This window comes from Candidatus Formimonas warabiya, from assembly GCF_002777255.1.
In the GTDB taxonomy this organism is placed as follows: Bacteria; Bacillota; Dehalobacteriia; order Dehalobacteriales; family Dehalobacteriaceae; genus Formimonas; species Formimonas warabiya.
The window spans coordinates 5766723-5882065 of the sequence record NZ_CP017634.1; the positions used below are offsets into that span (position 1 = coordinate 5766723).

A 115343-nucleotide genomic window follows, 5' to 3' on the forward strand; every position below is an offset into this window, starting at 1 on the left:
CAAGGTAATGGCAGGATGCCTGGACATCAACTGTTCAGATAAGGCCAGCCGTTTTATCCGCTTTTGTGATGCCTTTGGCATTCCCCTGCTCACGATTGTGGATACCCCAGGGTATTTGCCTGGGGTAGGGCAAGAGCACGGGGGGATTATTCGGCATGGGGCCAAACTGCTGTATGCTTATTCCGAGGCCACCGTACCCAAAATCCAGCTGATTACCCGAAAAGCTTACGGAGGCGCCTACCTGGCCATGTGTGCCAAGTCTTTGGGCGCGGATATGGCCATTGCCTGGCCCAGTGCTCAAATCGCGGTAATGGGGGCTCAAGGAGCTGCCAACATTGTATTCAGGAAAGAAATCGAGGGTGCGGAGAACCCCCAGGAGAAACGGAAAGAAAAAATTGCAGATTATGAGGAACGTTTCTCTCATCCCTATTGTGCGGCAGCCCGGGGATTTGCGGACCTGGTAATTGAGCCGGAAAGGACGAGATATTACCTCATTAAGTCACTGGAATCACTGGTAACGAAGAGAGAAAGCCGGCCGGGAAAAAAACACGGCAATATTCCGGTTTAAAGGTGGTGTAAAAAATGACGGACCTGGCACAAAGACTTTTAACTTTGGTGATCGGAATAGGTGCTGTGATTATCCTATTTCTATTCTATTCTTATACGAATAGGAAACGCCCTTCAGGGGCGGAAACAGGGGCAGTACTTTCGCCCGGCCCCACAAAAACACCTGGGGCAAGTAAGGAAAAGAACCAAGAAAGCATTTCACCGGCTATTATTGCGGTAATAACCGCATCCATTTGTGCGATGACGGTAAAATCTGCCGAAGAATTCGTTTTTACGGCAATCCGGAGGGTTCCCGGCAGTCATCCTGTCTGGGCTTTTGTAGGAACAACCGAGATGATGGCCGCACGCCAAAGATTGATGGAAAGGGGAAACCGATCATGATGAAAAAATATCAGGTTGTTGTAAATGGGGAGACTTTTGAAGTGGAAATTGAAGAGGTAGCAGGGGCTCCCGCCGTTAAGGCTGTTTCAGATGAGCCAAAGGCCGACCCGCCTCAACCGAAAGCGCCCAAACCTGCTGCGCGAAAACCGGTACTTACCGGGGCAGCCCATGAAGTAACCAGTCCTCTGCCCGGAGTTATTTTAAATATCCTTGCCCAAGAAGGCCAGCCGGTTCATTCCGGAGATGTGGTATTAGTCATTGAAGCGATGAAAATGGAAAATGAAATTGTGGCCCCGGGTAACGGAACCATCCAATCCCTTGTTGCTAAAAAAGGTGACAGTATTCAAGCGGGAGATTTGCTTTTTGTATGGGGTTAAACGGGTGAATTAGAAACGGATATAATTTATGGCGAGATTTTAGGGGGAGAAGTAATGGAAGAGTTGTTTCAAGGAATCCTCACGTTCAAATGGCAGTATTTAGTCATGTATGCCATCGGTGGTACGTTGATCTATCTGGCCATCAAGAAGGATTATGAGCCAATGCTTTTGTTGCCCATGGGGTTTGGGGCCATTCTAGTAAATATTCCTTTAAAAACAATTTGGGAATTCGGAGGAGAACCTGGCGTATTGCAATTATTTTATCAGTCGGGCATTCTAACGGAGATTTTTCCCGTCCTGATTTTTGTCGCTGTTGGTGCCATGTGTGATTTTACCCCTCTTTTAAAAAATCCCCGCATGATTTTCTTTGGTGCGGCTGCCCAATTTGGCATATTTTTTACCATGCTGGCTGTTTTGCTGATCGGTGTTTTAGGAGTCTCTTCTTTCCAAGACTTAAAGCTGGCTGCCTCTATCGGGATTATTGGTGCGGCAGATGGACCGACGTCCATTTTTGTCGCGTCCAAATTCGCCATGAAATGGTTGGGGCCAATATCTGTCGCGGCCTATTCTTATATGTCATTGGTGCCGATCATTCAGCCGCCGGTGATCAAAGCGATTACGACGAAAAAAGAACGCATGATCAAGATGAAGTATACGGAAGAAAAAGTCTCAAAAACTGTGCTAATTCTTTTCCCCATCCTGGTGACTATCGTTGCCGGAATAATAGCTCCCATCAGTGTTCCCTTAATTGGTTTGCTGATGTTTGGCAATCTGATCAGGGTGGCCGGATGCGTGGAACGTTTGTCCCAGGCGGCCCAAAACGAGCTGGCGAATCTTGTCACCTTATTACTCGGGATTACGATTGGAGCCAGTATGGGCTATGAACAATTTTTGCAGTGGGAAACCCTGCTGATTTTAGGTCTAGGGCTGGTTGCCTTCATCTTTGATACGGCAGGTGGCGTTTTTTTTGCTAAATTCATGAATTTATTTACGAAAGAAAAGATCAATCCCCTGGTTGGAGCTGCGGGTATTTCCGCTTTTCCCATGTCTGCCCGGGTCATGCAAAGAATGGCTCAGAAGGAAGACCCGACAAATTTTATCTTAATGCAGGCCATTGGAGCGAATGTGGCGGGGCAGATTGGTTCCATCGTCGCCGGAGGAATGGTTTTAGCCCTGGTACCTTATTTACTGAAGTAAATTAACTTTTGGAGGGGGCAGGAAAATGAGTTTAGTAGAATCAGGATTAGAAGTGATGGCTTTGGGCCTGGCCGGAGTTTTTGCCGTATTAATTTTGTTCTATTTTATGATAAAATTGCTGATCAAGGCTTTTCCGCCTAAAGAAGAGTCATGAGAGCTGCCCCCTAAACGGGGGCTTTTTTACCGTACATATAGGATGGCATAAAAGGCTTGGCGGTAAATGTTTCATGGACAGGCCGGAAGGGCAGAAATAAATAAATTCAATACCATAATAAATTATACAATATTATTGAAAATATTATTTACAATATCACTAAAACATATTAAAATATAATTGAAATAAAAAATAGAGGGGGACGAAATATGGATAGAATATCTGGAGACATGCTTATTGCCCGCATGGAAAGGTTGCCCTTATCTTCCTTTCATTATCGCTTGTTAGTGATCAACGGTATAGCCTGGGCCTTTGATGCTTTTGATGTCGGTCTCATCACCTTTATTGCTACGGCCCTCAATGCTGCCTGGCATCTTAGCCCCACTCAAATGGGAAGCCTTCTAAGCATCGGTCTGGTAGGCATGCTTGTAGGCGCCATCCTCTCCGGCACCATCGCGGACCGCTGGGGCCGTAAGGCAGTTTTTCAAATTACCATGCTGATCTTCTCTGTCTTTTCCTTAGCCTGTGCATTGGCCCCCAATTATACACTCCTCTTGGTTTTTCGATTCCTCGTGGGAGTGGGACTAGGCGGCGAAACGCCGGTGGTCACTTCTCTTCTAAGCGAATTTATTCCTGCCAAAAGGCGCGGTAATCTGCAGGGGTTGCTGAATTCATTTTGGGCCGTTGGCTGGCTTGCCGCTGCCTTGATCTCCTATTTTATTATCCCTACGCTAGGCTGGCGCTGGGCTTTTGTCGCCGGTGCCCTGCCTGCCTTCTTTATCTTTATTATTCGGCGTCATTTGCCAGAGTCACCCCGTTGGCTGATCAACAAAGGGCGCGTGGATGAAGCCGGGAAGATTGTAGACTATATCGAAAAAATCACGGCCCAAAAGCATACCCTTCAGCCTGTTGCCTTAAATGATATTCCTTCGGAAGTTGCCGCTACCAAACAAAAAGTTACGCTAAGTACGCTCTTCTCCAAAGAATACCGGAAGCGAACGATCATGTTGTGGGGGGTATGGTTCTGTGCCATGTTTGGCTATTTCGGCTTGTTCTCCTGGCTGCCTTCACTATTCGTCAAAGCCGGGCATACCATGGTCAAATCCTTCCTCTATGTCTTAATTATGCAGATCGCTTATGTTCCCAATCAGATTTTAAGTGCCTTTCTCATGGATAAGGTCGGGCGCAAAAAATTGCTGGTCGTCAATATGCTCTTAGCCGGGGCTGCCGTGATCCCCTATGGCTGGGCCTTAGGCCATAATGTGGCCACGTCATATATCATTGTGCTGGGTGTGATCACATCATTATTCGTTTCTGCTATTATGGCGATTATTTACACCTACACGCCGGAACTCTATCCGACAGGAGTTCGGGCTTCCGGTGTGGGCGCAGCCTCTTCCTCTTCCCGTGTCGGGTCCATGCTGGCTCCCATCGTCATTGGTGCAGGACTCGCCTCATTGGGCATCTCAGGGGTCTTCATGATTATCGCCGGAGTCTTTATTTTAGGCGCAATTCTTGTTGCCACACTCGGGCCGGAAACAAAAGGTGTAGTCTTGGAAGACTAATTTCGGCCCTATAGACGTGGTTCTTTGGGACTTCAGCAGCCCATGCGCTTTTTGCCCCTAAGTGGTGCCGCTAAATTTGGAAAAGGCCTTTAAAAGGCAAGTAATAGACTCTAGTCACTTCGGACTAGGGTCTATCCCTTTCCTTCATCTAAATCATAAAAGTATCATTCAGAATAAATTCAATCACATAATAAATATATCAGTGTAATTGAAAAAATGTATTTACAATGATATTAAATATGATAAAATATAATTGAAACTAAAATTAAAATACTATTCAGATAAATAGAACTTTGACTATAAGATAAATCCAAGTACAAATGACACAATCAGAAATGACATCACGGGTTCAGATCAGACGAAAGGAGGTAAATCCGGCAAGTTCGTTTGTGGGTTAAACATCAGGGTGTTGATGATCCCCCGCGGGGACATTAAAAAAGAAAGAAGGAATTAAGCATGGAATTAAAAGAAAGCTTATTTACCAAGTCGCCCCTTCAGGTTCGCATTGAGCAGAAGCTTTCCTTGCCTGAGAACATTACCTTCGGATTGCAGCACCTGCTTGGATTAACCGGGATCTGGATTTTTCCCGGGCTGATTGGTCTAGCCCTAGGCCTGGATTCCCAAACAGTGGGTTATATTGTACAAGTTTGTTTTATTACTACGGGACTGGTAACTATTCTGCAGTCTAGTCAACTGCTCCGTCTGCCTGTGGTCCAAGGCCCTACGGCGGCATTTTTTGTGGCCATCATGTCCACCGGGAAAAATTTGGGTCTGGGGATCGCCTATGGTTCCCTTACCGTGGCGGGAATCATCTTTATGGCATTATCCTTTCCCTTTAAAAAGTATGGGATCATTGGCCACCTGGTAAAGTTCATCAATCCGCCAGTCGTGTTTGGCAGTTTGTTGGTGATTATCGGGGCCCAATTAGCCAATATCGGTGTATCAAACTGGTTTGGGCAGCCTGGCGCCCTGGGCTACCCGGGATTTAACCTTGCCGCCGCTCTGATCACCATTATGGCAATTTTGCTTTTCATGGTCTTTGGGGGCAACTCTATTTTACGCAGAGGAGCCATCTTGTGGGGAATCATCATTGGCACCGTTTTCTGTGCCATATTCGGAAAATTTGATGCTGCCGCTGTGGCCCAGGCGCCCATCCTTAGTCTGCCTAAAATATACCCGTTTGGGTTCGGCGTGAATGGGGGGATTGTCTTGCTTATGTGCATTGCCTTCCTACATGCGACGGGAGAAGCGATGGGTATGTATACCCTCCTCACCGGGTGGGATGGGCAAAACTTGACACCGGAACGGGTCAACAGGGGGATATTCGGGGAGGTGTTAGGGTGCACAGTGGGAGCGATTTTTGGCGGTATTGCCACTACTTCTTATCCGGAAAATATCGGTATTATTCGCATATCGGGTATCGGCAGCCGTTATGTGACGCTGACGGCAGGGATCCTGTCCGTGATTCTTGGTTTACTACCCAAAATTGGCGTGTTGATTGCCGTGATCCCCGGATCCGTATTAGCCGGAGCTTCTACCATCCTTTTCGGGGTCATTGCCTACAGCGGTATTCAAATATTATCTGCAGTGGATTGGGACGAGTTAAACCTGGCCGTGGCCGCGACTGCCTTTATCATTGCCCTGGGGACCATGTTCCTGCCCGCCGATATTGTGAATATGCTTCCCCTCTCTGCCCAGATTATCCTGACCCAGCCCATGCTGGTTGGCATCATCTTATTAATCTCTCTCAATGTGATCATCAACATGCTCATTCGCCCTTATCTCCAACGAAAAAATGACCCGGTTTGTAAAGTTGCCGCGAATTAACGGACGATATGCACCTGCGAATAAATAAAAAGGAGCACAGGATCATGGACGCTTACTTTAACAGGGTTAAAAAATCAATTACCGACAAACAAATTTACGACTTGTTTCTTGATGTCCGTAAGACAGCTGTGGTCACCATTGATATGCACCGGGGACACCTGGATCAGGATCCGGGGTGTCCCTGCCCGTCCCCAAGGGCAAGGGAAATCGTGCCGCCATTGAACTCTTTTAATGACGCCTGCCGTCAGCTGGGCATACCGATCATCCACGTGCGCTCTGTCCTGCGCAAAGACGGCTCTGATGATATCAAAGGGAACATCAGCGCTTGGCGGTTGTTGTTTCCCCAGACGGTAGGGCCGATCCCGGGATCATGTGACCATGCGTTGGAAGGGACGAAGTGGAATGAATTTGTGATCGCGGTCAAAGAAGACGACTATATCGTAAATGGCAAAAAAAGGTTGAGCGCCTTCTATCCCACGGACCTGGAGTTGCTTTTGCGCAACATCAGGAAGGATACTTTGGTTTTAACAGGAACGATGATTGACTGTTGTGTTCTGAACACGGCATTTGACGGGGCCAACCGGGATTTCCGGATCGTTGTGCCGCGGGATTTGTGCCGGGGTTTTGCAGAATTGGAAGAGCCGGCTTTGCAGATTATTTCTTTACATTTAGGATTAGTGGTCGATTCATCAGATTTGTTGCATCAATGGCAGCAACAAATTAGGCAGTAAAGGCTTTACAGAAAAATATGGTGATTAATGCTGGGAATAGCGGTTTTAGAAACCTAGGAATAGATCATATGACAGGAATTGGCGTGGTTGCATGTTTGTTGGGCAGGTAAAATTTGTGATCCGCTGATGAAAACAAAATGGGGGTATCTTTATGGATAATATTGTTTTCGGTATTGTCACAGGCAGTATTATTCTCTTGGGCGCGGTAGGATTTTCTATGACATTGAAAGCAGAGAACTTTATTAATATTGCCCATGGACAAATGCTGCTGCTGGGTGCTTACATAACCCTTTTTTTGAATCAGTATTTGGGACTGCTGATTGCCGCTCCTCTTTCCATATTGCTGGTAGGTTTCATGGGAGTAGCTATTTACCGGTGTTTCTACCGGCCGGTAAAGTCGAAAGGCATCATGGTATTGCTCTTCACTTCCGTCGGCTTGTCCTATGCGATTAACGGCATCGTTGGAGCCGTGGCCGGCACAAAGACCTATGCTTATGATATCCCTAACGTGCGGGCATTTCTGATCGGCGGTGAACCGTTAATCACACCCTATGAATTGGCTATCGTCATAGCGGCTGTTTGCTCTGCCTTGGGCCTGCACTTTTTTTTGGTTAAAACGAAGATTGGTAAGGCCATCCGGGCTGTTGCCGAGAATTATGACCTGTCCAGAGTCCGGGGGATTAACACCGTAAGGACCTCTAATTACGTCTGGTTTATTGCCTCCTGTTTTGCCGGTTTGGCCGGGGTCTTTTCCGGAGTAATCGGTTCCTTGCATCTAGGCCTGGGTTGGTACCAAATTCTGATTATCCTTTCCGCTACAGTTTTAGGCGGATTGGGAAGCATCTATGGCGTGATGCTGGCTGCCGTCATTATTGGGTTAAGCATGGAACTGAGTGTTTTGATCATACCTTCCTATTACCGTACGGCGATTGCTTTTGTATTTATTATTATTGTGCTGTTAATTAAACCGGATGGATTACAAAGCTTATGGACCAAGTCATCGAAAAGAGTAGCGTAAAAAGGAGGGAGATGTGGCGATGTCGGGATTTTTATTATTTATGGTTTCTATTTTAGGATTGGCAATGATCTACGCGGTAGTAGCTCTTGCCCTTAACCTGGAAGCCGGCGTGGACGGATTATGGGATTTGGGCATTGTTTCTTTCTTTGGGGTGGGTGCCTATGTCTACACCATTATGACCATCGGACCTCCCGATGCCCACCAGAAATACTTATTCGGTTTTGGCCTGCCGATCTGGGCCGGTGTGCTGGCCGCAGGAGTGATGGGCGCTTTGATCGCCTATTTGATTGGGTTGCCTTCTCTGAAACTAAGGAATGAATATTTTTTGATTACCACATTTGCTTTCGCAGAAGTAATCCGGCAGGTTTTAACGAATGAGGCCTGGCTGACCAACGGTGTGGCCGGAATCTACCGGATGCCTCAACCCTTTAAGGCTTACTTTGCTCCCTCCGCTTATCCGTATATTCTTCTCCTCATCCTTCTGACAGCCGTATTAGTTGTTTACTTTATCGTGCAACGGTTGACAGCCTCTTCATTTGGCCGTTCATTAAAAGCGCTGCGGGAAAATGAAGCGCTGGCAATGACTGCCGGGATCAGTCCCTATCGTTTTCATATCCGGTCATTCGTGATCGCCGGTTTTTTTGCCGGCGTGGCCGGGGCCTTTTATGTCTGGTACAACACCGTGGTGATCCCGGCCCAGTTTAGCTCCGATATCACTTTCTTCGCTTGGATGGCCATTGTCATTGGCGGCATGGGCAACAATATTGGCGTGATCGTGGGCTCGATCGTTTTTGTTTTGGTGGGAGAACTGATGCGGTTTTTGCATGTTTCCAGTGATATGGCCGTTAGGCTTGCCTCGTTGAAGCTTGCTTTTATTGGCATGATTCTGATCGCTATTTTGAGATGGCGTCCGGAGGGTATTTTTCCTGAGCGCAAAGCAAAGTTTTAAGATTTGTCAAAGACCATTTGAATTTTGGAGGGTTGCTCATGTTAGAGGTGCAAAACGCCAAAAAGTATTTCGGTGGGGTCAAGGCGGTAGATGACGTTTCGTTAACCGTGAAAAGAGGCAGCATTACGGGTTTAATCGGGGCAAACGGGGCCGGTAAGACCACCCTGTTCAATGTGATCAGCGGCTTTTGTTCTTTGGACGGCGGAAAGATCTTTTACCAGGGAGAGAGTATTGGTAATCTACCGCCCTATGTGATCGCTGGCAAGGGCATTGTCAGGACATTTCAAACCCCGAAAGGATTTCCCAAGATGACGGTCATGGAAAACATGCTGGTATTTGTTAAAGATAAGAATTCGGGAATTTGGCCGGCAATTTCCGCGCGGAAGAAAATAGCGCAGCGGGAACAAGAATATGTGTTAAAAGCCCGTGAGATTCTGAATCATATCGGCATGGAAAATAAAGAGAATTCCTGGGTTTCGGAGTTAAGCGCCGGAGAATTAAAATTGTTGGAATTCGTCCGGCCGCTGATGGCGGAACCGCAAGTGTTTCTGCTTGATGAACCGGCGGCAGGGATCAACCCGGCTAACCTTTGCGGCCTGATTGACCTGATTCAGGGCTTGAGCCGGCGGGGGTATACCTTTTTGATCGTTGATCACAACCTAAAATTCATTATGTCTATTTGCGATTTTATCTATGTCATGGCGGACGGCAGGCTCATCTGCAGCGGGGTACCGGAAGAAGTTGCCCATGATGAGCGGGTGATCGAAAGCTATATTGGCAAAAAAGGGACAGGAGAAGAGGCGTGTTTTCCTGCCTGAAATGGTGTGAACAGCCCAGCGGTTCAGGTCAGGGGGAGATATTTCCCGGGTGTTGGAAACTAAGGAGAAGTGAGTCGGGGAGGAGGCGAGGATTCGTTTTCAGATTAAGGGAAGGGATAAAAGGGGGAACGGAAATAGAAATAAGAAGGGGGAAAACAAAGTGAAAAACTTGGGCAAACCGATGGTTATTCTCACACTGTTACTGGCTTTTGCACTTGGAGGGTGTAGTCAACAGCAGAACCCGGGGGACGCAGGCTCTGAAGAATCAGGTCAAGAAGAGCCGTCCCAAACCCCCGGCGAGGTCGCCTTTGGTTTTTCTGCGGGATTTACCGGTGATATGGCTCCTTGGGCGGAAGCGATACATAAAGGTGGTCTCGTTGCAATCGATGAAATTAATGCCACTGGGGGGATCCTGGGGAAAAAGGTAGTTGTGTACACGGAGGACAATAAGAGTGTTGTGGAGGGGAGTGTCCAGGCGGCTACCAAACTGGTGAATGTGAATAAAGTCAGCGTTATTATTGGGCCGGAATCAGACCCGATTATGGCTTTAGCGGATTTTGCCGTGGATAATAAGGTGCCCATCATCTCCTCATCGGCAGGTACTTCTGCCTTAGATGAAGCCGGCGGCAAGGGGAGATACCTTTACCGGACCAATACCGGTGACTCCTTTATCGGCATTTGTGAGGCAAAAGTGGCAAAAGATGCCTTGGGTTTCGACAAGGCGGTGATCCTGCACGAAAACACGGAAGGGAGCACCAGCGCAGCCGAAGCGTTTCAGCAGAATTTTACCAGGTTCGGGGGGACTATTCTGGATACGGTGGTGCTCAGCTCCAAGCAATCAACATACAGCAGCGAACTGAAAAAAGCCTTTAGCACCAAGCCGCCCTTTGTTTATTTTTCTACCGGACAGGTGGTGGCGAATATCGCTTTAAAGGAAATCTATCAAAAAGGTGAAACTGCCAAGATTCTGGGCACCACCGAATTGCAAAACGACGATTTGATCAAGGCGACGAAAAATGCCTCTATTGGCCTGCTGTCCATCCATGTGGTGGAAAAAGAAGACAGCCAAGGCTGGACCCGGTTTAGCGAATTGTATCAAAAAAAATATCAGGAAAAGCCCATGGCAGGCTATTATCAGTCCAATACCTATGATGCGGTAATCTTAGCCGCTTTGGCCATGGAAGCTGCCCAGGACACTTCCGGCGCAGCTGTGGACAACTATCTCACCCAAGTATCAGGACCGCCTGGGGTGAAAGTGTATTCTTTTGAGGAAGGCGTAAAGGAACTCCGGGCCGGAAATGACATCGACTATGAAGGGGCGTCAGGTCCCGTTGACTTCAATGAGTTTGGAAATGTGAGCGCGCCGGCTGTGGCGATTATGGAAGTGAATGATCAGCTGCACTGGGTAGATAAAGAAGTACTTGATTCCAGCAATTTCCCGGCAAAATAACGCCTGAAGCATGCTGTCTGCCTGCCCCTGCGCAAAGGGAAGGCAGACAGCGATAATAATCAAATGGGAGGGAGCTTGTTTTGACGCAGCATGGATGTACGGAAAATATGCTAGAGATTAAGGGGCTTATGGCAGGATATGGCAAGCTTACCGTTTTGCACGATATCAATCTCACGGTGCAAAAGGGCTCTCTAACGGCCATTGTTGGACCTAACGGAGCGGGCAAGACCACTTTAATGAACAGCATTCTCCATGTGAATCAGATTATGAAGGGCGAAATCCTCTATAATGGTAAAACCATCAGCGCGATGGAACCCCATGAGATTGCCGCAATGGGAATTGGCTATGTCCCCCAAGCCCGTAACGTATTTCCAGGAATGACTGTCGAGGAAAATCTGGACATGGGAACTTATTTATCAGATCCCCATGCAGACACAAAAAAAATGATTGAAGCAATCTATACCGCATTTCCCAGGTTAAAGGAACGAAAAAAACAGAAAGCAAGTACCCTCAGTGGGGGAGAACGGCAAATGCTGGCCTTAGGGTCGGTGCTGCTGCTGAAACCGGAGTTGTTAATTCTTGATGAACCGATCACCGGGTTAGCTCCCCAAATTGTCACGGAACTGATCGAGAGTATCATGCAGATCAAAGAACAAGGAACCACCTTGCTTTGGGTCGTTGAGGAGAACCCGATGCAAATACTTCCTTTGTCCGATATTGTTTACGTCATGGATGGCGGTACGATTAAAACAAAGAAAACAGGAATGGAATTTGTCGGGGCGCCTGATTTTATGGAAATGTTCCTGGGCAATTAATGGAACAGGCCAACTTGATTCCGGGATTCAGGGTCGGGACGGAATCGTTAGTGAGGATAAAAAAGATGATTTGATGATAAGGAGGGAGAGGCATGGGCAGGTTGTGCACTCTGAGATGGGTTGTCGGTTTGCCCCCCATTTTTAGGTAAGTGGCAGTCTTTGACCTTATAAATCCTAAGAAATAAACCAATAGGAGGAGATTCTATATGGCAAAGATGTTTACGAAAGTATTAAGCAATGCTGAGGTTGGTGAGATCTACGAGAGGTCGTTAACGCTCCTGGAAAACAAGGGCGTCGTGGTTGACCACCCGGAGGCCCTGCAGCTTTTGGACAAAGCGGGAGCCGCCGTGGACTGGAACACCAAGACTGTACGCTTTTCCCGTGCTGTCACGGAAGCTGCCCTCAAGGTAGTGCCCAAAAGCTTTTTACTTGCGGCCCATGACCCTAAATATGATCTGCCCTTTCCTGCCCCCAGACTGCCTTTTTATATTCGTCCCAATACCGGGGGGCCACATTACTTGGAGCCCGGCGGCACCCACCGGCCCATCTATCTGGAAGACGTCATAAATTGGACCCGGCTGGCCGACGCCTTGCCCCCCATCGACTTTACTTCTCTGCCCTCCACCTCCGGCCTGCCCCAGCAGAGCGTGGATGTTCATACCTATCGCACCGTGGTCGCCCATACCAACAAACATACCTGGATTCAGCCATACAGTAAAGGCAGCGTGAAAGTGATCATTAATATGGCGGCCATGCTGGCCGGGGGATACGAAAAATTGCGGGAGCGTCCTTTGATCAGTATGATTGCCTGTTCCTTGACGCCCCTGGAGTTCAAAGCCATGGACGTGGAAGTGGTACTCCAGTGCGCCAGGTACGGGGTGCCCATCTTCTGCTCCTCTTTGCCCACAGCCGGGGGCACGTCGCCTATAACCCCGGCCGGCACCATTTTGCTGGCCAGTACCGAGGTTCTGGCCCAGGTGGTGATGGCTCAGCTGTTTCATCCGGGGAGTCCGGTTTTTGCAAACGTGATGTTGTTCTCGATGGACATGCGCAACGGGGGCTGCTTTATCCACAGCGTGGAAGCCACCCTGCAAAACGCCGGGATTATCCAGTTTATCAAGGAAGGTTACGGGATTTACACCCACACCTATGGTTTCGGCTCAGACTCCAATACCACCGACAGTCAGTGCATGATTGAGCGGGCGATGCACAGTACCCTCATTGCCGGTTCGGGAGCGAACATCCTGGGTGGGGCGGGGCAGTTGGAAGTGGCCTGCACCATTAGTCCCCTGCAATTGGTGATAGATGCGGAAATCGGCGCCATGCTTAAACGGGAGCTGGGCGGTGTGGACGTAACCGAGGACACTTTGGCCTTGGAGGAGATTTTGAACCTGCCCCCGGGCGGGAATTTCGTGGAATCCATGCACACCCTGCGGCATTGCCGGGATAACCTGGTACCGATGAACTTCAACCGGGTTAACCGGGAAATGTGGCTCCGGGAAGGATCCAAGGACCTGACAACCAAGGCGTTAGATATGCTCAGCAGCATCATGAATCAACCGCTTCAGACTTACCGGACCATGGATCAACTGCAGCAGTTGGATCAGATGGTCAAGTCGGCGGACGTGGAATTGAAGAAATAATGATTTTAAGGAGGTCATGACAGTGGCTGATTTAATGGAAATGCAAAGCGCCGTGGTAGAAGGGGATTTGAATAAAGTCCGGGAACTGGTCGGGCAGGCCATTGACGAAAATATGAATCCTTTGTCCGTGATCAATGACGGCTTGATTCCCGGCATTAATGTAGTTGGGGTGAGGTTTAAAGCCGGAGATATGTTTGTACCCGAAGTACTGATGTCCGCGCGCACGATGGAGGCCGGGATGGCTATGCTCAGGCCCTTCATCACCGGGGAAAAAATGCAGAATAAAGGGGTAGTTGTTATTGGTACCGTCAAGGGAGACCTGCATGACATCGGCAAAAACCTGGTGTCTATGCTCATGCGCAGCAGCGGATACGAGGTGATCGACGTGGGGGTGGACGTATCCCCTGAAAGATTTATTGATGTGGCCCTTCGTCAAGAGGCTAAGGTGATAGCTATGTCTGCCATGCTCACCACGACGATGATGGCGATGAAGGACACGATTGACCTCTTCCAGGAAAAAGGCTTGCGTAAAGTAATGAAGATCATTGTGGGCGGAGCGCCGGTGAGTCAGGATTTTGCTCAAATCATAGGCGCCGACGGTTTTGCCCCTGACGCCGCATCCGCTGTTGATCTGCTCCAAAACCTGATTTGACCGGAGAGTCTAATGACCATAGATTTTCCATGAGAGTGAAATAACCTGTATCTTGTTTTAAGGTGTAACCCCCTTTCCGTCATAGGGATCACCCCGTACCTGCAAGTTAAGCCATGCTGAAAAAGCCAGGGTCAAAGATGACTTCGGCTACTTGGTTGCTTGGGGTACGGGGACCCTTTCGCTGAAGGTATTTCAAAAATTAAGAGGTGGTTATCTTGCCTGAATTTAATGTGGTTGGTAAAAGTATTCTGCGCAATGATGCAAAAGAAAAAGTATTAGGCAGTGCTAGGTTCGGGGCGGATATGAAACTGCCCGGAATGCTTTATGCCAAGGTACTGCGCAGCCAGGTACCCCACGGGTGGCTCAAATCTCTTGATCTCACCCGGGCCCATAAGGTGCCGGGGGTTCAGGCAGTGCTCACCGCCCAGGACGTACCGGGCCTGAATGCCTATGGCATTGTGTTTAAAGATGAGCCGGTGCTGGTAAAGGATAAAATCAGAAAGAGGGGCGATCCGTTGGCGGTAGTTGCTGCCGAGACGGAAGAGCTGGCCGAATTGGCTGCGAAAATGATTCATGCGGAGATAGAAGAGCTGCCGGGAGTATTTGATCCTTTAACTGCATTGGCAGACGGCGCTCCGGTCCTGCATGGGCAGAGCAATCTGCTCATGGAGCAAAAGGTGGTCCGGGGCGATGTAGACCAGGCCTTTCAAGAAGCGGATTATGTGGTGGAAGGTGAATACCGCACGGGATATCAGGAACATGCCTACCTGGAACCGGAAGTGAGCTTAGCCCTGGCCGAAGGCGGACAAGTAACGGTGTGGGCGTCCACCCAGAATCCCCATTACGACCGGGGGGAGATTGCCCGGAACCTGGGCATTGGCATCAATCAGGTGCGCGTGATTCAAACCATCACCGGCGGGGGTTTTGGGGGAAAACTGGACATTTCAACCCAAATTCTGGTTGCCCTGCTGGCGGTAAAAACCGGACGTCCGGTACGACTGGTTTATACCCGGGAAGAATCGATGATCGCTTCTATTAAACGGCATCCCATGATGATAAAAATGAGAACCGGCGCCACAAAAGAAGGTAAATTGATTGCTCTAGAGGCGGATATTTTGGCCGATACCGGTGCCTATGCCTCTCAAGGGCCGGGCGTGATTGCCCGGTCCGTCGTCCACGCCCCGGGGCCCTATGATATCCCTAATGTTCAAGTTCGGGGCAGGATTGTCTATACCAATAATCCGACCTGCGGTGCCATGCGCGGTTTTGGGGTTCCCCAGGTCACCTTTGCCCACGAGCAGCAAATGGACATTTTAGCGGGAAAAATCGGCATCAACCCGATAGAGTTCCGCTTAATGAATTGTCATAAACCGGGCGTCGTCACGGCCACCGGCCAGCAGCTACGGCATAGTATCGGCATGGAGCAGGTGATCAAGGCCGCAAAAGAAAAACAGGATCCGGAGGCGAAAAGCCTTCCGGGCAAGCATCGTCGGGGAAGAGGCATAAGCTGCATGTGGTATGGCATTGGCTATACGGGCAAGGCCAACCCTTCAGGGGCTTTCATAAATATCGTGGACGACGGTACGGTGATTGTCCTCACCGGTTGTGCCGATATTGGCCAGGGTTCCAATACCGCGCTGGCCCAAATTGCCGCTGAAGAGCTTGGCGTGGATGCAGGGGACATCCGTATGCTTTCTGCCGATACGGCGATGACCCCTGATGGCGGGCCCACTTCGGCCAGCAGGCAGACCTACGTTTCGGGAAACGCTGTCCGGCTGGCGGCTGCCGAGGCCAAAAAAGTGATCTATGACCAGGCCGCAAGCTCTTTAAAGTGCAGCTCTGAAGAGCTTAAAGGAGAGCAAGGGAAGATCTTCATTGCTCATGACCCGGCCAAAGCGATCTCGTTTAAAGAAGCCGTGGGCAAATGCTATTACCAGGGAAAGATGCCCTTTGGCAGGGGATATTTCAACCCCAGTATTACCAGTTTGGACGCCCAGGGGCAAGGTGTACCCTATGCCACCTATGCCTATGCTTGTCATATTGCCGACGTTGAGGTAGATGTCGAGACCGGTCAGGTGCGCTTGTTGGCGATTACAGCGGCCCATGATGTAGGCCGGGCGATTAACCCGCGCAGTACCGAGGGGCAGATCGAAGGCGGCTGTATTATGGGACAAGGATTAGCCCTGCAGGAAGAGTTGATCGTCCGAAATGGCAAGATTCTCACCCCTTCTTTTAGTACCTATTTAATACCGACAACACTGGATGCGGCAGAAATACATCCCTTAATTGTAGAGGACCAGGAACCTTCAGGCCCCTTTGGCGCCAAGGGAGTGGGGGAACCTTGCCTGATCCCTGTCGGTGCTGCCGTGGCCAATGCCATTTTTGATGCCGTAGGGATCAGAATCACCGAGTTGCCCATTACCCCTGAGAAAGTATTGGCGATGCTGAAAAACAAAGCCGACGCATGACGCTGTACAAATACAATCAGGTGAAATTTTATGTCGGATTGTCAAGAAATAAATCCGATAAATCATGAATTAGATATTTACAGTGTGATTGAAATATATTATAATTATATTGAAGTTAGAGATTCATTAAAGGGGGAGAATTAAATGTCCGTTGATCAGATTGAAATGGCCTTGCGGCCGCCGGAGACACCGATGGTGCCCTATCCGCCCAAGTATGTGGATTTAAAAGATGGCAGGAAGCTGGTGATTCATCAGGTAGGGCGTGAAGCGGTACCCACACTGCTGAAAGTTGTCGAGCCTTTAATTAAAAGAGAAGCAGACTTTTATGACATTGTTGCGGCCCGGGTTTATTCGGAGTTGCTAGGTTTTTATCGCTACCGGGTTAAGGATGAGTTTGTCTTAGTCGGCACCATTGACGGGGTGGTGGCCGGATTAGTGAACCAGCGGATGGTGGATCAAAAAACAGCCATGTCCTACCATACCTTGGCTGTCAAGCGTGGCCTGCGCGTAGGACCGGCTTTGTTTGCCGCCAAGATGGAATATAGCTTGGATTATCTCGGGCAGGAAGAAGTATTGATCGTTGCTGAGAGCCCCCACGGTTTACGGAGATGGATGCAGGAATATGATTTAATTCCCAGGTTTGATACCTGGCACGAGCTGGGCGGGGGTCCTTCTTTTGTTCTGACGAAGGAGCTTTGGGAAAAGAAGAAGGCGGAAAAGAACGTCGGCATTCGTCCTGTGCCCCAGGAGTTGCTTGAAACAGCTAAAAAACTGATCATCCCAAATGCATTGGAAGTATAATTTTTTCGTTCCAAGAAGCCGGCTTTAATCGAGACGGCTTCTTGGAATTCAGAGAAGAATCAGGGGAAATTACTCAGTTGACCATTTGCTTATGAACGGTTCAGTTGACTGTAAGGAAGATGCAGGGAAAAGAGAGGTCAGGATAAAGGAGAGGGTCGATACTGTGGAATTTTCTATATTAAAGCCAAAGACCATAGAGGAAGCAGTTAGGATACTGCACACGACACCCAAAACAAAAGTGATTGCGGGGGGAACGGATGTTGTGATCCAGCTGCGCAACGGCATAGAGTACAGGCAACTTGTCGATGTGAGCGCGCTATTGGATGCGGCGATTGAGGAAGAGGGAGAAAATATCCGCATTGGTGCCATGGCAACACACAGTGATGTGATTGATTCTGAGCTGATCAAAAGATGGGCAGGCGTCTTAGCTGAGGCGTGCAGTTCCGTTGCGGCACCGCAGATCAGGAATCTGGGCACCATCGCAGGAAATATTGGCAATGCCTCACCGGCAGGGGACTCATTACCGGCCTTGCTGGTTCTCGGTGCGGTGATTGAGTACCGGGATGAAGAATCTGCAAAAAGCATGGCCCTGGACGATTTTTTTGTGGGACCTGGCCGGACGAAACTAGCAGGAAAAGGGATCATTACGGCCCTCAAGATTCCTAAAATCCGGGAAAAAGGGACCAAATTTTTAAAAATCGGCAAGCGTAACGCCTTGGCAATTTCCGTGTGCAATTGCGCTTCCTATGTGGAATTAGACGTGGAAAACAGGATTAAGGCGGTGAAGATTGCCTTAGGTTCCGTGGCGCCGACTCCGGTCAGGGTGAGGAGAACGGAACAGTTTTTATTGGGCCGGGTGCCGGAAGAGGATCTTTTTTCTCAAGCCGGAGAAATGGCCAAAGATGAAGTTAATCCCATTACGGATATCCGCAGCACAGCCGATTACCGTAAGGATGTGGTCGCCGTGCTTGTCAAAAGAACATTCCGGGAAGCGGTGTTACAGGCCAATCTTTTAAAAAGGTAGGGGGGGAGTCTTATGGGAAAAATCCATATTCATGTGGACGTGAATGGGCAAGCCTATCAGCTTCAAGTAGAGGAAGACGCATTCCTGGTTGATGTGCTACGGGAAAATCTGAATCTTACAGGCACCAAAAAGGCATGCAACGAAGGAGAATGCGGTGCCTGTACCGTGATCCTGAACGGAAAAGCGGTTAATTCCTGTATGATTCTAGCCTCCAGGGTTGACGGCGCGCGTATTTTAACCATTGAAGGACTTGGTAGCGGAGATCGCCTGCACCCCATCCAAGAAGCGTTTATTACCGAAGGAGCGGTGCAATGCGGGTATTGTACGCCCGGAATGATTATGTCCGCCAAAGCACTGCTGGATCAAAACCCTCATCCTAGTGAAGGAGAAATTCGCCGGGGGCTGTCTGGCAACCTCTGCCGGTGTACCGGCTATAAAAAAATTGTTCAAGCGGTGAAAGTCGCTGCTGAAAAGATGGCTGGACAGAACAGCTAGAGTAGTCTTACCTGACTAACTTGGCATAAGTCTCCCGCTTTAGGCGGGAGTCCAACGCCAATTAAGTCATGTATTAGCAGTTCTAAAACTTGCTAAGAAAACTACTTAGCAAGTTAAGAACTTGCGTCAAGGGAGGGAAGAAGATGCCCAGAATTATTGGGAAAAGTGTCAATAAAGTGGATGGCGTGGCTAAGGTTACCGGGTCCGCAACTTTTGTCTATGATCTCATGCTGCCCGGAATGCTCTGGGCGAAGGTTTTACGCAGCCCTCTGGCCCATGGGGAGATTATCAGCATTAATACCTCCAAGGCGGAACGTTTGCCGGGGGTAAGGGCGGTGATTACCGGTGGGGACCTGGATGATATCCGGCACGGGGCGGGATTAAAGGATGCCTATGTGCTGGCCAAAGACCGGGTCCGGTTTATCGGTGATCCGGTAGCGGCGGTGGCGGCAGATACGGAAAAAATTGCCGAGGAAGCGGTGAAATTAATTGAAGTGGAATACCGGGAACTGCCGGCGGTTTTTGATGTGGAAGATGCCTATTCCATCACTCCTTCTGCGGTCGTGCACCCAGACTTGCCCACCTATCAGCACTCGCCCATGATGAAACCCCGGTTGTGGCCCGACCGTCCCAACGTTTACCACACCCATGTCATTGCCAGCGGTGATGTGGAGCAGGGACTGAAGGAAGCCGATATTGTTGTGGAAAATAAGTATAGCACGGCCCGGATTCAGCATGTACAGATGGAGCCTCATTGCGCGGTAGCCAGCGTAGATCAAGAGGACAACGTGACCATTTATGCTTCGGAAAACACCCTGTATGCGTGTAAAAATATTTTTTGGCGTGCCTTTAATTTATCCCCCTCCAAGGTGCGGGTCCTTGCGCCCAACGTAGGCGGGGGCTTTGGGGGAAAACAGGAAATTATCACCATGGGCATTGCTTATGGTTTGGCCAAGAAAAGTAAGCGTCCGGTAAAATTGAATTTTACCCGGGAGGAAGTATTTATCGGCGCCGTGACCCGGCACCCGGCGGTGATTTATATTCGAGACGGCCTCAAAAAGGACGGCACCTTGGTGGCCCGCGATATCCGCGTCTTATTCAACGGGGGTGCTTATGCGGATTTTGGTTACCTGGTCGTGAGAAATAGTACCTACGCAGCCGTAGGTACGTATAAGATACCTCATTTCCGCATTGAATCCTATGGCATTTATACAAATGAACCAATTGCCGGGGCCTTCCGGGGATTTGGCAATGTGCAGGTACAGTGGGCTACCGAATGCCAGAATGATATTCTCGCCGAGAAAGCAGGCCTGGATCCCATGGCGTTTCGCTTGAAGAACGTTCTCCGTGAAGGTGACCGCAACCCGGCCGGGGAGCTGGTTTTCAGCTGTGAGGCGGAACAATGTATGCGCTGGGTGAAAAGTCAGGCGGAAATACTGCGGAAACAAATCGCAACTCAGGAACAACCCCCTTATATCAAGCGCGGTATCGGTTTTTCAGGGGGCAACAAGTACAGCATGGCACCTACCGCTTCTTTGGCATATGTAAAGGTGCACGAGGACAGCAGCATAGAAATCAGAGTTGGGTCAGATGATCCCGGCCAGGGTCTGAGAACGGTGGTGGCGCAGATCGCTGCGGAAGAGTTTGAGACTGAAATGTCCAATATCAGGGTGATCAGTGGGGACACCCAGATTGCTCCCTATGATGAGGGCGCTATTTCCAGCAGGGCAACCTACAATGTCGGAAACGCCGTACGGCTAGCCTGTGAGGATGCTAAAAGGAGATTAGTGGAAATGGCTGCTCAAAAGTTTGAAGTTAGTAAAGAAGAACTAGAAGTTACCGATATGAGAGTGAGATTTAAAAATAATCCTGCGAAAGAAATTACTTTTGGAGATTTATTTACCTACAACATCATGGGTACCGGACAATACCCGAAAGTGGGCGGTGAAATATTGGGCAAGGCTACCTGGTTCCAGGGGAAAACAGCGGAATCGCCCAGCGGGACGGGGGACCGCATCACTGCCTTTTATACCCAGGGGGCTCAGGCTATTGCTGTGGCGGTGGATATAGAGACGGGAAACATCCAGGTGGAGGGAATTGCCAGTTCTTTTGATACCGGAGTCCCCATCAATCCTGCCGGAGTGGAAGGACAGATTGAGGGCGGGACCGTAATGGGCCTTGGCTCGGCCCTTATGGAAAAAATGGTGATGGATAAGGGAAAGGTGTTAAATGCTTCTCTGACGGGCTATTTGATCCCTACCACTATGGACTTGCCGGTATGTGAAAATGACCATACCCACATTGCGGATGGATGGCACCGGGATGGGCCCTACGGAGCGAAAGGACTGGGTGAAGGGACCATGAGCTGCACGGCCTCGGCTTTAGCTAATGCGATTTATGATGCGGTAGGGTTGCGGTTTTATGATTTGCCCATCGAACCGGAAGAACTGCTTAAGCGTTTAAAAGGATTAAAAGTCTAAGGAGTGTAGGCAATGCGGGATAAAATTAAGACGGCAAGAGAAGCCGTCCAAGAGATGAAAGACGGCAGCATCATCATGGTGGGGGGCTTCGTGATGTGCGGCGTACCGGAAACACTTATTTACGCACTCTCGGAAGCCGGCGCCAAGGACTTAACGATTATTTCCAACAATGACGGACTTCCGGGGAAAGGGCTGGACTTGCTTTTTTCCCACCATCGGGTGAAAAAATTGGTTGCTTCCCATATCGGATTGAATCCCATTGTGGAAAAACAAATGTACGCCGGGGAACTAGAAGTGGAGCTTGTGCCCCAGGGCACCCTGGCGGAACGGATCCGGGCCGGGGGAGCCGGGCTGGGGGGTGTGCTGACGCCGACAGGTGTGGGAACGCTGGTGGCGGAAGGAAAACAGGTGCTGGAAGTTAACGGGATTCCTTACCTGCTGGAACTCCCCCTACACGCCCAGTTTGCCCTGATCAAGGCATATCAGGCGGATCCCTTCGGAAACCTGCGCTATAGTTTAACTGCGCGAAACTTCAATCCATTGATGGCGACGGCAGCAGACCGGGTAGTGGCCGAGGTGGATGAACTGGTGGAATTGGGCGCCATCGAACCGGACCACGTGGTGACACCGGGAATTTTTGTGGACACCCTGGTTTTAGCAGGGCAAGGGGGTGCGTTAAATGGCTGATCGGGAGTGGATCGCTTGGCGCGTGGCGCAGGAACTCCGCGAAGGGGACGCGGTGAATCTGGGTATTGGTATTCCCACCCTGGTACCCAAGTATCTGCCCAAAGGGATGAATGTTTACTTCCAATCCGAAAACGGCATTGTGGGCATGGGAGCGGTGCCGCTGCCTGAGCAGCAAAACGATAACCTGGTGGACGCTGCGGGGAAGCCCACATCTATTATGACCGGGGGAGTCGTATTTGACAGTTCATTTTCTTTTGCTCTGATCCGCGGGGGGCATCTGGATTTTGCCGTTTTGGGTGCATTGGAGGTAGACGCCCAGGGGCGGATTGCCAATTGGATGATACCGGGCAAAATGGTGCCGGGCATGGGAGGAGGGATGGATCTGGCCGTGGGGGCCAAGAAAGTAATTGTGGCCATGACACACACAGCTTCGGGAGGAAAGCCTAAGATATTGTCTCAGTGCAGTCTGCCCTTAACCTCGACCAGACCGGTAAACAAAATCATTACCGATCTTGCTGTGATCCAGGTTGATCAGGACGGCCTGGTATTATGTGAACTGGCGCCGGGGGCTACTATTGACGGTGTCCTCGCAGCTACCGGAGCCAGGCTTCAAATCGGCATCTAAGAAAAACAGTTTTTCTACAAAATAGCTTTCAGAAGGAGTGTTGAGAAAATGGGGATTAAAATTCTACATGTTGACCGGGACTATGTCAGGATACCTTTGGTTCCGGGCGGTGACGCCAGGGCGGTAGTTTGGCCGGGAATGGGCGGTAAAAATGCCAGCCTGCACTATGTGGTGATGAAACCGGGACAGGAAAACGTTCCTCATGTCCATAAAATGTCCGAGGATATTATTTATGTGATACAGGGGCAAGGAGTGGCTGTTGATTTGGACCAGGGAACCGAGCATCCCTTTACCAAAGGTTCGGTCATCTATGTTCCGCCCGGAATACAACATACCGTTAAAGCGACCGGTACGGAGGATTATATTGTGGTAGGCACTTTGGCGCCGGCAGATACGGAGATGTATCTGAAAGCAGGTATAAAATGGTAAAAAGCGAGGTGATCTGCCGTGTTTAAAAGACCGGTAATATTAACAACGGCTCTTACCGGCAATATGACTATGCCCAGCCAAACCCCCTACCTTCCCATTACGTCGGCGCAGTTAATCGAAGATGCGGTGGGATGCTGGGAAGCAGGCGCCGCGGTAGTACATATCCATATGCGCAAGCCGGAAACAGGTGAGCCTTGCGGGGATGTGGACCTTTGGGGCAAGGTGCTGGGCGACATTAAAGAAAGATGTGATGTGGTGGTTTGTACTTCTACCGGCGGAGGGCCCGGCATGAGCGTAGCCCAAAGAGCCGCAGTGGTTTCGGCCTACCGGCCCGAATTGGCTTCCTTTAATCTGGGGTCCATGAATTTTGGCATGTTTGCTGCCATTCCTTCTATTAAAGAATGGAAATATGCTTGGGAAAAGCCTTATTTAGAGAATACCAAGGATTTTGTCTTTAAGAATACCTTTGCCGACCTTGATCTGATGTGCCGGACCATGAAAGAATATGGAACCAAGCCGGAATTGGAAGTATATGATGTCGGTCACCTTTATAGTGCAGCTTATATGATACGCCAGGGATGGCTGGAGTTTCCCATTCATATTCAGTTTGTCATGGGTGTGCTGGGAGGGATCGGCACGGATATCCGGGACTTAATTCACCTTCTGGACACGGCCCAGCGTTTATTCGAAAAGAACTTCACCTGGTCGGTGATAGGAATCGGCTATCCGGCCGAATTCGCTTTAGGCACGACGGCGGCCCTGCTAGGCGGCAATGTGCGGGTGGGGCTGGAGGACAATATCAAGATTAAAAAAGGGGAACTTGCCAAAGGCAACAGGGAATTGGCCCTAAAAATGGCAGGCATTCTGAAAGGCCTTGACTTTGAACTGGCCAGCCCTGCTCAGGCCAGGAAATATCTGGGTCTGAAAGGCCTGGACAATGTGAATTATTAAAGGAGGGTTCTCGAATGCGTTTAGTAGATCTGACAAATCCCATGTCCATTCATTCTCCGGGATGGGTGGGGTATCCCGCCCCCAAATTATGGTATATCCAGCAGCACCATACCAACGGCATCGTCAGTCAGATGATCGAAACACCCCTGCATATCGGCACCCATTTAGACAGCGAGATGCACGGGGTTTCCGGGGGAAAAGATATCGCTGCCATTCCCCTGGAACGGTTGGTACATGAGGGGGTTATTGTGGATGTGAGTGAGATCGGAGAGTGGGGCATCTATACGCCTGAGTTAATTGAGTCAAAGGTGGAAGTAAAACAGGGTGATATTCTCATCATTCATACGGGGTGGTATAAATACTATGCCGGCCAAGAGAAGGAAGACGTAGTAACCTATTTTCTCAAACATCCCGGGCCGAACAAGCAGTTTGCGGAGTGGGCCATAGAGAAGGAATTAAGTTGGATCGGTGTGGATTGTGGTTCGGCAGATCATGCCTTGAATACCTCCATCCGCTTTAAAAGGCCGGACATGGTAAAAGAATTCGAGTCTAGCCGTCAGGTAAAGCTTGAGGAAGTGTTCCCGGAAGCCGATTTGTTTGTAATGCACCATGAGCCCTTCCGCCACGGTATTGTTCATGCGGAAAACGTAGGCGGGGATATCGCCCGGGTATTGAATACCCGCTGCCTGATCGGCGCTTTTCCCTGGAGATTTGAAGGAGCGGAAGCCGGGATCTGTCGCATCGTCGCCTTTTTGGACGAATAGGTCTGGATCTGTACTAATTTTCCACCCGATCCGGGACTTGAAGCCGGTAACCTTTTGAGATCCGAACATATGTAAGCCAGTCCGGCTGAATCATATGTTCGGGAGGTTACTGAAAAAGTATGATCAGACTAGGGTTAGGCGGTGAATAGCATGGAGGAAAACAGGGAATTGTGCGACGCTCTGAAAAATATTTTGGCGGTTGCTCCCCTATTAAACCAATTTACCTTTGACGATATCGGCGTAAAAGTGTGTGATACGGAAAAAATCATTTGGGAGATGAATCCCAAAACATTTAGTTTTGGAAAAGAAACATCTCTGGGGGAGCGGCTGGATCCAAACTGGATCATCTCTCGCGCGCTGCAAAGAAAAGAGCGTGTGACGATGGAAGTAGGAAAGGAATATTATGGTGTTGCCTACGTAGGGATTGGCGTCCCTATTTTTGAGGGGCCGCAACTCGTTGGTGGCGTGATGATCTATCAATCCGTGGAGAGAAAAGAAAAGCTGTTGGAAATTTCTCAGATACTCAACAAGACCATCAAGAAATTAGATCTCACGGTCCAACAGATCGCAGCCGAAGCGGAGGAGCTGTCCGCCACAGGCCAGGAATTGGGCAGCATTTCCCAGGAGGCCAGCGCCCAAGTGGGAGAAACCGGCAGCGTGGTGGAAGTTATCCGGAAAATAGCGGATCAGACTAACCTGATTGGTCTTAATGCAGCTATTGAAGCGGCCCGGGTGGGAGAACACGGCCGGGGATTTGCGGTAGTGGCGGAAGAGGTGCGCAAATTAGCAAAAACAAGTACGGACTCCACAAAAAGCATCAGGAAGACCCTGGGAGAGATAGAGAATGCGGTGGGACATATTAGCATGGCCATAAAAGAAGTAACGCAAGTGGCCGATCATCAGGCTCTCGCCATTACGGAAGTTATTCCTGAGGTTGATGCCCTAGCCAAACTGGCCGATACCATTGTCGAGATGGCCAAAGATCTAACCACCGATGTGAACGCCCAGTAGACTTGCCTGCTCATGAAAGATGCGGTGCCTGATTGGCGCTCTTCGCGGCAGACTTACGGGGCGGAAAGGATTTGCCTCCGGCAGCATTTAATAGAGAACCGGGATACGGTCAATTAACTCCAATAAGAGTAAAGAGGATATATTTTAAATTTAGATTTGCTTTCAATGAGGATAAAATATTATAATACTATTATAATTTATTCTAAGGAGTTGGATGTTAATTGCAGGACCGTATCCGTAATGTAGGTGTAAAAATACGCCAAATTAGATTAGAGAAGAAAATGACGCTCAAGGAAATATCAGATGCCACAAATCTTAGTTTGTCCTTAATAAGTATGATCGAACGGGGCGAGGCAAACCCGTCCATCGGCAGCTTAATTGCGATCAGCGATGCTTTGCAAGTTGCGGCAGGGGAACTGTTTGATGATGAGCAATCTGCTGTTTTTCAACCGGTGATCCGTAAGCGTGAACAAGCAGTTTTACACACATCGGAGGGAGTGAGCCGGAGGATTCTTGTTTTGGACGAGAAAAGCCAAATACAGATGGCGGAAAATACCTATGAGCCTGGGACTGCCAGCGCCGAGGTGACCACCCGGCATCGGGGGAAGGAATTTGGGGTACTCATCGAGGGGAGCTTGCAGATAGAAATTGATAATGAAGTCTATACCCTGGAGTCGGGAGATGCAATTTATTATGATTCTCACCACCCGCATCGTTTTATCAATAGTTCTCAAAATCGATCAAAAACAATTTGGGTCAACATATTTTCCGAATAGTAAGTAGGTATCTTGCTTCATCTGTAAAATACCCGGCAGACTATGATCAAAGGAGGGGAATAGCATGGAAATAGTCATTGCCGGCGCTGTTCGAACAGCAATCGGCAGTATGGGAGGAACCTTAAAAGATACTCCCGCCGTAGAATTGGGCCGAGTGGTCATTGCCGCGGCCCTGGAAAAAGCCGGCGTCCAAGCTGATCAGGTCAATGAAGTGATCATGGGCAATGTGCTTCAGGCAGGCTTGGGGCAAAACCCGGCACGGCAGTCGGCAGTCAAAGCCGGGCTGCCGGTAGGCATAGGGGCTTTCACCGTGAATAAAGTATGCGGCTCCGGTTTGAAGGCCGTGATCCTGGCCGCCCAGGCCATTGGTGCCGGTGATGCGGAGGTTGTGGTAGCCGGCGGCATGGAAAACATGAGCAGGGCACCTTATATTTTGGATCAGGCCCGCTGGGGATACCGGATGGGTGATCAAAAACTGATTGATGCCATGATAAAAGATGGTTTATGGTGCGCCCTGGACGAGGTACATATGGGCCTGACCGCGGAGAATATTGCCGAGAAATTTCATATTAGCAGAAAAGATCAGGATGAGTTTGCTTTTTCCAGCCAGATCAAAGCGGAACAGGCTCTTCAAGAAGGTAAATTTATCGATGAAATCGTTCCGGTCCGGATCCCGCAAAAAAAAGGGGAGGCTATTCTTTTTCAGCAGGATGAATATCCCCGGGCCGGCACCACCATGGAAGGATTAAATAAACTGAGACCGGCTTTTAAAAAAGAGGGCACCGTAACGGCCGGAAACGCTTCCGGTATCAACGATGGTGCAGCAGCTATGGTTGTGATGAGCGGGGAAAAGGCGAAAGCTTTAGGCATAAAACCGCTGGCCCGGATCATCAGTTATGCTGGGGCAGGAGTTGATCCTTCCCTAATGGGTACCGGCCCGGTACCGGCGACGAAAGCCGCCTTAAAAAAAGCGGGGCTAGATATGGGAGAGATAGATTTAGTGGAAGCGAATGAAGCTTTTGCGGCACAGGCCGTCTATGCGGCCCGGGAATTGGGGTTAGACGCCGCGAAGACGAACGTGAACGGCGGCGCCATTGCCTTGGGCCATCCCATTGGCGCCAGCGGCGCACGCATCCTGGTCACCCTGATCCATGAAATGAATAAGCGAAATAGCCAATCTGGCTTAGCGACCATGTGTATCGGCGGAGGCCAAGGAATTGCCCTGATCATTGGACGTTGAAACCTTTCAAAAAGGGACGGGATCTGATCAGATATCACTGGGAGGAGGTACCTGAGACATGTCGGCGGTTGTATTAATTGGCGCCCAGTGGGGTGACGAGGGAAAAGGCAAAATTACCGATTACCTGGCCGGTCAGGCAGACGTAGTGGCACGTTATCAAGGCGGCAATAATGCCGGCCATACGGTGGTGGCGGAGGGGCGGGAGTACAAACTGCACCTGATTCCTTCAGGGATCCTCTATCCTCAGACCGCCTGTGTCATTGGCAACGGCGTGGTCGTGGATCCGGAAGTGCTGCTTCACGAACTGGATACCCTGAAGGAACAGGGGATCAACTGCGAAAACTTGCATATCAGTGACGCCGCCCACGTGATCATGCCCTACCACCGGCGCCTGGATGCCTTGGAGGAGGAGGAGCGGGGCGGCAATAAGCTGGGCACCACCTGTCTGGGCATAGGTCCCGCATACAGCGATAAGACTGCCCGGATCGGCATCCGGATGGGGGACTTGTTTGACCGGGCCGGGTTTATGGATAAGCTGCACCGGAATTTAGAGCAAAAAAACCGGCTTTTAAAAACGGGCTATTACAGGGAAAGCTTTACTGTGGAAGAAATATGGGAGCCTTTTCAAGCATATGCCTGCCGGTTGAAGAAATATGTCAAAGATACTTCCCTATTCGTGAACCGGGCCCTGGATGCCGGCCAACATGTCTTATTTGAGGGTGCCCAAGGGTCCCTCTTGGACCTGGATCACGGAACCTATCCCTACGTGACCTCCTCTTATCCGACTGCCGGAGGCGCCTGCTTAGGCATGGGTGTGGGGCCCACCCGGATCAACCATGTGATTGGGGTGACAAAGGCCTATACCACTCGGGTGGGCGAAGGACCCTTCCCTACAGAACTTTTCGGTGCGGTGGGCCGGCAGATCCACGAACGGGGCAGAGAATTTGGCACTACCACCGGCAGGCCGCGGCGCTGCGGCTGGCTGGATCTGGTGGTCCTGCGCTACACGGCGCGGGTGAATGGCTTGACCAGCCTGGCCATGACAAAGCTGGACGTTCTGGATCATCTTTCCTCGATCTATATTTGCACAGGCTATGTGTATCAGGGGCAAGTACTGGAAGAGTTTCCCCACCAGCTCGAGGTCTTAGGTGCGTGCCGGCCCCAATATGAGGAACTGCCGGGTTGGCAAGAAGATACCAGCGGAGCGGCAACATTAAGCCAATTGCCTGGAAACGCCAGGCATTATCTGGACCGGGTGGAAGAACTGACCGGAGTGCCGATTTCCCTTGTAGCTATTGGCCCGGGACGGCACCAGACTATTCCCTTGAAACCGGTGTTTTGAGGAATAGCTGCCCTAATGGGGGCTTGGGATTATCATGGGGTGCCACGATGTTTAACCGTTGCGAGGTATGATATGAACCGGAAGCACCAAGAATTTAAAGATCATCTTGCTCATGCCGATTGGGGAATTACTGTGCGCGAGATCCTCGGTTTAAAGAGCTTTGCATCGCTTAAATTGATCGGAGGTAAAAAGGGAATTGACAACATTGTCAGCGGAATTACGGTGATGGAAGTGCCTGACTTCCATCATTGGGTTAAAGAAGGCGAGCTGCTGCTGACGACTGCTTTCGCCATATCCCATAATCTTTTGGCCCTGCATGAATTGATACCCACATTGTCAAAAAAGGGCTTGGCGGGTTTAGCATTAAAGCCCGGCCGCTATCTGGATAAAATTCCGGAGGATATGATTCAATTAGCTGATGCCTATCATTTCCCCCTGATCACGATTGGTTATGAGACCTCCTTTGGCGATATTATCATGCCTGTTTCCCAAATTATCTTAGAGAAACAGGCGGATTATTTTAAATTATCAGAGGAAATACACAGTAATTTAATGAACGCCATTTTTGAAGCGGATGGGGTAGTCTCTTTGGCGCATAAGCTGTATGCCCTTGTGGGAAACCCTTTAAGCATTGAAGTACCAATGCTCAATACCTGCGTCCAGGTTCCCGGCGGGAAAGAGAGGGAGCCACAATTAGAAGAAAAACCTCAGGCCTGTTCGATCAGGGATGAGGGGTTAACAGAAAAGGATTCCTATGAGAAGAACAATATTCATGCCGTTGATTTCCCCATTATTGCGGGAACGGAAGAATTAGGGGTGATCCATGTTTGGGAAAGGGCCCCTTTGTCCCGTTTATCCATCACTGCCCTTGAACGATCTATCAGCATCGCCGCATTTGAAATTATGAGGAACTTGGCTATTTCAGGTGCCGAGCTAAAGTACAAGAATATCATCTTGGACCAGCTCACCTCTTTTAGCGGAGATTCCATTAAGCAGGTAAAAATGCGGGCCAAATTGTTTGGATGGCACCTGGAACCGCCCTACGGCGTGATGGTGCTCCAATTTCAAAATGAGCCGCAACCAAACAAGCAAACAATATCCGGATACCTGGATATCCGGTACCATAAGGCCCAACAAATTATAAAACAGTTAAACCCGAACCTGTTAATGGCGGAAAAAAGCGATTTTTTAGTGATCATCCTTTCCCAAGTGGATAGAGATGCCTTGACCTATAAAAAAAAGGTACACCATATTTATCAAGCCCTGAATGCCTCTTTGAAAAACGATGTCCCCCAAATGGGCGTGGGGCGTGCTTATGATCGTGATTCCGGGCTGGCCTTAAGTTATGAGGAAGCTTGTAAGGCACTGCAAATAGGGAAAAAATTTGCTGCCCGCAGACCGGTAACCTTTTTCGACGAACTGGGTGTTTGGCGCTTGATCAGTCAGATGAGAAATGGAAAGGAAGCCGGCGATATTATTGAAGAGAAAATAGGGCCTTTAATTAAGTACGATCAAGCGCATAAAACCCTTTTCATGGAAACACTAAGAATTTTTCTTGCCTGTAGTGGCAGTATTCCGGAAACCGCGAAGCGGCTTTTTGTCCACTATAATACTGTTACGTATAGGCTTTCCAGAATAGAAGAAATAGGTAAAATTGATTTATCAAACAAGGAAGAGCGGTTTGCTCTTGAGGTTGTGATCAAGCTTGTTGAATTAAAAGAATAATTAAAATGATTTAACAAAAGATTAAAAAACTGATTAAAACTGAGGGGCAACTCAGTTTTTTTGTGTTATTAAACCTTGAATCCCATCGAAAATTACTTTATTGACGCCCCAAAAAAATTGTAGTATGATAACAATATCTGCGCAAACAGTATGTATACGAACTGTTATCATACTAACATAGGAGGGGTTTTCATGAAAAGAGTCGTTCCACTTATTCTCTTAGCACTACTGCTATTTACTGGATGCAGCTCAGGGGGACCTGCAAGTGCCAAGCAGCAGGAGCCAAGCACCCAAGATGAAACGAGCAAACCGGTTTTTGTCATGGCAGGCAAGATTGATGCCGGTGAAAAAGCCGATATTACTACAAAAATCTCCGGGAATGTGGCCAATATCTCTGTGGATGTCGGTTCTGTGGTAAAGAAAGGGGACACCTTGGTGATCCTGGATACCAAGGATTATCAGGCCCAGGTGGCGCAAGCCCAGGCCGGGGTTACTACTGCGGAAGCCAATTTAACCAAGACAAAAGCCGGGGCCCGGCCGGAACAGATTGCCCAGGCTAAGGCTGCCCTGGACAGTGCGAAAATTAATTATGAAAACGCAGAAAGTACTTATCAAAGAAACAAAGAACTGTTTAACAGCGGTGCCGTATCCCAAGCACAATTGGAGGCCTCGCAAACTCAGCTTGCCGCCGCACAGGCCCAATATGCCTCCACAAAAGATACGCTGGATATCTTAAACAAGGGAGAAACAAAAGAGACGATCAATGTCTTACAATCCCAAGTAAAACAATCTCAGGCAGCTTTGGAGGCGGCGAAAACCCAGCTGGCCAACGGAACTATTTTGTCTCCTGTTTCCGGGATTGTCAGTGCGAAAAATATTAATGTGGGTGAATTGGCTACGCCGGGAAAAGTTCTTGTGTCCATCGTAAATACCCAGTCCTTGTTTATTAACGCCTCGCTGCCCACCGGGCTTTTAGACAAAGTGAAAGTGGGGCAGAAGGTGGTTGTCCGGGTCTCGGAAATTCCCGATCAGGAATTTGCCGGAGAAGTCTCTGTGGTTAATCCCGTAATCGACTCGGGCAGTAAAAATGTTTCCGTGAAAGTGAAATTGATGGATGCCGATTCCTTATTAAGGCCGGGCATGTTTGCGGAAATTGGCATCACAAACTAAGGACAGGTGAGAGAAAGATGAATGAAAAACGCAAAAAATTGATTTTGTCCATCCTAGCTGTGATGGTCCTTGTGTTAGGAAGCATCGGCATTTATTACTGGTTTGAAAACGCAAATTATGTGAAAACGGAAGATGCGCGCGTGACGGGGGACCTTGTTACCGTAGGACCGCAGATTTCGGGTAAACTATTGGAATTAAACTTTGAAGAAGGAGACACCGTTTTTAAGGACCAGATCCTGGGCCGCCAGGAAACAACCAATCTCACCGATGCCAACCTGGATCAATCTGTTTTAAGGGCGCCGATCAACGGCGTTGTGATCAAGAAACAGGGCACGGTGGGGGAAATTATCTCTCCCGGGCAAGCTGTCGCCATCTTGATCGATCCTGATAAGCTGTATATCAGTGCCAATATTGAAGAGACAAAATTAGGCCGGATCAGGCAGGGGCAAAGGGTTGATTTTACGGTAGACCAATTCTCCGGGGAAAGGTTTACCGGGAAAGTCAAGTTTGTCGGCCAGGCCGCCAATTCCACATTTGCCCTCATTCCTTCATCCACGAGCGGGACCTTTACCAAAGTGGTGCAAAAAATACCGGTTAAAATTGAATTTGACAATAAAGGGGAAAAATTATTGCCTGGCACGAATGCGGTGGTGAAAATTCACATCAGGTAATGGGGAGAATAGATATGACAGAACATGATATACATGAACATGCAGGCAACGGCTCCTATAAATGGGCCGCCCTGTTTGTTGTCGTGATCGGCACCTTTATGGTAATGCTGGACAGCAGCATTGTGAACATTGCCATTCCCAAAATGATGAGTGTCTTCGGATCAAGTTTGGATCAGACAAAATGGATCTTAACGGCGTATACTTTGGCTATGGGTTCCATTGTACCCATTACCGGGTTCCTGACGGAGACCTTTGGCATTAAAAAGCTTTTCATGTTCGCCCTGGCTTTTTTCACGTTGGGATCCTTTTTGTGCGGGTTGGCCTGGAATAATAGTTCCATGGTAGCTTTCCGGGTCGTCCAGGCCATTGGCGGCGGCATGATTATGCCTGTGGGCATGTCCTATGTGATGCAGATGTTTGAGATTCATGAACGGGGCAAGGCTTTGGGCTTTTGGGGTATTGCCTCTATGGCGGCTCCTGCTATCGGGCCTACCTTAGGCGGGTATATTATTCAATATATGGATTGGCGCTTTATCTTTTATGTGAATGTCCCTATCGGCATCATTGGAGTGATTTTTGCCGGATTGCTGCTCAAAGAGACAAAGGTGAAGCCTTACCAGGGTGATTTTGACTTTATCGGGCTTTTTTCCGTGATCGCCGGGGTGGCCAGCATTCTATATGTGCTGGGAGAGTGGGCGGATATTGACTGGGCAAGTGCGGAATACCCCTTGCTCCTGGTCTTTGGCTGTTTTTGTCTTTTAATTTTTGTGGTGAACGAATTGACCTGTCCCAAACCTTTACTGGAGTTGCGGGTGTTCAAAATATATGACTTTACCATGAGCCAATTTATCACGGGGATCACTACCCTGGCTTTGATGGGGGGGATTTATGTACTTCCCCTCTTTCTGCAAAACTTAAGGGGATATACCGCGATGGAAACCGGTTTAATTCTTTTTCCTTCTGCCATTGCTTCCGGCTTGATGATGCCCATCAGCGGCGCTCTTTTTGACAAGCTGGGGGCCAAGATTGTGACCATTCCCGGACTTTTGATCGTCGTGGCTGCCACCTATGAAATGTCCCAGTTTTCCATGGATACGCCCCGGGCCACGATTACCCTGGTGGCGGCGATTCGGGGAATGGGGATGGGATTTTGCATGATGCCGGTTAATACAGCGGGGATGAATGCTGTGCCTCGCCGTCTCTTCGGGGAGGCAACGGCCCTGGCCACTACCGTGAGAAGCATTATGCAGGCCATCGCCATTACTTTCATGACTTCAATGATCTCCAGCCGGTTAGACTATAACTATGCCAGGCTGACCGAGCAGATTACCTCTTTTAATCAAACCTCAAACCATGTGATTAAAGTGCTGCAGGGGGTTTTTTTGAAAGACGGCTTGTCCTCGGCTGATGCCCATGGGACGGCTTTAGCGACGCTGGGCAAAATGCTCTATGCCCAAGCTTATCTGGATGCCATGAGCTATGCAATTATTACAACAGCTTTGGCCGTGTTCGGAGCCATCGCATTGGTGTTAATGATGAGCAGGAAAAAGATAAATGAACCAAAAGAATCAAAAGATGATCGAAAAGAAAAGGAGGCTGCCTATGAATCCCACGCCGGAGCCCGGCCCGTTATGGAGTAATCCTGCGGAAAGAGTTTTAGTTCTTTTTAAAGGTATACAAAAAATGTATAAGGACCAAATATTTGAAAAATCCAGGCAATATGGTTTTACCGGCCCTCAACTGGGCGTGCTGATTGGCTTGCATCATAAGCCCTTTGCCACATTAAGCGAGATCAGCCAAATTTTGGGCTTGTCAAAGAGTACGGTTTCCGGGATTGTGGACAGGCTGGTCTGCCAGGGGGCTGTGGTCAGGGAGATCCCGGAAGATAACCGGCGCATTGTCAGACTATCCTTGTCCGAAGAATTTCGTAAGAATAATGTATTGGCGGAGCTGAAGAGCAAATACATCAGCGATGCCCTGAAGGGTGCCAGCCAGGATGACTTGGAAAAGATCATCACCGGCCTGGATATTTTGCATAAGCTGATGAAGGAAAAAAGAGGCCAAGCTTGACTTATTTAACAAGTCAAGCCTGGCCCCAGAAAGTCAAGATGACTGTGGTTCCTTCATAAAGTTTACTCTTAATGTCAAACCCATAATTGTCTCCGAAGAATAGCTTTAGCCTGCTGTGGACGTTGCTGATGCCGATGCCGGAACTGCTGATATTTGCCGCACCAATGTCCATGTTCTGGAGCAATTTTAATTTTTCCGGGGAGATGCCCAAGCCGTTGTCCTGAATCATAATGGCGATTTTGTTTGCCACCACTTCCGTTGTGATCTGGATGCTGCCCCCGCTTTCTTTCGGTTCCAGACCATGAATAATAGCATTTTCTACCAGCGGCTGTAAAGTAAAAAAGGGGAGCTGTAAATTTAATAATTCTTGATGCACCTGAATTTTGTATTTTACCCGGTTGCCAAAACGCAGGTTCTGTAAAAACAAATATTTTTCCACATAGTCCAATTCTTTCTCCAGGGGTACGATATTTTCCATGTCACGCATGCTGTACCGGAGCATCTTTGTAAAAGCGTCCAACACCTGTTGGGCCTTTTTTTCTTCCTCTAAACTAATTAACCGGTTCACGCTGTTTAAAACATTGAACATAAAATGAGGATTGATCTGAAGCTGGAGCGCTTTCAGCTCAGCCTCTTTCAGGGATTTCTCCAATTGGGCCTTCATTTTTACGCTTTCCGCGTTGCTGTTGATCTGGTCAATTAATTTGCGCAGATTTAAAGTCATGTCATTGATGGAGTGAGCAAGCAAACCGATTTCATCGGTGCTTTTGATGGTTATGTTCGCGGTCAAATCACCCCGGGCCACTTTTTGGGCGTGTCTGCTCAAAGCAATAATCGGTTTGGAAATTCTTCCCGCCACAACAGCCGTGACGGATCCAAAAATGAAGATCGCGCATAAGCCGAGCATGATAAAGTCGGTTGTGACCCGATAGACAGGGGCCATGATGGCAGCATGGGGGATCATCACAACTAATACCCAGTTCGCCGGGGGAACGGAGCAGAAATAAATATCGTAGACGGTGTCATCACTTTCCAGGTAGGTACTTTGACCTGTCTTTTGGGCAGGTTTTTTCTCAAAAAAGTTTTTCAGGCCCGGGTAAGATTTTTGTTCCGTTACTTTTTCCATGACCACCGAATCATCGTTAAAAGCGAGAATCGTTCCGCTCGTGTCCACAAGCAGGGCTTTGCCATTCCCGTCAATGTTAATACTTTTTACTTGCTTCACCAAGGTGTCAAGGGTAATATCGACGCCTACCACACCCCGGAAACGCCCCTCTCTGTCCGTATAGGGGGCTGTTAGAGAAACCATGGTTCTTTGGGTTACTTCGTCGGTATAGGCAGGGGTAATCACCAGCTGTTGGGCTTCAGCGGGAAGCCGATACCAGCCCTGATGGGCAGGTACGTAACCGGCAGGAGGTGTCCATTCCACAATTTTACCATTATCTTTATAGAAAACTACAATTTTACCGTCCTCCGTGCTGACATAAGCATTGCTCAGTTCCTGGTTTTCACTTAAGATTTGGGGCAATAATTTTTTTAAGGCAGCCTCATCGTAATCCTGAACCGCTTTATTCCGGGTCATGGACTTGGATACCTGGGCCTTTTCCGATAAGTAGCCCTCCATATAATTAGAGATACTTTTTAAAGTCAGCTCCGCGCTTTTATCGATTTGCCTGAGCAGCTGATTTTTTGTAATATGATAAATCAAAAAGGTAATACTGGACGAGAAAATCACGATCAAAAACACAAAGGTAAAGATCATGCGCGATTGAATGCTTCTGGTAACCACTGTTTCCCTCCTGCTCAGGATATTAATTCAATCATAACACGAATAAATCATCAATTCATTAAAAAGAAGCCGGGAAAAAGTTTGCATTTTCAGGCAAGTGTTTTGTAAATTTTGACAACTGGCCGGGAAGATGAAGGATTTAAAAACCTTTTGTGGAATTGGACCTTGATATCACAAAGAATAGTCTCGACAAGATCATAGGCATTGCTGAAGAAGCGAAACGAGGGATCTGTGGGGGTGGAGACCGGATGCAAAAGGTACTGCTTGTCGAAGATGAAGAAATAGAAAGAGTATTTCTGAAAAACTTATTCCAAAAACAAATTAAAGACTATCAGGTGATCGGAGAGGCCTGTAACGGCAGGGAAGCCATTGCCTTGGCCAAGAATTATTCTCCGGACGTAATTTTTATGGACGTAAAAATGCCCGGGATTGATGGGCTGGAAGCGACTCAGGTGATTAAAAAAATGAGACCCCAAGCCCATATCATTATTTTAACCGCTTATGAAGAGTTTAAATTTGCTCAGGAAGCCTTAAGGGCCGGCGCTGAGGAATATCTCTTGAAACCGGCTCAGCCGGAAGAAATTATGAAGGTATTAAAAAATATTTATCAGCGGTCGGTTAGGGCCGATTTTACCAATGATATTACCGGACTGGACGGGAAACTCGAAATCATTAACTATGACAAAGAAAAGGTGCTGATGAAAGCGCTGCAAAATAATGATGTGCGGCTTTTGGTCTCCACACTGGAAGATTATTTGAACGACTTGCTTCAGTTGCCCCATTTACCCGCTGTTTTAAAAATCCGCTTATTTGAATTTATCACCGTGCTCACCAGGAATCTTTGTGATGCAGGCTTTAATCCTCACAAGGCCCACGAACTTAAAATGAAATTCTACGAAAGTATTTCCCGCCTGGAGACCTTTTCCGACGCCCAAAACTGTATCGCTCTGATCAAGGATGAGCTTGTCTCGGCCAGTCAGGCCAATGACACCAGCAAAAAAGAAGTTGTCAAAAGCGTGTTACATTATATCAAGGCCAATCTGTCCAAGGACCTGTCCCTGGACAGTATCTCCGAACGATTTCATTTCAGTTCTTCCCACCTTTCCCGGCTCATGAAGCGGGAAACAGGTTTTACCTATCCCGAATACCTGAACCGTCTCCGTTTAGCAGAGGCGAAAACCTTACTGAGAAATTCCGAGCTGAATATTCACACCATCGCTTTAGAGGTGGGATACCGGGAAGTGTCCCATTTCAACCGGGTTTTTAAAAAAGCCATCGGCATCAGCCCGACGAAATACCGGGTAATTTTCTTCAATGAACAAACAGGCGGCAGTCCTCATTTAAATGCAAGTAGCAAACAGGTGCGGAAAGGGAAAGAATGTCTTTATCGTGTTTATACTGACTAATACAGGAATTTTTCTCATTCCTATCCCAAAACAAGACAGGACAATGAAGAGTTGTCCTGTTTTTTTGTACTTTCAGAATTTATAAGTTTCAAAAGGTTGAAAGTATAAGTGCAACTAAGGCTTGCGCCGTCGCCAGGGTCTTGGCGCAAGCAAGTTTTCTAGTGGCCTTTAGGACAAGCCTGAGAACGGAAAATACAAAACAGGCGATCAAAAATGCAAAAAACAGCCGGGTTATCCCTGAAGGATGAAGCTGGCAGTGAAGTGGGGCGTGCCTGTTATGCAAAGTAACTGCCGTTATTTATCAAAGGCATTGGGAAAAAACTGCAGAACTAGGCTTTAATCATTATTGGGGAAATCCCTCCCACCCCGGAGTCAGCCTGAAAAATGGAGAGTGTCCCCAAACATGAAAAAAGGAGGAATTGCGCATGAGTAAAGTGGTCTATCCTTACATTCCCAATTCGGCGCCGGAAGAGAAGGCAAAACTGCTCAAAGAAATCGGCATCAACAGTGCGGAGGATATTTACCGCGAAATTCCGGATCAGCTGCGCTTTAAAGGCACGATGCAGATCCCTGAGCCCTTCCTTTCCGAGTACGAACTGAGAAGGCACGTGGAAGGCATCCTGGCCAAGAATCAGTCCTGCAAAGATTATCTGAATTTTCTCGGTGCAGGTACCTGGCAACATTATGTCCCGTCAGTGGTGGATACCATTGCCTCCCGGGACGAATTTTTAACAGCCTATGTGGTGGGAGACGCCCAGGGAGACCATGGCAAGTGGCAAGCCCTGTTTGAAAGCGCCAGCATGATCGGTGAAATGGTGGGCATGGAAGCCGTGAACAAACCCACCTATGACTGGGCCAATGCCATCGCCATTGCCTGCCGGATGGCGGCACGGATGACGGGGCGGAAAGAAATTCTCGTGGCGGGAACGATTAGCCCCAGCAGATTGGCTGTCGTGAAAAATTATTGCAAACCGGATCTTAAGATTGAATTGGTGAAATTTGACCACGATACCGGCCTAATGGATCTTGATGATCTTCAGGCTAAAGTTTCTGCACATACCGCTGCTGTTTATTTTGAAAACCCGTCTTACTTGGGCTTTGTTGAAATCCAGGGCGAGAAAATCGCTCAGATTGCCCATGACAGCAAGGCGGAAGTAATTGTGGGCGTTGATCCCAGTTCTTTGGGTGTGATCACAGCGCCGGCGGACTACGGGGCGGATTTTGCCGTAGGCGAATACCAGCCTTTGGGCCTGCATATGCAATGGGGGGGCGGACTGGCCGGGTTTGTGTGCACCCGTGACGAGGAAAGGTATGTGGCGGAATATCCCGGCCTGCTCTATGGCATTACCACTTCCGTCAAAGAAGGCGAGTACTGCTTTGGGGAAGTTTTCTTTGAAAGGACTTCTTATGCCTCCCGGGAAAAAGGCAAAGACTTTATCGGCACCACCACCGCCTTGTGGGGCATTATTGCCGGCGTTTATATGGCTCTGATGGGGCCCCAAGGGTTCAAAGAGCTGGGGGAAGGGATCATGCAGCGGGTCCAATATGCCGTCGGTTTGCTTTCCCGGATCAAAGGCATCCGGGTGCCGGTGCTTCAATCTCCCTGCTTTAAGGAGTTTGTTATCAGCTTTGAGGGCACCGGCAAGACGGTAGGGGAAATTAACAAGGCCTTATTGGATCACCACATCTTCGGCGGCAAGGATCTCAGCCGGGAGTTCCCGGAATACGGTCAAAGCGCCCTGTACTGCATTACCGAAGTCCATACGAAAGAAGATATCAAGAAGCTGGCTATTGCTTTGGAACAAGTGATTCGGGGACTGTAAGATATACGTGAAAGGAAGGGTGAGATAAATGGGTATTGTGAAAATTAAAGAAGACTTCCATGAGGCCCGATGGTGCGAACCAATTATTTATGAATTGTCCACGCCCGGACAGAGAGGGGTACTGGTGCCCCTGCCGGATGAAGAAACTAAAAATGCCGCCGGCGATGTCCTCTCTGCCATCCCGGAGGGCATGCGCAGAAAAGCATTGCATCTGCCCGAAATGGATCAAAAGCATGTTTTGCAGCATTATCTGCGCTTGTCCCAGGAAACCCTGGGTGCAAACCTGACCAATGATATCAGTGAAGGCACCTGCACCATGAAATACAATCCCCGGGTCAACGAAGATCTGGTGGCCGGCCATAAGTTTGCCGAACTCCATCCCCTGCAGGATGATGATACCACCCAAGGCGTCTTGGAGATTCATTACAAGTTCGAACAGATCGTCAAAGAAATATCCGGTTTAGACCGGGTAACCTTCCAACCGGGGGGAGGGAACCATGCCGTCTATACCGCCGCCAGTATTGTACGCGCCTATTGGGAGGAAAAGGGCGAACTAGACCAAAGAGATGAGGTGATTACCACCATCTTCTCCCATCCCTGCGATGCCGCTGCCCCCCATGTGGCCGGATTTAAAATCATTACCCTTTACCCGGACAAAGACGGTTTTCCTGACATTGAAGCATTGAAAGCGGCCGTGTCGGAGCGCACTGCGGCCATATTTATGACGAACCCGGAAGATATCGGCCTCTATAACCCCAGAGTGGCGGAGTTTGTGGAGATTGTCCATGGGGTGGGCGGTTTGTGCTTCTATGACCAGGCCAATGCCAACGCTTTCCTGGGTGTGGCCCGGGCCAAAGAAGCGGGCTTTGACATGTGCCACTTTAATGTGCACAAGACCTTCGGCACCCCCCACGGGTCCAGCGGGCCGGCGTGCGGCGCCCTCTGCTGCAAGGAAGAGTTTGCCAAGTACCTTCCCGCGCCTACCGTGGAATTTGACGGCAAGAAATACTATTTAGAGTACAATCGCCCCCAAAGCATCGGCAAGGTGAGAGATTTTATCAGCGTGGCCGGAGTTGTGGTCAAGGCTTATGCCTGGACCATGAACCTGGGGGCCGATGGATTAAGGGAATGTGCGGATATTTCCGTGATCAACAACAATTATTTTGAGAAGAAACTGCTGGAGATTCCCGGCTTGTCGGAATGCTTTGCGGGCAACGGCCACCGCAGGCAGGAGCAGGTCCGCTATTCCTGGGCTAAACTGAAGGAAGACACCGGGGTGGGCACGGTGGAAGTATGCAACAGAATCGTGGACTACAGCCTGCCTCATTACTGGTTCAGCCACCATCCCTGGGAAATCCCCGAGCCTATGACCCTGGAGCCTTGTGAGTCCTACTCCAAGGACGATTTGGATGAGTACGCGGCAATCCTAAAAAGAGTAAGCGAAGAAGCCTACCACAATCCGGAGATTGTGATGAATGCGCCCCACAAGGCCTCTGCCCACAAGAGAAATGACGAAGCGGCTTTAGATGATCCGAACAAATGGGCCACCACATGGAAAGCTTATGTGCGGAAGCACAGAAGTAAATAGTGAGAGAGTACCATTCATACTATGCTCCACAAAGCATGCTTGTGGAGCATAGTATCAAAACAAGCAAAACAAGCTTTTGACCTTTGTTGGGGGCGATATTTTGATCAAAAAGAAGAAATTAGGTTTCATCGTCAATCCGGTAGCCGGTTTAGGCGGGAGAGTGGGCCTGAAAGGGAGCGATGGGGCAGAGATTCAAAGAAGGGCGAGAGAGCTGGGGGCCCGGCCGGAATCCCCCCAGCGTGCCATCCAAGCTTTAGAAAGAATTGAGGAAATCAAAGAAGAAGTGGAAATCATTACCTACCCCTTTGAAATGGGCGAAGATGAGGCCAGTCGGTGTGCACTTGATTACCGGGTGATCGGCACCATTAAAAAGGGAGAAACCACCCCGGAGGATACCAAGAGAGCAGCCCGGGAGATGGTGGATTTGGGTGTGGACCTGATCCTTTTCGCCGGAGGTGATGGAACCGCAAGAAATATTTATGATGCCATCGGTACGGCAGTTCCCGTGATCGGCATTCCGGCCGGCGTGAAAATTCATTCGGCTGTTTATGCCACTACCCCGAATAATGCGGGAGAACTTGTCTTCCTGTACTTCCTGGGCAAAATAAAAAAACTGCAGGAAGCGGAAGTCATGGATATTGATGAGGATGCCTTTCGGCTGGGGCGGGTGACCGCTAAATTATACGGTTATCTGAACGTACCCCATGAAGAAAGACTGGTTCAGGGGCTAAAATCAGGGCGGGGGGAAGGAGAGGCATCAGCGCTAAAATCTATTGCTGCTCACGTGGTGAAAAACATGGAAGAAGATTGTTTGTATCTCATTGGTCCGGGTACGACCACAAGGGCGATCATGGAGCAGTTGCACCTGCCTTATACCTTATTGGGCGTGGATGTGGCCTTCAATAAACAGTTGGTGGCAGCTGATGTCACGGAAAAACAACTTTTGGACTTGATTGCGGGAAAAAAAGCCAAGATCGTCGTTACCATCATCGGCGGCCAGGGCTATATCTTCGGCAGGGGGAACCAACAGCTCAGTCCGTCTGTCTTGAGGCTGGTTGGTAAAGAAAATGTGATTGTGATCGCTCCCCGGACGAAAATTACCGCCCTGCAAAGAAGGCCCATGCTGATTGATACGGGAGATTGTGAAGTGAACAAACTGATGAGCGGCTATTATCAAGTGATTATTGGTTATGAACAAACCGTTATGTATAAGGCCGAATAAAAGAGGATCCTCGGTCGGATTTTAAAAGAAATAGGAGGGAGATAATGGCTAGTAAAGACTTGTTTTCTGTAAAGGCAGTAGGTATCACCCGCCAGATAAGTCCGTGGGACACCATGGTTTACTCGACAGTCAATCCGGGTCTGATGTACGCCCTTGTATACCTGATGTGGGCACCGTTCCTCTATCCGGGCGGTCATATGGTATGGGCGATCGTGACGGTTGCCCAAATGTTTGTTATCGCGGGTTTGTATTGGCTTTTGTCTTGTGCCATGCCCCGGCAGGGGGGCGAGTACATATACATCAGCCGTATTTTGCACCCGGTGCTGGGGCTGATGTCCAGCTTTATGATTTCCTTTGCCGCCATTTCTTGGACCGGCGTATGTACGGATTGGTGGCTGAAGTATTCCTTATCCGACTTTTTTGTTGGCCTGGCTGCGATTCACAATTTTGACGAGAAGTGGATTAACCTGGCCAATTTCTTTATGACGACCCACGTGCGTGCCGTGATCGGTACCATCGCCATCCTGTTTATCGCCTGGGTGTTCTATCGGGGCACAAAGGCCATGGTTAAGTTAGCGTGGATCGCACTTGCCGGTACCCTCATGGGTGCTATTGTATACATTGTGGCCACATTCTTAGTTGACCAGGCTGTTTTTGCCGCCAACTGGACGCAAATTACCGGACTCAACTATGATGATGTGATTAAGACCGCGGTCGCTGAAGGGCACCCCGTAAAATTCCTTTTCGGGGCCACGATCATGGCGGGATCAACCTACATCATTCTAAATACCCTGGGTGCTACTTTTGGCGCCAACCTGGCGGGGGAGGTACGGAATGTCCAAAAGTCGCAGCTTTTAGCTTTGTTCGGTTCGCTGGGTTTACTGATGGCGATATGGGCTATTTTCTACGGTATGAGCTACAAGGCCTGGGGGACTCAGTGGACCAACTGCCTGATGTTCCTGTGCGGTACCGGTAATGACGCGTACACCTCGTTACCGATCGGGAAGTGGGAACCTTTTGCCACGATCATGATTGCGATTATGACAAAGAGTGGGATCTTTGTGTTTCTGATTGCGCTGGCCTTCTTCATGGCAACCTTTGGTTCCACAGCGGGGATGAGCTTTGGCCCCATCCGGAATATCTATGCTTGGGCCTTTGACCGTTTAGTCCCGGAAGCGCTGGCGAAGCTGCACCCGAAGACATCCCAGCCCTGGTATGCCAGCTTGGTTGCCCTCATTGGGGCAGAAATCTTCCTGCTCATCGATATTTATCTGCCCTCATGGACCGCCAACATTGCCTATACCATCTTCACCTGGTTTATTGGCTGGATTTTTCTGGGCATTGCCGGAATGGTCTTCCCGTGGCGGTGTAAGATTTTGTATGAATCTTCACCCCCAGTGGTAAAAGGTAAATTTTTAGGGATCCCGGTAGTAAGTATTTTAGGGTTCTTAACCTTGTTAATAAGCGTGACCATCTGTGTCTACTTATTAATCCCCTTCTTCCAGGGACTCCTGCCTTATACGATGGTGGTGATGTCGGTGGCCTTGTTCATCATCCCGGCAATCATGTATTACTATTCGAAAAAATCTTATGCGAAGAAGAAAATTGACATTGATATTCAGTTTCGGGAGATACCTTCAGACTGAGGTCGGCGGCCTGGATGCGGGCCGGGAATGGAAACGAAATGGTATGGTACCTGAAGGAGTAAGTTGAGAAAGGGTGGGATCATGAAGATATTCTACTGTGCCGATATCCATGCGGCGGAGACAACATTTCGCAAGTTCACCAATGCCAGTAAGTTCTACGGGGTGGACATGGTGATCTATGGGGGGGACTTTACCGGCAAGATGGTGGTGCCTATCATTAAGGATCAGCGGGGGCGTTACAAGTGTACCTATTACGGGTCGACAGTAGTCCTGAAGAATGGGAGTGAACTTCCCGACTTGGAGAAGACTTTGCGGGAATGCGGATTTTACCCGGTCGTGTTTACGGAGGAGGAATATGATCGGTTAACGGAGAGCGATGCAGACCGGATCACCAGGGAGCAGCAGATCAAGGTCATGGAAGCGTGGATCAAATTAGCCGATGCCCGTTTTCGCAAGAACAATATCCCGTGTGTGTTTATCCCCGGAAACGATGACGACTTTTTTATCGATCCGATCCTGGAGAAAACCGACTTCATGATCAACGGAGATAATAAGGTAGTAGAGGTGAAGGGGTACGAGATCCTGTCCCTGTCCTATGGACATCCGACGGTGTTCAAGTATCCCCGCGACATCAGTGAAGAGGAACTGAGCAAGAAAATAGATGATTTGGCCGCACAGGTCAAGAACATGTCAAAGTGTATCTTTAACATCCATGTACCGCCTTATGATACCTATTGCGATCAGGATGTCCAGTACGATGAGAATTTGAACCCCATCCTCGACGGGGGGGAACTGGCCACAGGGCCGGTGGGGAGCAAGGCAGTCCGGCAGGCAATAGATAAGTATCAGCCCTTATTGTCCCTGCACGGACACACCCACGGGTCGCGGGGGGTAAGCAAAATAGGGCGTACCTTAGCAATCAATCCCGGCAGCGACTATGACTCGGGGATGCTGCGGGGTGCGATCATCGAGATCGACAGCGGCGCTGATGTAAGGTATTCTTTAACTTCGGGCTAAACAGGGCCTCATACCCGCCATCACCGTTCTAAGTGATGGTGGGTGTCTTTTAATTCAGCCCGGAGGGCTTTTTATCATGTCAAGGGACCTGTCCCCGTGACAGGGATGCCACGGCACGGAAGATGGGCTGTATCCGGACGGTAATCGGTTTTGTCTCTGAAGCGGTTAAAACGAAGGAGGGAAAGAGCTTCCCCCCGCAATGGGAGTTGTAGTACAATATAGTCCCAGGGTTCGTTTCGGCGGGCCCTAGGGACTATTTTTCCTAGGGACTTAGCAGAGTATGTTTTATTGAACTATGGTTTATGGGAGTTGGGCAAATTTATGAAGGGGGCTATTTCATATGGGGGAGTTGAGTAAGGTCAAAGCAAAACCTGAAGAATTGGCAGGGTATCAGGCCCAATTTCAGGAGGCGCTCCAGGAGGTGCTGGCCGTCGCCAAGTTAGAGCCGGGAGAAATTCTGGTTGTAGGATGCAGTACCAGTGAGATCACCGGGCAGAAAATTGGCTCCGCTTCAAGCCTAGAAATTGCGGAGTCACTGATGGATGTGCTGTTACCAATGATTAAAAAGGAAGGAATTTATTTAGCGATTCAATGTTGCGAGCACCTGAACCGGGCTTTAGTCGTGGAAGAAGAATGTGCCAAGAAGTATGGATGGGAGATCGTCTCCGTGATTCCGATTCCCGCAGCGGGAGGATCTATGGCAGCGACAGCGATGGCCAGATTTGATCGGCCTGTGGTGGTATTGGCTGTTGCTGCCCATGCCGGGATAGACATAGGAGATACCTTTATTGGCATGCATTTGAAAAGAGTTGCCGTACCTGTGCGGTTAAGTATGAAGGAGATCGGGCAGGCTCATTTAACGGCAGCGCGCACCAGGCCCATGTTAATCGGGGGTGAACGGGCGGTTTACACCAAGTAGGTTAAAAGGGGGTCAGGCTGTTAAGTCTTGCAAGCTTCCAGTTTGATCCTCTACCGGCAAATGATCAAATTTAAATTTAATAAGTTAAAAAGTAAAGTTGACCCCATGACCCCATGGGGCTTTTTTTATAACGCAACGGTAGAAAAAATTTCGTTTGTAGAAATTTTTTCTTACCTCTGCGCGTTTCAACGAAGCGGGGGATATGCCCACCGCTTGTTCGCAAATCGGAACCCCCACCTACGCTAAAGCTTAGAGGTGGGGGACATCCCAGCGAAGTTATATACTTTGAGAATGGATAGATGATTTATTTATTGTATTACCCGGTAACCGGTACCTGGATCCCGAAAAGCCCTTTAGGGCTTTTTTCTTATTTTCGGAGATGAAAAAGTTTTATCAGGGATGAATAAATCATAAATTATTTTTATTTCTAATAAATTTTTTTTAATGATAAAATAGCAATGGCTTAAGTAAATTTTATTAATCGAGGGATTTTATGGCACAGATAAAAGATCTAACTGGACCTGTCGCCTTAAGGACCAAGGGCATTTACAAAAGTTTCGGCCATATAAAAGCTTTAGATGATGTCAGTATTGATTTTCCCCAAAACCGGATCTCAGCCCTGGTCGGGGATAATGGGGCGGGAAAATCTACTTTGATCAAGATTCTCGCCGGAGCCCTGACCCCGGACAAGGGGACGATCACGGTGGGGGACGGTAATTTTGACTTCTTAACCCCGGCCCAGGCGATAAAAAATGGCATCGTCACCGTATTTCAGGATTTGTCTCTGGTCAATTGCCGGGATGTGGTGTCCAACATTTTTTTAGGAAATGAACGGACCCGGGCGAAATTTATGCTTGATAAAAAGCGCATGGAAACAGAAGCAGCCGGTTTGCTGGAACATCTACATATTCACCTTCCTTCCCTGCGGGCAAATGTAGGGGAGCTTTCCGGCGGCCAGCGCCAAGCCGTGGCCATTGCCCGGGCGATTAACCAAGGGGGCCATATATTGATTCTTGATGAACCAACCGCCGCCATGGGGGTAAAAGAGACGGCACAGATTTTAACACTGATCGCCCAATTGAAAGCGCGCGGCTACACCATAATCCTAATTTCCCATAACATGAATCAGGTTTTTTCCCTCTGTGACCGGGTTGCCGTGATGAGGGGAGGATCTGTGGTCGCCCAACTGGATACGGAAAAAACAAGTCCTCACGAAATCATTGAGCTGATCACTGGCGTGGAGAAGAAAAATGCATCTGCTTATAAAACCGGTACGTGATAAATTGATCGATAAGAAGTCCCAGGTGCTGCTCTGTGTGATTCTGATTACCTTAAGCGGCATCCTGTCCCTTACTTCGCCCTTTTTTTGGCAGTGGGACAACATTCGCAACGTTTTGGACCAAAGCACCCTGAATATTATTACCGGTGTGGGGATGACTTTTGTTATTGCCAGCGGAGGAATCGACCTGTCCATCGGATCGATTGCCGCATTGACGGGAATCCTCATGGCTATTTTTTTGAAAATGCAGGTACCTGTTTTTTTCGCTGTCCTGGGGGGAATGGTCCTGGGCACTTGTGCTGGTGTGGTGAACGGAACCCTCGTTTCTTTTTTCCGTATCAATCCTTTTATTGTCACGTTGGCAACCATGTCGGTCTTTCGGGGCATCACCCTGATTTTATCCGGGGGAATCCCCATGTACAGTTTTTCTTCCAGCTTTACCAGGCTGGGCAGCGGCAGCCTTTTAAACCTTCCCGTACCGGTTCTGATTACCGGGATGCTGGTTTTAGCAGGAGCCTTCTGCCTCGCATTGACCAAATTGGGCTATTATGCCCTTGCTCTGGGGGGCAATGAGGAGGCCTTAAGACGAAGCGGGGTCCCCATCGGTTGGTATAAAACCGCTGTCTATGGCATCAGCGGCTTCACAGCCGCCTGGGCCGGCCTGATCCTGACCGCCCGGCTCAACAGTGCCGATCCCCTGGCCGGATATATGATGGAGCTGGATACCATTGCCACAGTAGTTTTAGGCGGCGCCAGCATTAAGGGCGGGCAGGGGAGTATGGCGGGAACCGTGGTGGCAGGGCTTTTGCTCGCAGTTTTACGGAACGGGCTGACGATCAACGGCATTTCCTCCTATTATCAGCAGCTGGTGGTGGGCCTGATTATTTTGCTGGCAGTAATTTTTTCAGAAAGAAGAAAAAAAGCATGAAACGATCGGAATTTGTTTTGGATGAAATGACCCCCTTGGAAAGGGCGGCAGCTATGGCCGCAGGGCGGGATTACGACCGGATCCCCTGTAGGCCTTCTTTAGGGGAACAGCCTACCCGGTTAACGGGAGTGACGGTTTCTCAATATTTAAATTCCGCCCGGATCATGGCGGAAGCACATCTCCAGGCATTTAAAATTTACGGCCATGACGGGGTGAGTGTGGGACCGGACCAATTCGGCTTGCCGGAAGCATTGGGGGCGAAGATGGCTTATTATGTGGATGATATCCCTCAGGTTCCGGAGCCCGCTGTCAAAACTTACCGGGACTTGACGAAACTAAAAATGATCGACCCCTTTAAAGACGGCAGATTTCCTCTTTACTGGGAGGCCCTGGATATTTTGCGGGAAAGGATGGGACATCTCGTCAAAGTAGGCACGGGAATTGGCGGCCCTTTTACGGCCGCCGCCTTACTGCGGGGTACGGCCAATTTTTTGAAAGACCTGCGTCAGCATCCGGAGGACGCCCATCGTCTTTTGGCGTTTACCACGGATAATATTATCCGATATCTGGAAGCTTGCCGGGAAAAAGGGTTTGGCTGCGGCCTGGGTGAACCCTGCGCATCCAATACCCTGATCAGCCCCAGGCAGTTCCAGGACTTTGTCCAGCCCTACCTGTCCAGAATCGGTGCCTGGTTCCGGGAGAAAACAGGCGGTGGTTATTCTCTCCATATTTGCGGCAAGACCAGAAAAATATGGCTGCCCATGGTGGAGAGCGGGGCAAGCAGTATCAGCCTGGATGGTGCGGCTGATTTGGGAGAGGCAAAAAAGGTGATCGGCCACCGGGTGGGTCTGAGAGGCAGCGTTTCCCCTGTGGAAGTGATGTTCCAGGGAGACCGGGAGAGCATTCTACGGGCGGCTAAGGAGTGCATTATGATGGCCTACGACAGCCCGAAAGGCTACGTCCTGGGCACAGGATGCCGGGTGCCTTTAGGGACCAGCAGGGAGAATATTGTGGCCTTGATGGATGGCGCCCGCATGTACGGAAAAATGCCGCTGGAAAGAAGGGATTAAATGGACCGGGACATGATCAACTCATTTTTAGAGATCCGGGATAAGAACATAGTGATTCTAAAAAACGCCAAAGAGCATGGCAAAAAGGTGGTGGGCATTTACTGTACTTACGGGCCCAGAGAGCTGGCTCTCGCCGCAGGCGCCATTGCCGTCGGTTTGTGCGGCACCAAGGAGGAACCGATCCCGGCAGCGGAAAACCATTTGCCCCGCAATTTGTGCCCTTTGATCAAATCATCCTATGGGTTTGCCGTCACAGACACCTGCCCTTATTTTTATTTTTCGGATTTTATCATCGGCGAAACCACCTGTGACGGCAAAAAGAAAATGTTTGAGCTGCTTCAAAGGATTAAGCCGGTGCATGTGATCAACCTGCCCCAAAACCAGGACCAGCCGGCTTCCCTGGATTTAATGTACCGGGAAATGGTACGTTTGAAGGAGGCCATGGCGTCTGCCCTGGATGCGGAAATTACGGACCAAGGGCTTCGTGAGGCCATTCATGCCGTAAATGAAGGGAACCGGGCCTTAAAAGATCTCTTTGATTTGAACCGGACTAAGCCGGCTTTAATTTCCGGCTTGGACCTGCTGCGTATTTCCTGGCAGATTGGTTTTCATCACGACCGCTGGGAACGGGTAACTATGATTGATGATCTGGTCCAAAAGATTAAAGCTGCCGCAGCCCGGGGCAGTTTTGCCGGTACCTCGTCCACGCCCCGGATTTTGCTGACGGGAACGCCGGTAGGGATGGGCAGTGAAAAAGTGATCTCCTTGGTGGAGGAGAATGGGGGCCTGGTGGTGGCCATGGAGAACTGCGGCGGGTACAAAACCTTAGGCCTCTCTATTGATGAAAAGGACCGGAGGGATCCCCTGCTCCTGCTGGCCGAAAAGTATCTGCGCATTCCCTGCTCCGTGATGTCGCCGAATCAGGGCCGCATGGCGCTGTTAAAGCAGATGGTGCGCGATTTTCAGATTGACGGGGTGATCGACCTCACCTGGCAGGCCTGTCATACCTATAATATTGAATCCTATGAAGTAGGGAAATTGGTAAGGGATGAGCTGGGACTTCCTTTTCTCCATTTGGAAACGGATTATTCCCAGAATGACCGGGAAGCTTTAAAGACCCGAATCGGCGCCTTGTTGGAAATGATTGGATGAAATATTTGAGGGAGGTGCAAAATGAGTGTCCAGGTATTGGGTTTAGGAACTGCCGCCATGGATATCGTCCTTCAGTGTGACGAATTACCCCGGGAGGACGGGTTCTCTTTTATTCACCGGGAGCAATTAATGCCGGGAGGAAGCTGCGCCAATGTCTTAGTGGCCTTGGCCCAATTGGGCGTGCGCACAGGATTGGTGGCCCAGATTGGCGATGACCAGTACGGCAGGATTTTTCTCCAGGACCTTCAGGAATCAGGGGTAGAACCTACCGGGGTTTTTGTCAAAGAGAAGGGGGTTACCCTCCATACCTTTATTACCGTTGCCAAGAACGGCACCAAAGCGATTTTTGCCCACCTGGGGGACAGCTTGCTCACCTTGGCGGAAGAGGCTGTTACCGAAGAGATGCTGGAGGGCGTAAAGGTTTTTTATACCGATATGTTTGCCGGGCAGGCGGCCCTGAAACTGGCCCGGTTGTGCAAGGAACGGGGCATCCCGGTGGTATTCAATCTGGAGTGCCCTCCTTCCTTTATGGCATTGTGCCAGGTATCCCGGGAGAAGCTGGAAGAAATCCTTTCCTTGGCCGATCTGATCTTTTCCTGCCGGGAGGGTCTGGTGGAACTGGCCGGAACAGAGGATCCCATGGTGTCCGGACCCCAGGTCTATGAAAAGTACCACCCCGGCCAGGGTTTGGTTTTTACTCTGGGGGACAAAGGATCAATTTGTTTTTATGATCAGGGCAGGGTGGCTCAGACAGGGGTTTTTCAAGTTGATGCCGTCGATACCACGGGAGCAGGGGATGCCTTTGTGGGCGGGTTTATTTTTGCTTATTTCTTGCAAAACAAGGACCGGGAGCTGGCTTTAAGGTTTGCCAGCGCCTGTGCCGCCTTAAAATGCACCCAGCTGGGTGCCCGGCTTCAGGCCGGAGAACAGGATGTCTGGGCGCTTTTGAACAGAGGTTGAAAATTTAAGAAATATAAGGAGGCTAAAAAATGAAAAAAGTAAGACTGTTTTTTGGAATGTTGTTTGTGTGTTTATTTGTTTTAGGTGCCGCAGGGTGTGGACAGCCGGCAGAAAATCAGGAGGAGGACAACAGTACTCAGGAAACCAGCGCTCCGGAAGCCCAACCCACCAATGCCGCCTTTTTGGATGCCCAGGCGAAATTGGAAGCCGCCCTGGCCCCTTTGCCCAAGAAGGATACCCAGGCGAAACTGGCCGCCCTGGAAATTACCCTGGCCAACCCCTTTTGGGTCACCATGAAAGAAGGGTATGAAGCGGCGGCAAAAGAGTATGGCGTGACCATCGATGTGATGGCGGCGCCGAAGGAAAACGACGTCAATTCCCAACTGGAGACCTTGAAAACCATTGTCAACAAGGATTATGACGCCATCGCCCTTTCCGCCATTACCCCCTTTAACCTGGTGCCGGGGGCAGCGGAAGCAACCAAAAAAGGGATTCCAGTGATTGCCGTAGGAACCTCCATTGATGCCGCCGAGGCGGAAAAGGCGGGTGCCAAGGTGGCGGCCTTTGTTACCTCCGACTTTGAAGAACAAGGTAAAATGGGCGCCCAGTTTATCATGGACAAGATTGGATCGGGAAAAGTAGCCATCATCGAAGGCCTGCCGGGAGCCGCCCAGGGGGAAGCGAGAAAAAGCGGAGCCCAAAAAGCCTTTGAAAGCAACGCAAATATTGAGATTGTATCGGTTTCGGCCGGCAATTGGGATCGTCAAACGGCGTATGACATCACTTCCAACCTGATCCAGGCGAATCCTGATTTAAAAGGAATTTTTTGTGCCAATGATGTGATGGCATTAGCTGCTGTGGAAGCCTTAAAAGCCGCCGGAAAAAAAGACCAGGTGGCCGTAGTAGGGGTAGATTTTATTGATGAGGCCAAGGCCTCCATCACCAAAGGAGAGCTGGATGCCTCGGTCGCCATGTCCCCCTATTTATTTGGAAAAGGCGGCGTGATCCTGGCCCTGAAAGTGCTAGAGGGCCAAGAGATCCCAGAAGATATCTTCTGGACGCCCTTAGGTTTGATCACCAAAGAAAATGTCAATACCTTTGAAGGGTGGAAATAACTTAAATAAGACCGGGGATAAGCAGAGCCGGTAAAAGGCCCTGCTTATTCTTTTTGGGATCAAGGAAAAAGGGTGATGTGGATGGAGATGCCGGTATGGAAAATGCATACCCCCCAAGGGATCTTTCATGGGCGTGGGTCCATCAGATCCCTTAAGACAGTGGTGGAGGATGAGAAGATTGCCCGCCCCTTTCTTGTGCTGGACCCGGCAGTGGAAAAAACCGGTTTCGGCGGGGAAATAAAAAATATTCTGGAAAATGTGCAGTCCTTTTATTGGACCGGCTTTACCTCGGACCCCACCTTAACCCAGGTGGAAAGAGGAGCCGTCGCCTTTCGGGAAGTTGACGCCGACGGCCTGATTGCCGTAGGCGGGGGAAGCGCTATTGATGCGGCTAAAATGATTGCCCAAAAAACCGGATTTCCCCTCCTGGCTGCAGTTCCCACTACTTGTGGAACCGGCGCGGAATGCAGCCCGGTTGCTATGATTAAGGATGAAAAAAAAGTGAAGAAAATAGCTTTCCGGGATCCTCGTTTTATCCCCAAATGGGTGATTCTGGATGCGGAGGGACTGACCTCCTTGGATCGGGCCTTTGTTGCCGCTACTGCTTTAGACACCCTTTCCCACGTTATGGAGACCCATCTTTCCCAAAAATCAACGGGGTTGGTGCGGGTTTCTACCCGGGGGTCCTTGGTTTCTTTAGGGAAAAATTTGGCGCCGGCCATTTTTGATCAAGACCCGGGAGCCCTAGAAGTACTGCTTGATGTAGCCTTTACGGCCCGCCTGCTTTATCCCGGCACCGGGCTGTCCATTATTCATGCCCTGGCCCATCCTTTAGGAGCTTACACAGGCTTGCATCACGGCATGGCTGTAGCACTTTTGACTCCTCCTTCTCTGGAGTTTAACCTGCCTTTTTGTGGGGAACTGATGCGAGAAATCGACGACCTGTTGAACGTGAAAAGCCAACAGGCAAAGGGAACCGGAGCATGGGTGCACCGGATCGTGGCAGAATCGGGGATGGGTACCCACATCGAACAAAAACTTAAAAAGGAAGAGGTGCCGTTAGACAAAATCGTCAATCAAGCCATGGAAAGCAGCAATCTTCCTTCTAACCCCCGGCCGGTTTGTGGGCCTAAAGACCTTAGGGAGGTCCTGGAAAGGGCCTGTGCCTGCCGGCATATTTTCTAGGATCTGAAAAAAATACGACAAGCATTTTCAGATTAATAATATTCTATCAGTGCTGGTTGGGTCATAAGATTTTTGAATTGGCGTGATACGATTTCTCTATTCTATAATCAAAGTAATTAAAATCAATAAAGATCAGGGGGAGGAAGAAAAAATGGGTGATTTCTCAAAAGAAAAGCTGTTACAAGATCTATCCGATGCGGTGGTAAATATGGAGGAAGAAAAGGTGGTTACTGCTGCCCGCCGATATGCAGAAAATAATTTTGATGCCTATGAAGGCATTGACCTGGGACTTGCCTGCGGCATGAACCGAGCCAGTAAACTGTATGAGGAAGAAGAGTATTTTGTTTCCGAATTATTGTTGTGTTCCGACGCCATGTATGCGGGCCTGGATGTTTTGAGGCCCTACCTGAAGAGAAAAAATGATCCGGCCAAACATAAAGCCGTCATCGGCGTGGTGCAAGGAGATACCCATGATATTGGGAAAAACCTGGTGAAAATTATGCTGGAAACAGCCGGCTTTGATGTGGTCGATTTGGGACGGGATGTCCCTCCCCTGGATTTTGTAAACAAAGCGAAAGAAATCGGGGCGGATTTAATTGCTTTGTCCACCCTGATGACGACGACGATGGACGGCATGAAAGAAGTGATCGAAATTCTCGTGGAAGAAAACCTGCGTGACCGGTTCAAAGTGATCGTAGGCGGGGGGCCTATTTCCAGGAATTTTGCCCAGTTGATCGGCGCGGACGGCTATGCGCCCAATTCGGCAGAAGCAGTGGTATTGGCGAAGGCACTGGTTTCCTAATGGTGATGTGCCGCTGTTAAAGCAATAATCCTATTGTTCATCCAAGGAGGTTGGAAAAAATGTTGGACGCTTCATGTGCATTAAAAGATGAAATGACTCCTCATGAAAGAATGGGTTCTTTGATGCAAGGGAAGCCTATCGACCGCATCCCTTGCGTACCGATGATTGGTGCCGTAGCCGCAAAGCTGATCGGCGTTCATGTCAATGAAATGCTTCAATCCCCCCGGTTAACGGCGGATGCGCAAATCAGATCCTATGAGTTGTTTCATCATGATTCCGTGAGCGTGTGCATTGGTTCTCATGCCATTGCTACGGCCTTCGGGGGCAGGATGACGGACCCGGTAGATGACAATCCGGCGATGAAGGTGAATCCCATTCAAACAGAGCAAGATTTGGACCGGCTGGACCTGGCCGATCTGGACAAATGCCCGGCGATTCAGGTCCCTTTGGAAGCAGCCAAAATATTAGTGGACCGGCTGGGTGGAGAAGTAGGAACCGGGTTAATCGTGGGCGGTCCCTTTTCTGTGGCGTCCAGCTTGCGGGGCACCAATTTTCTGCTCCGGGAGATTATTAGAAACCCGGAATTTGCCCACAGGCTGATTGAGTTTTCTCTTCAATGCAGTATCCGGGCCGCGTTGCCTTTTTTGAGAGAAGGGGTTAGTCCCCTGATCGTGGACCCGGTTGCTTCCGGAAGTATTTTGGACCGGAAAAAGGCGGCAGAGTTTGCTTTTGCCTATACCAGAAGACTGATTAAGGAATTCCAAAAATATGCCCCGGCAGTAGTTCTCCATATTTGCGGGAATACCAGGAAATTGCTTGACCAGATGGCTGATTCCGGCGCCGCCTGTCTGAGCCTGGACAATGTGGTGGATTTGGAGCAGGCGAAAAAACAGGTGGGTGACCGGGTGATGCTGAACGGCAACGTGGATCCGGTGAATGTGATGTTTTTGGGCAATAAAGACCTGATCCATCAGGCCGTGAAAACTTGTTTGGCAAAGGCCTGGGATAATCCCCGGGGCTATATTCTGGCCACAGGATGCGATCTCCCCATCAAAACCCCTGTGGAAAACATTGCCGAATTTGTTGATGCCGCAAGAATCTACGGAAAGTGGCCCTTGGATCCGAAAAACTTTTCCTAACCTGTATCTAGAAACAACTGACCCTCAAATAAGAAAGGAGTGGAGCGGGGTGCGTGTGAAAAAAAATGTCCTCTGCGGCGTCTGCCCAGGAGGATGTGCCATTGAGGCGGAAGTAGAGGAGGGAAAGCTGGCTGCCGTGCACCCGGGGAAAAATGTTCCCTTCGGCAACCTGTGTGTGCGGGGTAAAGCGGCGCCGGAAATTGTATACTCTCCGGACCGGCTGCACAAACCCCTTTTACGAACAGGGGAAAGAGGCGAGGGAAAGTTCCGGCAAGCAAGCTGGGATGAGGCCCTGGATGTTGTGGTGTCTAAAATGGAGGAACTGAAAAACTGCTATGGACCCCAGTCCATGGCCAGCCACTCCGGACGGGGCGCTTTCGAGCAATCCCTGGGTGATTTCTGCAACGGAGCCGACTTAGTGGCGCTGAAACTGCTCTGGCCCTTCGGCTCGCCTAATACCGCCAGCGACGGTTCCCTTTGTTATGTTTCCTACGGCATGCTTGCTCCCATCACTACCTTTGGTATTCCGGCCACCAGCTTGCTGCCGGACTTTGAAAACAGCAATTTGATCGTGGTCTGGGGGGCAAACCCGATTACAGACTCCCCGCCTTTTCTGTTTAAGCGCATTGTTGAAGCCCAGAAGCAGGGAAAAAAAGTGATTGCCATTGACCACATGAAAAGCGATATCGCCCAGCGGGCGGATCAATGGATCGCCGTGCGCTCAGGTACCGACGGGGCTTTAGCTTTAGGATTGATCCATATCATTATTGAGGAAGGGTTATATGACCGGGAATTTGTGCACCACTGGACGGTGGGATTTGAAGAACTGAAAGATTATGTAAAAAAATTTACCCCGGAAGAAGTGGAGAGAATTACCTGGGTACCCCAAGAACAGGTGATTTCTCTCGCCCGGGAAATTGCCCAGGTCCGTCCCGCCACGCTGCGCACTTATACCGGATTGGAATACAGCAACAGCGGTGTCCAGAATATCCGGGCCGCCTTTATTCTTTGGGCGATCACGGGAAATCTGGATGTGCCGGGCGGATTAACCATCGGCTTGCCGCCCCGCCTGCCCATGGAAGGGGCCGATATCCCGCTGCCCAGTGGGCCCCTCCCTTTTGGCGGGGAAAAATATCCTCTTTTTTATGCTTTGACAGGAAGCGCCCATTTTATGGAGTTTCCCCGGGCCGTGCTGGAAGGAAAGCCCTACCCGGTGAAGGGGCTGCTGATCAATGGAGCGTCTACCCTGACCTCCTATCCCCAACCGGGGATTTTTGAAGAGGCTTACCGTAACCTGGAGTTGTTGGTGGTGATTGACCGTTTTTTCACCAGAGACGCTCTCTTTGCCGATGTGGTGCTTCCCGCTACCACCTATTTTGAAATTAACTCTTATCAGCGCTACCCCGGCGGCTATGTCCGCTTACGCCGCAAAGTGGTGGAGCCGGTTGGAGAGGCGAAAAATGATCTTCTCATTATCGCCGAGTTGGCCAAAAGACTGGGGTTCGGGGAATGCTTTCCCCAGAGTGAAGAAGAACTGTTGGAAAAGGCATTTGCCAAAGATCCCAACCTGCTCCAGCAGCTGCGGGAAAGTAAAGACGGGGTTCAGACGCCGAAGCAGCCGCCAAAATTCAGGAAATATGAAGCGGGATTGCTCAGAAAGGATGGTCTGCCCGGCTTTCCCACCCCGTCCGGCAAAGTGGAGCTGGTTTCCGCCTTGCTGACGAAACATGGGTATGACGGCCTGCCGGTTTACGTGGATCCTGTCGAGGGGCCCCAGGGGGCGGCGGACACTTATGGGAAATATCCGCTCATTTTGAATACCGGTGCTAGAATCCCGTCTACTTTCCGCTCCCAGCATTTAAATATCCCCAGTCTGGTCAAACTGCAAAATAAGCCGCAGGTGCTGATACATCCAAAAGATGCCGCTGTCCGGGGCATTCATGACGGAGATAAAGTGGTGATTAAGACAATCAGAGGAGAAGTGCTCTTCTGGGCTCAGGTTACGGAGAAGGTACTGCCGGGAGCGGTGGAAGTAAACCAGGGGGGCGGTAGCCCGGTTCAGGTCAAAGAATGGCGGGAGGGTAATGTAAATTTCTTGACGGATTTTGATAACCGGGACCCTATTTCCGGCTTCCCCATCTTTAAAGCATTACTATGTGAGGTGGAAAAGGCCAAAGAAAATGGAGCCTTCCGGGAATAGAATGACCCGCTTACCCTAAGAGTGAAAAAGCCTCATCACAAATTTTAATTATTCCCACTGGAAAGATCAAATTTTTATATAAGGATTGTTCTTACTAAAATACCGATTGTATAATTTTAATAGACTAGATGCTAGGAGGGCTAAACAGGGAGAATGGGTGTTAAGGTAGATATTGTTGCCGGCTTTTTAGGAGCAGGAAAGACCACATTGATCAATAAATTAGTTCCTGCTTACACCAAAAAAGAAAAGGTGGTGCTGATCGAAAACGAATTTGGCGAAATTGGCATTGACGGGGATTTGCTTTCCGGCGCTTTGCCCACGCGGGAGATCTATGCCGGGTGTATTTGCTGCACCTTGGCGGGTAATTTCATTGAGGCCATCGAAGAAATGAACCAGCAATTCCATCCGGATCGTATCGTCATTGAACCCTCCGGCGTGGGCCAGCTGTCCGACGTGATGCGGGCTTGCCAGGGAGTTAAGGGGACTGCTCAGCTTGATCTGAACCACCTCATTACCATTGTGGACGGCACCGGTTTTAAGGATGATCTGGATGCCTTCGGCGCTTTTTATCTGGATCAGATTCGGTATGCCAATATTCTTCTCCTCAGCCACCTGGCCCAAGTTGAGCAGCAGGAAATCGACCAGGTGATATCTGAGCTCAAAACACGCAATGGCCATGCCGTCATCCTGGTAGATGACTGGCGTGACATGGAAAATGAGGATTTGGCGGATTTGCTGGAGGCCGTGAGACCCCAGGGGCCTGACCGGATTCCGAAGCCGGAACCCCCGGTCCATCATGACCATCATCACCTGCCGGCCGACCGCATCTTTTCGGTTTGGGGGCAAAGAAATCCTACCGTCACTACCATGCAACAATTGAATAGCGCCCTGGAAAGGCTGGGGGACACGGCATACGGTCAGATTTGGAGAGCAAAAGGGATGGTAGAATTGGCCGAGGGGGGCTGGGCTTATTTTGATTATACCCCGGGACACTGCTCCAGCCGGCCCATGGACAGTGCCAAAGAGGCAAAGATTGCCGTGATTGGCTGCCAACTGAACCGGGAACGATTAGGGGAAATTTTTCCTGCCCAGGATCATGGTGAAAAAAGCAAATAAGAAGGCAGCGCGCCATGAACAAATTGGTAAAAAAATCAAGACCATAAAATTACCGTAGAAGGATGAAGGAGAGGGAGATATGCATAAAGATGACCAAATGACCCCGAATCAACGTTTGGCTGGTTTTTTAAAGGGAGAAGCAATTGACCGCATACCTGCCATGCCGCTTTTGGTAACTATTTCGGGAAAAGGGGCGGGGATGACCCATAAGGAGAAGAGAAGCAGCGCCCACAATCAGGCCATGGCCCAGATCGCCTGCTATGAGAGATTCGGCAATGATTTAATGATTATGGAGTATGGCCTGCACGGCATGGGGATTGCTTTGGGCAGTCGGACCAATGATCCGGAAAATGCCGTTCCCGCCATTATGGAGTATGCCTTGCAGGATATCAATCAGGTGGATACCCTGGATTTTTCCCGGCTAGAGCTGAAAAATGATCCCTGGTTCCGCTTAAATTGTGAAGCGACCCAAATTGCTTTGGAAAAGATGGGCCAGGAAGTGGGCGTCGGGATTTTGATTTCCGGTCCCTTCACCGCGGCGGCCAGCATTTATAAGACGGAGAATTTACTAAGGGCAACCAGCAAAAAGCCGGAGAAAGTGCATGAATTAATGCATTTTTGTACGGAAGGCTTGAAAATGATTTGCCGGGAATTCATTAAATTAGGAGCGATTATCGCCCTGTGCGACCCCATTGCCTCAGGAACGATCTTAAAAAGGAAACAATATCAGAACTTTGTTCTCCCCTATACCATTGACCTGATGAAAGACCTGCACGAGGCAAAGGGGATGGTGTGCTACCATATTTGCGGCAATACCAAGGAGATTGTGGAAGACATGGTGGAAACAGGGTGTGATATGTTAAGCATCGACAACCGGGTGGATTTGGAAACAACCAAGGAAAAAGTGGGGGACAAAGTGTGTCTTTTGGGCAATGTGGATCCTGTGGAAGTGTTGATGCTGGGCACACCGGCGACAGTCGATGAGAGTGTCAAGACTTGCTTTAGAAAAGCCTATGACAGCCCGCGGGGATACATTTTGGCCTCCGGATGTGACATCTCGGTGGATGTTCCCCTGGAGAATATTGAGGCATTTATGACAGCAGCCAGAAAATATGGGAGATGGCCCCTGGACGCCGGCCGCTATCTTTAATACGGAAATACTGACGAGGCATGGGTGTTGATAAAACAATCTAGGATTGGTGGAGGTTATAAGAATGGCAGAAAGTAAAAAAGAATTTTTAAAAGAATTGTCCGATTGCGTAGTAGATATGGAAGATGAAAAGGTAGTGGACGTGGCTGAGGAATATATATCTGCCGGCTATGAAGCCTTTGACGGCGTGATGGGCGGGCTGGTGGACGGCATGAACCGGGCCAGCCAATTGTATGAAGAGGAAGAGTATTTTGTTACCGATTTACTGCTTTGTTCCGATGCCATGTATGCGGGGCTGGATGTGTTAAGGCCCCACCTGCCCGTGGAAGAAAGCGGGCGTGCCAAGCCTAAGGCGGTGATTGGCGTGGTGGAAGGGGATACCCATGATATCGGCAAGAACCTGGTGAAAATCATGCTGGAAACGGCAGGCTTTGAAATGCATGATTTGGGCAGGGATGTACCGGTGCAAAATTTCGTCCAAAAGGCAAAAGAAGTGGAGGCTTCTCTGGTTTGCCTTTCTACCTTAATGACCACCACCATGGCCGGAATGGGTGAGGTGGTAAAACTGCTGCGCGAAGAAAATTTGAAAGAACAGGTAAAGGTGATGGTGGGCGGCGGACCTATTTCGCAGAAATTTGCCGATAAAATCGAAGCCGACGGCTATGCGCCCAATGCGGTGGAAGCGGTGAAGCTGGCGAAAAAACTGGTCGCCATCGGATAAAACAAAAGGAAAAGTAGGGATCATCGATGTTGACGCCAAAAGACAGACTGCAAAAAGCCTTGGCACAGGAGGAAATAGACAGGCCGCCCTGTATTTGTCCCGGTGGGATGATGAATATGATCACCAGGGAATTGATGGAAAAGGCAGGGGTGGGGTGGCCGGAAGCACATAGGGATGCCTCATTGATGGCAAAGCTGGCTGCCGCTGTTTATGAAGAAAAATGCTTCGAGAATTACGGCGTGCCTTTCTGTATGACCATCGAAGCGGAGCATATGGGTGCCAAAGTGGATTTAGGCACCGATGTTTATGAACCCCATGTGGTGGGTTATGCTATCGATTCCGTATCGGCCTGGGAACAGCTTTCTCCCATAGATTTTTCCCGGGGCCGGGCCAAAGTCGTGCTGGATGCCATTAAAATCTTGAAGGCTAAAGGCACCAAGGTGCCGGTGGTCGGGAATTTGACAGGTCCCATCAGTGTGGCAAGCTCTCTCATGGAGCCGGTTACCTATTACAAAGAGCTGAGAAAAAAGAAGGAAGACGCCCGCAGGTTCATGGAATTTGTCACGGCACAGCTGATCCTCTTTGGCCGGAAACAGCTGGAGGCGGGTGCGGATGTCATTGCCATCTCCGACCCCAGCGGTACCGGGGAAATTTTAGGCCCCCGGTTATTTGCGGAATATGCCGTGCCCGCGATTAATCAGGTTTTGGCCTCTTTGACGCAGGAGAAGAAAGGTGTGGGCACTATTGTCCATATTTGCGGAAAGATGCATAATGTGTATGGAGAAATGGCCCATATCACCAGCAATGCCCTGAGCTTCGATTCTATTGTGAACATAAAAAATGCCCGGGAAAATTTGCCGGGAAGAACCCTCATGGGCAATGTGAGTACCTATGCCCTGGAATTTGCTCAGCCGGCTAAGGTGGCTGCTCTCACGAAAAAGTGTATCATGGATGGGGTGGGGATTATTTCCCCTGCCTGCGGTTTGGGCACCAAGTCGCCTCTTTCCAATATTCGGACCATGCTGGGTACAGTACAAGGAAAGGATTATTGGGAAAATGTATAAAATAACGGTGCTGCCGGAGGGCCCGGAGATCCTGTCTCAGCCCGGAAAAAATCTCATGGAAATCCTGCGGGGAGCCGGTGTTTTTGTCGACAACCCGTGCAACGGCAAAGGAATGTGCGGAAAGTGCAAAATTAAGCATCTCAAAGGCAGCCTGCCCCCCGTGTCGCCAGGAGAAGATAGTTTTTTAAGCGACGAGGAAAAGCACAGGGGCGTGCGCTTGTCTTGCCTGGTGGAACCACGGTCAGATCTTACGATAGAGCTTGTGCAGAAGGAAAAAAAGCATGAGGTTTTGACTACGGGCTATCTGCCGGAGTTTAAGGTGCAGCCCGCCATCTGGAAAAAGACCTTTTCCTTGGCCCCGCCCACCCTGGAAAATCAGATGCCCTATGAAGATATTTTTGTCCAGGCCACCCGGGGGGACTATGACTGGCGTTTACTTCAGCACCTGCCCTCAGGCCCGGGCACCTGCACGGCGGTATACAGCGGCAACCGCCTGATTGGAATAGAGAAGGGAGACACCACCGATCAATTATATGGCTTGGCCGTAGATATCGGCACAACCACCGTGGTGATCGCTTTGATTGATTTAGTGAGCGGCCGGGAACTGGGCACAGAGGCGATGATTAATGCCCAGAAGAACTATGGCCTGGATGTCTTAACCCGGGTCACTTATGCGCAGGAGCATCCCGAGGAGGGGAGAAAACAGCTCCAGGCGGCTATTGTGGACTCTTTAAATGAAATGATGGAAATGTTATGCACAAGATACCAGGTAGATCCAGACAAAATCTATGAAATTACGGTGGCGGCAAACTGCACCATGCTCCATTTGCTTCTGAGGGTTGATGCCGTCAGCCTGGGGAAATCACCCTATGCACCGATTTTCACCCGGTCGAAGGATCTTCCGGCAGGAGATATCGGGCTGAAGGCCTCCCCAGGAGCGAGACTATATTGCCTTCCCTCCGTTTCTGCGTACATCGGCGCGGATATTGTCGCCGGTGCTTATGTGGCGGAATTGAGCAAGCAAAAAGGGAATGTGCTCTTTATTGATATCGGCACCAACGGAGAAATTGTCCTGTCCCATCAAGGAAGGTTGCTTTCCTGTTCCTGTGCGGCAGGCCCCGCTTTGGAGGGGATGAATATCAGCGCCGGGATGCGGGCGGCCCACGGGGCCATTGAGGATGTCAAAATCACGCCCTCAGGCATAGAATTGAAGGTGATCGGCGACGAAGAACCTGTTGGCCTTTGTGGCAGCGGCATTCTGGCCGTTGTCCGAGAGTTGCTGCTCCACGGTTTTATGCGCAAAGAAGGGGCGCTGATCAAAAGAGAGACCCTGCCGGCGGAAGACTACCGTCATAATCTGCTGGTGGCAGAGGGGAATAAGCGGAGTGTGCTCCTGTCTGGGACGCCTCCCATCGCCATTACGCAGGGAGATGTGCGCCAGGTGCAGCTGGCAAAAGGGGCGATTCTTTCCGGATTTTATGCCCTCCTGTCCAAGGCCGGTATCACTATGGATGAACTGGACAAAGTGATCATCGCGGGACAGTTCGGCGCCCACCTTCCCGCAGAAAGCCTGATCGGCACGGGAATTCTGCCCCGGGGCCTTGAGGAGAAAATCATCTACATCGGAAATTCCTCCAAAACAGGGGCCTATATCGCCTTGATGTCGGTGGAAGCAAGAGAAGAAATGGAACACCTGGCCAGGGAAATGGATTATATGGAGTTAAGTGCTTCGGAAGGCTATGAAAGACTCTTTGTAGATTGCTTAGCCTTTCCGGTAAAATGATTTGGGCGTAAAAACCGATACCTGCTCGATGGGAGCAACAAAGGAAGCTAATGGATCAAAAGAACCATTGGCTTTTTTATACTTTAATAAATATAGTACATTCTGCGGAAAAAAGGTTGAATATTTGCAGACATTCCAATATACTCGAAGGGAGGGATCAAAAACGCGATTCGCTTTTTTGGATCAGATTTCTGGGAAAAGCGCAGTCAAAGGGATGCAAATTTTTCTTCAGGATGCAAAAATATTTTGCATCCATCCGGGGAATATTTTCCGGTGCTCCTGCTTTTAAATGCAAAATATTTTTGCATATGCTGTTTGTTCTTGTTTTCCCATGGAGTAAATGATCTGCTCGTAACGGTGTTTGGCCAGGTAAAAATTTTGGCATAAAAATTGCATAGTTAAGTTAATCGTGACCAGAGCGGTTGTTCTGAGGTTCATATTTAAGCATGGTTTCTTACCGGAAAACGGTTAAGAAACCTAACTTGTTTTTAGGGGCTATTTAACAATTTAATATAATAAAGAAAAAATGCATTCTGGGAGGGATAAAACCATGGAGAACATCAAGGAAAAGGACCTGGCCAGGCGTGGCATCAATGAGCTGGTGGCATATGTGCCGGGAAAACCGATTGAAGAAGTAAAAAGAGAGTATGGGTTGACGGAAATTATCAAACTGGCTTCCAATGAAAATCCTTTGGGGACTTCACCCAAAGCTGTGGCGGCGATGAAACAGGCCATTGACGATGTTTATATGTATCCTGAAGGCAGCAGTATGGACCTGCGTCAAAAAGTCGCCGCTCATTTTGGCATCGACGATGATATGGTGATCATCGGCAACGGAGCGGATAATATCCTTTTGCTGATTGCCCAGGCCCTGGTTGATGAAGGAGATGAGGTGATTACGGGAGATCCCTCGTTTTCCGTCTATGAAAGTGTGACCCGGATTATGGGGGGAAATTTTATCAAAGTTCCCTTGAAAGATTTTACCTATGATTTACCTGCCATTGCAGAGCGGATTACCGACAAGACCAAATTGATCTTTATCTGCAATCCCAACAATCCCACCGGTTCTATGGTCACGGAAGAAGAAACGGCCCGTTTTATGGAGATTGTCCCCCGCGATTGCGTGGTCGCGTTTGATGAAGCCTATGCGGAATACGTGCAGGATCAGCATTATCCTGATACCATGAAGTATGTGCATGAGAAAAGAAACGTAATTCTAGTGCGGACCTTTTCCAAAATCTTTGGCCTGGCCGGTACCCGGATCGGTTACGCCATGGGGCCCAAACACCTGGTTGACTTATTGCGCAAAGTCACGGCAGCTTTTGCCGTCAACCGGGTCGCCCAGGCGGGGGCCCTGGCTGCTCTGGAGGACAGGGAATTTATTGAAAAGGTTTTAACGGTAAATGAGCAAGGCAAACAGTATCTCTACCAGGAGTTCTCCAAATTAGGCATGCCCTATACGCCTACTCACACCAATTTTATTTTTGTCAATTTAGGCATGGACAGCCAGGTGGTGTTCAAAAAGTTACTGGCTCAAGGAATTGTGATTCGCCCGGGCGGCATGTGGAATTTACCGAACTATGCCCGGATTACTTTAGGAACTTTGGAGCAGAACGAAAAACTGATCGCAGCCTTGAAGGAAATTATCAATAAGTGAGAAAATATCGGGAGGTGTTTAAATGACTAAGAAAATAATTGGGGGAAACGAAGCAGTAGCGCTTGGTGCTTTACATGCAGGTGTGAAAGTAATTACCGGCTACCCGGGAACTCCCTCGTCGGAAGTAATCGGCAGCTTGTGGGGAAAAGACCTGCCCGGAACCAAGGTGGAATGGAGCACCAACGAAAAGGTAGCCTTTGAAGTGGCGGCCGCAGCGGCCTGGGCCGGATTCCGTTCTTTATGCACCATGAAGATGTCCGGTTTGAATGTGGCTTATGACTCCTTGATCAGTATTACCTATTCCGGATGCAAAGGCGGTCTGGTGGTCTATGTTTGCGATGACCCGGGAGTGAGCGCCGGCATGCCGGAACAAGACGTGCGGGGATTTGCCCTGATGTCGGATATGCCGATGCTGGAACCGGGATCCGTGCAGGAATCCTATGACCTGATCCAATTCGCCTTTGAGCTCTCGGAAGCCATCCAATCACCGGTCTTTGTCCGCTCCGTCACCAACGTGGCCCTGTCCCATGGTGTGGCAAATGTGGAAGAAAGAATCCTGCCCCCGGACAAGAAACCTCTGCTGGAAAAGGACATCATGAAATACACCAAGGCTGGGGCAGCCATCTGTATGACGCAGCACCGGGACCTGATCGCACGCCTGGAAAAGGCAGGCGATATCATTGGGGAAAAAGGGCTGAACAGACTGCATCTAAAGGGAGAAAAAGGCGGTTTGGGCATTATCAGCGTGGGTGTGGTAAACACATTTCTTGCAGAAGGTTTTGACATCGCGGACCGCTTTGGCATCAATCCGGAGGAAATCTCTACATTAGAAGCAGTTACCACCATCCCCTTTCCTAAAAAAGAAGTAGGCGCTCTTCTGGACCACTGCGGAGCCATCTTGGTCTTAGAAGAGCTGGAACCCCATCTGGAAAAAGGGGTCTATTTAGAAGCTTATAAGCGGGGCGCAAAAGTAAGGATTATTGGTAAGGAAGACGGTACTTTAAGCCGGATCGGGGATTATGACGCCACCCATGTGGTGAAAGGTATTTTTAGTGCCCTCGATAAACCGGTGCCTGAAGAGCTTTATAAAACAATCGAAGCAGAAAAACACTGTGCGGCCCGTCCCATTACCACCTGTGCCGGCTGTCCCCACCGGGGCACCTATATGGCCATCAACCAGGCCGTGAAAAACTTGGGCTACAAAAAAGAAGAAGTAATGGTCACCGGAGACATCGGGTGTACCATCTTGGGGATTAACCCTCCCTTCCATACCATCTGGACCGAGGTTGCTATGGGGGCCAGCATTCCCATGGCCCAGGGCTACGTCTACAGCGGCGTGGAGACTCCTGTCATTGCTACCATCGGAGACTCCACCTTCTTCCACGGAGGTATTCCCGGACTGCTTAATGCAGTGCAGCACCAGATTAACCTTACCGCCATTGTCATGGACAACGGGTGGACCGCCATGACCGGCATGCAGGTGAATCCGGGCACGGCGCCGGATTTTCAACAGTCCGGGTGCAAACCATTGGATCTGGCCCAAGTGATTCCGGGATTGGGTGTGGAAAATTTCTTTATTGCCGACCCTTATGACCTGGAAGGAACCACGGAAACGATCCAAAAGGCCCTCACCCTTCCCGGGGTCAAAGTGATTCTTTCCCGGCGGGAATGCGCGATTCAGGCCAACCGGCGCAAAGTAAAATACGGAACGGTTCAGGTTGACCAGGAACAATGCAACCTGTGCAAGCGGTGTATCAATATTACCGGGTGCCCTGCCATCAGTCTGGGCGAAGAATCCATCGTCATTGATTCCGGACAATGCAACGGCTGTGCTTTATGCGCTCAGGTCTGCAACAGGTCCGCCATCAAAAGGGAGGGGAAATAACATGGAAAAGAATGTTTTCGACATTTATATTGTCGGTGTGGGAGGACAGGGAGTTTTAACCATTGGGGAACTGATTATTGAAGCAGCCCTAAAAAAGAACATTCCTGCTAATTTCTATCCCACGAAAGGGATGGCCCAGCGGGGCGGATTTGTCAAAGCTCAGCTGCGCTTAGGCCGGCAGGTTGTGGGCCCTTCCATTCCCCAAAAGGGGGCTGACCTGATCATTGCCATGGAACGCTCCGAATCCTTAAAAGCGATCCGGTACCTAAAATGCGGGGGAGATTTTTTCCTTTACGGTTCCGTATGGGCGCCCACTGCGGTGATGCTGGGCAAGGCACCCTATCCTTCCCTGGAACAGGTATGGGGGAATCTGGAGCAGGCGGAAGCGAAGATTGCCTATCTGGATCCGGAGATGCTGCCCCAATATGAAGGAAAGCCGGTGGCGGAAAATTTGTTCGTCCTGGGTGCCACCCTGGGGAACACGGCCTTAAAAACTTTGTTCAGCGCGGAAGACCTAGCCACCGCCATTACCGAGCGCTGGCCCAAGGGCGCGGAACGGAATCTGGCCGCTTTCCGGGCCGGATTGGATATCCAGGTATGCCGCAGCCTTCCTGTAAGCTTAGGATAAGGGGGTGATGGCATGAGCTTTCAGGCACTTTTCTACCCCCGCGGGGTGGCCGTGACCGGTTCCGTAACGGCGGGGAAATTGGGACATGTGCTGATGAACCGCTTAATAGAAGGCGGGTTCACCAACATTTATGCCGTAAACCCGAAGGCACAGGGGATGGGCCCCATCCCGGGCTTTGCCTCGATCCGGGAGATTGACGGTGCCGTCGACTTAGTGGTGATCGCTTCACCGGCAGCTACCGTGAAGGATGTATTGACCGACGCCGGTGAGGCCGGGGTGAAAGCAGCGGTTGTGATTACCTCTGGCTTTTCCGAAGCCGGCAACGCAGCCGGTGAGGAAGAGGTAAAACAGGCAGCCCGCCGTTTCGGTATCCGTTTTATTGGGCCGAACTGTGCCGGTCTGGTGAACACCCACAGCAGCCTTTTGGCTACTTTGGAAGCCCGCCCCCCCAAAGGGAATACCGCTTTGGTATCACAAAGCGGGGCCGTGGGCGGTGCGCTCATGTCCTGGGCGGAAGAACAGGGCCTGGGTATTTCCAAATTTGTCAGTTACGGCAACGGCAGTGATTTGAATGAAATAGAATTGCTCAGGTATTTTAAAGATGATGCGGAAACCTCCGTGATTGCTTTATATGTGGAAAATGTCAAAAACGGCCGGGAGTTTATGCAGGTGCTGAAGGAAGTGACCCGGATCAAACCTGTGGTGGTGATTAAGTCGGGACGGACCAATACCGGCCAGCGGGCGGCTCTTTCCCATACCGGTTCTATGGCCGGCTCGGATGCGGTTTATGACGCCGCTTTGCGGGAATGCGGCGCCCTGCGGGTGGAGACCCTGGAAGACATGTTTGATTTGTGCAAGGGTTTTTCCTTCCTTCCTCCCGTTGAGGGCCGGCGGCTGGTCGTTGTGACTAATTCCGGCGGTCCCGGGGTGATGTCCATAGACAAGGCAGACGAGATCGGTTTGGATGCGGGAGAACCCAGCTCTGAATTGAAAAAAGCCCTTCAGGAGTTTCTGCCTCCCCACGCCGGGCTAAAAAACCCCATCGATCTTACCGTGGAAGGTACCGGGGAAGGCTACCGGCGTTCTTTGGCGGAATCGCTGAAGGAATACGATGCGGCAGTGGCCCTCTATATCGGCACCCCCTACTTAGAAGCGATGCCGGTAGCGCAGGGGATTGTTGATGCCGCCCGGGAATCCCAAAAACCCGTCGTCTCTGTCCTTCAGGTAGGCTGCGATGTGGCGGAAAGCGATAATCTCTTGAAGCAGCATCACCTGCCTAACTTTTCTACGGGAGAACGTGCCGTGCGCGTTATTTCCCGCATGGCTGAATATCAAGGGCTCAAATCCCGGCCCGGTTATTTCTCCGACCTTCCCCCTATAAAAGGGAATTTGCCGGGGCAGGGTCCCGTGCTGGAGCCGGATGCCATGGCTCTTTTAAAGGAGAACGGAATTCCTGTTCCTCCGTACCGCTTTGCCGGGGATCGTCACCAGGCCGTGGAAGCATGCCAAAGCCTGGGTTATCCGGTGGTGATGAAGGTGGTATCCCCCCAGATTTTGCATAAATCGGACTTTGGCGGCGTAGTGCTGAATATTGCTGATGATGAAGGGGCGGGAAAGGCTTTTGATCATCTGCGCCAGATCGCTTTGGACCGGGACTTTCGCGGTGTGGTGATTTATCCCATGCTGAAAGGGGGCCGGGAGGTAATCCTTGGCCTGACCCGGGATGTGCAGTTTGGTCCGGTGGTCGCTTTCGGCTTGGGTGGTATTTACACGGAAGTGTTGAAGGACATTGTGCTCCGGGTGGCGCCGGTAGACCGGACCGGGGCGGAAGAAATGATCAGAAGTATCCGCACCTACCCCATTCTGAAAGGAACCAGGGGACAGGAACCGGCTGACCTGGATGCCCTGGCAGAGACCATTGTTAATTTCTCCCGGCTGCCTTTCCTCTACCCGGACATTGCGGAAGCCGATTTGAACCCGGTGTTTGTCTTTCCCCAGGGTGTGTTCGTGGGGGATGTCCGTCTGTTGAGGAAATAACCTGATCAACGACGACGGTGCTTTTGCCAATAAAAACGAAACGTTTAACCTTAATTGACTTTTGATTAGCTCAGGCTAACGGATGCATATTTTCCTTTTCTGTTTTATTGCAAGTCCATATTTGTTAAGGAGGCAAAGAAATAAAGCCTCCTTATTTATTTTTTAAGTAAAATAAGCTAAAATTTTAAAAGCTATTGATATTGTATTAGGAAAATAATGTCGAACGAATTACCGGAATATTAATAGGATATTAATGTTCAGGTAAAAAAACAAAGGTAAGTTAAATTAACGAGAAGTACGAATACACTCTCTTCCATTTTGTTCAGAAAATGTCCAGAATCGGTTGATATGATTAAAAATAAAGAGAAGATATTTAAAAAAATGAGGGTTGATTAAGGGAGGAAAGATTGATGAAATTGAAAGGAAAAATGCTTGTTTTTTTTCTCATACCTGTGCTGGTCGTCTTTTCTGCTGTGGTAGCTTATATGATGCTGAATATGAAAGCCACGGCAGAAAAAAATGTTGCGGAGCTGGCGGAGTCAAAGTCGGGAGAGTATGCTGCCTATATTAAATTGTTTTTGGAACAAAATCTAACCGTGGCTAAAAATTTGGCCGGAACCATAGAGGACATTAGAGCCGGGCAAAATCCGAGCAGGGATGAAGTCATTCAGTTGTTGGAAAGGACACTTTTACATAACAAGGATCTTGTGGGTGTCTGGTGCGCCTTTGAACCGGACGCTTTTGACGGTCAAGATAAAAAATATGTAGATGCCCAATACCATAACAGCACGGGAAGGTTTTATCCTTGTTTCTATAGAGACGGGGATGCTATTGCATGTGAGCCCTTTGCCGTTGACGACATCAAAAATGATTATTATGTCATGCCCCTGACGACGGGAAAAGAAGCTATTATTGAACCGTACCAGGAAAGTTACAACGATCAGGTATCGATCATGGAAACCTCCCTGGCCGTCCCCATCAAATATCACGATCAGGTGATTGGTGTGGCCGGGGTCGATATTAAGCTTGATCAGCTTCAAACCTTTGTAGAAAACTTAAAATTATATCAAACGGGTTATGGAAGGCTGATTTCCGGTACAGGAATGGTCGTCGCTCATCCCGAAAAGGACCGGCTGGGAGAAATCGGCGGTGAATTTAAAGACGGCCAGGGAGGGGATATTTTAAAACGAATTGCCGCGGGAGAAACATTTTCCTCCGTGGAATATGCGGAAGCCATAAAGCAGAATGCCTTTAAAAGTTATGCCCCGGTAACGGTAGGAGAGACCGGCACAACTTGGGCTTTTGGGACAATCATCCCCATCGGAGAAATATATCAGGAATCAAACGATCTGGTCAGAACAATTCTCCTGATCGGCTTATGCGGGTTACTGGTGATCGCTGCAGTCATTTGGATCGCTACAAACAAAATAACGGCGCCCATCGGTCTGCTCACCAGCAGGATTGTAGCTATGGGCAATTATGATTTTACAGGGGATGATCGGAAAACCTACCGTTTGGCCCAGGGAAAAGATGAGATTGGTATCATGTTTAAAGCCTTGGGGAACATGCAGCAAAATGTAGTCGCCTTGCTGAAAAACATCGCCGGACAATCAGAGCAGGTGGCTGCGGCGGCCCAGGAATTAACCGCCACCAGCGAAGAAATGGCTGGCGTATCGGAAGAAATCGCTAAAACCATAGACGGCGTTGCCGCCGGGGCAACCAATCAAGCAAAAGATACGGAACATGGTGTGGAAAGAATGAAAGAACTAGGGGAACTGATTGAAGAAAATCAAAATTACCTGGAAAAAGCTACGCAGGCCGCGGCTGAAATTACCAAAACGACCGGAGAGATTCATCAGGTAATCATGAATACCAACGCAAGTGCCCTCAAGATTGAAAGTGCCAGTCAAATGATTAAGCGGATTGCCGAGCAAACAAATCTCTTGGCCTTAAATGCCGCCATCGAAGCGGCGCGAGCCGGTGAAGCGGGCAAAGGTTTTGCGGTAGTGGCCGAAGAAGTCCGTAAGCTGGCGGAGCAATCCAATCAGTTTACAGGGGAGATCGCCAGGGTCATCCAGGACTTAATGGCAAAAGCAAATTATGCCGTGCAAATTACCCAGGGAGTGGGAGAAATGCTGCAGCACCAGGATGATTCGGATCAAGAATATTTCGGCATAGCAAGCGCTATCGCCAAAACCCAGGAGTCCATCAAGTTATTGCTCGACTCAGGAAGCCTGATGGAAACAAAGAAAAAAGAAATTATGGATATTATTCATGAGCTCTCCATGATTGCCCAGGACAATGCGGCCGCAACCGAAGAGACGTCGGCTTCGGTGGAAGAGCAGACCGCTTCTATGCAGGAAATCGCCCAATCCAGTGATAAACTGGCCCAGTTGGCGGAAATGATGCAACGGGGCATTAGCCGGTTTAAGTATTAGCCATCTGGGCGCTATGCCGACTGTCAGAGAAAATGCTATCCCTTAAATTTGTGAAAACCTCCGGGTTGATCGAGAATAAATCGATCAATCCGGAGGTTTTAATTTTTACTATTTTTTGACTTTCAAGCGCGGGCTGCTCCTATTCAATTCAAGAACCGTCCCTGAATTTCCTGTACCGGTGTTTTTATGAATTACCAAGATTCCCTTGAAGGATATTTAAAAGTAAAAAAGAATAATACTTATATTAAAAGCAAGAGGATGATCATATGAACAGCCAGGATTATTTGAAACTGATGGAGACAATTTTCGATTCCGTCAATGAAGGGATTTTGGTGACGGATCCCAATAAGAAGATCATCTATTATAACAATGAATTGTCTAAATGGGAGAACTTATCCAAGTCCGAGGTGATCGGCAGACATCTGCAGGATGTGTATGATGTCACCGAACAAGAAAGTGATCATATGCTTGTGACAAAGTCAGGAAAACCCATGCTGGAAAAGTATAAACATATCATTCCCAAGAATGGGAAGAAAATTGATATTGTGGCAAATACCATCCCCCTTTTCCAGGATGACAAATTAATCTGTGTCTATTCGGTTTGCCGCAATGTGACACAGATTAAAGAGTTGCTGGAAAAAGCCATTCAACTGCAGGGACAGCTGGGTTCCGAAATCGGAGCAACCAGACAAAATGGAACCCGGTATACTTTTGACTCCATCACCTATTGCAGTGAAACCCTGGGACAATTAATTCTATCGGCAAAAAAAGCGGCAGAAGCTGATTGCCCTGTTTTAGTTTACGGTGAGACCGGAACAGGAAAAGAACTCCTGGTCCAGGGGATTCATAATCACAGCGACCATAGTCCGGAGCCTTTTATTGCCATCAATTGCGCCGCCATTCCCGAAACACTTTTGGAAAGTTCCCTTTTTGGGACAACCAAAGGGGCCTTTACGGGAGCCGTAGACAATCCCGGACTTTTCGAACAGGCGGGAAAAGGCACTGTCTTTCTTGATGAAATAAACTCTATGAGTACATCCCTTCAAGCTAAACTCCTGCGTGTTTTACAGGAAAGATATGTCCGGAGGGTAGGCGGAAAGACGGATACCCCGGTTAATTGCCGAATTATTAGTTCCAGCAATGTTGACCCCTGGGAATGCATCAGCCGGGGCGAGCTGAGAAAGGACTTATTTTACCGGCTGGCCGTCATTTCTTTATACGTGCCTCCTTTGCGGGACCGGCAAGAAGATATCGAAACCTTAATCGATCATTTTTTAAAAAAGTTTCAAAAAATCTATGGCCGGGGGAGCATTAAGATTTCCCCGGAAATGAAAAACTTTCTCCTGAAATATCAATGGCCGGGAAATGTCAGGGAACTGGAACATGTGATTGAAAGCGCAATCACCATGTTAGGGGAAGACCAAATCATCAAAACGGATCACCTGCCTCAATACCTGAAAATGAAACTGACTCAATTAGATATGGGCATCCAGGAGATTACTCCGAAAGAACCGGGAACATTGTCCCACATTTTGACGGAAGTGGAACACCAGGCAATTATGGAAACCTTAAAAAGGCATCAAGGCAATATCACAAAGGCAGCATCGGCATTGGGTATTTCTCGGCAAAATATGCAGTATCGCATGCGGAAATTTGGCATTAAAGCATAAAAAATATTATTGGCAATATATTTCCGGTAGTAGCTTCTGCAACAGGTCGAGCGCAACTCCTTTAACCGCATCTTTTTTGTAGACCATTTCAAATTCCACAGGGGATGTTTTTTCTATCAGTTGGGACAGCTTTTGGCAAAATTCTTTCCTTAGGCTGTGATCAAGGGGACGGTTGATAAAGATTTTTTCGATCTCAGGAAGCCGTAATACTTTTGAGGAAATCGCACCCATGACGATGGAAGCATCGTTTATTCTCTTCATTTTTTCATCAAAGATAATGCCCATCGCCACATTAATCATAGCGATTGTCACCGCAGTCCGGCTACCCAGTTTGACAAAGGCACTGCGAAAAGACGGTTGGGGAAGCGGAATTTTGATAGTGACAATAGCCTCGTTATAGTGGAAATTTGTTTTTCGTGGTCCTTGGATAATTTCATCTATGGTATAGTCTTTTATATTTCCCAGGGTATCCATGACAGATACGGAGGCATTCAGCATTGCCAGTACCGGTAAAGAATCTCCGGCCGGGGAAGCATTACCAATATTTCCCCCCAGTGTGGCCCGGTTGCGAATTTGGTTGGATCCAACCTGAGCAGCAGCATCCCTTAGACAGGGAAAGTACTGGTTGATGAAGCCGTTTTCTTTGATCTCTGTGAATGTTGTCATAGCTCCAATCCTAATGAAATCATTCTCTTGTTTGATAAAAGACAATTCTCTTACACCGGACAGATCAATGATCAGATCGGGATCGATCCTTCGTTCGTTCAGGGAGATGATTAAATCTGTTCCTCCCGCCAGCACCTTGCTCTTTGGTGTTGCCAGATGAAGTGCCGCTGCCAGTTCATTCAGATTATTTGGTGTACATACTTGTGTCTGATTCATTTTTTCCCTCCTTCAAAGGTCAGGGGACACACCTTCATATCAGGCATTCTTCTCCCGCAGAGAAATGTCCCCAATTTATGCGGTTAATATGATCATATCATATTTTCATAATGCAAAATACATGCCAACAAAAGGATATTTCTCATCCCGCCCAAAATGCTCTGAAGAGCTAACCATACGCACAAAGGGCTAAAATAAAGATCTCTTTCCCGGTGGCAAAATTTTATCAAGTCCGGCAAAAATTTTTCACCCCCAAGTCGCCAGAAAAATCAAAAAACAAGGGCAAAAAATGCAAAAAAAATTAGCATGCAAAGAATATTGGCGTACCCTAAAAAACCGTAATTTCTTATAAAGTGAGACGAAACGCAAAAATAATTTGCCTTTAGGAAAAAAGCAAAAGGACAAAATATGTTAAATAGCATCAATCTCAAGATTGGTACGTAATTTGCATAGAAAAATTTTCTACAGTTCCTAAACGCAATATTTGTGCGTCAAAGTAAAATCCAGTAGATGCTTTTAAACACAGATCTTGTCTGAAAAATGAAGCAGGTTATTTTTACAAAATGTCGAAGTATACTGGACTGATATAAAACGGTTGCTCTATTTTGCAAGAAGGAGAGGATACATTGAGTTTTATTTCCTGTATCCCCAATAATACGGATGCAATAATTCAATATACGCAAAGTCATTTTGATACTTTTATGGGTACCGGTGGGCTCTTCGCCGTTAAAGTTAACTTTGATCTTCTTATTGAAGTTCAGTGCTTTCCGGGTAACTGGTCATGAGAGAAGCCTTCTTGGTTGTATTTGGTTTGCGGCCTATACGTTACCAATTCCGGGGCTTCTTATCTATTTCTTTCACTTATTGAGTGAGCGTTTATCAATCTTGGAACCTATTCATTAAAAGTATTCAGGCGATACCCCCATGGATATGAGAACCATGATAGGTTCCTACGGAGCCGCTGAAGGAATCTTAGGATTTGTGATAAGTTCATAGAGATGACCCAGCCTTTCAGAGACGTGGTGAATACGGATCCAGGGGTCTTGGCTGCAGAAGCTATCAGGCAGGCAGGTCCTGGGGCACATTTATAAAATGCCAAAGGAGGGGGTGCAAGGGAGGCTTGGCTATTGATGGTGCAGGGGTAAAACGTTTTAGAAAGTAAAAAAGAGGAGGGTAAACATGTATAAAAGACTTAGCGTTTTGTTGGTTATTGTCTTGGCAGCAGGTTTAATGTTGTCCGCTTGCGGAACAAAAGAACCGGCGGAAGAGCAGACTGGGCAGACGGAGCAGACGGAGCAGACTAAATATGGTGGTACTCTGCGGAATGCGTATTTTGCACCCACCAACATGGACCCGGCTTTTTATTCCACCGTTCCTGACGAACACATAGGACGGCAGATCTATGATTTTTTGGTGTTTATTGACGAGAAAAGCCAACCTGATTTGACGCGCAGTTTGGCAGAGAAATGGGGCGCGGACGAGACTGGGAAGGTTTGGACATTCAACCTGCGCAAGGGCGTTAAATTCCATGATGGCAAGGAATTTACCTCAAAGGATGTAAAGTTTACCTTTGACCGTCTGCGTGATCCCAAGGTGGGTGCGGCTACGGTACAAATCTACTCAAACATCGTGGATATCTCAGCAACCGACGACTATACCGTGGTGTTCACATTGAAGAATCCCAACCCCGATTTTCTGAAGGATTTGGCTGACTATCATGCTGTAGTTGTGGACGCCGACAACAAAGATTTTAAAACGAATTTTAACGGCACAGGTCCTTTTATGGTCGAGAGCTATATTCCTGAAGACCGCATCACCTTTAAGAAGAATCCCAACTATTGGATGAAAGACGCGGACGGTAACCCGCTTCCCTATTTGGACGGTATGGAGTTTCTCTTTTTGAGTGATCCCTCCGCACAGATCGAAGCGCTCAGGAGCGGCCAGGTGGATTACCTCTTCTATCTGCCTGCCGAGGCTGTGCCGACCCTGGAGGGGAACCCGGACGTTGTGGTCTATCAGAGTCCGTCCAATTTAACCTATGTCATTCATATGCGGTGCGATCAGGGTCCGGCCAAAGACGCCCGTGTGCGCCAGGCCCTTAAGTTAGGCACCGACCGTAAAGCCATCATGGACGGCGCCATTGGCGGTTTGGGCGTAACGGGCCGGGATACGCCTATTGGTCCGAGTTACAGTGAGTTTTATCTTGACGTGCCCGAGCCTCAGCGGGATGTGGCAAAAGCGAAACAACTTTTGGCTGATGCCGGCTACGCCAATGGCCTTAAGATCACCCTGTATACCCAGGAAGCATCTCCCGTACCTGCGATTGCCACAATCTGGAAGGAACAGATGGCTGAGATTGGCGTTGATGTAGAGATCCAGATGGTCCCCTCAGAAGTATATTATGGTTCCGACAACATGTGGCTGAATGTAGACTTTGGCATCACGGATTGGGGCTCCAGAGCATATCCTCAGCCCTATCTGGACCTGGCCTATGTGAGCAGCGCTCAATGGAACGAAAGCCACTGGTCCGATGCGGAGCTGGACAAATTGGCCGCAGAGGCGGCCAAAGAAATGGATCCGGCCAAGCGTGTCGACTTATACCATCAAATCCAGCAGATCTTTATGGACCGCGGTCCGATTATTTTACCCTTCTTCAAAAACAACATGTGGGCCGCAAGTGCTAAACTGAAAGGACTCCAGCCTACCGCTTATGTGGGCACAGCCCTGGATCTGCGTACCGTCTATTTTGAGAAGTAAGAACTTGCTTTAAAGCAGTCGTGCAAGTGTAAACAGAATGCCCCTTTGTTAATCATGTAAAGGGGACCTAAGAAAAGGTTTTGGCGGGTACCCGGTACTCGCCAAACCTCCTTCTTGGGCATATCTGTAGGAGGTAGCGAATGGCACAGATGGAAACGATCCCAAAACAGAAGTTATCCAAGCCTTCCAAGTTATTCCTTGTGGGAAAATGGTTACGGCGTCATCCCACAACCTTCATTGGCATTGCCATTGTCTTATTCTTTCTCTTATTGGCCGTTATTGGCCCGTATATTGCCCCCTACAGTTTTTCCGCGCAAAGTCTGGGGGAAAAGCTGCAGCCACCTTCAGAAAAGCATTTTTTCGGGACAGATCAATTTGGTCGTGACATTTATAGCCGCATCCTGGTGGGCAGTCGCGACGTATTTATGGTAGCAGGGTTAGGAACCGTGTTAGCGGTTTTTCTCGGCTTGTTAGTGGGTCTCTTTTCCGGTTATCGGGGGGGGATGATAGATGAAATTGTCATGCGCTGTATGGATGTGATCTTATCTATTCCCGCCTTGCTTTTGGCCATGGTGATCCTGTTTTCCCTGGGACCATCCCGGGTCAACGTGATCCTGGTGGTGGGCTTTCTGTATATTCCCATGGTAGCGCGGGTGGTACGCAGCGTGGTGTTAGATCTCAAGACAAGACAATTCATTGAAGCGGCCAAGCTCAGAGGTGAGAGCAGCGCCTATATTTTGTTTAAGGAGATCCTGCCCAACGTACTGCCGTATCTCGCGGTGGAAGCCTCGATGCGTTTTTCTTATGCTATTTTTTTGGTTGCCTCGCTGGGTTTTCTAGGGTTGGGCGTGCAGCCACCGCGTCCTGACTGGGGATTGATGGTGGGTGAGGCGCGGCAATGGTTTCATCAGGCGCGCTGGGTATTGTATTTCCCGGCCGGCACCATTGCCTTGTTGGTAGTGGGTGTAGGCTTTATGAGTGATGGACTGCGTAATATGCTACTACCGGGTGGGGTGAGCGATGATTAATAAAACAATACAGGAAAAAGACATGCAAGTTAAAAATACAGCCGTCCTTCAAGTACAGGATTTAACAGTAACATATGACACGAAAGCGGGACCGCTGGACACAGTGAGAAATATTTCTCTCAAGATTCATGCCGGAGAAATTTACGGGTTGGTTGGTGAGTCCGGATCGGGTAAATCAACCCTGGCGAGGGGTATTGTACGCTACCTGCCTTCAAACGGCCGGATCAGCAGTGGTACGGTGCTGCTATCCGATATGGATCTGATGAAACTGCCTGCCGCCGAAATGAGGCGGATTTGGGGCGCTAAGATTACCATGGTGCACCAGGACCCGGGAGCAGCGGTTAATCCCTCTCTGCCCGTGGGCGAGCAGATTGCGGAAGTTGCCCGCGTACACCTGCACCTGTCCAAGGCAGAAGCCAGAGACAAGGCCGTGGACATGCTGACCAAAGTGCGCATGCCCGACCCGGAGTCGGTAATGAAGCGTTACGCGCATCAGTTAAGCGGCGGCATGCTGCAGCGTATATTGATTGCCACAGCCATGGTGACAAGCCCGCAACTGATCATCATGGACGAGCCAACCACAGCCCTGGACGTGACCACAGAAGCGGTCATCTTGGATTTGATCAACGAACTCATGAAAGATTTTAACACCTCGATCCTCTATATCACCCATAACCTGGGTGTCGTAGCCCGGATGTGTGACCGGGTAGGGGTCATGTATGCCGGGGAATTAATGGAAGAAGGCACCATCCGCCAGGTCTTTAAAAACAAACTCCATCCCTACACCCGTGGGCTGCTGGGCTGTGTGCCCCGGATCGAAGCCAGCAAACGTGACGTCAGCTTAAGTTCCATCCCCGGTTTTATCCCGCGGCCGGATCAACTGCCCACCGGCTGTATCTTTGCCCCCCGGTGCAGTTTAGCCGAGGAGGCGTGCCAGGTCTGCCGTCCCCCCAGGGTAGAAGCAGGGACAGAGCATTTCACGGCCTGCCGCCGGTGGGAAGAACTGCAGCTGAAACCAGAGCTATTTATGAATGGCCAGCAAAGCAGGGAAGGGTCAGAGCGAAAAGAAGGTCCTTTGGTACTCGAGGCACGCAATATGAAGAAGTATTTTCCGGTTTCAGGAGGATTATCTTCTCTTTGGCGGCGGGGGCCAACAGATGTAAAAGCTGTGGACGACATATCCATTCGGGTACGGGGCGGTTTTACCATGGGAATCGTAGGCGAGAGCGGCTGTGGCAAGACCACCTTTGCCCGCTGTATTAGCGGACTTGAAGAGGCAACCTCCGGCGAGATCATGCTGGAAGGGCAGCGTCTGCCCAAGGCCCTGCTAAAAAGATTGCCCTCTCAGCTGAAAAAAATTCAAATGGTATTCCAGAACCCGGATGCGTCCCTGAATCCCCAACACCCCGTGGGAGAGAGTGTGGCCCGTCCGCTGATTTTGTTAGGTAAATTATCCCCAAAAGAAGTTCAAGAACGATTACTTGAACTCTTTAGGGCAGTTAACCTTCCTGAGGATTATATGCGCCGGTTACCCCACGAATTGAGCGGTGGTGAAAAACAGCGCGTAGCGATCGCCCGGGCTTTTGCGTCGGACCCCACGCTGATGATTTGTGACGAGCCCATCGCTTCTTTAGACGTATCTGTGCAGGCGGCCTTAATGAACATGTTGGTAAAACTGCAGGAGTCCAAGGGAACGTCCTATTTATTCATCTCACATGATTTGGCGGCAGTACGCTATCTATCTGATTGGATCGCGGTAGTATATCTGGGCCGACTTTGGGAAGTGGGTTCGGCGGAAGATGTATTTATGCCGCCCTGTCACCCCTATACGGAGGCGCTGCTTTCCGCCATTCCGATTCCGGATCCCGATTTACAGCAAGAACGGATTCGCTTGCTGGGCAGCGTACCCAGCGCGGTCAACATCCCGCCCGGGTGCCGTTTTCACACCCGCTGTCCCCGAAAACTGGGCAAAATCTGCGAAGAGCAAGAGCCATCCTGGCAGGAGGTAAACGAATTCCACAGCATCTGCTGCCACATACCGCTGGATGAATTAAAAATTCTGCAAGGTGCGGGAAGTATCCGGCAGGCAGATAATCCAGGGGAGGTGAGCAGATGTTAATCTATATATTACGCCGTCTCGGTTTCATAATTCTAACCATGTTCCTGGCTTCCCTGATCATCTTCTCCGTAACCCAGCTGCTGCCGGGGGATGTGGCCCAGGTAGTGCTGGGACAGTTTGCGACTCAAACAGCGCTAGACAACTTGCGGGAAGAACTAGGCCTTAACCTTCCCCTTCATACCCAGTACTTAAATTGGATCACCCACTTCGTGCAAGGAGACTGGGGCAATTCACTGACCAGCCGGATGCCGGTACGCCCCATGATCATGGCCAGACTGTACAACTCGGCCATGTTGGCGGGTGTGGCGCTCGTAATCTATGTGCCGCTGGGGATACTGCTGGGCGTCATCGCGGCTTTACACCGCAACAAATTACTAGATAAAATCATTTCCGGAGTATCCATGGCCTTTGTGGGACTGCCCGAGTTTGTCACCGGTCTCTTGCTGATCACCTTTTTGGCCATAGGGCTGGGGTGGTTTCCGGGTAATTCGTCAATTAATCCGGAGTCCACATTCCGGGAAGCCTTTTATTACCTGATCCTGCCGGCGATCACCGTCAGTCTGACCAGCCTTGGATATGTAGCGCGCATGACTCGTTCCGGGACGATAGATGTACTCAGGACCGACTATGTGCGGGCGGCCTATCTCAAAGGCTTATCCCGGGGGCACGTGCTGATCCGGCATGTTTTACGCAACGCACTTTTACCCACCGTTACGGTTGTCGCCATGGGAATCGGTTGGCTGCTGGGAGGCCTGATTGTCACCGAATCGGTATTCGGCTATCCGGGAATGGGGCGGTTGCTGGTATACGCCATCCAGCGGCGTGACCTGCCTTTGATTCAAGCCGGCAGTATGATTATTGTCATGATCTATTCCCTTTCCAACCTGGGGGCAGATATTCTATATAGCTATTTGAATCCCCGCATTCGCGTCAGAAAGTAAAAAAACAAATTTATGGGCGTTTATCGCCCTTTTTTTGTTGTCCTTTTTTTTCTGATGATTATTGGCATAAAAATTGCATAAAAAATTATTATCTCAGCGGGGCCCGGAGAACAAAAAATGGGAGGGAGTTTATGACTTATCCAAATAGAGATGTGGAAATTAGAGAAATTCATACCCGGAAAGATCACAAATGCTATGGTATGGGATTAGGGATCATGCTTCTGGATGATCCTTATCCGGGGTTCCCCGGCGATGTTAGAAACGCCAGTGCTTATTCCTTCCCCATTCAATATGAGATTATTGAGGGAGTCGACAACAAAGAAATCGCCTGGACGGATAACCCAAGTGCTTGTTTGGAACCAACTATAAAAGCTGCAAAGAAATTAGAAAAATTGGGCTGCCGTGCAATTGCGGCGGAATGCGGCTATTTTGCATTTTTTCAAAAAGAAGTAGCAGAAGTGATCAATGTTCCTGTGTTTATGTCAAGTTTGTTACAGGTTCCCCTTATTCAGCAGGTGATTGGGCCCAATAAAAATGTCGGTATCGTCTGCGCCCATAAAAAGTCTCTTTCTGATCAGCATTTGGCGAATGTGGGCGTAGTGCCAGGCAGCAATTATATTGTAGCCGGGGCACAAGATGAATATGAATGTCCTGAGTTCGACAAGCTATGGGGGTTTGCCCCCCGTCATTTTTCTGAAGCGGGATGCAATTATGAAAAGGCTGAAGAGCAAATAGTGAGAGTATGCCGGGATTTTTATTGTTCCAACCCCAGTATAGGTGCTATCATGCTTGAATGCACAGGATTCCAGGTTTTTGCCCGGGCCATTCAACGTGCTGTTGACCTTCCGGTGTTTAGTTGGGGAACTTTGCTGGATTATGCTTTTTCTGTGGTTGCGCATCGCGATTATTATGGTCACGTGTAAAAGCGAAGAAAAAGGAAGGTGTATGAATGGAACTAAACCTAACATCTTACGAACAGGATATGCTTGAGGGAAAGCATGGGCGTATTAAGCAAATTGCTATGGAAAAAATCTGTCGTTACGCCAATGTTTTAGGGGCCACAGAACTTTGCACCGTGACTATGGCTACTTTGTATTGCGGTGCACATAATTATTTAGAAGTTTTAGGTAGTGATGATGTTGTCGAAACGTTTTCAGTGATGAGTATGGGTGCAGAAAAAGATTTGCGTCTGGACCAGTTTAGCTCTGTTTGCCAATGTCAAAGCTGTGTTGAACCTTTCGATAATTTGCGTTGCCGGGAATTGCAAATCAGCACTGCCTTAAAAGAAAAAAATGAAAGATATATGCAGTACTTTTTAGATGCTGGCGTAATGCGCGTCACAACTTGTGCTCCTTACTTAACAGGCTGGGTACCCGTGAGAGGTCAACATTTTGTTACCAGTGAATCTTCCAACGTGTTGCTATGCAATTCTTTATTTGGCGCTTGCGGCAATCCGGACGGTATTGAGGCTGGATTTTGGGCGGCGGCTTGCGGACGTATTCCCAAGTGGGGTAAGCACGATCCTGCCAATCGGTTAGGCACCTGTCTTGTGAAGATCAATATACCGATTGAGAGCTCTTTTGATTGGGATTTGCTTGGCTATACCATTGGTAAAACCGTACCTTCAGGTTCAGTGCCGGTTTTAGAAGGGGAGTTCATCTTGCCCAACATGCTGAAATTCAAGCAACTAGCGGCCTCTCTTGCCGTTGTTAGTGATGTGGATATGTGTCACATTGTGGGTTTGACTCCGGAAGCTGCTACTTGTGAAATGGCTTTTGGCGGTAAAGAACCCCAAGCCGTTTATCAAATTAATGAGGATGATATGGACAGATGCCGACGTATGTTATGCAATGATACTCCCGGTAAAGTAAAATACATAAGTTTAGGTTGCCCACACTATTCTTTAGCGGAAATTAAAGAAGTTGTTGATTATTTGGGTCAGAGGAAATTTGCCAAAGGTATAGTTTTTCAAATTTGGACCGCCTACTCTATTAGGGAATTAGCCAACCGTTGCGGTTATACGAAAATTATTCAGGAGGCGGGCGGGGATATTTATGCAGGGCATTGTCCATTTGGTGTTTTTGAAAATGAGAAGAGTAAAAAGAAAATTTTAGATGGCGCCGAGGGAGTTGCCTTTGATGCTGCTAAGATGGCCTCTGGCTTACCTGCCAATTATGATGCGGGCATTAAAACTTACTATGGCTCTAAATATCAATGTATTGATGCTGCTGTAAACGGATATTGGGAGGTGAAGTAGATGACCAGGACGTTGGTAAAAGTTCTGCACGGACGGTCTCTCAATGGTGGCGTTGCTGAAGGATATGCGATGCTTTGTCCTAATAGCATTGCCGGTTGGGCGGGAGTTGACGAAAAAACAGGTACGATTATTGAACGGGGACATGTACACGAAGGGGAGAGCATTAAAGACCGCATTTTAGTGATGTCCGGCAGTAAAGGTTCTGTGGGCTGGTCCTGCCATTTTTATGCTACTAAGATATCCGGCACTGCTGCAGCCGGTTGGATATTAAAAAAAATAGATTCGCGTATTGGTGTTGCCATGGTTATGCTGGGCGCTCCTGCTGTTTGTGACCTTGAGGAAGATCCTTTTGCAGCAGTGCAAGATAATGACTGGGTGAAAATTGATCAGGGCACTGTGGAAATTTGGCGGTAGCAGATTCCCCAAGAGTTTAAAGAACCTGGGAGAAGGTACAGAAATTAAAATGGAAAAGGAGTAATTAGCGATGGGAAAAAAGATTTTTAATCTAAATGGTGACAATACCGGTTATATCTCTGATGCAACGGTACATAACGGGGTAGCTTATTTAGCCGGTCAAATGAGTATTGATCCTGTGACAGACGAATTAAAGCCAGGCACGATGAAAGAAGAAGCAACCCTAGCATTAGATAATTTACTTAAGGTGGTGAAGGGATTAGGAGCTGCCATAGAAGACGTTTTATTTGTCAATGTCTATATTACCGACATGAAGGAGTTCCCTGAGTTTAATCAGGTTTACACAGGGATTTTTAAAGAGAATCCACCTGCCCGTGCTACCTTGTGTGTAAAAGAGCTATATGGAGGATTGAAGATAGAAATCACCGCTATTGTTGCTGTAGATAAGTAAAGGTAAAAATAACCTGCCCAATAATTATGCATGTGCCTAATTATTAGGCAGGGCATCCATTATTTGATAATTAACGGCTGCTTGATGCCGTTTTTTTTCATCCTGTATTGCAGATTCGTGCGGCCGATTTTTAATACTCGGGCGGATTCGGAAATATTCCAACCACATTCTTCCAGTACTTGGCAAATAGTCTCCTTTTCCGTCTGGCTGAGTACCCCTGAGAGACCGTTAGGCGGCAGCTTAGAGGGAACAAAAAGAGGTTTTTCCAATTTGCCTAACAGGTTTGACGGAAAATGCTCAGGCAGGAGGATTCCTTCCTCATCAATCATGGACACAGCTGACTCTATGCTGTGCTCCAGTTCTCGCACATTGCCCGGCCAGGTATAATCGCAAAAAGCGCTGACCAGGTCAAAGGAGATCCTGTTGACCCGTTTGCCGTATTTAGCGGAAAGACTATTGATAAAATGATTAATCAGAAGGGGGATGTCTTCTCTCCGCTTCACCAGAGGAGGAATTTCCAGGACCAGCACGGAGAGCCGATAATATAAGTCCTTTCTCAGGGTATTGGTGGCAACGCACTCGGCAGGGTCCACATTGGTGGAACTTGTGATCCGGCACTGCATCGGTAGTTCCTCTTTACCGCCAAGTTTACGAAACTTTTTTTCTTGCAGCACTCTTAAAAGTTTGGCCTGTAAATTCAGGGGCATGGAGTTGATTTCATCCAAGTAAAGTGTCCCTTTGCCAGCCTGTTCAAAAAGGCCGGTTGACTCGACAGAACCGGTAAAACTTCCTTTAGTGGTGCCGAAGAGCAGGCTTTCCAGGAGTGACTCCGGAATTGCCGCACAATTTACGGCAACAAAGGGGTTTTTTCGGGTCAAGGGGTTTTCGTTGTGGATACCTTGTACCACCAATTCCTTCCCGGTACCGGTTTCCCCCCAGACCAAGACTGTGGCGTCGACTAAGGCAGCTTTTCTGGCCTTTTCCAGCAGCTCCAGCATGACGTCACTTTTGGCTACGATATCGTTTAACTGGAAACGCGTGTTATTGCCCAGATCCTCCACAAGTGTGTTTTCGGTAGATTTTTCCTGGGCCTGCATCGTTTTATTCAGCAATTCATGGATCTTGGTAAGGTTGCGGCAGATGGTGAAAGCAGCGACGATTTCTCCGTTTTTAAAAACAGGATAGGTACTACCAATGGAGTTTAATTCTTTGTTGTCGGCAGTAAGGAATTTCTGATACCTGTCGATGATGGGCTTTTTACTTTTCCATACGGATAGTTGGTCGCTGGTTTCTTCGGTAATGTTATATACTTCGGTCAAATGGCGGCCGATCACATTGGCCGGATCCAAGCCCTCAAACTTTTGAATTTGTTTATTATAAAGAGTAACACAACCCTTCGAGTTAGTCATAATCACCCCTTCGTTAATAGAATTCAATACGGTGCAATAACAATGATTTTCCTTTTCCAGCTGGACCAGCGTTGTGCAGTCCGAAATGAAAAGCAGAGGATAAGCTAGTTTGTCCACACTGATGCTGCTGCTGCTAAATTCCAGAATCCGGTCATTATACTCAATGCGCTTGGGTCGTCTCAAGGACTCTAAAGAATCGTCCAAATTAAAATAGGCGGAGATGTCACCGAATACGGAAAAACCGATACGGATCAGCCTCTCCGCTTTTTTGTTCACAAAGATAATGTTAAGGGACGGATCAAAAACGATTACGCCATCCTTTATTTTATCCAATATTTTTTGAAACAAAAAACTTTCATTAGTCATTGTTCCGCCTCCCTGTTTGCATTTGATTTTTTCCGACATGGTTTGAAGCAAGTTCTTGGTTTGGTTGCTTTTTACCAAACCTTAGAACTGCGAATACAGAGTAAAACAAGTTAGTCAGGTGAAAAGATGAGAATTCATCATATGCATAAAATATAGGCATATTTATCATGTTTGTTAGATAAATTGTTTGTTTTCTTTACCTTACCGTTAACCGCCGGTTTTGTAAAGGGGTCAAGGCATTCTGTTTTGAAATTTTTCATCTAGAGGTTATTGGCATAAAAATTGCAATTATGATGGAATGTAATTATTTTTACTATGACAGCGGTTTTCATCTGTTTGACCATAAATTTGCCGGCAAGCCCGGACCTGTTTGCATGAGCCATTTTTGCACCTAAGCAAGCTACAGTTAAGATGATCTAGAAGTGATCGTGTGTTATGTGCGAAGGTCTTGGGTGTAAAAAAATTAGGCAAGGTTACAAAGACATATTTTTTTCGGAGCACGTAAGTAAACTTTCGGAAAGTCCATGATCATGACGAAGCTGCAAAAGGACATTTTTTCCGGGTTTACTTTTAAAGGCTAATAACTCAGGGAAAAGAGGGAACTTGTATTGAGAGCTAATATGAAATCACAGGGTAGTTTAGGGATTAACACATTTACTACGGATCAGGCTGAGGAGATACATTTAGCAACATTGGAAGTACTGGACCGGGTGGGCGTTAATGTCTTTGAAAAAGAAGCCTTGAGCCTGCTTAAACAAAGAGGGGCTTTTGTTGATGGCAACAGGGCGCGCATACCAGGCTGGATGGTTAAGGAATCTTTGGCTTCCGCACCATCCTCGATTTTGATTTCGAACAGGAACGGGGCCAAAGCAATGCTTTTGGATAAAGGGGAGATCTATTACGGAACTGGTTCCGCTACCCAATACATTATTGATATTTACGACGGACGATGCCGTCCCACAGTCAAGCAGGATGTAGCAAATGCTGCGAAGATTGCCGATGCTTTAAAAAATATTGATTTTATCATGGCGATGTCTCTGGCATCGGATGCTTCTGTAAATGATGCTTTTGTCCATGAATTTGAAGCAATGGTTCTGAATACGACAAAACCTATTCTTTTTTGTGCAGATAATGTAGGAGATTTAGGGAGCATCACCCAGATGGCGGAGATAATCGCCGGGGGTCAGGAAGCACTGGCAGGCAGTCCATTTATTATTTTATATGCCGAGCCTTCCGCACCTTTACAATTTTTTCAGGATACCGTAGAAAAACTCCTGTTTTGTGCGGAAAAGAGGTTGCCCGTAATTTGCGGACCCACAGTGATGATGGGAGCGACCGGCGTCGTAAGTGCAGCCGGTTCCCTGGTCATAGCCAATTGCGAAATTCTGTCGGGGTTAGTCATTCATCAGCTGAAAAGGAAAGGGGCGCCCTTTATCTACGGCGGCGGTGTACCCCCTATGGATATGAAGACGTTAGTCTGTTCCTATGGTGCACCTGAAGAGCATCTAAATGCGGCTGCTTTAACCAGTATGGCTCGGTATTATCAATTACCTGTATTTACCACTTCGGGTTGTTCGGATGCTCATGTGTTTGACCAGCAAGCAGGGCTTGAAGCCGGGTTTAGTTTATTAGCACATGGTCTTGCCGGCAGCAACTTGATTCATGACTTGGGTTATATGGGAGCGGGTGCAAGTACCTCAATGGAAATGATGGCTTTATGTGACGAAACGGTAGGTATGGTGAAACATTTCTTAAAAGGGATTGAGATTACCCCGGAAACATTAGCGCTTGATGTGATTGAGAAGGTCGGACCAGGGGGTAATTTTTTCGCTGAGGAGCACACCTTTCATAATTTTAAAAAACACCTATTTTTCCCGGAACTAATGAACAGACATGCTTATGATAAATGGAGGGAAGCTGGCAGCACTACTTTTGCCACAAGAGCCAATAAAAAAGTGAGAAATATTTTAGAAAATCACATCGTTCCGGAATTACCCAAACCTATTGTGAATCAAGTAAAAGAGATTGCTATGAAAAGGTCACATAACTAAGTATAAGAAAACAAGGGGGAAAATGTCTAGTGAGAGTAAACATGCAGGTTCAAACAAGTTTAGGTCTGAATATTCTGAGCCAGGACCAGTGTGAGACAATTCATTTTACCACACTGGAAGTACTCGACCGCACTGGGGTTAATGTTTTTGACCAGGAAGCTTTGGAACTATTAAAGCAAGGCGGGGCAAAAGTTGATGGATATCGGGTGCGGATTCCGTCATGGATGGTGCAAAGAGCCTTGGCTACTGCTCCTTGCCGGGTGCCCATGGGTAATCGTGATGGGTCCAGGGCGATGCTGTTAGAAAAAGGGCGTAGTTATTATGGTACCGGTTCGGATACGCCATATACCATAGATCCTTTCAGCGGTAAACGTCGCTTGGCAACGAAACAAGATGTGGTTAATTTTAGCAGGGTTTGCGACTGTTTAGAAAATATTGATTTTGTGATGTCAATGGCACTAGCCTCCGATGTGTCAAGATTGAATTCTTATGTCCATCAATTTGAGGCGATGCTCCTTAATACCAGCAAACCGATTGTCTATACTGCCGAAGGCTACAGAGATACGGTGGATATCGTAAAAATGGCAGAGATTGTGGCCGGAAGTCCGGAAGATTTGGTGGCTAATCCTTTTATGGCTTTATATAACGAACCTTCCTCGCCATTACAGTACAGCACGGAAGCTGTCCAGAAGCTGTTATACTTAGCGGAAAAAAGATTGCCGATCATTAATGTTCCGGCAGTGATGTTGGGGGCGACCGGACCCGTTACCCCGGCGGGAGCGATCGTAGTTGCCAATAGTGAGCTGCTAGCTGGTCTGGTGATGCATCAACTGAAAGGGGAAGGTGCCCCGTATATTTACGGAGGAGGCATACCTCCCATGGATATGATCACCCAGGTTTGTTCCTATGGCGGCCCGGAAGAGCACCAGAATTGCGCGGCATTAGTGACGATGGCTGCCCAATTTTATCATTTGCCTGTATTTACGACCGGGGGATGTACTGATGCCGTAGAGTTTGATCAACAAGCAGGAATGGAAGCAGGCTTTAATATTCTGAGTACGAGTTTAGCAGGGGGTAATCTGATTCATGATTTGGGGTATATTGAAGCCGGTATGACCTCATCTCTGGAAATGTTAGCTTTATGCAATGAGGCAGTTGGGATGGCAAAATATTTTGTTAAAGGCATTGAAATCACACCCGAGACCTTAGCCCTTGATGTGATAGAAAAAGTACAGCCCGGGGGTAATTTTTTTGCAGAAGAACATACATTCAATAATTTTAAAAAACATATGTACTTCCCGGAACTGCTAAACCGTTATGCCTATGATAAGTGGAAAGAAACAGGAGCCACTACATTTAAGGAGCGAGCGAACCGGAAGATTAGGGATATTCTAAAAAACCATTGCCCTGCTCAGTTACCGGCAGATGTAATTGACCGCGTGAAAGAAATAACATCAAAAAGAGTTAACGACAGTTATTAGTACAGAAACAAGGCGGATGCCAATGACGGGGGATTTTGTATGAGAATAAACCGGGATGAGTTAGAAAGAATTCATGAAGCCTCGCTTCATATTCTTGAACGTACCGGGGTTATATTCGAAAATAGCAGCGTACTTGAGGTTTTTAAAAAAGCGGGAGCAAAGGTTGAAGGAACTAGAGTGTTTTTGTCTCCTAATATTGTTGGGGAGGCTCTAAGAAACTGCCCGCAAAAGATCACCGTGGCCGGCAAGGACCGGCAAAAAGAGATTTGTCTGGGCGGGGGAAATAAATACTGTGTCAATTTTAATGGTGCCGTGTACGTTGACGATTTAAAAAAAGGACGTAGAAAATCTACATCTGAGGATTATGTGAATTTTGTCAAGCTTTCTCAGGATTCTGATATGTTCCAAGTGGTTGGAGGGCCTATTGTTGAGCCACATGATATCCCGCAAGAGACGCATGCTGCTTTTATGGCGTTGTGCCATTTAACCCTATCTGATAAACCCCTTTTGGGGCTTAGTGTCAACGGTTCGTTTGCCAAAGAAAGCCTAACCATGACGAAGCAGGTTTTTCAGGGCGAGAACAATTATTATGTGATCGGTATGCCTTGTATAAGAGCCCCGTTATATTTCGACAATGATGTAGTTGACGTAATTTTAGCGTATTTGGAAGAGAAACAGCCCATTATATTGGGAACCTGTGGAGTAACCGGCCTGACCGCGCCGGTTACCCTGGCCGGAACATTGGCAGTGAATAATGCAGAGGTTTTAGCGGCCATCGCACTTACACAACTCCTCAGCCCTTGTTCCCCGGTAATATATGGCAATATTGCCATGGCCGGAGATATGAAAACTATGAGAACTGCGGTAGGGGCTGCGGAGACCAGCCTTCTAACCAATGTGGCTTCTCAAATGGCCAAATACTATCATTTGCCCTGCCGGGCGGGTGGCACGTTATCCGATGCCATGGCTGTTGATGTTCAAGCGGGTTATGAGTCAATGTTAGGGTTGTTTACTGCCTTTTCCTACGACAGTGACTTAATTGTTCATTCTGCGGGTTTGCTGGAATGTTTAATGACAGCGTCTTATGAAAAATTCATCATTGATGAGGAAATTTACTACTTAGTAAAGAGATTTTCTCGCGGCATTGATCTAAACTCTGATTCCTTTGCATTGGATGTCATTGACCAACAGGGACCTGGGGGACATTTCCTTAGCTGTGAGCATACTTTTTCAAAATTTAAAGAGGAACTTAGTATTCCATTGGTGAGTAACAGACTCTCCTATGAAACCTGGCACCTCGATGAGACAACTGTCTTGGACCGGGCTCATGAAATATGGCAGAAAAGATTAAATGAGTATGAGATCTCGCAAGATGGGCTAGAAAAAGCAAAGCCTGCCATAAATTATTGGAAGCAGCATTATGGATCTCTTCCATCGTGCTTAATGAACACGATCGGGAATGATTGTTCCAGGTAGTGAACAGTCGGGAAGAATACTTAGATCATAATCAGGAGGTGTTTAAATGACGAAGAAGATTGTGAGTGGTAATGAAGCAGTAGCATATGCTGCTCTACGATCAGGAGTGAATGTGATCACGGGGTACCCGGGTACGCCTTCTTCTGAGGTAATCGGCAGTTTGATGAAAATGGGTAAAATTGAAGGAACAAAGATTGAGTGGAGTACCAACGAAAAGGTGGCTGTTGAAATAGCGGCTACAGCAGCATGGGCCGGCAAACGCAGCCTATGCACAATGAAGATGTCCGGTTTAAATGTAGCTTATGACTCCTTGATTGGGATCGCCTTTTCTGGATGCATTGGCGGCATGGTGATCTATGTTTGTGATGATCCCGGTGTGACGACTGGTATGTGTGAGCAGGATACCCGGGGTTTTGCATTAATGAGCGATATGGTGATGCTGGATCCAAAGTCGGTACAGGAATCCTATGACTTTATCAAGTATGCTTTTGAATTATCTGAGGAAATCCAATATCCGGTGTTTGTACGTTCCGTGACGAATGTCGCCCAATCCCATAGTTCAGTTGACATAGAAGAAAGAGTAATGCCTAATTTAGACGCACCGGTAGTAAAAAAAGATATCAATAAGTATGCCAAAGCCGGTGCAGTTATGTGTATGAATCAGCACCGTGAGTTAATCGACGGCCTGCAAAAAGCTGCAGCTATTCTTGAGAAGAAGGGTATAAACAAATTAGCATTAGCAGGTGCAAAAGGCGGTATCGGTTTGATTACCACCGGAGTTTGCAACGGCTACATTGATGAGGCATTAGATATAGCGGCGGAATACGGTTGCAAGATTGATAACTTATCTACTTTGCGTGTTTCTGCCAGTGTCCCTTATCCTGTAAAAGAAATCCAAGACTTGTTACGACATTGTGCAATTGTCGTTGTGGTGGAGGAAAATGATCCATATATAGAAAGAGAAGCATATGTCCAGGCACATACAATTGGCGTAAATACCAAAATAATCGGCAAACTGGATAAAACATTAAGCCGTGTCGGTTCCTTCAGTGCCATTCACGCCGCCAAAGCCCTGTGCAAAGCCTGCAATGTAGAGTTGCCGGCTGAAGCTATAGAATATGGTAAAGAAGCGGCAGCAAAATGTACGGCAAGGCCGATCACATGCTGTGCCGGTTGTCCCCACCGGGGCACCTATATGGCAATCAATAAAGCGGTAAAAAATGCCAAGTATAAAAAAGAAGAGGTCATTGTCACCGGCGACATTGGGTGCACGATTCTGGGTATGAACCCTCCTTTTAATACTGTTTGGATGGAAATTTCCATGGGGGCAAGCATTCCCTGCGCACATGGTTTTGTATATGCCGGTGTCGATAAGCCGGTGATCGCGACAATTGGTGATTCTACTTTCTTCCATGGGGGCATGCCTGGCCTCATCAATGCGATTCAGCATAATATGAACATGACCGCTATCATTATGGATAATGGCTGGACGGCTATGACAGGGATGCAGGTTAATCCAAACACTGCCCATGAGTTTCAGGTAGAAGGCTGCAAAAATGTAGATCTGGTGAATGTTGTGAAAGGGATGGGAGTAGATAATCTTTTCGTAGTAGATCCCTATAATTTGGCGGAAACCACCGCTGCTTTGGATCAGGCACTAGCTTTGCCGGGTTTAAAGGTGATCGTGGCCCGGCGTGAATGTGCGATCCAGGCGAATCGGAGAAAGGTAAAATATGCCCTGATTACTGTAGATTACGATAAATGCAATTCATGTAAATCGTGCATTAATACGACCGGTTGTCCTGCTATTACACTAGGTGAAAATGGTATTATCATTGATCCTAAACAGTGCAATGGATGCGGACTTTGTGCCCAAACCTGTAATAAATCTGCTATTGTCAGGGAGGTTATCTAAGATGGCAAATAAATCTTACAATATCTATATTGTAGGTCTGGGTGGACAAGGGGTTTTGACCATTGGCGACCTAATATCCGACGTAGCGATAAAAAAAGGCTATGATGTTAACTTTTATCCCACGAAAGGAATGAGCCAACGGGGCGGTTTTGTGCAAGGTCAAATACGTATCGGTTGCCCGGAAGTGGGCCCCAACATTCCTCCTAAGGGGGCAGATCTGGTCATTGCCATGGAACGTTCCGAAGCGTTAAAGGCTGTCCGTTTTATGAAGCCGAAGGGGGATTTTGTGCTGTATGGTTTGGTTTGGGCGCCCACAGCCGTCATGTTGGGAAAGGCTGATTATCCTTCTTTGGACGAAGTAAAAGGGGAACTAGAGGCTACAGGTGCTAATGTTCTTATTTTGGATCCGGAATTATTACCTGAATACAATGGCTTAAAAGTACGCGAGAACCTGTTTGTATTAGGCGCCGCTATGGCCCGTTCCGGGTTAAAGGATATTTTGAGTGTGGAAGATATTGCCCGAGGGATTAAAGAGACATGGCCCAAAGGTGCGGAAGAAAATCTATTTGCGTTTGAATGCGGCTATAAAGCAGCTCAATCCTAATCATTGGGTTTGTTATAACGCAACGGTAGAAAAAATTTCGTTTGTAGAAATTTTTTCTTACCTCTGCGCGTTTCAACGAAGCGGGGGATATGCCCACCGCTTGTTCGCAAATCGGAACCCCCACCTACGCTAAAGCTTAGAGGTGGGGGACATCCCAGCGAAGTTATAGGGAGGAAATGCACATGAGTTTTCGGGCGCTGTTTTACCCCCGGGCGGTGGCGGTATATGGCTCAGTATCCCCGGGCAAATTGGGAAATATTTTAATCAATCATCTGGTGCAATGGGGATTTCCCAAAGTTTTTGCTGTTAACCCCAAGGGATTGGGGCTAAATCATGTTCCTGGCTATGCAAAAATAAATCAGATTTCTGAAGATATTGATTTAGCTGTGATTGCTTCCCCTGCTGCTACAGTGAAAGAAATTATGACGGATTGTGGGGAAAAAGGTGTTCAGGCAGCAGTAATTATCAGTTCTGGTTTTAGTGAAGCCGGTAATGCAAAAGGTGAAGCCGAGGTAAAAGAAGTGGCGAGCCGTTATGGTATTCGTTTTATCGGACCAAATTGTGCCGGAATGATTAACACTTACAGTAATTTGGCCCCAACTTTACAGGCTTATCCGCCCCAAGGCCATACCGCGGTTATTTCTCAAAGCGGTGCCGTGGGTGGGGCCGTAATGGAATGGGCGCAAAGTCATGGTCTGGGTATTTCAAAATTTGTCAGTTATGGGAATGGAGCAGATTTAAATCAAATTGAGTTCCTGCGCTATTTGAAAGATGATGAGGAAACGAAAGTGATCGCCCTTTATATTGAAAATATTGAAGACGGTCGCGAATTTATGGCAGCTTTGAAAGAAGTAACGGCTGTCAAGCCTGTGGTTGTGATTAAATCCGGACGAACCAGTACAGGTCAGCGGGCAGCGCTTTCCCACACGGGTTCTATGGCTGGTGCGGATGCTGTTTACGATGCGGCATTAAAGACCTGTGGCGCAATTCGTGTGGAGTCTTTGGATGATCTGATTGACTTGTGTAAAGGGTTTTCTTATCTACCCCGCGTATTGGGTAGAAAAGTCGCCATTGTTACAAACTCCGGGGGACCCGGCGTGATGACGGCAGACAAAGCGGAAGAATTAAAGCTGAATGTCAGTGAATCGAGTGCTGAATTAGTGGCTGAACTGCGGGACTTTTTGCCGGCTCATGCAGGATTTAAAAATCCCATTGATATGACGGTAGAGGGTACAGGTGATAATTACCGCCGTGTAATTGAAGCCTGTTTAAAAGAATTTGATGCTGTTTTACCCATATTTTTTGGTCCGCCCTATTTACCGACGATGCCTATTGCGGAAGGAATTTTAGCTGCATTTAAGGGAAATAACAAGCCCGTTTTTTCCGCCATGGAAACCGGCCTGCATGCGGCAGAAAGCATAAAATATCTGCGCGATCATCATCTGCCTAATTTCCCTTCTTGTGAACGTGCCATTAGGACCATGGCCCGGATGGCCGAATATGAAGAGTACAAGTCAAAGGTTCCGAACAAAAAAAGTGTCATGCCGGAAAAATCAAAGGGGCTGTTGTTTGAAAGGGGACCTCTATTAGAACCGGATGCCATGAAAGTATTAGAGGAAAACAATATTAAGGTGCCTGAGTATCGTTTTGTAACCGACAAAAGTGAAGTAGCGGCTGCTGCTCTTGAATTAGGTTATCCGATCGTGATGAAAGTGGTATCGCCTCAAATCCTTCATAAATCCGACTTTGGCGGCGTGGAGCTAAATATTAAAAATGGAGAGGAGGTTTTAGCGGCTTTCGATCGAATTGCCAGGAATAGTGAAGGATATGATTTCCGCGGCGTTGTCCTATATCCTATGCTAAGAGGCGGCAGGGAAGTGATCCTTGGTCTTACGCGCGATGCCCAGTTTGGCCCGGTAGTGGCCTTCGGATTGGGCGGTATCTATACTGAGGTACTGAGGGATATTGTTCTCAGGGTTGCTCCCGTGGACAGACCGGGAGCTGAGGAAATGATCAGGAGTATCCGTACCTATCCTATTCTTAAAGGGATCAGGGGAGAGAAGCCAGCCGATCTGGAGGCTCTGGCAGAGACAATTGTTAATTTTTCCCGGTTGCCCTTCCTATATCCGGATCTAGCGGAAGCTGACCTGAATCCTGTATTTGCTTTCCCGACGGGTGTGATTGTAGGCGATGTGCGTATGGTTAGAGGTAACAAAGAGTAGCGTTACCCTAATGATCATTTTTATGGACAGGTGATTTTGAAAGATGTCAAATTTAGATAAAAAATTGAGATCAAAAAAGGGTGAGAAATATGAAAGATAAAACCATAAGATTGGCCAGGAACGGAATAAATGACTTAAACGAATATACACCTGGAAAGCCAATAGAAGAGGTCCAAAGAGAGTACGGGCTTGACGAGATTATCAAAATGGCTTCCAATGAAAACCCTTTTGGTCCTTCACCAAAGGCTATTGAGGCTATGACAAAAGCAATTAACGACGTTAATTTATACCCGGAAAGCAGCAGTTTAATGCTGCGCCAAAAAATAGCCGGAAATTTTGGCATCCATGAGGACATGGTCACTTTGGCTAATGGAGCGGATAATATCTTAGGTCTGATCGCCCAGGCCACAGTTAATGAAGGCGATGAGATCGTCATGGGAGACCCTACATTTGCCGCCTATGATACGCGGACTCGGATCATGGGAGGAATTCCAGTCAAGGTTCCTTTGAAAAACTTTACCTATGATTTACCGGCTGTGGCGAAAAAAATAACAAGCAAGACAAAGCTGGTGTTCGTATGTAACCCGAATAATCCCACCGGCACGATCGTTACCAGAGAAGAAGTAGAAGATTTTATGAACTCGGTTCCCCAAGAATGTATCGTGGTTTTTGATGAGGCTTATGCGGAATTTGTCCATCCGAATATTTATCCTCAAACCATAAAATATATCCAGGATCAAAGAAATGTCATCATGGTGCGCACATTTTCTAAACTATTTGGTCTTGCGGGATTGCGTGTGGGATATGCCGTAGGCCCGAAACACCTGATCAGTATGCTGCGCAAGGTTGTGGAACCTTTTCCGGTAAATAGGCTTGCCCAATCTGGTGCTTTGGCAGCTTTTGATGATCATGCGTTTTTAAACAGAGTATTAACGGAGAATGAAAAAGGGAAGGAATTTTTATATCAGCAGTTTTCCAAAATGAAAATGGCATATTGTCCGTCACATACGAATTTCATTTTTGTTGATCTGGGCATGGACGGACAGTTTGTCTTTGAGAAACTGCTAGAGCAAGGGATCATTATTCGTCCGGGCGGGCTTTGGAATTACCCGCAATTTGCCCGGATTACCATTGGAACATCTGATCAAAATGAAAAGTTAATTGAGGCACTGAATATAATTGCCGGGTGAAAGCGGACATGGGTACGTTAATATTGGTGATTTATTCAGAAACGGATTTGTTTCTGTACATGAAAGAATTACAAAAAACAATTAAGAAAAAGATGTAAACAAAATTAAGGGAGGAATTAATTATGGCAAATTTTGAAGCATTAAACCAAAGTGTGATATCCGGAAAAGAAGCACAGGTAAAAGAACAGACTAAAGCAATGGTAGAGGCAGGAGTCAGCCCCCTTGAAATCATCAACCTGGGATTAATCGCTGGGATGAACGTTGTGGGTGCCCGTTTCAAAAATGGAGACATGTTCGTACCGGAAGTACTCATGTCCGCTAAATCTATGGCAGCCGGAATCGAAATCGTTAAGCCTTTAATCGCTGATAAAGATATGCCCAGCAAAGGAAAAATCCTTTTAGGCACCGTTAAAGGCGACCTCCATGACATTGGCAAGAACCTGGTTGGTATGATGTTGGAAAGCGGCGGCTTTAAAGTAATTAACTTAGGGATTGATATCGCTCCGGAAAAATTCCTGGCTGCTATTAAAGAACATAATCCGGAAATTGTTGCCATGTCCGCTCTGCTCACCACCACCATGCTGCACATGAAAGATACCATTGAATTAATCAAAGAAGAAGGCATAAAAGTAAAATGTATCGTTGGGGGAGCTCCTATTTCCCAAGACTTTGCTGATGAAATCGGTGCTGACGGATTTGCTCCGGACGCAGCTTCTGCTGTAGAACTGTGCTTAAAACTGCTTCAGGTATAAATGGTTTTTAAGTAAAATTATTGCTGACATTTAATGTTTTTGTAAAGGGGCTGACTATTGTTTTTAACAACTAACTTACCCCAGTAAAATAATTGTCTTGACAAGTGGGGGTATCATAAGATTTTGCAGAAGTAAAGACTTATGCGCCACAAAAAAGTTGATAAGCGAAGAGGTGAAATTACATGACCAAGATTAGTGATTTAAAAGGGTTTGCTTATCCTTCGCCACAAGGTGTTGCAGCGGTTGTGGGAGACCTGCCATGGCATTTCGGTACCGAGCATTTAGGAATCCTTTTTAAAACAGATCCCGATGTGGTTGCGTCTTATCTTCCGGAACCACTTGAACCTGGGGAACACCCAGATGTGGTCTTTATTGAATTTGGAAAGTGGTTCTCTCTGTGGGAGAGTCAATTAGACATGATGTTTATCAACCCAGAACGCACCTGGTATCAAGAGACGGTTATTTGGGTTAGCTCTTCGTTTAAAGGTGAGCAGGGAAAAACATGTATTCAAACATGGGTGGATAAGGATTTCAGCATGGCAAGAGGCATGTTTATGGGTTTTAACAAAAAGTTTGGACAGACATATAAAACTGACCCCAGACCTGTAAACCCTAAAATGGCACCATTAGGAATAGGATCGAAAATGAGGGGTTGGACTTGTGCCCATGGGGAACGTCTCATGGAGGGAACTCTTAAAATTACCAAAAAAATACCCTATGCAGAGTTACCCAGTCCGATTTTATTGCCATTATTCAATATTAGATATTTCCCAAGTATCGTAAAAAATGCCCCTCCGTCTGTCTGCGAACTAGTGAAGATGCATATGGAGGATTCCCGCAACGGTGAAGACGTTTGGGCGGGCGAAGGCGATATAAAATTTTTCCCGTCGGAAATTGAAGAATTTACTCGATTAGCCCCTAAGGAAGTTATTGGTGCTTATTACTATACGAACGGTTGTACCATCACGGGCGGGGAAATTCTTCATAATTGGTTAACTGAATAGAAGGATTAAAGTCGATGTTTTCATCAACCAGAATTGAGGTTCAGTGCTTTTTAGGGTAAATGTTCATGAGAGAAGCTTTCTTGGTTTTATTTGGTCTGGAATCTATATATTATCGATTTTGAGGCTTCTTTTGTATTTTCTTCACTTATTGAGTGAAAGCTTATAAATCTTGGAACCCATTCATTAAAAGTGTTCAGGTTATTGTTTTAAGATGGTGTCTAAGGATCAAGATCTTTAAATAAGGCATGTAAGTTTACTTAACTTCAGCCAAAATAAATGCCCAGAGGGGATGCAGGGGGGAGGCTAAGGTGCAGGGGTAAAACGTTTTAGAAAGTAAAAAAGAGGAGGGTAAACATGTATAAAAGACTTAGCGTTTTGTTGGTTATTGTCTTGGCAGCAGGTTTAATGTTGTCCGCTTGCGGAACAAAAGAACCGGCGGAAGAGCAGACTGGGCAGACGGAGCAGACGGAGCAGACTAAATATGGTGGTACTCTGCGGAATGCGTATTTTGCACCCACCAACATGGACCCGGCTTTTTATTCCACCGTTCCTGACGAACACATAGGACGGCAGATCTATGATTTTTTGGTGTTTATTGACGAGAAAAGCCAACCTGATTTGACGCGCAGTTTGGCAGAGAAATGGGGCGCGGACGAGACTGGGAAGGTTTGGACATTCAACCTGCGCAAGGGCGTTAAATTCCATGATGGCAAGGAATTTACCTCAAAGGATGTAAAGTTTACCTTTGACCGTCTGCGTGATCCCAAGGTGGGTGCGGCTACGGTACAAATCTACTCAAACATCGTGGATATCTCAGCAACCGACGACTATACCGTGGTGTTCACATTGAAGAATCCCAACCCCGATTTTCTGAAGGATTTGGCTGACTATCATGCTGTAGTTGTGGACGCCGACAACAAAGATTTTAAAACGAATTTTAACGGCACAGGTCCTTTTATGGTCGAGAGCTATATTCCTGAAGACCGCATCACCTTTAAGAAGAATCCCAACTATTGGATGAAAGACGCGGACGGTAACCCGCTTCCCTATTTGGACGGTATGGAGTTTCTCTTTTTGAGTGATCCCTCCGCACAGATCGAAGCGCTCAGGAGCGGCCAGGTGGATTACCTCTTCTATCTGCCTGCCGAGGCTGTGCCGACCCTGGAGGGGAACCCGGACGTTGTGGTCTATCAGAGTCCGTCCAATTTAACCTATGTCATTCATATGCGGTGCGATCAGGGTCCGGCCAAAGACGCCCGTGTGCGCCAGGCCCTTAAGTTAGGCACCGACCGTAAAGCCATCATGGACGGCGCCATTGGCGGTTTGGGCGTAACGGGCCGGGATACGCCTATTGGTCCGAGTTACAGTGAGTTTTATCTTGACGTGCCCGAGCCTCAGCGGGATGTGGCAAAAGCGAAACAACTTTTGGCTGATGCCGGCTACGCCAATGGCCTTAAGATCACCCTGTATACCCAGGAAGCATCTCCCGTACCTGCGATTGCCACAATCTGGAAGGAACAGATGGCTGAGATTGGCGTTGATGTAGAGATCCAGATGGTCCCCTCAGAAGTATATTATGGTTCCGACAACATGTGGCTGAATGTAGACTTTGGCATCACGGATTGGGGCTCCAGAGCATATCCTCAGCCCTATCTGGACCTGGCCTATGTGAGCAGCGCTCAATGGAACGAAAGCCACTGGTCCGATGCGGAGCTGGACAAATTGGCCGCAGAGGCGGCCAAAGAAATGGATCCGGCCAAGCGTGTCGACTTATACCATCAAATCCAGCAGATCTTTATGGACCGCGGTCCGATTATTTTACCCTTCTTCAAAAACAACATGTGGGCCGCAAGTGCTAAACTGAAAGGACTCCAGCCTACCGCTTATGTGGGCACAGCCCTGGATCTGCGTACCGTCTATTTTGAGAAGTAAGAACTTGCTTTAAAGCAGTCGTGCAAGTGTAAACAGAATGCCCCTTTGTTAATCATGTAAAGGGGACCTAAGAAAAGGTTTTGGCGGGTACCCGGTACTCGCCAAACCTCCTTCTTGGGCATATCTGTAGGAGGTAGCGAATGGCACAGATGGAAACGATCCCAAAACAGAAGTTATCCAAGCCTTCCAAGTTATTCCTTGTGGGAAAATGGTTACGGCGTCATCCCACAACCTTCATTGGCATTGCCATTGTCTTATTCTTTCTCTTATTGGCCGTTATTGGCCCGTATATTGCCCCCTACAGTTTTTCCGCGCAAAGTCTGGGGGAAAAGCTGCAGCCACCTTCAGAAAAGCATTTTTTCGGGACAGATCAATTTGGTCGTGACATTTATAGCCGCATCCTGGTGGGCAGTCGCGACGTATTTATGGTAGCAGGGTTAGGAACCGTGTTAGCGGTTTTTCTCGGCTTGTTAGTGGGTCTCTTTTCCGGTTATCGGGGGGGGATGATAGATGAAATTGTCATGCGCTGTATGGATGTGATCTTATCTATTCCCGCCTTGCTTTTGGCCATGGTGATCCTGTTTTCCCTGGGACCATCCCGGGTCAACGTGATCCTGGTGGTGGGCTTTCTGTATATTCCCATGGTAGCGCGGGTGGTACGCAGCGTGGTGTTAGATCTCAAGACAAGACAATTCATTGAAGCGGCCAAGCTCAGAGGTGAGAGCAGCGCCTATATTTTGTTTAAGGAGATCCTGCCCAACGTACTGCCGTATCTCGCGGTGGAAGCCTCGATGCGTTTTTCTTATGCTATTTTTTTGGTTGCCTCGCTGGGTTTTCTAGGGTTGGGCGTGCAGCCACCGCGTCCTGACTGGGGATTGATGGTGGGTGAGGCGCGGCAATGGTTTCATCAGGCGCGCTGGGTATTGTATTTCCCGGCCGGCACCATTGCCTTGTTGGTAGTGGGTGTAGGCTTTATGAGTGATGGACTGCGTAATATGCTACTACCGGGTGGGGTGAGCGATGATTAATAAAACAATACAGGAAAAAGACATGCAAGTTAAAAATACAGCCGTCCTTCAAGTACAGGATTTAACAGTAACATATGACACGAAAGCGGGACCGCTGGACACAGTGAGAAATATTTCTCTCAAGATTCATGCCGGAGAAATTTACGGGTTGGTTGGTGAGTCCGGATCGGGTAAATCAACCCTGGCGAGGGGTATTGTACGCTACCTGCCTTCAAACGGCCGGATCAGCAGTGGTACGGTGCTGCTATCCGATATGGATCTGATGAAACTGCCTGCCGCCGAAATGAGGCGGATTTGGGGCGCTAAGATTACCATGGTGCACCAGGACCCGGGAGCAGCGGTTAATCCCTCTCTGCCCGTGGGCGAGCAGATTGCGGAAGTTGCCCGCGTACACCTGCACCTGTCCAAGGCAGAAGCCAGAGACAAGGCCGTGGACATGCTGACCAAAGTGCGCATGCCCGACCCGGAGTCGGTAATGAAGCGTTACGCGCATCAGTTAAGCGGCGGCATGCTGCAGCGTATATTGATTGCCACAGCCATGGTGACAAGCCCGCAACTGATCATCATGGACGAGCCAACCACAGCCCTGGACGTGACCACAGAAGCGGTCATCTTGGATTTGATCAACGAACTCATGAAAGATTTTAACACCTCGATCCTCTATATCACCCATAACCTGGGTGTCGTAGCCCGGATGTGTGACCGGGTAGGGGTCATGTATGCCGGGGAATTAATGGAAGAAGGCACCATCCGCCAGGTCTTTAAAAACAAACTCCATCCCTACACCCGTGGGCTGCTGGGCTGTGTGCCCCGGATCGAAGCCAGCAAACGTGACGTCAGCTTAAGTTCCATCCCCGGTTTTATCCCGCGGCCGGATCAACTGCCCACCGGCTGTATCTTTGCCCCCCGGTGCAGTTTAGCCGAGGAGGCGTGCCAGGTCTGCCGTCCCCCCAGGGTAGAAGCAGGGACAGAGCATTTCACGGCCTGCCGCCGGTGGGAAGAACTGCAGCTGAAACCAGAGCTATTTATGAATGGCCAGCAAAGCAGGGAAGGGTCAGAGCGAAAAGAAGGTCCTTTGGTACTCGAGGCACGCAATATGAAGAAGTATTTTCCGGTTTCAGGAGGATTATCTTCTCTTTGGCGGCGGGGGCCAACAGATGTAAAAGCTGTGGACGACATATCCATTCGGGTACGGGGCGGTTTTACCATGGGAATCGTAGGCGAGAGCGGCTGTGGCAAGACCACCTTTGCCCGCTGTATTAGCGGACTTGAAGAGGCAACCTCCGGCGAGATCATGCTGGAAGGGCAGCGTCTGCCCAAGGCCCTGCTAAAAAGATTGCCCTCTCAGCTGAAAAAAATTCAAATGGTATTCCAGAACCCGGATGCGTCCCTGAATCCCCAACACCCCGTGGGAGAGAGTGTGGCCCGTCCGCTGATTTTGTTAGGTAAATTATCCCCAAAAGAAGTTCAAGAACGATTACTTGAACTCTTTAGGGCAGTTAACCTTCCTGAGGATTATATGCGCCGGTTACCCCACGAATTGAGCGGTGGTGAAAAACAGCGCGTAGCGATCGCCCGGGCTTTTGCGTCGGACCCCACGCTGATGATTTGTGACGAGCCCATCGCTTCTTTAGACGTATCTGTGCAGGCGGCCTTAATGAACATGTTGGTAAAACTGCAGGAGTCCAAGGGAACGTCCTATTTATTCATCTCACATGATTTGGCGGCAGTACGCTATCTATCTGATTGGATCGCGGTAGTATATCTGGGCCGACTTTGGGAAGTGGGTTCGGCGGAAGATGTATTTATGCCGCCCTGTCACCCCTATACGGAGGCGCTGCTTTCCGCCATTCCGATTCCGGATCCCGATTTACAGCAAGAACGGATTCGCTTGCTGGGCAGCGTACCCAGCGCGGTCAACATCCCGCCCGGGTGCCGTTTTCACACCCGCTGTCCCCGAAAACTGGGCAAAATCTGCGAAGAGCAAGAGCCATCCTGGCAGGAGGTAAACGAATTCCACAGCATCTGCTGCCACATACCGCTGGATGAATTAAAAATTCTGCAAGGTGCGGGAAGTATCCGGCAGGCAGATAATCCAGGGGAGGTGAGCAGATGTTAATCTATATATTACGCCGTCTCGGTTTCATAATTCTAACCATGTTCCTGGCTTCCCTGATCATCTTCTCCGTAACCCAGCTGCTGCCGGGGGATGTGGCCCAGGTAGTGCTGGGACAGTTTGCGACTCAAACAGCGCTAGACAACTTGCGGGAAGAACTAGGCCTTAACCTTCCCCTTCATACCCAGTACTTAAATTGGATCACCCACTTCGTGCAAGGAGACTGGGGCAATTCACTGACCAGCCGGATGCCGGTACGCCCCATGATCATGGCCAGACTGTACAACTCGGCCATGTTGGCGGGTGTGGCGCTCGTAATCTATGTGCCGCTGGGGATACTGCTGGGCGTCATCGCGGCTTTACACCGCAACAAATTACTAGATAAAATCATTTCCGGAGTATCCATGGCCTTTGTGGGACTGCCCGAGTTTGTCACCGGTCTCTTGCTGATCACCTTTTTGGCCATAGGGCTGGGGTGGTTTCCGGGTAATTCGTCAATTAATCCGGAGTCCACATTCCGGGAAGCCTTTTATTACCTGATCCTGCCGGCGATCACCGTCAGTCTGACCAGCCTTGGATATGTAGCGCGCATGACTCGTTCCGGGACGATAGATGTACTCAGGACCGACTATGTGCGGGCGGCCTATCTCAAAGGCTTATCCCGGGGGCACGTGCTGATCCGGCATGTTTTACGCAACGCACTTTTACCCACCGTTACGGTTGTCGCCATGGGAATCGGTTGGCTGCTGGGAGGCCTGATTGTCACCGAATCGGTATTCGGCTATCCGGGAATGGGGCGGTTGCTGGTATACGCCATCCAGCGGCGTGACCTGCCTTTGATTCAAGCCGGCAGTATGATTATTGTCATGATCTATTCCCTTTCCAACCTGGGGGCAGATATTCTATATAGCTATTTGAATCCCCGCATTCGCGTCAGAAAGTAATAGATGAATCAGATAACCTGGGGGTTACACTGACCGGTAGATGGCACCGGTGCGCCGGATTGCTGCCGGGTATGCGGCAGAGACATGGCGAGGCGATCTGCAACCATATTCCTTCATCAGCGCCGGGCATCAGTGCCCGGCGCTGCTTTCGCCAATGCATGTGCGAATGTCTCCCATTGATTAGCAAAAAAAATTAGCATGCAAAAAATAATTGCGTAAGTAAGCAACTTCTGAATTCAACGAGTTTAGGCAAAAAAAATTTGCATGAAGGAAAAATAGGCAAGCATAAAGAATGAAATATACGGCATTTTGATATTGGTATGCATTTTGCATAGTAGTATGAAGGGTGCTTCTTAAGATACAATAAGGGTACATACTAATTTTTCATAGACAAAAAGAAGGATTAAGAATGAACATGAATCATAATTATTGTGACAGTATCAAAACCACTTTTCTAACAGATGAAAAGAAAAAAGCCATCCATGAAGCAACATTAGATCTTTTGGAAAATTGCGGCGTAACAATGGAAAGCAAACAGGCAAAAGAACTTCTCTATTCTTTTGGGGCCCAGGTTACTTCCCAGGATATTGTGAAAATTCCCTGTCATCTGGTTGAAAGAGCGCTAAATAGCACGATGCCAAAAATCGTCATCTATGACCGGGATGGAAATCCCGCGATGGAAGTGGGGGGGACAAATCTTTACTTTGGGTCGAATTCAGAAGATCTCGAGATGATGGAACCTTTTACGGGAAAAACAAGAAAATTTTTAATTCAGGATCGATTGCTGCTGACCCGTGTCATTGATGCCTTACCAAACATGGATTTTGCCATGTGTGGAGGAATAGCGGCGGATGAAAATCCTGCCATAGCGGACCGGACATCTTTTACGGGTACTGCTGTTTTTACCAAAAAACCCCTTGTTTTTTCTGCTGCGGAAGGGCTTGATACATGCAAGGAGATTATTCAAGCTGCGGAAATAATTGCCGGAGGGGAAAAAGAACTTTCAGACAAACCGTTTATTATGAATCTATCTGACCCGCTATCGCCGTTAAGAAATACCAATCGTAGCTTAAACAATCTGATCACATGTGCAGAAAAGAAAATTCCTGTGATTTACATGCCTTACCTGCTGGTGGGAGGTACGGCCCCTGTTACGATGATGGGAGCTTTAATCCAGAGTAATGCGGAGGTGTTAAGTGGATTAGTTGTATCACAGTTGATGCGAGAAGGAACTCCTTTTATTTACGGTTCTATGCCGGCCCCTTTTGACATGAGGACTACCATCGGTACCTTTGGCAGCCCGGAGTTTCATATCATGGTAGCTGCAGCTGCGGATATGGCCCAATACTACAGGTTGCCCTTTTTTGGAACTGCGGGAACAACGGATGCTTTTGTGGTTGATGAACAAGCAGTAATGGAAGCAACCATGTCGGTGATGATGACTTGTTTGAGTAAAGCAAATTTAGCCCATGATGTAGGTTTAATGTACCACTGCAATATCATTTCACCCTATTTAATTGTTTTATGTAATGAAATTATTAATATGGTCAGGCCCATGCGCAGAGGGATCAAGATGGATGAAGAACAAATGGCCCTTGGTTTAATTACTAAAGTGGGTCCGGGAGGCCAATACATCACAGAAGAGCATACATTTAAGTTTTTTAGGGATTTTTGGTATCCGGAACTGTTGGACAGAAGTATGTTTGGTGGCGGTAAATCTTTAAAAGATAAGATTAATGATAAACTGAAAACAATTATTGAATCCCATGAACTACCTGTCTTAGGAGACGACAAGCTGAAGGAATTAAAGAAATTGGAAAACAGGTGGCGTAGTTAAAGGAGGATGATAGTATGATTCATCAAAGCAGAGATTATGGCATTACAAGAGTTAGATCGAAGGCAAATAATAAAAGTCATGGTATGGGTCTGGGCGTTATTTTATTTGATGATGATCCGCCGGCTTTTCCGGGAGATGTTAGAAATCCCAGTGCATTTCCCTACCCAATTCAGTATGAAATCGCGGAAGGTGTAAATAATGAAACTTTAGTTTTTGGGACAGATATTGAATTATGCCGGAAATCTGTAATCAAGGCCGCTAAGAAGCTGGAGAAAATGGGCTGCAGGGCGATAGTTGGTGAATGCGGGTATTTTTCTCTTTTTCAAAAAGATGTAACTCCTGTTGTGAATGTTCCTGTGTTTATGTCTAGCTTATTACAGGTTCCTTTTATTCAGCAAATAATTAGCCCTGATAAAACTGTAGCTATTGCAGTTGCGCTCAAATGGTGTTTTACTAATGAACATTTAACAAATATAGGCATTGATCCGAATAGTAATATAAAAATATTTGGTGTAGAAGATGAATATGCTTGCCCGGAATTTACAAATTTATGGGATCATAGCAAACGACCTAAAGTCCCTACAGCAAATTATGAGACGGCAGAAAGGGATTTTGTCTTTGCTTGTAAGGATATTGTGGAGAAGAATCCTGATGTGGGCGCTTTAATGCTGGAATGTTCGGGTTTTCCAACTTTTGGGCGGGCTGTGCAGCGAGAAATCGATTTACCTGTATTTGATTGGAGTACATTGATGGATTATGCTTATTCTGTTGTTGCGCATAGAGACTTTTATGGTCATGTTTAAAGGTCATAACTCGGAAACATACACTTATAACGCAACGGTAGAAAAAATTTCGTTTGTAGAAATTTTTTCTTACCTCTGCGCGTTTCAACGAAGCGGGGGATATGCCCACCGCTTGTTCGCAAATCGGAACCCCCACCTACGCTAAAGCTTAGAGGTGGGGGACATCCCAGCGAAGTTATATTTAATAATGAGTGATAATTTTAACCATTTTCTTTTGAGAAATATGCAGCTATTTATCATTGAAGCTATTTATTGAAAGAAGGGGTAGTATTGGTAAAAATTAATCTTAAACAAAAGACTACAAAATTATTCCAGGTAAAAAACCAAATTGCAAAAATAACATTTAGGAAAACATTTGGAACAAAGATTGTGCTTGGCTTTTCTTTAATATTATTTTTACTGGCTTTAACAGGTGTTATTTCGATTGTACTGTCTAATTCAATCGGTCATGATATTGGTAGAATTAATAATACAAATGAAATATTGACAATAGAAAAGGACATCGAAAGTCATTTGTTCAAAGCCGATGCCGGGATTCGTGGATATATTGCCTACAACGAAAACACATATTATGGAACTTATCTTAGCGAAATTAATAAGGTACTTAATATGGAGAAAAAGCTATTAGATATTTCTCCAGACGATAAAAGATCAGAAATCCAAGAAATAATCGATCTAACGAATCAATATCAACGAAAAATTACTAATGACCTAATCGTTACCATTAAAGCCCAACAAATTACTGATGATATGGAATCCTTGTTGAAAGCTAGAGAAAGAACAACAAGTGTAGCTGCAACATTAGTACCTATAAGGGATCATCTTACAGAAAAATTGGAGAGCCTAGTTGGAAATAATACAACAAATTTTCAGAAGTTAATAAATACAACACAAAATTATGTTGGTCAAGTAATTTATATTTCTATTTTTTTGGTGATTATTTCTATTGCGATCGGGATAGTAATTAGTATATTTTTGTCAAAATCAATTAAAAAGCCTGTTTCAGAAATGATAAGCGGTGCTAAACGATTAGCCCAGGGCGATTTTACTCAAAAAATTAAGGTCCTATCTTCGGATGAGATAGGAGTCCTGACTAATACTTTAAATGAAATGTCATGCCAGCTGAAAACACTTATTTCTTCCGTGGCGGATAATGCTCAGACTCTTGCAGCGCATAGCGAGGAATTAGCTGCCTCTACAGAAGAAGTAAGCGGAAGCATGGAGGAAATTTCCGCCACTACAAATGAAGTCGCCATTGTGGCAGAAACCAGTTTGGAAAAAACTACCACTACCTTGATGGAATCAAAAGAAGCTGTAAAAGCAGCGACGTCAGGTAATGAAATGATCAAAAAGACTGTAGAAAAAATAAATTCCATTTCGGAATCTACCCAAAAAGTAAACAATTCTATTAGAAATCTTGGAGATATTTCATCACAAATCGGAAACATTACTGAAATTATTACAGGAATTGCTGATCAGACCAATCTCTTAGCATTAAATGCGGCTATTGAAGCCGCTAGAGCAGGTGAACAAGGACGTGGTTTTGCTGTTGTAGCCGAAGAGGTACGTAAGCTTGCCGAACAATCTGCCAATGCCACTAAAGAAATAAGCCAACTGACTAACCAAATTCGATTAGGTGTAGCAGATGCTATAAAATCCATTGAACGGAGTGCTTTGGATGTTACGGAAGGGGTGACACTGGTAAGGGATACGGGTTTAGCCTTTGAAAATATTAACCATTCAATTAACCGAAATATTGAGCTTATTGAGGAGATTACGCAAAGCATTAAGCAGACTAGTGAAGGCGCGGATCAATTATCTGCAAATAACGAACAAATCTCAACGACAATCCAACAGGTGGCAAGCTCAACTAACCAATTAGCGGATATTGCAAATAAGCTACAAATTGCTATTACCCAATTCCAAATCTAGCAGATAGCATTTTAAGAACCTATGATAAAAGAAAGAAAATTTTTAATTCAGGACCGCATGTTACTGGTCATGTTTAATTTGCCTATTTCAGCTGTGCCATCCTGATCCTTTTTTCACTTCCGCAAAGAAAATTAGCATGCAAAAATAATTTGCATGCGTAAAAATCTTTAGGATAAAATAATCTGTCCATAAACGCAAATAAATTTTGCTGAAGGGAAATTTGAAATATTTTAAACCCCTTGAACGGGCTGCATTTAAATGTTGGTATGCATTTTGCATAGTATTATTCGCGGATGCTTCTTAAATAGAACCAATAGTTAAGAAAAGAAAGGGGGGTGAAGATGGGGACAACATTATTTGACAGATTGCATCCCTTGAGTACCCAGGATTTGGATTTAATCCATGAAAAAACGCTGGAAATTTTGGCTCATACCGGTATGTGGTTTGAATCCGATCGGGCGAGGGAAGTCCTGAAACACCATGGTCTGCGCGTGGACGGAGAGATTGTATATTTCACGAGGCAGGTTATTGAAGATGCCCTGAAAAGTATTCCTGCAAAATTTTTGTTACGGGCACGAAATCCTCGGCATAATCTGGAAATAGGAGGGGATAGCTTTGCTTTCGGGCCTAGTGGGGGTGCTCCTTATATATTGGACTATGATGGATCATTAAGGTTTGCAAAAAAAGGGGATTATTTTAATTCCCTGAAGCTGATTCAAATGCTGGATGGATTAGATTTTAATCTGGAATTGGCAGCCGCCTCCGATATTCCCAGGGATCAACCCATGTGGAAAGTATTGTATGCCATTAAGTATACAGACAAGCCTGTTAATGATGTTGATTTGGGCGGGGGAGGCCTGTTAGCGATATTATTTGGTCTTGACCGAAAACAAATGAAAGAAGATGCTCGAAATGGGATGGTATACGGGCTAAACTTTATCAATCCGGTTTCTCCTCTAGGACTGTCTGAGTTGGAATCAGACCGATTGATGGAATTGTGTGAGTCAGGAGTCGCACTGGCGATCAGTCCGATGCCGATTGCGGGGATGACGGCACCCTGCACCATTCCAGGCCTGCTGATCTCCCAAAACTGTGAGATACTTGGGACACTGGTATTATCACAATTGATTAATCCGGGGTGCCCGGTGCTTTATGGGTGTATCGGCACAGTAGCGAATATGAAAAACGCCAGTGCACCAATTGGGACCCCCGAAACAAGAATCATCGAAATTGCGTCGGCGCAAATCGCACGTTATTATGGGTTGCCCACCCGGGGGAATGTTGGCCTGACGGATGCCAACAGTGTGGATTTTCAAGCCGGCGCGGAATCAGCTTTTCAATATATGAATGCGGTACGGGGCGGGCTTAATCTATTACCGGGACTGGGGGCGATGGGCAGTTGGAATATTGGATCTCTGGAAAAACTGGTTCTTGACGCGGAAATTGCGGCATATGTGAGACGTTTTTTCAGACCCGTAGAGTTTTCAGAAGAAATGATGGGTGCAGATTTAATTAAAAAAGTAGGCCCCCGGGGTCAGTTTGTCACCGAAGAACATACTTTCCGACATTTTCGGGACGAATTCTCTCAGCCTTTCGTATTTTCCCGGGTTTCTTATGATCTCTGGGAGAAAGAGGGGAAAAAAGAGGCATACTGCCGGGCTCATGAAAAAGTAAAGGAAATGATCGACCATTATCAACCGCCTGAGTTGGAAAAGTCCCTGGAGAAAGATTTAAATAAATATCTTCAACAATACTATAATTTATAATCAAGGAGAGATGAAAGCGCATGTATCTGGGAAAAACTTATCAAGAAACGGAAATAATGTACAATACGCTTACGCCGGCCCAAACGAGAGAGATTCACTCCAAAAGCTGCCGTATTCTGGAAGAGATCGGCATGGTTGTGCATCACGAAGAAGCTTTAAAACTGTTAAAAGATGCCGGGGCCTTTGTGGAAGAGGGAGATAAAGTTTTTATTCCGGCTTCCCTGGTGGAATGGGCGATCAGGAGAGCCCCGTCCAGATTTACCTTATATGATCGGGATGGAAATGCGGCTATGCATGTAGAAAACCGCAACGTATATTTCGGCACCGGATCCGATACGCCCCATTTAATTGAATACGGCACCCGGGAAAGACGCCGCTGGAAAAAGAAAGATGTAGAAAATGGCATTACCTTGTGCGACTACCTGGAACACATTGATTTTGTCATGTCGATGGGCTTGATCTCTGATGTCGATATCAGAATGAATACCAGGGAACAATACGCGGTGATGATCAGAAAATCAAAAAAACCTCAGATCGTGGTCTGCGATGATGTCAATGATTTAAGAGATGTGATCGACATGGCATCCGCGATCCGGGGCGGTTTGGAGCAGCTGCAGAAAAAGCCTTATTTTGCCGTATACACCGAACCTAGTTCTCCCCTGGTTAATTCTTTTGATGCCATCGATAAGCTGTTATTATGCGCGGAAACCAGAATGCCTGTGAACTATGCCGCCGGGGGCGTGTCCGGGGGGACGACGCCGGTTACCGCCGGAGGAACAATTCTATTGAATAATGCGGAATGTTTGCTGGGTTTGGTCATTCACCAGCTCAAGAGTCCGGGGGCTCCTTTCCTATTTGGTTACGGCAATGGACCCATGGATATGAGAACCATGCAATCCGTTTATGCTTCCCCTACCGAAATTCAAATCCAGGGCGGTTCCTGCGATATGGCCAGATTCTATGAGCTTCCTTCCTGGGGCGAGGCGGGCGACGGCGCTTCCAAGATCTGTGATGACCAGAGCACCATGGAAGCTTCCCAATTTATTTTGATGGCTGCCCTGCAGGGATGCAATATTACCCATGATGTGGGTTATATGGACTTCGGCCTGAGCATTTCTTTCGAACACTTAGTGATTTGTGATGAGATTATCGGTCGTACCAAAGCCACCGTGACAAAAGTGGAAACCAATGAGGATTATCTCGCTTTTGATGCCATTAAAAGAGTAGGCCATGGCGGAAACTACATGGGCGATGAACATACCTTTCAGCATTTGAGGGAAGACTGGAGCGGAGAACTGTCGGATTATAACGCCTATGATAATTGGAAGACCAAAGGAAGCACCACCATGGGTGAGCGGGCTCATCAGAAAGTGCAAAGAATTTTGGAAACCTACCGTCCCGAGCCCCTGCCGGAAAAAATAGATCAGGAAATTGAAGCTATTTTGGACCGGGCAAGAAAGGCCTTGAAGTAAATATTTGGAAATCCTTTGTTTTCACTTTTAACCCCAGCACTGGGATGTTAGACCCATGCAGGTTTGGCATCCGTATCGGTCGCCTGAGGCATCAGCCCCAGGCGACCACATCTCTTTCTACTTGCAAAAACAAAGATGGTTTCATTGTCATGGATGGCAGGAGAGGAGTGGGATTTTTGTATTTAACCGATGAAGAAAAAGCGATGCTGGCCGGAGAATATGGTGCGGGAACTGCTTTGGCGATGAAAATCCAGGTTGCGGTAGGAGAGTGCTTTGATGCTCCCCGCATGGTGGAAATAAGCAAGGCCCATGTTGCCCTGAGCAACCAGGAAGCGGACCTTTGGTTCGTGGAAAAATTGTTGAAAGCAGGTGCCAGGTGCAGGATTGCTCCCACCGTTAACCCTGGTTTTCATCTGGAATTTTGCCGGGAGCATTTGTCCATCTCGACTGAAGATGGAGAATTGATGGAAAGAACCAGAAAAGCCTATCAGGAAATAGGTGCCATCCTTACTTTTTCCTGTACCCCTTACTTAGAGGCAAATGTCCCCCGTTTCGGAGAAATTATTTCTTATTCTGAGACCAGTGCTACGGCCTATGTGAATTCTGTGATCGGGGCCAGAACGAACCGGGAGTCTGTGCAAAGCTCCTTGTGTGCCGCCATTACGGGGCGGGTTCCTGAATATGGCTACTTGCTGGAGGAAAACCGCACAGGAAATATTCTCGTCCAAGTTGAGGCGGACATCAAAAATGATTTTGATTATCAGCTCTTAGGCTATTGTGCGAAAAAGATTGGTTACGGCGTACCGGTTTTCGTTGGCCTCCCCGCGCATCCTTCTCAGGAAGCCTTAATGAATCTGGGCGCACAGCTCAACACCATCGGTGCCTATGCCATTTATCATGTTGTGGGGGTAACTCCGGAAGCGCAAACGATCGAGGATGCTTTCGGGGGGAAAGATCCTGCCCGCACGGTCGTGATTACGAACGAGGATTTGGCGGAAGTACACCAAAATATTTCGCATCCGGAGGGAAAAATCGCTTTTGCCATGTTTGGCTGTCCTCATTTCACCATCAACCAGGTCCGGGAAATCGCCCAGATGGTGCATGGAAAGAAACTGGCTGCCGAGATGTGGATTCTCACCTCCAGTTTGACGAAAGAGCTGGCCGACCGCATGGGACTGACAGAGACTATTGAAAACTCGGGAGGCCATATTCTGGATAATACCTGTATTGACCAACCCTGCTGGCATCACCTGGAGGGAAAAGTGGGAGTCACCGATTCGCCTAAATGTGCTTACTACACCAAAAGAAGAGGACTTGAATTTATCATCAGAGATCTCCGGTCTTGTGTGGATGCCGCATTAAAGGGGGAAGTGTCATGAAGGAAGAAAACATTACTTTTTCCTGTCATAAAATTTCGGAGGGAAAGGTCGAAGGTGAGGCTTTAATCTCCCAAGAGGATATTCTTTTTTATCTTTGCGATCCCAAAACGGGCCGGATCATCGAAAAGGGACACGATCTGGAAGGGCAAAGCGTGGCAGGCAAGATACTGGTTTTTCCGGCCGGGAAAGGCAGCTCTTCTGTCCAAGTGGACGGGTTGTACCAGCTTTTAACCAGAAATAACGCGCCGAAAGCCATGATCATTGAACGGCCGGATACGATTCTGGTCACCAGTGCCATCATTATGGAGATTCCTTTGGTGGACCGGGTAGAAGAAAAGTTTTACCGGACGGTGAAAAACGGAGACTACCTGCGGGTGGATGCCGATGCAGGGACCGTCATGATCGTGCCGCAAAGGAACCATTCCGGGCAGAAAGGAAATGCGTGATGAAACAGGCGATTTTTTCCTCGAAGGCACCTCAGCCGATGGGCGCATACTCTCCCGCTGTAAAGGTAGGCGACTGGATTTTTATCTCCGGCCAGGGTCCGGAAGAT

At 48.1% G+C, this 115343-nt stretch carries 95 protein-coding genes (2 of these 95 cut by a window edge); 91 read left to right on the plus strand and 4 right to left on the minus strand.

The window, feature by feature from the left end; genetic code table 11:
* The 34 genes from DCMF_RS26005 to DCMF_RS26170 form a co-directional block, all read left to right on the plus strand.
* On the plus strand, positions 1 to 568 hold the 3' end of the coding sequence (locus DCMF_RS26005; protein ID WP_148137132.1) for an acyl-CoA carboxylase subunit beta. It extends 983 nt beyond the left edge of the window; 568 of the gene's 1551 nt are visible here — the last part of the coding sequence; its start codon lies beyond the left edge, outside the window; its stop codon occupies positions 566 to 568.
* A gap of 14 nt (positions 569 to 582) precedes the next feature.
* Positions 583 to 948 carry a hypothetical protein gene (locus tag DCMF_RS26010; RefSeq protein WP_148137133.1) on the plus strand — a complete coding sequence of 122 codons (366 nt, stop codon included), beginning with the start codon at positions 583 to 585 and terminating at the stop codon, positions 946 to 948.
* Positions 945 to 1325, plus strand: coding sequence for a biotin/lipoyl-containing protein (locus tag DCMF_RS26015; RefSeq protein WP_236860124.1), 381 nt, complete (start codon positions 945 to 947; stop codon positions 1323 to 1325). Before DCMF_RS26010 ends, DCMF_RS26015 begins: the two co-directional genes overlap by 4 nt.
* A 54-nt stretch (positions 1326 to 1379) precedes the next feature.
* A complete protein-coding gene (locus DCMF_RS26020) occupies positions 1380 to 2522 on the plus strand; it encodes a sodium ion-translocating decarboxylase subunit beta (protein WP_148137134.1) in 1143 nt (380 codons plus the stop codon).
* 25 nt (positions 2523 to 2547) lie between these two features.
* Positions 2548 to 2676: an OadG-related small transporter subunit gene (locus tag DCMF_RS26025; RefSeq protein ID WP_148137135.1), complete on the plus strand. Its 129-nt coding sequence runs from the start codon at positions 2548 to 2550 to the stop codon at positions 2674 to 2676.
* A gap of 209 nt (positions 2677 to 2885) precedes the next feature.
* Positions 2886 to 4241 (plus strand): MFS transporter, encoded by a 1356-nt coding sequence (locus tag DCMF_RS26030; protein ID WP_148137136.1) that lies wholly within the window; start codon positions 2886 to 2888, stop codon positions 4239 to 4241.
* A 456-nt stretch (positions 4242 to 4697) separates the two neighbouring features.
* A complete protein-coding gene (locus DCMF_RS26035) occupies positions 4698 to 6068 on the plus strand; it encodes a uracil-xanthine permease family protein (RefSeq protein ID WP_148137137.1) in 1371 nt (456 codons plus the stop codon).
* Positions 6069 to 6112: 44 nt separating this feature from the next.
* Complete coding sequence (locus tag DCMF_RS26040) at positions 6113 to 6799, plus strand: cysteine hydrolase family protein (protein WP_148137138.1); 687 nt, start codon at positions 6113 to 6115, stop codon at positions 6797 to 6799.
* A gap of 151 nt (positions 6800 to 6950) precedes the next feature.
* Positions 6951 to 7817: a branched-chain amino acid ABC transporter permease gene (locus tag DCMF_RS26045; protein ID WP_148137139.1), complete on the plus strand. Its 867-nt coding sequence runs from the start codon at positions 6951 to 6953 to the stop codon at positions 7815 to 7817.
* A gap of 19 nt (positions 7818 to 7836) precedes the next feature.
* A complete protein-coding gene (locus DCMF_RS26050; RefSeq protein WP_148137140.1) occupies positions 7837 to 8766 on the plus strand; it encodes a branched-chain amino acid ABC transporter permease in 930 nt (309 codons plus the stop codon).
* A 38-nt stretch (positions 8767 to 8804) separates the two neighbouring features.
* Positions 8805 to 9584, plus strand: a complete 780-nt coding sequence (locus DCMF_RS26055; protein ID WP_148137141.1) for an ABC transporter ATP-binding protein — start codon at positions 8805 to 8807, stop codon at positions 9582 to 9584.
* A gap of 160 nt (positions 9585 to 9744) precedes the next feature.
* Positions 9745 to 11034: an ABC transporter substrate-binding protein gene (locus DCMF_RS26060; protein WP_148137142.1), complete on the plus strand. Its 1290-nt coding sequence runs from the start codon at positions 9745 to 9747 to the stop codon at positions 11032 to 11034.
* An 80-nt stretch (positions 11035 to 11114) separates the two neighbouring features.
* A complete protein-coding gene (locus DCMF_RS26065) occupies positions 11115 to 11849 on the plus strand; it encodes an ABC transporter ATP-binding protein (protein WP_148137143.1) in 735 nt (244 codons plus the stop codon).
* 206 nt (positions 11850 to 12055) lie between these two features.
* Complete coding sequence (locus DCMF_RS26070; RefSeq protein ID WP_148137144.1) at positions 12056 to 13492, plus strand: trimethylamine methyltransferase family protein; 1437 nt, start codon at positions 12056 to 12058, stop codon at positions 13490 to 13492.
* A gap of 22 nt (positions 13493 to 13514) precedes the next feature.
* Positions 13515 to 14144: a cobalamin B12-binding domain-containing protein gene (locus DCMF_RS26075; protein ID WP_236860125.1), complete on the plus strand. Its 630-nt coding sequence runs from the start codon at positions 13515 to 13517 to the stop codon at positions 14142 to 14144.
* Between the two features lie 215 nt (positions 14145 to 14359).
* The gene (locus DCMF_RS26080) at positions 14360 to 16612 is read left to right on the plus strand and encodes a xanthine dehydrogenase family protein molybdopterin-binding subunit (RefSeq protein ID WP_148137146.1); all 2253 of its coding nucleotides are present in this window, start codon (positions 14360 to 14362) and stop codon (positions 16610 to 16612) included.
* A gap of 144 nt (positions 16613 to 16756) precedes the next feature.
* A complete protein-coding gene (locus DCMF_RS26085; RefSeq protein WP_148137147.1) occupies positions 16757 to 17413 on the plus strand; it encodes a hypothetical protein in 657 nt (218 codons plus the stop codon).
* A 163-nt stretch (positions 17414 to 17576) separates the two neighbouring features.
* The gene (locus tag DCMF_RS26090; protein WP_214658922.1) at positions 17577 to 18437 is read left to right on the plus strand and encodes an FAD binding domain-containing protein; all 861 of its coding nucleotides are present in this window, start codon (positions 17577 to 17579) and stop codon (positions 18435 to 18437) included.
* A 12-nt stretch (positions 18438 to 18449) separates the two neighbouring features.
* On the plus strand, positions 18450 to 18932 hold the full coding sequence (locus tag DCMF_RS26095; RefSeq protein ID WP_148137149.1) for a (2Fe-2S)-binding protein: 483 nt from the start codon (positions 18450 to 18452) through the stop codon (positions 18930 to 18932).
* 143 nt (positions 18933 to 19075) lie between these two features.
* Positions 19076 to 21412: a xanthine dehydrogenase family protein molybdopterin-binding subunit gene (locus DCMF_RS26100; RefSeq protein WP_148137150.1), complete on the plus strand. Its 2337-nt coding sequence runs from the start codon at positions 19076 to 19078 to the stop codon at positions 21410 to 21412.
* Positions 21413 to 21424: 12 nt separating this feature from the next.
* Positions 21425 to 22099 carry a CoA transferase subunit A gene (locus DCMF_RS26105; protein ID WP_148137151.1) on the plus strand — a complete coding sequence of 225 codons (675 nt, stop codon included), beginning with the start codon at positions 21425 to 21427 and terminating at the stop codon, positions 22097 to 22099.
* A complete protein-coding gene (locus tag DCMF_RS26110; RefSeq protein WP_148137152.1) occupies positions 22092 to 22724 on the plus strand; it encodes a 3-oxoacid CoA-transferase subunit B in 633 nt (210 codons plus the stop codon). Before DCMF_RS26105 ends, DCMF_RS26110 begins: the two co-directional genes overlap by 8 nt.
* A 48-nt stretch (positions 22725 to 22772) precedes the next feature.
* Positions 22773 to 23153 carry a cupin domain-containing protein gene (locus tag DCMF_RS26115; protein ID WP_148137153.1) on the plus strand — a complete coding sequence of 127 codons (381 nt, stop codon included), beginning with the start codon at positions 22773 to 22775 and terminating at the stop codon, positions 23151 to 23153.
* Between the two features lie 18 nt (positions 23154 to 23171).
* A complete protein-coding gene (locus tag DCMF_RS26120; RefSeq protein ID WP_214658923.1) occupies positions 23172 to 24104 on the plus strand; it encodes a beta-keto acid cleavage family enzyme in 933 nt (310 codons plus the stop codon).
* A 14-nt stretch (positions 24105 to 24118) separates the two neighbouring features.
* Complete coding sequence (locus DCMF_RS26125; RefSeq protein ID WP_148137154.1) at positions 24119 to 24868, plus strand: cyclase family protein; 750 nt, start codon at positions 24119 to 24121, stop codon at positions 24866 to 24868.
* Between the two features lie 150 nt (positions 24869 to 25018).
* The gene (locus tag DCMF_RS30280) at positions 25019 to 25879 is read left to right on the plus strand and encodes a methyl-accepting chemotaxis protein (RefSeq protein ID WP_148137155.1); all 861 of its coding nucleotides are present in this window, start codon (positions 25019 to 25021) and stop codon (positions 25877 to 25879) included.
* Between the two features lie 221 nt (positions 25880 to 26100).
* Positions 26101 to 26655 (plus strand): cupin domain-containing protein, encoded by a 555-nt coding sequence (locus DCMF_RS26135; protein ID WP_148137156.1) that lies wholly within the window; start codon positions 26101 to 26103, stop codon positions 26653 to 26655.
* A 64-nt stretch (positions 26656 to 26719) separates the two neighbouring features.
* A complete protein-coding gene (locus DCMF_RS26140; RefSeq protein ID WP_148137157.1) occupies positions 26720 to 27895 on the plus strand; it encodes an acetyl-CoA C-acetyltransferase in 1176 nt (391 codons plus the stop codon).
* Between the two features lie 58 nt (positions 27896 to 27953).
* Complete coding sequence (locus DCMF_RS26145) at positions 27954 to 29237, plus strand: adenylosuccinate synthase (RefSeq protein WP_148137158.1); 1284 nt, start codon at positions 27954 to 27956, stop codon at positions 29235 to 29237.
* A gap of 72 nt (positions 29238 to 29309) precedes the next feature.
* A complete protein-coding gene (locus tag DCMF_RS26150) occupies positions 29310 to 30962 on the plus strand; it encodes a PucR family transcriptional regulator (protein ID WP_214658924.1) in 1653 nt (550 codons plus the stop codon).
* A 192-nt stretch (positions 30963 to 31154) separates the two neighbouring features.
* Entirely contained in the window at positions 31155 to 32132 is a 978-nt protein-coding gene (locus tag DCMF_RS26155) for an efflux RND transporter periplasmic adaptor subunit (RefSeq protein WP_148137160.1), read from the plus strand.
* A 17-nt stretch (positions 32133 to 32149) separates the two neighbouring features.
* Complete coding sequence (locus tag DCMF_RS26160) at positions 32150 to 32803, plus strand: HlyD family secretion protein (protein ID WP_148137161.1); 654 nt, start codon at positions 32150 to 32152, stop codon at positions 32801 to 32803.
* Between the two features lie 14 nt (positions 32804 to 32817).
* Positions 32818 to 34443: a DHA2 family efflux MFS transporter permease subunit gene (locus DCMF_RS26165; protein ID WP_148137162.1), complete on the plus strand. Its 1626-nt coding sequence runs from the start codon at positions 32818 to 32820 to the stop codon at positions 34441 to 34443.
* Positions 34406 to 34873 (plus strand): MarR family winged helix-turn-helix transcriptional regulator, encoded by a 468-nt coding sequence (locus tag DCMF_RS26170; protein WP_148137163.1) that lies wholly within the window; start codon positions 34406 to 34408, stop codon positions 34871 to 34873. Before DCMF_RS26165 ends, DCMF_RS26170 begins: the two co-directional genes overlap by 38 nt.
* Positions 34874 to 34886: 13 nt before the next feature.
* On the opposite strand, the gene DCMF_RS26175 is transcribed toward DCMF_RS26170, so the two are convergent.
* On the minus strand, positions 34887 to 36662 hold the full coding sequence (locus DCMF_RS26175) for a cache domain-containing sensor histidine kinase (protein ID WP_148137164.1): 1776 nt from the start codon (positions 36660 to 36662) through the stop codon (positions 34887 to 34889).
* Between the two features lie 152 nt (positions 36663 to 36814).
* On the opposite strand from DCMF_RS26175, the gene DCMF_RS26180 reads away from it, so the two are divergent.
* The 28 genes from DCMF_RS26180 to DCMF_RS26315 all read left to right on the plus strand — a co-directional run bounded on the left by DCMF_RS26180 (position 36815) and on the right by DCMF_RS26315 (position 74262).
* The gene (locus tag DCMF_RS26180) at positions 36815 to 38068 is read left to right on the plus strand and encodes a response regulator (protein WP_148137165.1); all 1254 of its coding nucleotides are present in this window, start codon (positions 36815 to 36817) and stop codon (positions 38066 to 38068) included.
* 425 nt (positions 38069 to 38493) lie between these two features.
* Positions 38494 to 39891, plus strand: coding sequence for an aminomethyl-transferring glycine dehydrogenase subunit GcvPA (gene gcvPA / locus DCMF_RS26185; protein ID WP_148137166.1), 1398 nt, complete (start codon positions 38494 to 38496; stop codon positions 39889 to 39891).
* Positions 39892 to 39919: 28 nt separating this feature from the next.
* Positions 39920 to 41479: an aminomethyl-transferring glycine dehydrogenase subunit GcvPB gene (gcvPB, locus tag DCMF_RS26190; RefSeq protein WP_148137167.1), complete on the plus strand. Its 1560-nt coding sequence runs from the start codon at positions 39920 to 39922 to the stop codon at positions 41477 to 41479.
* Positions 41480 to 41579: 100 nt separating this feature from the next.
* The gene (locus DCMF_RS26195) at positions 41580 to 42701 is read left to right on the plus strand and encodes an ATP-NAD kinase family protein (RefSeq protein WP_236860126.1); all 1122 of its coding nucleotides are present in this window, start codon (positions 41580 to 41582) and stop codon (positions 42699 to 42701) included.
* A gap of 44 nt (positions 42702 to 42745) precedes the next feature.
* Positions 42746 to 44347, plus strand: a complete 1602-nt coding sequence (locus DCMF_RS26200) for an APC family permease (RefSeq protein WP_148137168.1) — start codon at positions 42746 to 42748, stop codon at positions 44345 to 44347.
* 81 nt (positions 44348 to 44428) lie between these two features.
* Positions 44429 to 45364, plus strand: coding sequence for a metallophosphoesterase family protein (locus DCMF_RS26205; RefSeq protein WP_214658925.1), 936 nt, complete (start codon positions 44429 to 44431; stop codon positions 45362 to 45364).
* A gap of 340 nt (positions 45365 to 45704) precedes the next feature.
* Positions 45705 to 46283, plus strand: a complete 579-nt coding sequence (locus tag DCMF_RS26210; RefSeq protein WP_148137170.1) for a TIGR01440 family protein — start codon at positions 45705 to 45707, stop codon at positions 46281 to 46283.
* A 493-nt stretch (positions 46284 to 46776) separates the two neighbouring features.
* Complete coding sequence (locus DCMF_RS26215) at positions 46777 to 47562, plus strand: ATP-binding cassette domain-containing protein (protein ID WP_148137171.1); 786 nt, start codon at positions 46777 to 46779, stop codon at positions 47560 to 47562.
* Positions 47534 to 48490 carry an ABC transporter permease gene (locus tag DCMF_RS26220; RefSeq protein ID WP_148137172.1) on the plus strand — a complete coding sequence of 319 codons (957 nt, stop codon included), beginning with the start codon at positions 47534 to 47536 and terminating at the stop codon, positions 48488 to 48490. Before DCMF_RS26215 ends, DCMF_RS26220 begins: the two co-directional genes overlap by 29 nt.
* Positions 48487 to 49560, plus strand: a complete 1074-nt coding sequence (locus DCMF_RS26225; protein WP_148137173.1) for a uroporphyrinogen decarboxylase family protein — start codon at positions 48487 to 48489, stop codon at positions 49558 to 49560. The genes DCMF_RS26220 and DCMF_RS26225 overlap by 4 nt, the downstream gene beginning before the upstream one ends.
* Entirely contained in the window at positions 49561 to 50712 is a 1152-nt protein-coding gene (locus DCMF_RS26230; RefSeq protein ID WP_148137174.1) for a double-cubane-cluster-containing anaerobic reductase, read from the plus strand. It begins immediately after the preceding gene.
* A 21-nt stretch (positions 50713 to 50733) separates the two neighbouring features.
* The gene (locus DCMF_RS26235) at positions 50734 to 51672 is read left to right on the plus strand and encodes a carbohydrate kinase family protein (RefSeq protein ID WP_148137175.1); all 939 of its coding nucleotides are present in this window, start codon (positions 50734 to 50736) and stop codon (positions 51670 to 51672) included.
* 29 nt (positions 51673 to 51701) lie between these two features.
* Positions 51702 to 52787: a sugar ABC transporter substrate-binding protein gene (locus DCMF_RS26240; RefSeq protein WP_148137176.1), complete on the plus strand. Its 1086-nt coding sequence runs from the start codon at positions 51702 to 51704 to the stop codon at positions 52785 to 52787.
* 81 nt (positions 52788 to 52868) lie between these two features.
* Positions 52869 to 53972 carry an iron-containing alcohol dehydrogenase family protein gene (locus tag DCMF_RS26245; protein ID WP_214658926.1) on the plus strand — a complete coding sequence of 368 codons (1104 nt, stop codon included), beginning with the start codon at positions 52869 to 52871 and terminating at the stop codon, positions 53970 to 53972.
* Between the two features lie 151 nt (positions 53973 to 54123).
* The gene (locus DCMF_RS26250; protein ID WP_148137178.1) at positions 54124 to 54774 is read left to right on the plus strand and encodes a corrinoid protein; all 651 of its coding nucleotides are present in this window, start codon (positions 54124 to 54126) and stop codon (positions 54772 to 54774) included.
* 59 nt (positions 54775 to 54833) lie between these two features.
* Positions 54834 to 55913, plus strand: a complete 1080-nt coding sequence (locus DCMF_RS26255) for a uroporphyrinogen decarboxylase family protein (RefSeq protein ID WP_148137179.1) — start codon at positions 54834 to 54836, stop codon at positions 55911 to 55913.
* A 49-nt stretch (positions 55914 to 55962) separates the two neighbouring features.
* On the plus strand, positions 55963 to 58113 hold the full coding sequence (locus DCMF_RS26260; protein ID WP_236860127.1) for a molybdopterin-containing oxidoreductase family protein: 2151 nt from the start codon (positions 55963 to 55965) through the stop codon (positions 58111 to 58113).
* 153 nt (positions 58114 to 58266) lie between these two features.
* Positions 58267 to 59229 (plus strand): CobW family GTP-binding protein, encoded by a 963-nt coding sequence (locus DCMF_RS26265; RefSeq protein WP_148137181.1) that lies wholly within the window; start codon positions 58267 to 58269, stop codon positions 59227 to 59229.
* Positions 59230 to 59308: 79 nt separating this feature from the next.
* Positions 59309 to 60379 carry a uroporphyrinogen decarboxylase family protein gene (locus DCMF_RS26270; RefSeq protein WP_148137182.1) on the plus strand — a complete coding sequence of 357 codons (1071 nt, stop codon included), beginning with the start codon at positions 59309 to 59311 and terminating at the stop codon, positions 60377 to 60379.
* A gap of 64 nt (positions 60380 to 60443) precedes the next feature.
* Positions 60444 to 61100, plus strand: coding sequence for a corrinoid protein (locus DCMF_RS26275; RefSeq protein ID WP_148137183.1), 657 nt, complete (start codon positions 60444 to 60446; stop codon positions 61098 to 61100).
* A 26-nt stretch (positions 61101 to 61126) separates the two neighbouring features.
* The gene (locus DCMF_RS26280) at positions 61127 to 62164 is read left to right on the plus strand and encodes a methylcobamide:CoM methyltransferase MtbA (protein WP_148137184.1); all 1038 of its coding nucleotides are present in this window, start codon (positions 61127 to 61129) and stop codon (positions 62162 to 62164) included.
* Positions 62157 to 63947, plus strand: coding sequence for an ASKHA domain-containing protein (locus tag DCMF_RS26285; RefSeq protein WP_148137185.1), 1791 nt, complete (start codon positions 62157 to 62159; stop codon positions 63945 to 63947). Before DCMF_RS26280 ends, DCMF_RS26285 begins: the two co-directional genes overlap by 8 nt.
* Before the next feature lie 550 nt (positions 63948 to 64497).
* Complete coding sequence (gene hisC, locus DCMF_RS26290; protein ID WP_148137186.1) at positions 64498 to 65604, plus strand: histidinol-phosphate transaminase; 1107 nt, start codon at positions 64498 to 64500, stop codon at positions 65602 to 65604.
* 22 nt (positions 65605 to 65626) lie between these two features.
* Positions 65627 to 67489 carry a thiamine pyrophosphate-dependent enzyme gene (locus DCMF_RS26295; protein ID WP_148137187.1) on the plus strand — a complete coding sequence of 621 codons (1863 nt, stop codon included), beginning with the start codon at positions 65627 to 65629 and terminating at the stop codon, positions 67487 to 67489.
* Between the two features lies 1 nt (position 67490).
* The gene (locus tag DCMF_RS26300) at positions 67491 to 68117 is read left to right on the plus strand and encodes a 2-oxoacid:acceptor oxidoreductase family protein (RefSeq protein ID WP_148137188.1); all 627 of its coding nucleotides are present in this window, start codon (positions 67491 to 67493) and stop codon (positions 68115 to 68117) included.
* A gap of 12 nt (positions 68118 to 68129) precedes the next feature.
* Positions 68130 to 70154, plus strand: coding sequence for an acetate--CoA ligase family protein (locus DCMF_RS26305; protein WP_148137189.1), 2025 nt, complete (start codon positions 68130 to 68132; stop codon positions 70152 to 70154).
* A 410-nt stretch (positions 70155 to 70564) separates the two neighbouring features.
* A complete protein-coding gene (locus DCMF_RS26310; protein WP_148137190.1) occupies positions 70565 to 72592 on the plus strand; it encodes a methyl-accepting chemotaxis protein in 2028 nt (675 codons plus the stop codon).
* A gap of 266 nt (positions 72593 to 72858) precedes the next feature.
* On the plus strand, positions 72859 to 74262 hold the full coding sequence (locus tag DCMF_RS26315; RefSeq protein ID WP_148137191.1) for a sigma-54 interaction domain-containing protein: 1404 nt from the start codon (positions 72859 to 72861) through the stop codon (positions 74260 to 74262).
* A gap of 6 nt (positions 74263 to 74268) precedes the next feature.
* Here the strand turns inward: DCMF_RS26315 and DCMF_RS26320 are convergent, their stop codons facing one another.
* Positions 74269 to 75144, minus strand: a complete 876-nt coding sequence (locus tag DCMF_RS26320) for an FAD binding domain-containing protein (protein WP_148137192.1) — start codon at positions 75142 to 75144, stop codon at positions 74269 to 74271.
* A gap of 1179 nt (positions 75145 to 76323) precedes the next feature.
* Between DCMF_RS26320 and DCMF_RS26325 the strand changes: the two genes are divergently transcribed.
* The 8 genes from DCMF_RS26325 (at position 76324) to DCMF_RS26360 (ending at position 85111) form a co-directional block, all read left to right on the plus strand.
* Positions 76324 to 77901: an ABC transporter substrate-binding protein gene (locus DCMF_RS26325; protein ID WP_148137193.1), complete on the plus strand. Its 1578-nt coding sequence runs from the start codon at positions 76324 to 76326 to the stop codon at positions 77899 to 77901.
* 140 nt (positions 77902 to 78041) lie between these two features.
* Positions 78042 to 78929 carry an ABC transporter permease gene (locus DCMF_RS26330; protein ID WP_148137194.1) on the plus strand — a complete coding sequence of 296 codons (888 nt, stop codon included), beginning with the start codon at positions 78042 to 78044 and terminating at the stop codon, positions 78927 to 78929.
* A complete protein-coding gene (locus DCMF_RS26335) occupies positions 78922 to 81048 on the plus strand; it encodes an ABC transporter ATP-binding protein (RefSeq protein WP_148137195.1) in 2127 nt (708 codons plus the stop codon). The genes DCMF_RS26330 and DCMF_RS26335 overlap by 8 nt, the downstream gene beginning before the upstream one ends.
* Positions 81042 to 81989: an ABC transporter permease gene (locus tag DCMF_RS26340; RefSeq protein ID WP_148137196.1), complete on the plus strand. Its 948-nt coding sequence runs from the start codon at positions 81042 to 81044 to the stop codon at positions 81987 to 81989. Before DCMF_RS26335 ends, DCMF_RS26340 begins: the two co-directional genes overlap by 7 nt.
* A gap of 131 nt (positions 81990 to 82120) precedes the next feature.
* Positions 82121 to 82912: an aspartate/glutamate racemase family protein gene (locus tag DCMF_RS26345; protein ID WP_148137197.1), complete on the plus strand. Its 792-nt coding sequence runs from the start codon at positions 82121 to 82123 to the stop codon at positions 82910 to 82912.
* A 26-nt stretch (positions 82913 to 82938) separates the two neighbouring features.
* Positions 82939 to 84246, plus strand: a complete 1308-nt coding sequence (locus DCMF_RS26350; RefSeq protein WP_148137198.1) for an aconitase X — start codon at positions 82939 to 82941, stop codon at positions 84244 to 84246.
* Positions 84247 to 84660, plus strand: coding sequence for an aconitase X swivel domain-containing protein (locus tag DCMF_RS26355; protein WP_148137199.1), 414 nt, complete (start codon positions 84247 to 84249; stop codon positions 84658 to 84660).
* Positions 84661 to 84730: 70 nt separating this feature from the next.
* Positions 84731 to 85111, plus strand: a complete 381-nt coding sequence (locus tag DCMF_RS26360) for a RidA family protein (RefSeq protein ID WP_148137200.1) — start codon at positions 84731 to 84733, stop codon at positions 85109 to 85111.
* A 59-nt stretch (positions 85112 to 85170) separates the two neighbouring features.
* Here DCMF_RS26360 and DCMF_RS26365 read toward each other — a convergent pair whose 3' ends face one another.
* Entirely contained in the window at positions 85171 to 86886 is a 1716-nt protein-coding gene (locus DCMF_RS26365; RefSeq protein ID WP_214658927.1) for a sigma 54-interacting transcriptional regulator, read from the minus strand.
* A 608-nt stretch (positions 86887 to 87494) separates the two neighbouring features.
* Between DCMF_RS26365 and DCMF_RS26370 the strand changes: the two genes are divergently transcribed.
* The 13 genes from DCMF_RS26370 to DCMF_RS26430 all read left to right on the plus strand — a co-directional run bounded on the left by DCMF_RS26370 (position 87495) and on the right by DCMF_RS26430 (position 105601).
* Complete coding sequence (locus DCMF_RS26370) at positions 87495 to 88937, plus strand: trimethylamine methyltransferase family protein (protein WP_214658928.1); 1443 nt, start codon at positions 87495 to 87497, stop codon at positions 88935 to 88937.
* Between the two features lie 29 nt (positions 88938 to 88966).
* Positions 88967 to 90418 (plus strand): trimethylamine methyltransferase family protein, encoded by a 1452-nt coding sequence (locus DCMF_RS26375; protein WP_148137203.1) that lies wholly within the window; start codon positions 88967 to 88969, stop codon positions 90416 to 90418.
* A gap of 39 nt (positions 90419 to 90457) precedes the next feature.
* Positions 90458 to 91894, plus strand: a complete 1437-nt coding sequence (locus DCMF_RS26380; RefSeq protein WP_148137204.1) for a trimethylamine methyltransferase family protein — start codon at positions 90458 to 90460, stop codon at positions 91892 to 91894.
* Between the two features lie 46 nt (positions 91895 to 91940).
* A complete protein-coding gene (locus DCMF_RS26385; RefSeq protein WP_148137205.1) occupies positions 91941 to 93809 on the plus strand; it encodes a thiamine pyrophosphate-dependent enzyme in 1869 nt (622 codons plus the stop codon).
* A 1-nt stretch (position 93810) separates the two neighbouring features.
* Positions 93811 to 94413, plus strand: coding sequence for a 2-oxoacid:acceptor oxidoreductase family protein (locus DCMF_RS26390; protein ID WP_214658929.1), 603 nt, complete (start codon positions 93811 to 93813; stop codon positions 94411 to 94413).
* Between the two features lie 182 nt (positions 94414 to 94595).
* Positions 94596 to 96635 carry an acetate--CoA ligase family protein gene (locus DCMF_RS26395; RefSeq protein ID WP_214658930.1) on the plus strand — a complete coding sequence of 680 codons (2040 nt, stop codon included), beginning with the start codon at positions 94596 to 94598 and terminating at the stop codon, positions 96633 to 96635.
* A gap of 89 nt (positions 96636 to 96724) precedes the next feature.
* The gene (gene hisC, locus DCMF_RS26400) at positions 96725 to 97825 is read left to right on the plus strand and encodes a histidinol-phosphate transaminase (RefSeq protein ID WP_148137208.1); all 1101 of its coding nucleotides are present in this window, start codon (positions 96725 to 96727) and stop codon (positions 97823 to 97825) included.
* Positions 97826 to 97947: 122 nt separating this feature from the next.
* Complete coding sequence (locus DCMF_RS26405; protein ID WP_148137209.1) at positions 97948 to 98577, plus strand: cobalamin B12-binding domain-containing protein; 630 nt, start codon at positions 97948 to 97950, stop codon at positions 98575 to 98577.
* A gap of 182 nt (positions 98578 to 98759) precedes the next feature.
* Positions 98760 to 99581 (plus strand): acetoacetate decarboxylase family protein, encoded by an 822-nt coding sequence (locus DCMF_RS26410; protein ID WP_148137210.1) that lies wholly within the window; start codon positions 98760 to 98762, stop codon positions 99579 to 99581.
* 354 nt (positions 99582 to 99935) lie between these two features.
* Entirely contained in the window at positions 99936 to 101513 is a 1578-nt protein-coding gene (locus DCMF_RS26415) for an ABC transporter substrate-binding protein (protein WP_148137193.1), read from the plus strand.
* Between the two features lie 140 nt (positions 101514 to 101653).
* Positions 101654 to 102541, plus strand: coding sequence for an ABC transporter permease (locus DCMF_RS26420; RefSeq protein WP_148137194.1), 888 nt, complete (start codon positions 101654 to 101656; stop codon positions 102539 to 102541).
* Complete coding sequence (locus DCMF_RS26425) at positions 102534 to 104660, plus strand: ABC transporter ATP-binding protein (RefSeq protein WP_148137195.1); 2127 nt, start codon at positions 102534 to 102536, stop codon at positions 104658 to 104660. Before DCMF_RS26420 ends, DCMF_RS26425 begins: the two co-directional genes overlap by 8 nt.
* Positions 104654 to 105601, plus strand: a complete 948-nt coding sequence (locus DCMF_RS26430) for an ABC transporter permease (protein WP_148137196.1) — start codon at positions 104654 to 104656, stop codon at positions 105599 to 105601. Before DCMF_RS26425 ends, DCMF_RS26430 begins: the two co-directional genes overlap by 7 nt.
* Here DCMF_RS26430 and DCMF_RS29425 read toward each other — a convergent pair.
* Entirely contained in the window at positions 105591 to 105761 is a 171-nt protein-coding gene (locus tag DCMF_RS29425) for a hypothetical protein (RefSeq protein WP_214658931.1), read from the minus strand. The genes DCMF_RS26430 and DCMF_RS29425 overlap by 11 nt on opposite strands.
* Before the next feature lie 249 nt (positions 105762 to 106010).
* Here DCMF_RS29425 and DCMF_RS26435 point away from each other — a divergent pair, with 249 nt between their 5' ends.
* The 8 genes from DCMF_RS26435 to DCMF_RS26470 form a co-directional block, all read left to right on the plus strand.
* Positions 106011 to 107438 carry a trimethylamine methyltransferase family protein gene (locus tag DCMF_RS26435; protein WP_148137211.1) on the plus strand — a complete coding sequence of 476 codons (1428 nt, stop codon included), beginning with the start codon at positions 106011 to 106013 and terminating at the stop codon, positions 107436 to 107438.
* A gap of 14 nt (positions 107439 to 107452) precedes the next feature.
* A complete protein-coding gene (locus tag DCMF_RS26440; RefSeq protein WP_148137212.1) occupies positions 107453 to 108241 on the plus strand; it encodes an aspartate/glutamate racemase family protein in 789 nt (262 codons plus the stop codon).
* A 270-nt stretch (positions 108242 to 108511) separates the two neighbouring features.
* On the plus strand, positions 108512 to 110173 hold the full coding sequence (locus DCMF_RS26445) for a methyl-accepting chemotaxis protein (protein WP_236860128.1): 1662 nt from the start codon (positions 108512 to 108514) through the stop codon (positions 110171 to 110173).
* A gap of 341 nt (positions 110174 to 110514) precedes the next feature.
* On the plus strand, positions 110515 to 111939 hold the full coding sequence (locus DCMF_RS26450) for a trimethylamine methyltransferase family protein (protein ID WP_148137213.1): 1425 nt from the start codon (positions 110515 to 110517) through the stop codon (positions 111937 to 111939).
* A gap of 20 nt (positions 111940 to 111959) precedes the next feature.
* A complete protein-coding gene (locus DCMF_RS26455; RefSeq protein WP_148137214.1) occupies positions 111960 to 113411 on the plus strand; it encodes a trimethylamine methyltransferase family protein in 1452 nt (483 codons plus the stop codon).
* Positions 113412 to 113578: 167 nt separating this feature from the next.
* On the plus strand, positions 113579 to 114790 hold the full coding sequence (locus DCMF_RS26460) for an aconitase X catalytic domain-containing protein (RefSeq protein ID WP_418219612.1): 1212 nt from the start codon (positions 113579 to 113581) through the stop codon (positions 114788 to 114790).
* A complete protein-coding gene (locus DCMF_RS26465) occupies positions 114787 to 115236 on the plus strand; it encodes an aconitase X swivel domain-containing protein (protein WP_148137216.1) in 450 nt (149 codons plus the stop codon). Before DCMF_RS26460 ends, DCMF_RS26465 begins: the two co-directional genes overlap by 4 nt.
* Positions 115236 to 115343, plus strand: the start of a protein-coding gene (locus DCMF_RS26470) for a RidA family protein (RefSeq protein WP_148137217.1). 270 nt of this gene lie beyond the right edge of the window; only the first 108 of its 378 coding nucleotides appear in the window; it begins with the start codon at positions 115236 to 115238; its stop codon lies beyond the right edge, outside the window. The genes DCMF_RS26465 and DCMF_RS26470 overlap by 1 nt, the downstream gene beginning before the upstream one ends.

What these genes read in the sequence shown, in the direction of transcription:
- DCMF_RS26145 (WP_148137158.1), top strand. Translation starts at nt 27,954, where the DNA reads ATGTCGGCGGTTGTATTAATTGGCGCCCAGTGGGGTGACGAGGGAAAA.
- DCMF_RS26210 (WP_148137170.1), top strand. Translation starts at nt 45,705, where the DNA reads ATGGGGGAGTTGAGTAAGGTCAAAGCAAAACCTGAAGAATTGGCAGGG.
- DCMF_RS26270 (WP_148137182.1), top strand. Translation starts at nt 59,309, where the DNA reads ATGCATAAAGATGACCAAATGACCCCGAATCAACGTTTGGCTGGTTTT.
- DCMF_RS26305 (WP_148137189.1), top strand. Translation starts at nt 68,130, where the DNA reads ATGAGCTTTCAGGCACTTTTCTACCCCCGCGGGGTGGCCGTGACCGGT.
- gcvPA (WP_148137166.1), top strand. Translation starts at nt 38,494, where the DNA reads ATGAGTAAAGTGGTCTATCCTTACATTCCCAATTCGGCGCCGGAAGAG.
- DCMF_RS26215 (WP_148137171.1), top strand. Translation starts at nt 46,777, where the DNA reads ATGGCACAGATAAAAGATCTAACTGGACCTGTCGCCTTAAGGACCAAG.
- DCMF_RS26255 (WP_148137179.1), top strand. Translation starts at nt 54,834, where the DNA reads ATGTTGGACGCTTCATGTGCATTAAAAGATGAAATGACTCCTCATGAA.
- DCMF_RS26325 (WP_148137193.1), top strand. Translation starts at nt 76,324, where the DNA reads ATGTATAAAAGACTTAGCGTTTTGTTGGTTATTGTCTTGGCAGCAGGT.
- DCMF_RS26220 (WP_148137172.1), top strand. Translation starts at nt 47,534, where the DNA reads ATGCATCTGCTTATAAAACCGGTACGTGATAAATTGATCGATAAGAAG.
- DCMF_RS26410 (WP_148137210.1), top strand. Translation starts at nt 98,760, where the DNA reads ATGACCAAGATTAGTGATTTAAAAGGGTTTGCTTATCCTTCGCCACAA.
- DCMF_RS26275 (WP_148137183.1), top strand. Translation starts at nt 60,444, where the DNA reads ATGGCAGAAAGTAAAAAAGAATTTTTAAAAGAATTGTCCGATTGCGTA.
- DCMF_RS26030 (WP_148137136.1), top strand. Translation starts at nt 2,886, where the DNA reads ATGGATAGAATATCTGGAGACATGCTTATTGCCCGCATGGAAAGGTTG.
- DCMF_RS26405 (WP_148137209.1), top strand. Translation starts at nt 97,948, where the DNA reads ATGGCAAATTTTGAAGCATTAAACCAAAGTGTGATATCCGGAAAAGAA.
- DCMF_RS26440 (WP_148137212.1), top strand. Translation starts at nt 107,453, where the DNA reads ATGATTCATCAAAGCAGAGATTATGGCATTACAAGAGTTAGATCGAAG.
- DCMF_RS26385 (WP_148137205.1), top strand. Translation starts at nt 91,941, where the DNA reads ATGACGAAGAAGATTGTGAGTGGTAATGAAGCAGTAGCATATGCTGCT.
- DCMF_RS26205 (WP_214658925.1), top strand. Translation starts at nt 44,429, where the DNA reads ATGAAGATATTCTACTGTGCCGATATCCATGCGGCGGAGACAACATTT.
- gcvPB (WP_148137167.1), top strand. Translation starts at nt 39,920, where the DNA reads ATGGGTATTGTGAAAATTAAAGAAGACTTCCATGAGGCCCGATGGTGC.
- DCMF_RS26110 (WP_148137152.1), top strand. Translation starts at nt 22,092, where the DNA reads ATGGCTGATCGGGAGTGGATCGCTTGGCGCGTGGCGCAGGAACTCCGC.
- DCMF_RS26095 (WP_148137149.1), top strand. Translation starts at nt 18,450, where the DNA reads ATGGGAAAAATCCATATTCATGTGGACGTGAATGGGCAAGCCTATCAG.
- DCMF_RS26345 (WP_148137197.1), top strand. Translation starts at nt 82,121, where the DNA reads ATGACTTATCCAAATAGAGATGTGGAAATTAGAGAAATTCATACCCGG.
- DCMF_RS26355 (WP_148137199.1), top strand. Translation starts at nt 84,247, where the DNA reads ATGACCAGGACGTTGGTAAAAGTTCTGCACGGACGGTCTCTCAATGGT.
- DCMF_RS26310 (WP_148137190.1), top strand. Translation starts at nt 70,565, where the DNA reads ATGAAATTGAAAGGAAAAATGCTTGTTTTTTTTCTCATACCTGTGCTG.
- DCMF_RS26335 (WP_148137195.1), top strand. Translation starts at nt 78,922, where the DNA reads ATGATTAATAAAACAATACAGGAAAAAGACATGCAAGTTAAAAATACA.
- DCMF_RS26350 (WP_148137198.1), top strand. Translation starts at nt 82,939, where the DNA reads ATGGAACTAAACCTAACATCTTACGAACAGGATATGCTTGAGGGAAAG.
- DCMF_RS26330 (WP_148137194.1), top strand. Translation starts at nt 78,042, where the DNA reads ATGGCACAGATGGAAACGATCCCAAAACAGAAGTTATCCAAGCCTTCC.
- DCMF_RS26435 (WP_148137211.1), top strand. Translation starts at nt 106,011, where the DNA reads ATGAACATGAATCATAATTATTGTGACAGTATCAAAACCACTTTTCTA.
- DCMF_RS26155 (WP_148137160.1), top strand. Translation starts at nt 31,155, where the DNA reads ATGAAAAGAGTCGTTCCACTTATTCTCTTAGCACTACTGCTATTTACT.
- DCMF_RS26395 (WP_214658930.1), top strand. Translation starts at nt 94,596, where the DNA reads ATGAGTTTTCGGGCGCTGTTTTACCCCCGGGCGGTGGCGGTATATGGC.
- DCMF_RS26015 (WP_236860124.1), top strand. Translation starts at nt 945, where the DNA reads ATGATGAAAAAATATCAGGTTGTTGTAAATGGGGAGACTTTTGAAGTG.
- DCMF_RS26300 (WP_148137188.1), top strand. Translation starts at nt 67,491, where the DNA reads ATGGAAAAGAATGTTTTCGACATTTATATTGTCGGTGTGGGAGGACAG.
- DCMF_RS26285 (WP_148137185.1), top strand. Translation starts at nt 62,157, where the DNA reads ATGTATAAAATAACGGTGCTGCCGGAGGGCCCGGAGATCCTGTCTCAG.
- DCMF_RS26380 (WP_148137204.1), top strand. Translation starts at nt 90,458, where the DNA reads ATGAGAATAAACCGGGATGAGTTAGAAAGAATTCATGAAGCCTCGCTT.
- DCMF_RS26040 (WP_148137138.1), top strand. Translation starts at nt 6,113, where the DNA reads ATGGACGCTTACTTTAACAGGGTTAAAAAATCAATTACCGACAAACAA.
- DCMF_RS26200 (WP_148137168.1), top strand. Translation starts at nt 42,746, where the DNA reads ATGGCTAGTAAAGACTTGTTTTCTGTAAAGGCAGTAGGTATCACCCGC.
- DCMF_RS26245 (WP_214658926.1), top strand. Translation starts at nt 52,869, where the DNA reads ATGGAGATGCCGGTATGGAAAATGCATACCCCCCAAGGGATCTTTCAT.
- DCMF_RS26390 (WP_214658929.1), top strand. Translation starts at nt 93,811, where the DNA reads ATGGCAAATAAATCTTACAATATCTATATTGTAGGTCTGGGTGGACAA.
- DCMF_RS26045 (WP_148137139.1), top strand. Translation starts at nt 6,951, where the DNA reads ATGGATAATATTGTTTTCGGTATTGTCACAGGCAGTATTATTCTCTTG.
- hisC (WP_148137208.1), top strand. Translation starts at nt 96,725, where the DNA reads ATGAAAGATAAAACCATAAGATTGGCCAGGAACGGAATAAATGACTTA.
- DCMF_RS26100 (WP_148137150.1), top strand. Translation starts at nt 19,076, where the DNA reads ATGCCCAGAATTATTGGGAAAAGTGTCAATAAAGTGGATGGCGTGGCT.
- DCMF_RS26020 (WP_148137134.1), top strand. Translation starts at nt 1,380, where the DNA reads ATGGAAGAGTTGTTTCAAGGAATCCTCACGTTCAAATGGCAGTATTTA.
- DCMF_RS26125 (WP_148137154.1), top strand. Translation starts at nt 24,119, where the DNA reads ATGCGTTTAGTAGATCTGACAAATCCCATGTCCATTCATTCTCCGGGA.
- DCMF_RS26235 (WP_148137175.1), top strand. Translation starts at nt 50,734, where the DNA reads ATGAGTGTCCAGGTATTGGGTTTAGGAACTGCCGCCATGGATATCGTC.
- DCMF_RS26315 (WP_148137191.1), top strand. Translation starts at nt 72,859, where the DNA reads ATGAACAGCCAGGATTATTTGAAACTGATGGAGACAATTTTCGATTCC.
- DCMF_RS26070 (WP_148137144.1), top strand. Translation starts at nt 12,056, where the DNA reads ATGGCAAAGATGTTTACGAAAGTATTAAGCAATGCTGAGGTTGGTGAG.
- DCMF_RS26035 (WP_148137137.1), top strand. Translation starts at nt 4,698, where the DNA reads ATGGAATTAAAAGAAAGCTTATTTACCAAGTCGCCCCTTCAGGTTCGC.
- DCMF_RS26360 (WP_148137200.1), top strand. Translation starts at nt 84,731, where the DNA reads ATGGGAAAAAAGATTTTTAATCTAAATGGTGACAATACCGGTTATATC.
- DCMF_RS26240 (WP_148137176.1), top strand. Translation starts at nt 51,702, where the DNA reads ATGAAAAAAGTAAGACTGTTTTTTGGAATGTTGTTTGTGTGTTTATTT.
- DCMF_RS26230 (WP_148137174.1), top strand. Translation starts at nt 49,561, where the DNA reads ATGGACCGGGACATGATCAACTCATTTTTAGAGATCCGGGATAAGAAC.
- DCMF_RS26050 (WP_148137140.1), top strand. Translation starts at nt 7,837, where the DNA reads ATGTCGGGATTTTTATTATTTATGGTTTCTATTTTAGGATTGGCAATG.
- DCMF_RS26085 (WP_148137147.1), top strand. Translation starts at nt 16,757, where the DNA reads ATGTCCGTTGATCAGATTGAAATGGCCTTGCGGCCGCCGGAGACACCG.
- DCMF_RS26340 (WP_148137196.1), top strand. Translation starts at nt 81,042, where the DNA reads ATGTTAATCTATATATTACGCCGTCTCGGTTTCATAATTCTAACCATG.
- DCMF_RS26115 (WP_148137153.1), top strand. Translation starts at nt 22,773, where the DNA reads ATGGGGATTAAAATTCTACATGTTGACCGGGACTATGTCAGGATACCT.
- DCMF_RS26105 (WP_148137151.1), top strand. Translation starts at nt 21,425, where the DNA reads ATGCGGGATAAAATTAAGACGGCAAGAGAAGCCGTCCAAGAGATGAAA.
- DCMF_RS26415 (WP_148137193.1), top strand. Translation starts at nt 99,936, where the DNA reads ATGTATAAAAGACTTAGCGTTTTGTTGGTTATTGTCTTGGCAGCAGGT.
- DCMF_RS26025 (WP_148137135.1), top strand. Translation starts at nt 2,548, where the DNA reads ATGAGTTTAGTAGAATCAGGATTAGAAGTGATGGCTTTGGGCCTGGCC.
- DCMF_RS26250 (WP_148137178.1), top strand. Translation starts at nt 54,124, where the DNA reads ATGGGTGATTTCTCAAAAGAAAAGCTGTTACAAGATCTATCCGATGCG.
- DCMF_RS26160 (WP_148137161.1), top strand. Translation starts at nt 32,150, where the DNA reads ATGAATGAAAAACGCAAAAAATTGATTTTGTCCATCCTAGCTGTGATG.
- DCMF_RS26265 (WP_148137181.1), top strand. Translation starts at nt 58,267, where the DNA reads ATGGGTGTTAAGGTAGATATTGTTGCCGGCTTTTTAGGAGCAGGAAAG.
- DCMF_RS26450 (WP_148137213.1), top strand. Translation starts at nt 110,515, where the DNA reads ATGGGGACAACATTATTTGACAGATTGCATCCCTTGAGTACCCAGGAT.
- DCMF_RS26010 (WP_148137133.1), top strand. Translation starts at nt 583, where the DNA reads ATGACGGACCTGGCACAAAGACTTTTAACTTTGGTGATCGGAATAGGT.
- DCMF_RS26150 (WP_214658924.1), top strand. Translation starts at nt 29,310, where the DNA reads ATGAACCGGAAGCACCAAGAATTTAAAGATCATCTTGCTCATGCCGAT.
- DCMF_RS26170 (WP_148137163.1), top strand. Translation starts at nt 34,406, where the DNA reads ATGAATCCCACGCCGGAGCCCGGCCCGTTATGGAGTAATCCTGCGGAA.
- DCMF_RS26425 (WP_148137195.1), top strand. Translation starts at nt 102,534, where the DNA reads ATGATTAATAAAACAATACAGGAAAAAGACATGCAAGTTAAAAATACA.
- DCMF_RS26365 (WP_214658927.1), bottom strand. Translation starts at nt 86,886, where the DNA reads ATGACTAATGAAAGTTTTTTGTTTCAAAAAATATTGGATAAAATAAAG.
- DCMF_RS26295 (WP_148137187.1), top strand. Translation starts at nt 65,627, where the DNA reads ATGACTAAGAAAATAATTGGGGGAAACGAAGCAGTAGCGCTTGGTGCT.
- DCMF_RS26280 (WP_148137184.1), top strand. Translation starts at nt 61,127, where the DNA reads ATGTTGACGCCAAAAGACAGACTGCAAAAAGCCTTGGCACAGGAGGAA.
- DCMF_RS26165 (WP_148137162.1), top strand. Translation starts at nt 32,818, where the DNA reads ATGACAGAACATGATATACATGAACATGCAGGCAACGGCTCCTATAAA.
- DCMF_RS26430 (WP_148137196.1), top strand. Translation starts at nt 104,654, where the DNA reads ATGTTAATCTATATATTACGCCGTCTCGGTTTCATAATTCTAACCATG.
- DCMF_RS30280 (WP_148137155.1), top strand. Translation starts at nt 25,019, where the DNA reads ATGGAGGAAAACAGGGAATTGTGCGACGCTCTGAAAAATATTTTGGCG.
- DCMF_RS26140 (WP_148137157.1), top strand. Translation starts at nt 26,720, where the DNA reads ATGGAAATAGTCATTGCCGGCGCTGTTCGAACAGCAATCGGCAGTATG.
- DCMF_RS26055 (WP_148137141.1), top strand. Translation starts at nt 8,805, where the DNA reads ATGTTAGAGGTGCAAAACGCCAAAAAGTATTTCGGTGGGGTCAAGGCG.
- DCMF_RS26465 (WP_148137216.1), top strand. Translation starts at nt 114,787, where the DNA reads ATGAAGGAAGAAAACATTACTTTTTCCTGTCATAAAATTTCGGAGGGA.
- DCMF_RS26420 (WP_148137194.1), top strand. Translation starts at nt 101,654, where the DNA reads ATGGCACAGATGGAAACGATCCCAAAACAGAAGTTATCCAAGCCTTCC.
- DCMF_RS29425 (WP_214658931.1), bottom strand. Translation starts at nt 105,761, where the DNA reads ATGCATTGGCGAAAGCAGCGCCGGGCACTGATGCCCGGCGCTGATGAA.
- DCMF_RS26225 (WP_148137173.1), top strand. Translation starts at nt 48,487, where the DNA reads ATGAAACGATCGGAATTTGTTTTGGATGAAATGACCCCCTTGGAAAGG.
- hisC (WP_148137186.1), top strand. Translation starts at nt 64,498, where the DNA reads ATGGAGAACATCAAGGAAAAGGACCTGGCCAGGCGTGGCATCAATGAG.
- DCMF_RS26455 (WP_148137214.1), top strand. Translation starts at nt 111,960, where the DNA reads ATGTATCTGGGAAAAACTTATCAAGAAACGGAAATAATGTACAATACG.
- DCMF_RS26320 (WP_148137192.1), bottom strand. Translation starts at nt 75,144, where the DNA reads ATGAATCAGACACAAGTATGTACACCAAATAATCTGAATGAACTGGCA.